At 69.3% G+C, this 114,656-nt stretch carries 106 protein-coding genes, 2 tRNA genes, 1 other RNA gene and 1 riboswitch (1 of these 110 running past the window's edge); of the genes, 49 read left to right on the top strand and 60 right to left on the bottom strand.

Translation table 11 applies throughout. The features are described 5' to 3' along the window. From ABD732_RS12895 to ABD732_RS12870, 6 genes are all read right to left on the bottom strand, one after another. Positions 1-609, bottom strand: the 5' end (the start) of a protein-coding gene (locus ABD732_RS12895) for a peptidoglycan D,D-transpeptidase FtsI family protein (protein ID WP_344784315.1). It extends 1,224 nt beyond the left edge of the window; 609 of the gene's 1,833 nt are visible here — the first part of the coding sequence; its start codon is at positions 607-609; the stop codon falls past the left edge of the window. 22 nt (positions 610-631) lie between these two features. Continuing rightward, positions 632-1,390 carry a cell division protein FtsL gene (ftsL, locus tag ABD732_RS12890; RefSeq protein ID WP_344784313.1) on the bottom strand — a complete coding sequence of 253 codons (759 nt, stop codon included), beginning with the start codon at positions 1,388-1,390 and terminating at the stop codon, positions 632-634. Then, entirely contained in the window at positions 1,387-2,415 is a 1,029-nt protein-coding gene (gene rsmH, locus ABD732_RS12885; RefSeq protein ID WP_344784311.1) for a 16S rRNA (cytosine(1402)-N(4))-methyltransferase RsmH, read from the bottom strand. Before rsmH ends, ftsL begins: the two co-directional genes overlap by 4 nt. 185 nt (positions 2,416-2,600) lie before the next feature. Further along, positions 2,601-3,038: a division/cell wall cluster transcriptional repressor MraZ gene (gene mraZ / locus ABD732_RS12880; protein WP_344784309.1), complete on the bottom strand. Its 438-nt coding sequence runs from the start codon at positions 3,036-3,038 to the stop codon at positions 2,601-2,603. Between the two features lie 438 nt (positions 3,039-3,476). Further along, positions 3,477-3,872, bottom strand: coding sequence for a DUF3040 domain-containing protein (locus ABD732_RS12875; protein WP_344784307.1), 396 nt, complete (start codon positions 3,870-3,872; stop codon positions 3,477-3,479). A 168-nt stretch (positions 3,873-4,040) separates the two neighbouring features. Further along, positions 4,041-4,529 carry an SAV_6107 family HEPN domain-containing protein gene (locus ABD732_RS12870; RefSeq protein WP_344784567.1) on the bottom strand — a complete coding sequence of 163 codons (489 nt, stop codon included), beginning with the start codon at positions 4,527-4,529 and terminating at the stop codon, positions 4,041-4,043. 294 nt (positions 4,530-4,823) lie between these two features. Here ABD732_RS12870 and ABD732_RS12865 point away from each other — a divergent pair, with 294 nt between their 5' ends. Then, positions 4,824-5,474 carry a GNAT family N-acetyltransferase gene (locus ABD732_RS12865; protein WP_344784305.1) on the top strand — a complete coding sequence of 217 codons (651 nt, stop codon included), beginning with the start codon at positions 4,824-4,826 and terminating at the stop codon, positions 5,472-5,474. Positions 5,475-5,531: 57 nt separating this feature from the next. Beyond that, on the top strand, positions 5,532-6,494 hold the full coding sequence (locus ABD732_RS12860) for an LppM family (lipo)protein (RefSeq protein WP_344784303.1): 963 nt from the start codon (positions 5,532-5,534) through the stop codon (positions 6,492-6,494). A 12-nt stretch (positions 6,495-6,506) separates the two neighbouring features. On the opposite strand, the gene ABD732_RS12855 is transcribed toward ABD732_RS12860, so the two are convergent. Beyond that, positions 6,507-7,466 carry a methylenetetrahydrofolate reductase gene (locus ABD732_RS12855; protein ID WP_344784301.1) on the bottom strand — a complete coding sequence of 320 codons (960 nt, stop codon included), beginning with the start codon at positions 7,464-7,466 and terminating at the stop codon, positions 6,507-6,509. 154 nt (positions 7,467-7,620) lie between these two features. On the opposite strand from ABD732_RS12855, the gene ABD732_RS12850 reads away from it, so the two are divergent. Genes ABD732_RS12850 through ABD732_RS12835 form a run of 4 tightly spaced genes read left to right on the top strand, consistent with a single transcriptional unit; the run spans position 7,621 to position 12,769 of the window. Continuing rightward, the gene (locus ABD732_RS12850) at positions 7,621-8,730 is read left to right on the top strand and encodes a polyprenyl synthetase family protein (RefSeq protein ID WP_344784300.1); all 1,110 of its coding nucleotides are present in this window, start codon (positions 7,621-7,623) and stop codon (positions 8,728-8,730) included. Between the two features lie 10 nt (positions 8,731-8,740). Then, positions 8,741-10,273, top strand: coding sequence for a phytoene desaturase family protein (gene crtI / locus ABD732_RS12845; protein WP_344784299.1), 1,533 nt, complete (start codon positions 8,741-8,743; stop codon positions 10,271-10,273). Then, on the top strand, positions 10,270-11,823 hold the full coding sequence (mptB, locus tag ABD732_RS12840; RefSeq protein ID WP_344784298.1) for a polyprenol phosphomannose-dependent alpha 1,6 mannosyltransferase MptB: 1,554 nt from the start codon (positions 10,270-10,272) through the stop codon (positions 11,821-11,823). Before crtI ends, mptB begins: the two co-directional genes overlap by 4 nt. Next, on the top strand, positions 11,816-12,769 hold the full coding sequence (locus tag ABD732_RS12835) for a phytoene/squalene synthase family protein (protein ID WP_344784297.1): 954 nt from the start codon (positions 11,816-11,818) through the stop codon (positions 12,767-12,769). Before mptB ends, ABD732_RS12835 begins: the two co-directional genes overlap by 8 nt. A 9-nt stretch (positions 12,770-12,778) precedes the next feature. Here ABD732_RS12835 and ABD732_RS12830 read toward each other — a convergent pair whose 3' ends face one another. Further along, positions 12,779-13,147 (bottom strand): Rv2175c family DNA-binding protein, encoded by a 369-nt coding sequence (locus ABD732_RS12830; RefSeq protein ID WP_344784295.1) that lies wholly within the window; start codon positions 13,145-13,147, stop codon positions 12,779-12,781. A gap of 124 nt (positions 13,148-13,271) precedes the next feature. Here ABD732_RS12830 and ABD732_RS12825 point away from each other — a divergent pair, with 124 nt between their 5' ends. Continuing rightward, positions 13,272-14,522, top strand: coding sequence for a protein kinase domain-containing protein (locus ABD732_RS12825; protein WP_344784293.1), 1,251 nt, complete (start codon positions 13,272-13,274; stop codon positions 14,520-14,522). Positions 14,523-14,553: 31 nt separating this feature from the next. On the opposite strand, the gene ABD732_RS12820 is transcribed toward ABD732_RS12825, so the two are convergent. Both ABD732_RS12820 and ABD732_RS12815 read right to left on the bottom strand, forming a co-directional pair. Beyond that, positions 14,554-15,948, bottom strand: coding sequence for a class II 3-deoxy-7-phosphoheptulonate synthase (locus ABD732_RS12820; RefSeq protein ID WP_344784291.1), 1,395 nt, complete (start codon positions 15,946-15,948; stop codon positions 14,554-14,556). Positions 15,949-15,990: 42 nt separating this feature from the next. After that, positions 15,991-16,476, bottom strand: a complete 486-nt coding sequence (locus tag ABD732_RS12815) for a polyadenylate-specific 3'-exoribonuclease AS (RefSeq protein ID WP_344784288.1) — start codon at positions 16,474-16,476, stop codon at positions 15,991-15,993. A 79-nt stretch (positions 16,477-16,555) separates the two neighbouring features. Here ABD732_RS12815 and ABD732_RS12810 point away from each other — a divergent pair, with 79 nt between their 5' ends. Next, a complete protein-coding gene (locus ABD732_RS12810; protein WP_344784286.1) occupies positions 16,556-17,884 on the top strand; it encodes a glycosyltransferase 87 family protein in 1,329 nt (442 codons plus the stop codon). Between the two features lie 20 nt (positions 17,885-17,904). Here ABD732_RS12810 and ABD732_RS12805 read toward each other — a convergent pair whose 3' ends face one another. From ABD732_RS12805 to ABD732_RS12780, 6 genes are all read right to left on the bottom strand, one after another. Next, positions 17,905-18,621, bottom strand: coding sequence for a lysophospholipid acyltransferase family protein (locus tag ABD732_RS12805; RefSeq protein ID WP_344784283.1), 717 nt, complete (start codon positions 18,619-18,621; stop codon positions 17,905-17,907). A gap of 68 nt (positions 18,622-18,689) precedes the next feature. Further along, positions 18,690-19,694, bottom strand: coding sequence for an ROK family protein (locus ABD732_RS12800; protein WP_344784281.1), 1,005 nt, complete (start codon positions 19,692-19,694; stop codon positions 18,690-18,692). Between the two features lie 15 nt (positions 19,695-19,709). Then, positions 19,710-20,060 (bottom strand): hypothetical protein, encoded by a 351-nt coding sequence (locus ABD732_RS12795; protein ID WP_344784279.1) that lies wholly within the window; start codon positions 20,058-20,060, stop codon positions 19,710-19,712. Positions 20,061-20,190: 130 nt separating this feature from the next. Next, a complete protein-coding gene (locus tag ABD732_RS12790) occupies positions 20,191-21,393 on the bottom strand; it encodes an ArsA family ATPase (RefSeq protein WP_344784565.1) in 1,203 nt (400 codons plus the stop codon). A gap of 20 nt (positions 21,394-21,413) precedes the next feature. After that, positions 21,414-21,851, bottom strand: coding sequence for an SRPBCC family protein (locus tag ABD732_RS12785; RefSeq protein WP_344784277.1), 438 nt, complete (start codon positions 21,849-21,851; stop codon positions 21,414-21,416). Next, positions 21,844-22,308, bottom strand: coding sequence for a hypothetical protein (locus ABD732_RS12780; RefSeq protein ID WP_344784563.1), 465 nt, complete (start codon positions 22,306-22,308; stop codon positions 21,844-21,846). The genes ABD732_RS12785 and ABD732_RS12780 overlap by 8 nt, the downstream gene beginning before the upstream one ends. 85 nt (positions 22,309-22,393) lie before the next feature. Here ABD732_RS12780 and ABD732_RS12775 point away from each other — a divergent pair, with 85 nt between their 5' ends. After that, positions 22,394-24,202 (top strand): AMP-dependent synthetase/ligase, encoded by a 1,809-nt coding sequence (locus ABD732_RS12775; protein WP_344784275.1) that lies wholly within the window; start codon positions 22,394-22,396, stop codon positions 24,200-24,202. A 30-nt stretch (positions 24,203-24,232) separates the two neighbouring features. On the opposite strand, the gene ABD732_RS12770 is transcribed toward ABD732_RS12775, so the two are convergent. The 4 genes from ABD732_RS12770 to ABD732_RS12755 all read right to left on the bottom strand — a co-directional run bounded on the left by ABD732_RS12770 (position 24,233) and on the right by ABD732_RS12755 (position 28,669). Continuing rightward, the gene (locus ABD732_RS12770; protein ID WP_344784272.1) at positions 24,233-25,351 is read right to left on the bottom strand and encodes a glycosyltransferase family 4 protein; all 1,119 of its coding nucleotides are present in this window, start codon (positions 25,349-25,351) and stop codon (positions 24,233-24,235) included. Then, positions 25,351-26,949: a peptidase MA family metallohydrolase gene (locus tag ABD732_RS12765; RefSeq protein WP_344784270.1), complete on the bottom strand. Its 1,599-nt coding sequence runs from the start codon at positions 26,947-26,949 to the stop codon at positions 25,351-25,353. The genes ABD732_RS12770 and ABD732_RS12765 overlap by 1 nt, the downstream gene beginning before the upstream one ends. A 1-nt stretch (position 26,950) precedes the next feature. Continuing rightward, positions 26,951-28,003, bottom strand: a complete 1,053-nt coding sequence (locus ABD732_RS12760; RefSeq protein WP_344784268.1) for a C40 family peptidase — start codon at positions 28,001-28,003, stop codon at positions 26,951-26,953. Positions 28,004-28,093: 90 nt separating this feature from the next. Next, on the bottom strand, positions 28,094-28,669 hold the full coding sequence (locus ABD732_RS12755) for a C40 family peptidase (RefSeq protein WP_344784266.1): 576 nt from the start codon (positions 28,667-28,669) through the stop codon (positions 28,094-28,096). 17 nt (positions 28,670-28,686) lie between these two features. Then, a riboswitch (cyclic di-AMP (ydaO/yuaA leader) is annotated at positions 28,687-28,864 on the bottom strand. A 551-nt stretch (positions 28,865-29,415) separates the two neighbouring features. Between ABD732_RS12755 and ABD732_RS12750 the strand changes: the two genes are divergently transcribed. Together ABD732_RS12750 and ABD732_RS12745 are read left to right on the top strand one after the other, a co-directional pair. Then, on the top strand, positions 29,416-31,230 hold the full coding sequence (locus ABD732_RS12750; protein ID WP_344784264.1) for a DEDD exonuclease domain-containing protein: 1,815 nt from the start codon (positions 29,416-29,418) through the stop codon (positions 31,228-31,230). Positions 31,231-31,239: 9 nt separating this feature from the next. Next, positions 31,240-31,515, top strand: a complete 276-nt coding sequence (locus ABD732_RS12745) for an Lrp/AsnC family transcriptional regulator (RefSeq protein ID WP_344784262.1) — start codon at positions 31,240-31,242, stop codon at positions 31,513-31,515. Between the two features lie 50 nt (positions 31,516-31,565). Here the strand turns inward: ABD732_RS12745 and ABD732_RS12740 are convergent, their stop codons facing one another. Beyond that, complete coding sequence (locus ABD732_RS12740) at positions 31,566-32,093, bottom strand: VOC family protein (RefSeq protein ID WP_344784260.1); 528 nt, start codon at positions 32,091-32,093, stop codon at positions 31,566-31,568. Positions 32,094-32,169: 76 nt separating this feature from the next. Here ABD732_RS12740 and ABD732_RS12735 point away from each other — a divergent pair, with 76 nt between their 5' ends. Beyond that, on the top strand, positions 32,170-33,009 hold the full coding sequence (locus tag ABD732_RS12735) for a helix-turn-helix domain-containing protein (RefSeq protein WP_344784258.1): 840 nt from the start codon (positions 32,170-32,172) through the stop codon (positions 33,007-33,009). A 5-nt stretch (positions 33,010-33,014) separates the two neighbouring features. Here the strand turns inward: ABD732_RS12735 and trpD are convergent, their stop codons facing one another. Together trpD and ABD732_RS12725 are read right to left on the bottom strand one after the other, a co-directional pair. Continuing rightward, a complete protein-coding gene (gene trpD, locus ABD732_RS12730; protein WP_344784256.1) occupies positions 33,015-34,109 on the bottom strand; it encodes an anthranilate phosphoribosyltransferase in 1,095 nt (364 codons plus the stop codon). A 23-nt stretch (positions 34,110-34,132) separates the two neighbouring features. Then, a complete protein-coding gene (locus ABD732_RS12725; protein WP_344784254.1) occupies positions 34,133-34,519 on the bottom strand; it encodes a hypothetical protein in 387 nt (128 codons plus the stop codon). A gap of 278 nt (positions 34,520-34,797) precedes the next feature. Between ABD732_RS12725 and ctaE the strand changes: the two genes are divergently transcribed. From ctaE to qcrB, 4 genes are read left to right on the top strand one after another with little or no spacing between them, the layout of a single operon-like run. Beyond that, a complete protein-coding gene (ctaE, locus tag ABD732_RS12720; protein WP_344784252.1) occupies positions 34,798-35,406 on the top strand; it encodes an aa3-type cytochrome oxidase subunit III in 609 nt (202 codons plus the stop codon). A gap of 60 nt (positions 35,407-35,466) precedes the next feature. Then, on the top strand, positions 35,467-36,405 hold the full coding sequence (qcrC, locus tag ABD732_RS12715) for a cytochrome bc1 complex diheme cytochrome c subunit (protein ID WP_344784250.1): 939 nt from the start codon (positions 35,467-35,469) through the stop codon (positions 36,403-36,405). Further along, positions 36,402-37,556 carry a cytochrome bc1 complex Rieske iron-sulfur subunit gene (qcrA, locus tag ABD732_RS12710; RefSeq protein WP_344784248.1) on the top strand — a complete coding sequence of 385 codons (1,155 nt, stop codon included), beginning with the start codon at positions 36,402-36,404 and terminating at the stop codon, positions 37,554-37,556. The genes qcrC and qcrA overlap by 4 nt, the downstream gene beginning before the upstream one ends. Beyond that, on the top strand, positions 37,553-39,184 hold the full coding sequence (qcrB, locus tag ABD732_RS12705) for a cytochrome bc1 complex cytochrome b subunit (RefSeq protein WP_344784246.1): 1,632 nt from the start codon (positions 37,553-37,555) through the stop codon (positions 39,182-39,184). Before qcrA ends, qcrB begins: the two co-directional genes overlap by 4 nt. Before the next feature lie 130 nt (positions 39,185-39,314). Here the strand turns inward: qcrB and ABD732_RS12700 are convergent, their stop codons facing one another. Continuing rightward, the gene (locus ABD732_RS12700; protein WP_344784244.1) at positions 39,315-40,310 is read right to left on the bottom strand and encodes a helix-turn-helix transcriptional regulator; all 996 of its coding nucleotides are present in this window, start codon (positions 40,308-40,310) and stop codon (positions 39,315-39,317) included. A gap of 95 nt (positions 40,311-40,405) precedes the next feature. Here ABD732_RS12700 and ABD732_RS12695 point away from each other — a divergent pair, with 95 nt between their 5' ends. Next, positions 40,406-40,771: a VOC family protein gene (locus ABD732_RS12695; protein WP_344784242.1), complete on the top strand. Its 366-nt coding sequence runs from the start codon at positions 40,406-40,408 to the stop codon at positions 40,769-40,771. Positions 40,772-40,835: 64 nt separating this feature from the next. Here the strand turns inward: ABD732_RS12695 and ABD732_RS12690 are convergent, their stop codons facing one another. Continuing rightward, positions 40,836-41,252, bottom strand: coding sequence for a cytochrome c oxidase subunit 4 (locus ABD732_RS12690; RefSeq protein ID WP_344784240.1), 417 nt, complete (start codon positions 41,250-41,252; stop codon positions 40,836-40,838). Further along, a complete protein-coding gene (gene ctaC, locus ABD732_RS12685; RefSeq protein WP_344784238.1) occupies positions 41,249-42,430 on the bottom strand; it encodes an aa3-type cytochrome oxidase subunit II in 1,182 nt (393 codons plus the stop codon). The genes ABD732_RS12690 and ctaC overlap by 4 nt, the downstream gene beginning before the upstream one ends. A 299-nt stretch (positions 42,431-42,729) precedes the next feature. Between ctaC and asnB the strand changes: the two genes are divergently transcribed. Further along, complete coding sequence (gene asnB, locus ABD732_RS12680; RefSeq protein WP_344784236.1) at positions 42,730-44,655, top strand: asparagine synthase (glutamine-hydrolyzing); 1,926 nt, start codon at positions 42,730-42,732, stop codon at positions 44,653-44,655. Between the two features lie 50 nt (positions 44,656-44,705). On the opposite strand, the gene ABD732_RS12675 is transcribed toward asnB, so the two are convergent. Both ABD732_RS12675 and ABD732_RS12670 read right to left on the bottom strand, forming a co-directional pair. After that, entirely contained in the window at positions 44,706-45,677 is a 972-nt protein-coding gene (locus ABD732_RS12675) for a carbohydrate kinase family protein (protein ID WP_344784234.1), read from the bottom strand. A 112-nt stretch (positions 45,678-45,789) separates the two neighbouring features. Then, positions 45,790-46,140 (bottom strand): HesB/IscA family protein, encoded by a 351-nt coding sequence (locus ABD732_RS12670; protein WP_344784232.1) that lies wholly within the window; start codon positions 46,138-46,140, stop codon positions 45,790-45,792. A gap of 280 nt (positions 46,141-46,420) precedes the next feature. Here ABD732_RS12670 and ABD732_RS12665 point away from each other — a divergent pair, with 280 nt between their 5' ends. The 3 genes from ABD732_RS12665 to ABD732_RS12655 are packed head-to-tail and all read left to right on the top strand — an operon-like array spanning position 46,421 to position 49,628. Beyond that, complete coding sequence (locus ABD732_RS12665; protein WP_344784230.1) at positions 46,421-47,092, top strand: DUF3043 domain-containing protein; 672 nt, start codon at positions 46,421-46,423, stop codon at positions 47,090-47,092. A 6-nt stretch (positions 47,093-47,098) separates the two neighbouring features. Continuing rightward, the gene (gene cobT, locus ABD732_RS12660; RefSeq protein ID WP_344784228.1) at positions 47,099-48,844 is read left to right on the top strand and encodes a nicotinate-nucleotide--dimethylbenzimidazole phosphoribosyltransferase; all 1,746 of its coding nucleotides are present in this window, start codon (positions 47,099-47,101) and stop codon (positions 48,842-48,844) included. Continuing rightward, positions 48,834-49,628, top strand: coding sequence for an adenosylcobinamide-GDP ribazoletransferase (locus ABD732_RS12655; RefSeq protein ID WP_344784226.1), 795 nt, complete (start codon positions 48,834-48,836; stop codon positions 49,626-49,628). The genes cobT and ABD732_RS12655 overlap by 11 nt, the downstream gene beginning before the upstream one ends. 19 nt (positions 49,629-49,647) lie before the next feature. Here the strand turns inward: ABD732_RS12655 and ABD732_RS12650 are convergent, their stop codons facing one another. Together ABD732_RS12650 and gcvT are read right to left on the bottom strand one after the other, a co-directional pair. Beyond that, the gene (locus ABD732_RS12650; RefSeq protein ID WP_344784224.1) at positions 49,648-50,748 is read right to left on the bottom strand and encodes a branched-chain amino acid aminotransferase; all 1,101 of its coding nucleotides are present in this window, start codon (positions 50,746-50,748) and stop codon (positions 49,648-49,650) included. A 58-nt stretch (positions 50,749-50,806) separates the two neighbouring features. Next, the gene (gcvT, locus tag ABD732_RS12645) at positions 50,807-51,916 is read right to left on the bottom strand and encodes a glycine cleavage system aminomethyltransferase GcvT (protein ID WP_344784222.1); all 1,110 of its coding nucleotides are present in this window, start codon (positions 51,914-51,916) and stop codon (positions 50,807-50,809) included. A 73-nt stretch (positions 51,917-51,989) separates the two neighbouring features. On the opposite strand from gcvT, the gene ABD732_RS12640 reads away from it, so the two are divergent. The 6 genes from ABD732_RS12640 to ABD732_RS12615 all read left to right on the top strand — a co-directional run bounded on the left by ABD732_RS12640 (position 51,990) and on the right by ABD732_RS12615 (position 58,980). After that, a complete protein-coding gene (locus ABD732_RS12640) occupies positions 51,990-53,516 on the top strand; it encodes a leucyl aminopeptidase (protein WP_344784220.1) in 1,527 nt (508 codons plus the stop codon). Positions 53,517-53,725: 209 nt separating this feature from the next. Beyond that, positions 53,726-55,471: a 2-oxoglutarate dehydrogenase, E2 component, dihydrolipoamide succinyltransferase gene (gene sucB, locus ABD732_RS12635; RefSeq protein ID WP_344784218.1), complete on the top strand. Its 1,746-nt coding sequence runs from the start codon at positions 53,726-53,728 to the stop codon at positions 55,469-55,471. A gap of 7 nt (positions 55,472-55,478) precedes the next feature. Then, positions 55,479-56,366, top strand: a complete 888-nt coding sequence (locus ABD732_RS12630; protein WP_344784216.1) for a TIGR01777 family oxidoreductase — start codon at positions 55,479-55,481, stop codon at positions 56,364-56,366. After that, positions 56,356-57,093, top strand: a complete 738-nt coding sequence (gene lipB, locus ABD732_RS12625; RefSeq protein WP_344784214.1) for a lipoyl(octanoyl) transferase LipB — start codon at positions 56,356-56,358, stop codon at positions 57,091-57,093. The genes ABD732_RS12630 and lipB overlap by 11 nt, the downstream gene beginning before the upstream one ends. 10 nt (positions 57,094-57,103) lie before the next feature. Beyond that, positions 57,104-58,141, top strand: coding sequence for a lipoyl synthase (gene lipA, locus ABD732_RS12620; RefSeq protein ID WP_344784212.1), 1,038 nt, complete (start codon positions 57,104-57,106; stop codon positions 58,139-58,141). A gap of 74 nt (positions 58,142-58,215) precedes the next feature. Continuing rightward, complete coding sequence (locus ABD732_RS12615; RefSeq protein ID WP_344784211.1) at positions 58,216-58,980, top strand: DUF4191 domain-containing protein; 765 nt, start codon at positions 58,216-58,218, stop codon at positions 58,978-58,980. A 10-nt stretch (positions 58,981-58,990) separates the two neighbouring features. Here ABD732_RS12615 and ABD732_RS12610 read toward each other — a convergent pair whose 3' ends face one another. Next, entirely contained in the window at positions 58,991-59,278 is a 288-nt protein-coding gene (locus tag ABD732_RS12610; RefSeq protein WP_344784208.1) for a DUF2277 domain-containing protein, read from the bottom strand. A gap of 154 nt (positions 59,279-59,432) precedes the next feature. Then, positions 59,433-59,975, bottom strand: a complete 543-nt coding sequence (locus tag ABD732_RS12605; RefSeq protein ID WP_344784561.1) for an RDD family protein — start codon at positions 59,973-59,975, stop codon at positions 59,433-59,435. A 320-nt stretch (positions 59,976-60,295) separates the two neighbouring features. Between ABD732_RS12605 and glnA (ABD732_RS12600) the strand changes: the two genes are divergently transcribed. After that, the gene (gene glnA / locus ABD732_RS12600) at positions 60,296-61,729 is read left to right on the top strand and encodes a type I glutamate--ammonia ligase (RefSeq protein WP_344784206.1); all 1,434 of its coding nucleotides are present in this window, start codon (positions 60,296-60,298) and stop codon (positions 61,727-61,729) included. 76 nt (positions 61,730-61,805) lie between these two features. Here the strand turns inward: glnA (ABD732_RS12600) and ABD732_RS12595 are convergent, their stop codons facing one another. Beyond that, positions 61,806-62,663, bottom strand: coding sequence for an SCO6745 family protein (locus ABD732_RS12595; RefSeq protein WP_344784204.1), 858 nt, complete (start codon positions 62,661-62,663; stop codon positions 61,806-61,808). Between the two features lie 70 nt (positions 62,664-62,733). After that, the gene (locus tag ABD732_RS12590; protein ID WP_344784202.1) at positions 62,734-64,083 is read right to left on the bottom strand and encodes an NAD(P)-binding domain-containing protein; all 1,350 of its coding nucleotides are present in this window, start codon (positions 64,081-64,083) and stop codon (positions 62,734-62,736) included. Between the two features lie 324 nt (positions 64,084-64,407). Between ABD732_RS12590 and ABD732_RS12585 the strand changes: the two genes are divergently transcribed. After that, positions 64,408-65,337 carry a serine hydrolase gene (locus ABD732_RS12585; RefSeq protein ID WP_344784200.1) on the top strand — a complete coding sequence of 310 codons (930 nt, stop codon included), beginning with the start codon at positions 64,408-64,410 and terminating at the stop codon, positions 65,335-65,337. A 19-nt stretch (positions 65,338-65,356) separates the two neighbouring features. After that, a complete protein-coding gene (locus tag ABD732_RS12580; protein ID WP_344784198.1) occupies positions 65,357-65,935 on the top strand; it encodes an FKBP-type peptidyl-prolyl cis-trans isomerase in 579 nt (192 codons plus the stop codon). 30 nt (positions 65,936-65,965) lie between these two features. On the opposite strand, the gene ABD732_RS12575 is transcribed toward ABD732_RS12580, so the two are convergent. From ABD732_RS12575 to glnA (ABD732_RS12565), 3 genes are read right to left on the bottom strand one after another with little or no spacing between them, the layout of a single operon-like run. Beyond that, positions 65,966-67,120 carry an esterase/lipase family protein gene (locus ABD732_RS12575; protein ID WP_344784195.1) on the bottom strand — a complete coding sequence of 385 codons (1,155 nt, stop codon included), beginning with the start codon at positions 67,118-67,120 and terminating at the stop codon, positions 65,966-65,968. Beyond that, entirely contained in the window at positions 67,121-70,120 is a 3,000-nt protein-coding gene (locus tag ABD732_RS12570) for a bifunctional [glutamine synthetase] adenylyltransferase/[glutamine synthetase]-adenylyl-L-tyrosine phosphorylase (protein ID WP_344784559.1), read from the bottom strand. A 44-nt stretch (positions 70,121-70,164) separates the two neighbouring features. Beyond that, the gene (gene glnA / locus ABD732_RS12565; protein ID WP_344784193.1) at positions 70,165-71,502 is read right to left on the bottom strand and encodes a type I glutamate--ammonia ligase; all 1,338 of its coding nucleotides are present in this window, start codon (positions 71,500-71,502) and stop codon (positions 70,165-70,167) included. 231 nt (positions 71,503-71,733) lie between these two features. On the opposite strand from glnA (ABD732_RS12565), the gene panB reads away from it, so the two are divergent. From panB to ABD732_RS12550, 3 genes are all read left to right on the top strand, one after another. Next, positions 71,734-72,576, top strand: coding sequence for a 3-methyl-2-oxobutanoate hydroxymethyltransferase (gene panB, locus ABD732_RS12560; protein ID WP_344784191.1), 843 nt, complete (start codon positions 71,734-71,736; stop codon positions 72,574-72,576). A 93-nt stretch (positions 72,577-72,669) separates the two neighbouring features. Beyond that, complete coding sequence (pip, locus tag ABD732_RS12555) at positions 72,670-73,629, top strand: prolyl aminopeptidase (protein ID WP_344784189.1); 960 nt, start codon at positions 72,670-72,672, stop codon at positions 73,627-73,629. Next, positions 73,626-75,110, top strand: coding sequence for a CYTH and CHAD domain-containing protein (locus tag ABD732_RS12550; protein WP_344784187.1), 1,485 nt, complete (start codon positions 73,626-73,628; stop codon positions 75,108-75,110). The genes pip and ABD732_RS12550 overlap by 4 nt, the downstream gene beginning before the upstream one ends. A 19-nt stretch (positions 75,111-75,129) precedes the next feature. On the opposite strand, the gene ABD732_RS12545 is transcribed toward ABD732_RS12550, so the two are convergent. From ABD732_RS12545 to cobC, 6 genes are all read right to left on the bottom strand, one after another. Beyond that, the gene (locus ABD732_RS12545; protein WP_344784185.1) at positions 75,130-76,557 is read right to left on the bottom strand and encodes an RNB domain-containing ribonuclease; all 1,428 of its coding nucleotides are present in this window, start codon (positions 76,555-76,557) and stop codon (positions 75,130-75,132) included. A 23-nt stretch (positions 76,558-76,580) separates the two neighbouring features. Next, an RNA gene (gene rnpB / locus ABD732_RS12540) (RNase P RNA component class A) lies at positions 76,581-76,993 on the bottom strand. A gap of 10 nt (positions 76,994-77,003) precedes the next feature. Next, complete coding sequence (locus ABD732_RS12535) at positions 77,004-77,642, bottom strand: histidine phosphatase family protein (RefSeq protein WP_425553046.1); 639 nt, start codon at positions 77,640-77,642, stop codon at positions 77,004-77,006. 23 nt (positions 77,643-77,665) lie between these two features. Beyond that, the gene (locus tag ABD732_RS12530) at positions 77,666-78,424 is read right to left on the bottom strand and encodes a zinc ribbon domain-containing protein (RefSeq protein ID WP_344784183.1); all 759 of its coding nucleotides are present in this window, start codon (positions 78,422-78,424) and stop codon (positions 77,666-77,668) included. An 85-nt stretch (positions 78,425-78,509) separates the two neighbouring features. Then, positions 78,510-79,625, bottom strand: a complete 1,116-nt coding sequence (locus ABD732_RS12525) for a Nif3-like dinuclear metal center hexameric protein (RefSeq protein WP_344784181.1) — start codon at positions 79,623-79,625, stop codon at positions 78,510-78,512. Positions 79,626-79,642: 17 nt separating this feature from the next. Then, positions 79,643-80,740, bottom strand: a complete 1,098-nt coding sequence (gene cobC / locus ABD732_RS12520) for an Rv2231c family histidinol phosphate aminotransferase CobC (protein WP_344784179.1) — start codon at positions 80,738-80,740, stop codon at positions 79,643-79,645. 22 nt (positions 80,741-80,762) lie between these two features. Between cobC and ABD732_RS12515 the strand changes: the two genes are divergently transcribed. The 3 genes from ABD732_RS12515 to ABD732_RS12505 are packed head-to-tail and all read left to right on the top strand — an operon-like array spanning position 80,763 to position 82,908. Further along, positions 80,763-81,455, top strand: a complete 693-nt coding sequence (locus ABD732_RS12515) for an HAD-IA family hydrolase (protein WP_344784557.1) — start codon at positions 80,763-80,765, stop codon at positions 81,453-81,455. After that, positions 81,448-81,933, top strand: coding sequence for a low molecular weight protein-tyrosine-phosphatase (locus ABD732_RS12510; RefSeq protein ID WP_486326939.1), 486 nt, complete (start codon positions 81,448-81,450; stop codon positions 81,931-81,933). The genes ABD732_RS12515 and ABD732_RS12510 overlap by 8 nt, the downstream gene beginning before the upstream one ends. A 27-nt stretch (positions 81,934-81,960) precedes the next feature. Further along, a complete protein-coding gene (locus ABD732_RS12505; protein WP_344784177.1) occupies positions 81,961-82,908 on the top strand; it encodes an SURF1 family cytochrome oxidase biogenesis protein in 948 nt (315 codons plus the stop codon). A gap of 172 nt (positions 82,909-83,080) precedes the next feature. Here the strand turns inward: ABD732_RS12505 and ABD732_RS12500 are convergent, their stop codons facing one another. Further along, positions 83,081-84,019, bottom strand: a complete 939-nt coding sequence (locus ABD732_RS12500) for a cobalamin biosynthesis protein (protein ID WP_425553041.1) — start codon at positions 84,017-84,019, stop codon at positions 83,081-83,083. 39 nt (positions 84,020-84,058) lie between these two features. Here ABD732_RS12500 and ABD732_RS12495 point away from each other — a divergent pair, with 39 nt between their 5' ends. From ABD732_RS12495 to betT, 4 genes are all read left to right on the top strand, one after another. Then, a complete protein-coding gene (locus ABD732_RS12495) occupies positions 84,059-84,862 on the top strand; it encodes a spermidine synthase (RefSeq protein ID WP_344784175.1) in 804 nt (267 codons plus the stop codon). A gap of 132 nt (positions 84,863-84,994) precedes the next feature. Further along, the gene (locus tag ABD732_RS12490) at positions 84,995-86,485 is read left to right on the top strand and encodes an aldehyde dehydrogenase family protein (protein ID WP_344784173.1); all 1,491 of its coding nucleotides are present in this window, start codon (positions 84,995-84,997) and stop codon (positions 86,483-86,485) included. Positions 86,486-86,561: 76 nt separating this feature from the next. Continuing rightward, the gene (gene betA, locus ABD732_RS12485; RefSeq protein WP_344784171.1) at positions 86,562-88,310 is read left to right on the top strand and encodes a choline dehydrogenase; all 1,749 of its coding nucleotides are present in this window, start codon (positions 86,562-86,564) and stop codon (positions 88,308-88,310) included. Between the two features lie 2 nt (positions 88,311-88,312). After that, positions 88,313-90,379 carry a choline BCCT transporter BetT gene (gene betT, locus ABD732_RS12480; RefSeq protein ID WP_344784169.1) on the top strand — a complete coding sequence of 689 codons (2,067 nt, stop codon included), beginning with the start codon at positions 88,313-88,315 and terminating at the stop codon, positions 90,377-90,379. 13 nt (positions 90,380-90,392) lie between these two features. Here betT and ABD732_RS12475 read toward each other — a convergent pair whose 3' ends face one another. The 8 genes from ABD732_RS12475 to ABD732_RS12440 form a co-directional block, all read right to left on the bottom strand. Then, positions 90,393-91,388, bottom strand: coding sequence for a glycine betaine ABC transporter substrate-binding protein (locus ABD732_RS12475; protein ID WP_344784167.1), 996 nt, complete (start codon positions 91,386-91,388; stop codon positions 90,393-90,395). After that, a complete protein-coding gene (locus ABD732_RS12470; protein ID WP_344784551.1) occupies positions 91,385-92,125 on the bottom strand; it encodes an ABC transporter permease in 741 nt (246 codons plus the stop codon). The genes ABD732_RS12475 and ABD732_RS12470 overlap by 4 nt, the downstream gene beginning before the upstream one ends. A 77-nt stretch (positions 92,126-92,202) precedes the next feature. Continuing rightward, positions 92,203-93,423: an ABC transporter ATP-binding protein gene (locus ABD732_RS12465; protein ID WP_344784165.1), complete on the bottom strand. Its 1,221-nt coding sequence runs from the start codon at positions 93,421-93,423 to the stop codon at positions 92,203-92,205. Continuing rightward, positions 93,420-94,064 (bottom strand): ABC transporter permease, encoded by a 645-nt coding sequence (locus tag ABD732_RS12460; RefSeq protein ID WP_344784163.1) that lies wholly within the window; start codon positions 94,062-94,064, stop codon positions 93,420-93,422. Before ABD732_RS12460 ends, ABD732_RS12465 begins: the two co-directional genes overlap by 4 nt. After that, positions 94,061-94,945, bottom strand: coding sequence for a TauD/TfdA dioxygenase family protein (locus ABD732_RS12455; RefSeq protein ID WP_344784161.1), 885 nt, complete (start codon positions 94,943-94,945; stop codon positions 94,061-94,063). Before ABD732_RS12455 ends, ABD732_RS12460 begins: the two co-directional genes overlap by 4 nt. A 161-nt stretch (positions 94,946-95,106) precedes the next feature. Continuing rightward, positions 95,107-95,961, bottom strand: a complete 855-nt coding sequence (locus ABD732_RS12450) for an esterase/lipase family protein (protein WP_344784159.1) — start codon at positions 95,959-95,961, stop codon at positions 95,107-95,109. Between the two features lie 297 nt (positions 95,962-96,258). After that, a tRNA-Val gene (locus ABD732_RS12445) sits at positions 96,259-96,330 on the bottom strand. Between the two features lie 184 nt (positions 96,331-96,514). After that, complete coding sequence (locus ABD732_RS12440; protein WP_344784157.1) at positions 96,515-98,068, bottom strand: DHA2 family efflux MFS transporter permease subunit; 1,554 nt, start codon at positions 98,066-98,068, stop codon at positions 96,515-96,517. A gap of 113 nt (positions 98,069-98,181) precedes the next feature. Here ABD732_RS12440 and ABD732_RS12435 point away from each other — a divergent pair, with 113 nt between their 5' ends. Next, positions 98,182-98,811 (top strand): TetR/AcrR family transcriptional regulator, encoded by a 630-nt coding sequence (locus tag ABD732_RS12435; RefSeq protein WP_344784154.1) that lies wholly within the window; start codon positions 98,182-98,184, stop codon positions 98,809-98,811. Between the two features lie 142 nt (positions 98,812-98,953). Further along, positions 98,954-99,766 (top strand): maleylpyruvate isomerase family mycothiol-dependent enzyme, encoded by an 813-nt coding sequence (locus ABD732_RS12430; RefSeq protein WP_344784152.1) that lies wholly within the window; start codon positions 98,954-98,956, stop codon positions 99,764-99,766. Between the two features lie 37 nt (positions 99,767-99,803). On the opposite strand, the gene ABD732_RS12425 is transcribed toward ABD732_RS12430, so the two are convergent. The 4 genes from ABD732_RS12425 to ABD732_RS12410 form a co-directional block, all read right to left on the bottom strand. Beyond that, positions 99,804-99,875, bottom strand: a tRNA-Cys gene (locus ABD732_RS12425). Between the two features lie 70 nt (positions 99,876-99,945). After that, the gene (locus ABD732_RS12420; RefSeq protein WP_344784150.1) at positions 99,946-100,419 is read right to left on the bottom strand and encodes a redoxin domain-containing protein; all 474 of its coding nucleotides are present in this window, start codon (positions 100,417-100,419) and stop codon (positions 99,946-99,948) included. Next, a complete protein-coding gene (locus ABD732_RS12415) occupies positions 100,419-100,850 on the bottom strand; it encodes a DUF3052 domain-containing protein (RefSeq protein ID WP_425553040.1) in 432 nt (143 codons plus the stop codon). Before ABD732_RS12415 ends, ABD732_RS12420 begins: the two co-directional genes overlap by 1 nt. 126 nt (positions 100,851-100,976) lie before the next feature. Beyond that, entirely contained in the window at positions 100,977-101,456 is a 480-nt protein-coding gene (locus ABD732_RS12410) for a hypothetical protein (RefSeq protein WP_344784148.1), read from the bottom strand. Positions 101,457-101,785: 329 nt separating this feature from the next. Between ABD732_RS12410 and aceE the strand changes: the two genes are divergently transcribed. The 7 genes from aceE (at position 101,786) to ABD732_RS12375 (ending at position 110,967) form a co-directional block, all read left to right on the top strand. Further along, on the top strand, positions 101,786-104,560 hold the full coding sequence (gene aceE, locus ABD732_RS12405; RefSeq protein ID WP_344784146.1) for a pyruvate dehydrogenase (acetyl-transferring), homodimeric type: 2,775 nt from the start codon (positions 101,786-101,788) through the stop codon (positions 104,558-104,560). A 78-nt stretch (positions 104,561-104,638) separates the two neighbouring features. Then, a complete protein-coding gene (locus ABD732_RS12400; RefSeq protein WP_344784144.1) occupies positions 104,639-105,907 on the top strand; it encodes a PucR family transcriptional regulator in 1,269 nt (422 codons plus the stop codon). A gap of 206 nt (positions 105,908-106,113) precedes the next feature. Continuing rightward, positions 106,114-107,025, top strand: coding sequence for an ACP S-malonyltransferase (locus tag ABD732_RS12395; protein ID WP_344784142.1), 912 nt, complete (start codon positions 106,114-106,116; stop codon positions 107,023-107,025). Between the two features lie 119 nt (positions 107,026-107,144). Next, the gene (gene acpM, locus ABD732_RS12390) at positions 107,145-107,450 is read left to right on the top strand and encodes a meromycolate extension acyl carrier protein AcpM (protein WP_344784140.1); all 306 of its coding nucleotides are present in this window, start codon (positions 107,145-107,147) and stop codon (positions 107,448-107,450) included. Continuing rightward, positions 107,450-108,718, top strand: a complete 1,269-nt coding sequence (locus ABD732_RS12385) for a KasA/KasB family beta-ketoacyl-ACP synthase (RefSeq protein WP_344784137.1) — start codon at positions 107,450-107,452, stop codon at positions 108,716-108,718. The genes acpM and ABD732_RS12385 overlap by 1 nt, the downstream gene beginning before the upstream one ends. A gap of 29 nt (positions 108,719-108,747) precedes the next feature. Beyond that, on the top strand, positions 108,748-110,199 hold the full coding sequence (locus ABD732_RS12380; protein WP_344784135.1) for an acyl-CoA carboxylase subunit beta: 1,452 nt from the start codon (positions 108,748-108,750) through the stop codon (positions 110,197-110,199). Between the two features lie 249 nt (positions 110,200-110,448). Further along, positions 110,449-110,967: a DUF3145 domain-containing protein gene (locus tag ABD732_RS12375; protein ID WP_344784133.1), complete on the top strand. Its 519-nt coding sequence runs from the start codon at positions 110,449-110,451 to the stop codon at positions 110,965-110,967. 32 nt (positions 110,968-110,999) lie between these two features. Here ABD732_RS12375 and ABD732_RS12370 read toward each other — a convergent pair whose 3' ends face one another. The 4 genes from ABD732_RS12370 to ABD732_RS12355 all read right to left on the bottom strand — a co-directional run bounded on the left by ABD732_RS12370 (position 111,000) and on the right by ABD732_RS12355 (position 114,506). Then, positions 111,000-111,422: a hypothetical protein gene (locus tag ABD732_RS12370; RefSeq protein WP_344784131.1), complete on the bottom strand. Its 423-nt coding sequence runs from the start codon at positions 111,420-111,422 to the stop codon at positions 111,000-111,002. Between the two features lie 88 nt (positions 111,423-111,510). Continuing rightward, on the bottom strand, positions 111,511-112,584 hold the full coding sequence (locus tag ABD732_RS12365; protein WP_344784129.1) for a baeRF3 domain-containing protein: 1,074 nt from the start codon (positions 112,582-112,584) through the stop codon (positions 111,511-111,513). Between the two features lie 107 nt (positions 112,585-112,691). Continuing rightward, positions 112,692-113,507: a serine hydrolase domain-containing protein gene (locus tag ABD732_RS12360; RefSeq protein ID WP_344784127.1), complete on the bottom strand. Its 816-nt coding sequence runs from the start codon at positions 113,505-113,507 to the stop codon at positions 112,692-112,694. 84 nt (positions 113,508-113,591) lie between these two features. Then, complete coding sequence (locus ABD732_RS12355; RefSeq protein ID WP_344784125.1) at positions 113,592-114,506, bottom strand: hypothetical protein; 915 nt, start codon at positions 114,504-114,506, stop codon at positions 113,592-113,594. Positions 114,507-114,656: the final 150 nt, after the last annotated feature.

Raw genomic sequence — 114,656 nt, 5'->3', positions numbered from 1 at the left:
CTCCAGGCCGATCAGCCCGTTGCCGTCGAAGTTGACGTTGCCGACCACGTTGGCCGCCAGCGATCCGCCCGGATAGATCCGGATGGCCTGCGGGTCGGCGCCCACTTCGGGGTACTCGGAGGTGATGCGGTTCGCGGTCTCCGGGCTCACCGAGCGCGCCAGGTAGACGAACGGGTCGTCGGAGGTGAGCTTGGCGAGCAGGTCCTCCGGCGAGATCGATTCGCCCAGCTCGGTGGACACGCCGTCGGCGATCTCACGCAGGCGGGTGTCCACGTCGGGCAGCTGGTCGTTCTTCTTGTGCTCCTCGGTGATCGACTTGCGCACCGCGCGCGGAAGGAAGGTCAACGCGCGGGCCTCGCCGGTGTAGGCCAGCGGACGGTCGTGCCGGTCCAGGATCGCCCCGCGCTTGGCGTACAGGGTGACGACGTCCTCGCGCTGCTGCGCCGCCTGCGCGGCGAGGTCGCCCGAGTCGACGACGTTGATCCAGACCAGACGCCCGGCCACCGCCAGGGCGATGGCCAGCGCCAGCACCGTGAGAATCCGGATGCGACCGAGGAACCGCCGAGGGGGCAGATCGCCGCCGACGGCCGGGGGTCGAGGAGAGGTCATGATGTCTTCATCCTCTCCTGTGTCAGCGGCCGGTGGCGGTATTGCGGTTCGGCGTGGCGGCGCCGGATGGCAGGACGTTCGGAGCCGGGGCGCGCGCCGGATCTTCCGGGGTGGTCATCGTCGGCGCGGCGGGTGCCCCCGACTCCGCCGGCGCCTGCCCCTCGGGGGCGTCCGGCGCGGGAGTCTGGGCGCTGGAGCCGTCGGTGCCCGGCGCCGGAGCACTGGAGGCGGGTGCCGGTGTGCCGCCCAGACCGCCCGAATCGTCGACCTTGCTGGCGTCGATCTGCGAGACCGGATCGGGAGCCGGATTCAGCGAGCCGAGACGACGACCCTCCACCGGGCCCAGCGTTCCCTTCAGTCGCGCCTTGCCGTCCGGGCCGACGACCAGGTGCGGCGCATCCGTGGCAGGCACCATGCCCAGCTTGGCCGCCTTGTCGGACAGTTCCGGAGCGGAGTCGCCGGAGTCGGCCGTGCGCTTGAGGTTGTCGCGCTTGTCGGTGAGCGCCTGGTGCTGCTGGCGGACCGATTCCAGGGCGTACGAGTCTTGAGCGGCCTTGGCCGACAGGTACAGCGTCAGGCCCAGAGCCCCGATCACCAGCAGGACGATCGGCACGATGAAGGGCATGTCGGCCAGACCGGACAGGGCTCCCGACGGCTTCTTGGGGACCGGTCCGGCACTGCGCCGGGGCCGGCGGGCGGAGACTTCGCGGGCGGGAACCGGCCGCGACGCCGGCGCGGCGGCGCGGCGCCGGGTGGACGGACGGTCGTCGAGAAGGGTCATCCCCGATTCCTCTCGTCAGTCGCCGCGGCGATCCTCTCGATGGCCCGGACCCGGACCGGGGCACTGCGCGGGTTCTCCTGCCGCTGCTGTTCGTCGGCCTGCTCTGCGCCGCGAGTGACCAGCGCGAAGTGCGCCGCGGTCCCGGGCAGGTCCACCGGGAGCCCGGCGGGAGTGGTGTTCCGTGCAGCTTGTGCGAAGTCGCGCTTGACGATGCGGTCCTCCAGGGATTGGTAGCTCATGACCGCCAGGCGCCCGCCCACCGCGAGCAGCTCCAGAGCGGCCGGGACCACCGCGCGCAACGAGTCCAGCTCGCGGTTCACCTCGATCCGCAGGGCCTGGAAAGTGCGCTTGGCCGGGTGTCCGCCGGTACGCCGGGTGGCGGCCGGGATGGTGGCGTACAGCAGCTCCACCAGCCGCCCGCTGGTGGTGAACGGCTCCTGCTGTCGCGCGCGGATCACCGCTGAGGCGATCTTCCCGGCGAAGCGCTCCTCGCCGTACTCGCTGAGCACTCGCGCCAGGGAACCGTGGTCGTAGGTGTTGAGGACGTCGGCTGCGGTGAGCGGGTCGTCGTCGTTCATGCGCATGTCCAGGGGCGCATCCACCGCGTAGGCGAAGCCGCGGTCGGCCTGGTCGAGCTGCATCGACGACACCCCCAAGTCGAGCAGGATGCCGTCGACGGCGTCCAGGCCCGCTTCTGCGGCCACCCGGCCGATCTGGTCGTAGCGCGCGTGGTGGAACCGCACGCGGTCACCGAAGGGCGCGAGGCGCTCCCGGGCGATCGCGAGGGCGTGTTCGTCGCGGTCGATGCCGTGGACGACGAGCCCGGGCAGCCGGGACAGGAAGAGTTCGGTGTGCCCGCCGGCGCCCAGGGTGCCGTCCACCAGTACCGCACCGGTGCCGTCCGGATCGGTCCGGGTCAGCGCGGGCAGCAGGAGACCGACCATGCGGTCGGCCATCACCGGGACGTGCCCGTGGTCGCCCGAACGATGAGAAGGCTGCCCCGACGAGGACGGCGGTACGGCCATCGCCTCTCCCCTGTCTGTCGCTGCCGGTGGGTGATTCGCTGCGGGTCCGGTGGGACTGCGGTGAAGAAACGGAACTGCGGTGAGGCGGGGTCCCCGCCCGAGTCGCACCTGGCGTTGGGGAAGTACGTCAGGGTCGGCCGGGCCGAGGCCTCGCCTCACCGCAGCAGTCCAGTTCTTCATTTGTCCTAGACGATCGCGTCCAGAGCGGCGGAGCCGCCGGCCGCGAAGGCCTCCTCGTGCGCTGCCTGGTACTCCGCCCAGCGGGTGGCGTCCCAGATCTCCAGGTGGTCGTACTGCCCGGTGACCACGCAGTCCTTCTGCAGGCGCGCCCATCCGCGGAGTCCCGCGGACAGATGCACTCGGCCCTGACCGTCGAGCGTCTGCTCGTCGGCGCCGGCCAGCATGAGCCGGACGAAGGCACGGGCCTCCGGGTCGTTGCGCGACGCCTGGTTCGCCTTCTGGGCGGTGGCGTCGAACTCCTCCGCCGGATACACCGACAGGCTGTGATCCAGGCCTTGAGTGACCACGACCCCTCCTGACAGTGCGTTTCGGAACTTGGCCGGCAACGTGAGTCGGCCCTTGTCGTCCAGCTTCGGTGAGTAGGTGCCGACGAAACCAGCCACGCCGTCACCTCCTGCCCCGGTATCGGCGGGGAGGTTCCGGATTCCTCCTCATCGATGTGCACCATATTACCCCACTTTCCACCACTTTCCACCCCGCACACCCCACTTTCCCACCACCATCGCCTATATAGCCAGGTCAAAGGACTTTCATCGTGAGGATTCTCAGGCGCGCCGCGAGTCGCAAGTCACATATCAGACACGAGCATTGGGCCTGAACAGCATAGAAGTGGCCAGTGGGACTCATATGGGGTCCCGGGTGGGGCAAAGTGGGTGATCGGGGTGGGAGAGGGTGGGGATCAGCGGCGGGCCCCGGTTCCGTCGCCGGAGGAACGCCGGCGGAACCCCGGGTCGGCGATGCGAAACGGGGGCCGTCGTCTCCGTGGAGACGACGACCCCCGTCGCGGGAATCGTGCGACCGTCAGGCCGCGGTGGTATCGGTCAGTGACCGTCCTGGTGGAAGCGCCGGTTGAAGCGATCCTCCATACGTGAACTCAGTGACCCCTTGGACGACTGCTTCTTCTTGCCGCCGCCGCCCGAGCTCGCCGACTCGGCGCCGCCACGCGGCGCGAGCAACAGCAACAGGCCGCCCGCGAACATCACGAAGAATCCGACCAGGCTGAGGATCTTCAACTCGCCGACCTGGATATCGACCATCAGGCCGCCCACCAGAAGCGCCAACCCGAGCAGCAGCAGCAGAGCGGCCTGCCACTGGCGCCGGGCATTGGGGCGCCCCACACGCTGCTTGCTGACGCTTGAGACGAACTTCGGGTCTTCGGCGTACAGCGCGCTCTCAATCTCGTCGAGCATCCGCTGCTCATGTTCCGAAAGCGGCACCGCGCTCCTCCCTTACTGTCCGAGCGACACAAACGACGGGACCTCGACGCCTGCTTCTCTCCATGATAGGAGCAGAACTCGCCGCCGACCACCATAACCTCCCGCCAGGGCGCCGCGCGACCGGAATCGACCGCCCGCCGCGGGCATGCAGCGGCGACGAAGCACTGCTCAGGCGCCCAAGACGTGTTCGGAACGATCGGCGCCGGGCAGGCGTCCCTGCTCGTAGGCGAGCAGACTGGCGTCGGCGGCATCGAGGAATTCGGCCGCGCGCCGCTCGACGCGGGCACACAGGGTGTCGTCGACGTGCCGCACCAGCCCCGCCTCCACCCGGGAGCGCATCACCGACAGACCGCCGAAGTACTCGGCCAGATCGGCGTACTGCGGGGCGACCGCCTTGATCCGGCTCCAGGCATCGCGCGCGTTACGGCGCCTACGCACCGGACCGGGAGGTTCGTACACGGCCAGGACCGCCCCCGCCGCGCGGATGGCGGCCAGATAGAACTGCCGGAATCGCTCGGCCCCGTCGTCGGCGACCCCCGAAGCCTCGTCGAAGAGCACCTCGGCGCGGTCGAGCAGGTCTCGGCTGCGGTGAACCACACGGGGGTCGACGGGCGCCGGTCGCGCCGGCACTGCGCGCCGTCTGCTGGTCTGGGCCATCGCGTCGTCTCCTTTCGTCAAGGAGAACGTCTCATGCACCACCGACAATCCCGCCCGGCAATCGGGTCGGGGGCCGATCCCGGGATGCCGAATCCGCACGAGCGGCGGGCCGGCGTCTTCCCCGCCGGCCCGCCACGTCGATGATCGAACTGATGTTCGACACAATGAGGCTAGCCCCCGCCCACCCCGTGTGGCAAGTGGCGATAATGTCTCCGGAACGGAGCAACGAGCTCCTCGGGCGCGCACCGGCGCTCCCGCTGCCGCGATGAGGCCGACACGGCCAGGGGAGGCACCATGCCGGTACGGCTCACCGCACTTCCCGCCGACGATGCACATGCCTGGCTGGACCAGGCGGTGCACACCTATGTGACGGCGATGCGCTATCCCCGCGGCACCGAGCGCGGACGCATCGGGCTGTGGCGAGATCATCTGTACCGTCCCGGCTGGATCGCCGTCGCAGCGCTGGCGCCGGCTTCGCCCAGCGAACTGATGCAGCCCACCTACGCCCGGCTCCGGGTGCGTTCGTCCTGGACCGCCGACAACGAGATCATGGCCGGCGTGGCCTACGGCTACACCGGCGCCCCCGACCAATGGTGGAACCGTCAGCTGCGCACGGGGCTGGCACGACGGGGCCATTCCCCCGAGCAGATCGAGGCGATCACCGCCGACTACTTCGAGCTCACCGAACTGCACGTGCATCCGTTCGCCCAGGGGCGCGGTATCGGCGAGGCCCTCTTGCAGCGCTTGCTGGACGCACGGCCCGAGTCCCGCGTCCTGCTCTCCACCCCGGAGGTGCGCGGCGAGGAGAATCGGGCGTGGTCGCTGTACCGCCGGATGGGCTTCACCGACGTCCTGCGCGACTTCACCTTCGCCGGCGATCCGCGACCCTTCGCCTTCCTGGGCCGCGACCTGCCGCTGCCGACCGGGCGGCACGCCGCGGTCTGACGGACGCGACCGCGCCGCTCACCGCGATCACCTGGAGACTCTGGCACGATGTCAGGCGTGCCTTCCCTCCACCGCCCCCAGGTTCCGCGCCGGTTGCCGGCCCTGGCCTGCGTCGCCCTGCTCGCGCTGATCCCGCTGCTCAGCGGCTGTATGACGCGGTCGGAGCATGTCGGTGATCAGTTCTCCGGCTTCGTGGTGGTCGCGGCCACCCCGGAGGCCAGTCCCGCCGCCCCCACCTTCGACGTCCCCGCCTCGATGTCCGGATCGGTGTCGGTGACCCCGTTCCCGAACGAGTGGACTTCGCGCGACGCCGAGGACGAGCAGACCTCCACCACGGGCAAAGTCGGGTCCCGGATGACCTACACCGATCTGACCGCCGGTCAGTTCTCCCAGCTCGGGGAGATCATCTCCAGCGCCCTCGACTCCGGCGCCACCGTCGACCTGAACGCCACCCGCAGCGGCGACATCGTCCGGCTGCGCGGGGGCGCAGCGCTCACCGCGCTGCCGCCGAACACCTACTATCTGTCCATCACCGTCGACTTCGACGGTCCCGTGGTCGCCACCAACGGCAATCTGGCGGGCGACTCATCGGTCACCTGGGTCCCCGAACCGGAGCAGAACGCCGAGTTCAACGCCGACGCCGAGTACCCGGATCCGGCCACTGCGGCGCTGCCGGGGTGGACCTGGTTCGTCGTGCTGCTGTGTCTGGCGATCGTGGCGGTGGTGGCGGCGACGGCCTACCGCCTCCGGGACAAGACTCCTCGGTACACCCCGCCCGCCGATCAGAAGCAGACCGCCGTTCCCGCGGCTCTCGCCGGTTTGGGCAAGCGCGTCCGCCGCCGCAAGTCCGACTCGGCGGCCGGCGGCGAGCAGAATCCGGAAGCCGAGAGCGCACAGCCCGGGGCCGCGACGAGCGGCGAGCAGGACGGTGCCACCGCGGCCGACGCCGGACGCGCCGCCGGGGAGAAGACCGTCGGCGAGGAAACGGCCGGCGAGGACGGGGCACGCCCCGGGGCGTGACCCGTATCGGACTCAGGCGGGGGCCAGTGCCCCGCGCGTGTCCACGCCCAGCCGCTCGAGCACTTCGCTGGTCGCCCGCGCGAAGTTGAGGCTGCAGAAGTGCAGGCACGGCACGCCTTCGGCGATCAGCCGCTCCGCCATTTCGGTACACAGGTCGATGCCGACCGCGCGGACCGCGGCGCGGTCCTCTTCCGGGCCGTCCCCGGCTGCGGCGGCCAGCCGGTCGGCCGTGGCCGCCGGCAACACACTGCCCGACAACTCCACCATCCGCCGGACACTCTGCAGCGAGGTGATCGGCATGATCCCGGGGATCAGCGGCTTGGCACCCTGTTCGGGGTCGGCGGCCACCACGCGGTCGCGCAGCCGCAGGAAGTCCTCCACGTCGAAGAACATCTGGGTCACCGAGTACTCGGCACCGGCCCGCAGCTTGCGCACCAGGTTCCCGGTGTCGGCGGCCAGGTTCGGCGCGCGATGGTGCCCTTCGGGGAACGAGGCGACGCCGGTGTGGAAGTCGCCGAGCGATCCGATCAGCTCCACCAGTTCGGTGGCGTATCGCACGCCTTCGGGGTGAGCGATCCACTCGCCCATCGGATCACCGGGCGGATCGCCGCGCAGGGCGAGCAGGTTGGTGATGCCCTTGTCGGCGTACGCGCCGACCAGGCCGCGGAGTTCGTCGACGCTGTGGTTCACCGCGGTGAGGTGCGCCACCGTGGTGAGCGTCGTCGACGTCGCCAGTTCACCGGCGATGCGCACGGTGCGGTCCCGGGTGGAGCCCCCCGCCCCGTAGGTGAGGGAGACGAAGGCCGGGTTCATTCGCTCGAAGACCCGCACGGCATGCCACAGTCGCGCCTCTTCCGCCTCGGATCGGGGCGGGAAGAACTCGACGGAGAAGGGCACCGGCCCGCTGTGCGGGGCGGCGATGCGTTCGACGACGGACGACTGTCCGGCCGGGTCAGCGGAAATGGCACTCACCCACCCGATATTACGGATCGGGGCCGGGCGAGCCGATTCGCCGACGGAGTTTTGTGCAGGGCACCGAAGGGGCTTGACCTCCCGCGCCCCCTCGGGTAGCACCCCCTTCCGGCGGAGTTCGGGCGGTGCCGGGTGTCCCGGTAGGCTTACCCGCGTGTTGAGTCAGCAGCAGGTGCCCGGCGCCGTCGCGGAGGTCCTGCAGGACTTCTTCTGCGCCACCTCCACCGCCCTCGACGAGATCTCTCCGGTGGTGACCCGGGCCGGGACGGCGCTGGAGGAGTTCGTCCTCGGCGGCGGCAAGCGACTCCGGCCGCTGTTCGTCCATGCCGGCTGGCAGTGCGCGGTGTCCGCGGCCGATCGGCCGGCCACCGCACCCGCCCCGCCGGTCTCCGAACCGCTGGTGGTCCGCGTAGGGGCCGCCATCGAACTGATCCAGGCCTGCGCGCTGATCCACGACGACATCCTCGACCGCAGCGACACCCGCCGCGGAAATCCGACGGTGCACCGCCGATTCGAGGCCGAACACGACGAGTCGGCCTGGGCCGGCGACAGCGCCCATCACGGCAGTTCGGTGGCGATCCTGGTCGGCGACCTCGCCCTGGCGTGGGCCGACGATCTGGTGCACGGCCATGTCCCGGTCCCGGACGCCCCGGTCCCCGCCGTGCTGCCGCCGGCCGCCGGAGCGCTGTGGTCCAGGATGCGCACCGAGGTCCTCGGCGGCCAGTTGCTCGACATCACCAACGAGGTCTCCGCCGACGAGTCCGTCGACGCCGCCTACCGCGTCATGGAGTACAAGACCGCCGCTTACACCGTCGCCCGCCCGCTGGAGATCGGTGCGGCCCTGGGGGATTCGTCGCCGGAACTGTCGGCCGCGCTACGCCGGATCGGAACCGGCCTCGGCCTGGCCTTCCAACTGCGCGACGACCTGCTGGGCGCCGTCGGCGATCCGGAACAGACCGGGAAGCCCTCCGGCGACGATCTGACGGCCGGCAAACGCACCGTGCTGGTCGCCCTCGCCCTGGCCGGCTCCGATCCGGCCACCGCCGACACCCTCCGCGGACTCCTGGGGCGGAACCTGTCGGCCGCCGAGTTGGCCACGGCCCGGGGCATCCTCACCGAATCGGGCGCCCTCGCCGAGGTCGAGCGACAGATCGACGACCATCTCACCGCGGCCCTGGCCGAGATCTCCGGGCTGGACGTGTCCGCCACCGCCCGGGACGATCTGGCCGCCCTGGCCCACCGCATCGCCCACCGCCAGGCCTGAGGGTTCACCCATGCCGTCCGTTCCTCACGTCGTCGTCATCGGCGCCGGCCTCTCCGGTCTGGCCGCGGCCGCCCGCCTGCGCGGCCGCGGCTTCGCGGTCACCGTCGTCGAGGCCACCGGAACCCCCGGCGGCCTGGTGCGTACCGAGACTCTCGCCGGTCACCGATTCGACACCGGCGCAACGATTCTCACCATGCCGGAGCTGATCACCGATCCCCTGGCCGAGCTGGGACTGGCGCCGTCGGCGGTGTTAGACGCACTGGCGCTGCGCCCCGTCGATCCCGGGTACGTGATGAACTACGCCGACGGCACCACCCTGGCCCTGCCGCACCGCGCCTCCGACATCCCCGCCGCGGTGACCCGCGCCTTCGGCCCGCAGGCGGCCCGCGGCACCACCGAGCTGCTGGCGTGGCTCCGACGGGTGTACGACGCCGAGTTCGGCACCTTCATCGACCGCAACTACGGCGGCCTGACGGATCTGGCGGGCGCCGAAACCCGCAGCGCTGCAGCACGACTGATCAGGCTCCGCGCCCTGGGTGGGCTCACCGGCGCGGTCGCACGATTCGTCGCCGACGAACGCGTCCAGCGCGCTTTCACCTTCCAAGCGCTGTACGCCGGTGTCCCCCCGCACCGCGCCCGCGCCATCTACGCGATCATCGCCGACATGGACATCGGCCGGGGCCTGTGGGCACCGACGGGCGGCATGGGACGGATCGGGCAGGTGATGGCCGGCGCACTCGCCGACGCCGGCGCCGTCCTCCACTACGGGACGCGTGCGGAGGCACTGGTCTGCGACTCCGGGTCGGTCACCGGTGTGGTGGTGGACGGCGAGACGATCGCCGCCGACGCGGTGATCGCCACCACCGAGCGCGACAACGTCGCAGGTCTGCTCGGCACACGGCCCCGGCGCAGGCTTCGGTACTCGCCCAGCGCCGTCGTCGCCCACGGAGTCCTGCCCACGGGCACCACCGAAGCCTGGGCGGCCGGCCACCACACCCTCGATTTCGGTGCGGCCTGGTCCCAGACCTTCGCCGAGATCACCGGCCGGCCCGGCCGGGTCATGTCCGACGGCTCATTCCTGATCACCCGCGCCGCGGTGAGCGATCCGGGGACCTTCGCCGCCGGCGGCTTCGAATCGGTCTCCGTGCTGGCGCCCGCCCCCAACCTCGAAAGCGCTCCCCTGGACTGGGACGGGGTCGCCGGCCCCTATGTGACCGAGGTGCTCGCCACCCTCGCCGCGCGCGGCTACCCCGGTATCGACGGTCTGCGCGTATTGCGCATCGATCATCCGCGCAGCTGGCTGCGGGCCGGTCTGCCGGCGGGCACCCCCTTCTCCGCGGCCCACACCGTCGCCCAGACCGGACCGTTGCGCACCCGGAACACCTGGCCCGGCCTGGACAATCTGTTCCTGGCCGGCAGCGCGACCGTCCCCGGCGTCGGCATCCCCCCGGTCCTGGTGTCCGGCGGACTGGCCGCCGATCGGGTCAGCGCCCGCCTGGCCGGGGCACGCCCGGCGCCCGCCGCCGAGGGGGGCGTCCGGTGACCACGCGCCGATTCCGGTCCCGGTGGCACCCCGATGCCGTCCTGGGCTTCCTCGGCGCCCTGGCACTCAGCGTCGGCACCTACGGGCTGGGCGACATCCCCCGCAACGACCACACCCTCGCCCGTCTCGGCTTGGCCCCGATGAGCTACGGGCACGGCAAGACGCTGTCGTGGCTGGTGTTCTGGGGCGGTGCGGCGCTGATGGTGATCGCGTGGGTGCGGATCGGACGCGCCCTGGCCGGGCGCACCAGCGGACTCAGCGTGCGCGCCGCCCGCTGGACCGTGTGCGCCTGGGCTGCCCCGATGGTGTTCGCGATCCCGGTGTTCAGCCGCGACGTCTACGCCTATCTCGGACAGGCGATGGTGCTCGCGCAGGGCTTCGATCCGTACTACGACGGCCCGGCGCACCACCCCGGCCCGATCGTCGACTCGATGGCGCAGATCTGGGCGCCCACCACGTCGCCGTACAGTCCCGCGTTCATGCTGCTGGCCCGCGGTGTGGTCGCCGTGACCGGGGAGAACGTCTTCGGCGGGGTCCTGCTGATGCGCGTGGTGCTGCTGGCGGGTCTGGCACTGTGCCTGTGGGCCCTGCCGGCACTCGCCGCCCGGTTCGGCGCGTCCCGCCGCATGGCGCTGTGGCTGGTGCTGCTCAATCCGATGCTGCTGGCCCACCTGGTCGCCGGACCGCACCTGGAACTGCTGATGATGGGCTTTCTGGCCGCCGGAGTCGCCCTCGCGGTCACCGACCGGCCCGTCTGGGGCCTGTTGCTGCTCGGGGTGGCGGCGTCGATCAAGATCACCGCCGCCATCGCGATCCCCTTCGTCGTCTGGATCTGGCTGGATCAGCTCCGCCGGCAGCGCGCGGTCACCGGGAAGGACCGGGTGGGCGTCTTCGCCGCCACCGCGCTGATCCCCGCGGCGGTCTTCGGGGTGTTCACCCTGCTGCTGGGGCTCGGCATCGGCTGGATCAACGGTCTGTCGTGGGCCTCGCGGATCATCAACCCGTTCACCGTGCCCACGCTGGTCGGACACGTCGTCACCTACGTCGCCGCGCCCTGGCAGGTCTGGAACCTGCAGGAGGTGCTGCCGGTGACCCGGGCGATCGGCCAGGCGGTGCTCGCGGTCGTGCTGGTGTGGCTGTGGTGGCGTTTCCGCGCCGATGCCCGCACCGCGGTCGCCGGCGCGGCCTGGGCGATGCTCGCGCTGCTGCTGCTCGAGCCCTCGACCCTGCCGTGGTACTACGTGTGGACGCTGGTCCTGGCGATCGCCTTCCCGCTGCCGCTGTGGGTGCGGCAGTCGGTGGTCGGCATCAGCGTCTACTTCCTGATCGTCTTCCAGCCGGACGACTCGATCCTCTTCTACAAGCCCGTCGAGACGCTGATCGCCGTCGCCCTGGGCGTGCTGGCGGCGGTGTCCCTCGGCCGGACCGATCCGCTGCGGCTGGGCCGGGCCGGCCGATGGCTGTTCGCCGTGCCGCCCGCCGACACCGCGCCGGACATCCCCGGCGGCGCCCCGGCCGTCTCCGCGAGTACGCCGCGCACCGATGTCTGAGGACGGCTACGCCCTCGCCCGCACCCTGACCGCGCGGGCCGGCCGCACCTACTATCTGGCCTCCGCGCTGCTGCCGGCGCGCCGACGGCGCGGTGTGTTCGCGCTGTACGGCTTCGCCCGCATGGTCGACGACATCGTCGACGACCACGGTGTCCCGGCGGCGCAGGCGGCCGCCCTCGACGCGGTGGAGGCGGGCCTGACCGCGGCGCTGTCGGGGATCGCACCCGCACCCGGTTCTCCGGCGCAGGCACTGACCCCCGATCAGTGGTGCCTGCTGGCAGCCCTGGCCGACACGGTCGACGGCTTCGCGATCGACCCGGCGACCTTCACCGCCTTCCTGCACTCGATGCGCATGGACGTCCCCGGCACCGCCGAGTTCCGCAACCGCTATCGGACTTTCGGCGAGCTGCGCGAGTACACGTACGGTTCGGCCTCGGTCATCGGCTTGCAGATGCTTCCGATCCTCGGCGTCGCACCGGGCGCCGACCGCTGCACCCCGGCCGGACCTGTCTCCTACACCGAGGTCGCCGCCGGCGCCGCCCTGCTGGGCGAAGCCTTCCAGCTGACCAACTTCTTGCGCGACGTGGCCGAAGACCTCGACCGCGACCGCATCTATCTGCCGTCCGCCGAGACGGCGGCCTTCGGCGTGGACGAACTAACCCTGCGCGCCGATGCCGAGCGGGGACGGCCCGGCAGGGCGCTGCGGCGCGCCCTCGCCCACCTGACCGCGATCAATCGCGACCAGTACCGCCGAGCCGGACCGGCGGTGGCCGCGCTCCCACCGCGCACGCGCCCGGCCATCGCGGCCGCTGCGCGATCGTACGGGGACATCCTCACCGAGATCGAAGACTCCGGGTACGACGTCTTCGCCCGCCGCGCCGTGGTGCCGGTCCGGCGACGGCTCCGCCATGCCGGATGGGCCGCACTCACCGGCGGCCGGCGCTAGCTGCGCGGGTCAAAAGGCCTGAGCCTGCCCCCGCCGGATCACCTCGCGGGCCGAGTGCGTGTGCAGCGCCTGCGCCGGATGCATGCCCAGATCGTCGTGGACGGTGAAGAACCAGCCCAGTGCGTCGTCGCGCGTGTAGCCGCCGTCCAGCAGGATCGTCACCAGACCCTCGAAGTGCTTGGCCAGCCCGCCGTCGTCGCCGAAGAACAGCAGCGGGATCACCGGTTCGCCGCCCCGGGAGGCCGCCAACAGGTTGTGGTCGCGGATCAGCGTCCGGACGCGGTTGGGCGAGACGCCCAGGCGGTCGGCCGCCTGATCGAGGCTGAGCACCTCGGCGTCGTCGGGAAGAATGCCGATGGACAGCGGGAGAGAACTCACGGGTGCTGACGATACCGGACGCCGCGTGCTCATCCGCCTCCCCTGCGGCGCGCCGGGCCCGCCGACACCCGAGGGGGTGCACGGCTCACCGATTCCGCGCCGTCGTCACGGTAGATTCACGTGCGTGACCACTCCCGACGATCCGCTCCTGGGCCGGGTCCTGGAGCGCCGCTATCGCATCGACGCCCCCATCGCGCGGGGCGGCATGTCGTCGGTGTACGTCGGCACCGATCTGCGGCTGGGGCGGCGCGTGGCGGTCAAGGTGATGGATGCGCGGTACGTCGGCGACCCGCAGTTCTTGCGCCGCTTCGAGTTCGAGGCGCGCGCGGTCGCCGGACTGAGCCATCCGGGACTGGTCTCGGTGCACGACCAGAGCATCGACGACAACATCGCCTTCCTGGTGATGGAGCTGGTTCGCGGCGGCAGCCTGCGCGAGTTGCTGCGCGAGCGCGGCCCGATGCCTCCGCACGCCGTCGCCGCCGTCGGGATCCCCACGCTCGGCGGTCTCGGCACCGCCCACCGCGCGGGACTGGTCCACCGCGACGTCAAACCCGAGAACGTCCTGATCTCCGACACCGGGGACGTGAAGGTCGCCGATTTCGGCCTGGTGCGCGCCGTGTCGGAGGCGGGCGTCACCTCCGCCAGCATCATCCTCGGCACGGCCGCCTATCTGTCGCCCGAGCAGGTCAGCTCCACCGAGATCGATGCGCGCAGCGACGTCTACTCGGCCGGCGTGCTGTTCTTCGAACTGCTCACCGGCCGTCAGCCGTTCCGCGGCGCCACTCCGCTGGCGCTGGCCTATCAGCGCCTCACCTACGACGTCCCCGCCCCCGGCGACGTGATAGCCGGGATCCCGCCGCAGATCGACGAGATCGTCCTGCGCGCCACCGAGCGCGATCCGGCGCACCGCTATCGCGACGGCTTCGCGATGCAGCACGCCCTGCTCGACGCGATCGACGACCTCGGACTGCCGCCGTTCACCGTCCCCGCCCCGAGCCAGGCCTCGGCACGGGTCACCTCGGCGATCGCGCGCCCGGTGGCCCCGGCCGACCGGCCACGGTACGACGACGGTCCGTCACCGCACGGCGAGCCGGACCATCGGGACGATCTGAACCTTCCCGACCACGACGGATACGAGGGCCACGAGTACGGGGGCCACGAATACGGGGGCCACGAATACGGGGGCCACGAATACGAGGGAGACGACGACTACTACGGCGATCATCCCGACGACGAGCCCCTCGGTCCCGGCATCGTCGATACGCCGCACACCGGCAGCACCGTGGTCGCCGCGGCATGGGTGCTGATAGTCGTGCTGATGGCGGTGCTGGTCGCCCTCGGCGGATGGGGGTTGGGCCAATCGTGGGCGCCCTGAAACCGCCCCGGTCCGCGCACCGGCGAACGGATCAACCGCGCAGCATCTCCGCGACCAGGAAGGCCAGCTCCAGCGACTGCTGAGTGTTGAGGCGCGGATCGCACGCGGTCTCGTAACGGCCGCTCAGATCCAGATCCGAGATGTCCTGGGCGCCACCGAGACACTCGGTCACGTCTTCGCCGGTCAGCTCGATGTGGACGCCGCCGGGATGGGTGCCGAGCGCGTGGTGGACCTCGAAGAAGCCCTGCACCTCGTCCACCACGCGATCGAAGTGCCGCGTCTTGAAGCCGTTGGAGGCGGTGTGGGTGTTCCCGTGCATCGGGTCGCACTGCCACACGACCTTGTGTCCGGTGTCCTGGACGGCCGCGATGATCGCCGGGAGCACTTCGCGCACCTTGTCGTTGCCCATGCGCGAGACCAGAGTGAGGCGGCCGGGGCGGTTGTCCGGGTCCAGCGTCTTCACGTACTCCACGGCCTGCTCGGGCGTGGTGGTGGGGCCGATCTTGACGCCGATCGGATTGGCGATCATCTTGGCCAGCGCCACGTGTGCGCCGTCGAGCTGGCGGGTGCGCTCGCCGATCCACAGGAAGTGCGCCGACAGGTCGTACAGGACCGGGTCGTCACCGCCGAGCGGGTCGTCGGCCAGCCGCAGCATGGCACGTTCGTAGTCCATCACCAGGGCCTCGTGCGAGGCGAAGATCGACGCCGACTCCAGGCTGGAGTCGTTGACGCCGCAGGCATCCATGAAACGCAGGCCGCGGTCGATCTCGGCGGCGAGGGCCTCGTAGCGGGCTCCGGCCGGTGAGGTCCGCACGAACTCGCGATTCCAGTCGTGCACGCGCGCCAGGCGTGCCTCCGAGCCGGTCAGGGCGCGCACCAGGTTCATCGCGGCGGCCGCGTTGGCGTAGGCGCGCACCAGCCGGGACGGATCGTGCACGCGGGCGTCATCGTTCGGTTCGAGGCCGTTGACCATATCCCCGCGGTAGCTGAGCAGGCCCAGCGCATCGGTGTCCGACGAACGCGGCTTCGCGTACTGACCGGCGATCCGGGCCACCTTCACCACCGGGAGGCTGGCGCCGTAGGTGAGCACCACCGCCATTTGGAGCAGGGTGCGGATGTTCGCCTTGATGTGCGGTTCGGTGTTGGCCGCGAAGGTCTCGGCGCAGTCGCCGCCCTGCAGCAGGAAGGCGCGGCCCTCAGCCACGTCGGCCAGCTGACGCTGGAGACTCTCCACCTCCGAAGGCATGCAGATCGGCGGCACGCTCTCGAGCACCGTGCGGATCCGACCGGCCTCCTCGACCGGCCAGCTCGGCTGCTGCAGAGCGGGCCTCGACAGCACGTCCTCGAACTGTGCGGCGAGCTTTCCGGGCAGCGGAGGCAGCTCCGGCAGTTCGTCGATCGGCACGTCTACGGTCCAGTTCACCACGGGATCCACAGTATCGTGTGCGGCCGCGCCGCGGTCAGCCGGTCACCGGTCCGCGGCCGCCTCGATCGCCTGCCAGCGCAGCAGGTTCTGCCGGGCATCCACCAGCGCGCTGTGCGCATCCTTGCTCGTGGCCGGGAGGGCGGGGCTGCCCGCCGCCTCCCAGTGCTGCCGGAGCTCTCGGGTGAACCGCGGCAGTTCGCGGGGCAGCGCGGGCATGGCGCCCCACAGCTGGCACAGCACCACGTGGTCGTAGGCACCCACCCAGGCCCACAGCTCCACTTCGCCCGATCCAGCGGTCAGGAAGGCCAGGAGGTCGTCGCGGATCTGCCGGCGGCTGCGCCAGGACTTGTCGGCCGGTGAGGGCAGCTTGTCCAGGACGTTCGCCCGCACCCACGGCCCGGCACGGTCGGGATCGAATTCGGTGGACACCGCGTAGAACTCGCGGCCGTCCTCGGCGACGACGCCGATCGACACGAGCTCGATCGTGGTGCCGTCCTCGATGAACTCGCAGTCGTAGAAATAGCGCACGGCACCCGATTATCCACCACGCGCCCGACGCGGCCACACCGCGCATGGAGGCGCGGGTCGATCACGTACCTTTGACGCCATGTCCCCGCACGCGCGCACGACGGCGACCAGCCTGCGCCGCTGGCGGCCCGGGGTGCTCGCCTGGGCCATGGCCGGCCTGGTCTTCGTCGCCTCGGCGACCCTGCAGATCGTCGGTGTGCCGGGCACCTCCAGCTTCGGCACGCGGACCCGATTCGATCTGGACGTCTACCGTCTCGGCGGACAGCTGTGGCACCAGGGCATCAGCCTGTACGCGGAGGGATCGCTGCCGTTCACCACCGACGGGATCTGGCTGCCGTTCACCTATCCGCCGTTCGCCGCCATGCTCTTCACCCCGCTGGGCGCGATCCCGCTGGGGGTGGCCGGGATCGGTGTCTCCATCGTGAGCGCCGCCTGCCTGCTCTACGTGACAGTGATCCTCCTCCGCATGCTGCACGTGGGCTCGGCCGCGAATCGCGTGCTGATCGCCCTGTGGATCTCCGCCGGCGTCGTCTGGTGCAATCCGTTCGGAATGACGATCAGCTTCGGCCAGATCAACATCATCCTGATGACGCTGATCGTGGTCGACCTCTTCGTCGTGGGCCGCCGGCCGGGTGATCCGGGGAACGTCCTGCGGGGCGCCCTCACCGGTCTCGCTTCGGCGATCAAGCTGACACCGCTGGTCTTCCTCGCCGTCTTCGCGGCGGGCGCCAAATGGCGGGCGGTCCTCACCGGGGTGATCACCTTCGTCCTGGCCGCGGTGATCGCCGTCGCCTGGCTGCCGTCCGATTCGCTCACCTATTGGACGCACACCCTCTTTCACACCGGCCGCATCGGCTTGCCGCAGGGACCGATCAACCAGAACCTGAACGCCTTCTGGCTGCGCCTGTTCGGTGCCGACAATCCCGCCGCCCCGGCGGCTTGGGTGCTGTCGGGGATCGTCGTGACCGTCCTTGCCGCCGCGGCGGTCTGGCGCACGAGCCCGGTCCGCGCCTTCGCCCCGAACCCGACTCAGCGCGACGACGTCAACGCCGTGGCCGCGGCGTGCGCCATCGCCCTGTGGGGTCTGGTGATCGCACCGACCACCTGGGCCCACCATTGGGTCTGGGCACTTCCGGCGATCCTGGTCTGCACCGTCATCGCCGTCGCCTCCCGGGAGCGCTGGACCTCGCGGCTGTACGGCGCGCTGGCCGTCCTGGGCGTTCCGGTGTTCGCGATCGGCCCGTTCCAGTTGATGCCGGCCGACGTGAACGCGTGGGTGTGGTGGCAGCAGGTGATCGGCAACGCTTACCTACTATGGGGTCTTGCGTTCCTGATCCTGTTGTGGCTCAAGCCTTTCCGCAACGCCGCCGCGCCCGTTCCGGACGGTGCCGCTGCGGCGGTGGACTGAACCCCGCGTACGGCGAAGGCTCAGGCGGCGGTGCCGTCGGCCTCAGGTGCCGGCGAGTCGGTCGGGGACGTGTCTTTGAGACTGGCGGCGTAGATGTCGACGTATTGCTGCCCGCTCAGTCGCATCAGCGAGTACATGATCTCGTCGGTCACCGCGCGCTCGATGAATCGGTTACCGGCCATGCCCTCGTAGCGGGAGAAGTCCAGAGGCTTGCCGATGCGGACGGTCAGGCGGGTGGGCCGCGGCAGCACGGTGCCGGGCGGATTGATGCGGTCGGTGTCGATCATCGCGACCGGGATCACCTGGTTGCCGGTCTCCAGCGCCATGCGCGCCAGGCCCGTCTTTCCCTTGTACAGGCGCCCGTCCGGGGAGCGGGTGCCCTCGGGGTACAGGCACAGCAGACCGCCCGCGTCCAGGACGCGTTTGCCCGCCGACAGCGCCCCCGCGGCGGCGCTCGCTCCGGAGCGGTCGATCGGGATCTGCCCGGACGAGCTGAAGAACCACTTCTTGAAGCGGCCCTTGGGGCCCGGCTCGGTGAAGTACTCGCTCTTGGCCAGGAAGAAGATCCGGCGCGGCACCATCAGCGGCAGGTAGAAGCTGTCGACCACGGCGAGATGGTTGCTGGCGAGCAACGCCGACCCGTCCTTCGGAATGTTCTCCAGGCCCTCCACCTTGGGACGGCCCATCAGCCACAGCAACGGCCCCATCAGCACATACTTGAAGAGGTAGTACCACATCTCAGTTCTGCTCCCTCCGCGGCGACCGAGCGTCCGGTGCAGCCGGATCGCCGGTTTGGATGATCACTCTACTGCGCCGTGCGGGCGAGGGCCGCCGCAGGTTCGGAGCCGGCCGCCAGTCCCATCCGAGCCACCTGGGCCGCGCCGATCACACCCGCGCTCTCCCCCAGCTGCGTGGGCCGGATGCGCGCCAGCTGCCGGTGTCCGGCACCGGTCACCATGGACGCGTAATGCTCGCGCGCCTCGTCGAGGTACAGCCCCGAGGCCGTCCCCAGTCCGCCGGCGATGACGATCAGGTCGGGGTCGAAGACATCGGCGATCATCGCCATGCCCTGCCCCAGCCAATGCGCCAGACTGGCGAAGGCCGCGACGGCGATCGGATCGCCCTCGGCGGCTGCGGCTGCCACCCGGCGCCCGGTCAGCGATCCCGGATCGGCCGCGGACTCGGCGGCCAGCACCGAGTGCCCCGATTCGCTCTGAGCCAGCAGCTCGATCACCGTGTCGACCAGACCTGTTCCGCTGCAATATCTTTCGAGACATCCTCGTTTGCCGCAACTGCACGGACGCCCCTCGGGAATCACCACCACGTGCCCGAGTTCCGGTGCCACGCCGAAACTGCCCCGGTAGATCTGCCCGCCCATCAGCATGCCGGCGCCGATTCCGGTGCCCAGCGCCAGCACCAGGGTGTTGTGGCCGCGCGCGGCGGCACCGAAGTGCAGTTCCGCGAGCGCCGCCGAGTTCGCATCGTGCTCGGCGAACACCGGCAGCCCGACGCGCGCCGACATCTCGGCCGGCACGGCGGCCTCCCGCCAGGCCAGGTGCGGGGCGAAGCGGACCGTTCGGCAGTCCGGCGACAGGAAGCCGGCGATCGCGAGGCCGACGGCCTGTACGGCCCAGCGGTCCCGGAGTTCGGCGACCAGGCGGTCCAGGCAGTGTTCCAGCGCGGCCGCAGTCGGCGGGGTGGCCGCCCGCAGGGTGTCGAGCATACTTCCGTGTCCATCGACCACCGCGGCGCGCACACTGGTGCCGCCGATGTCGATGCCGATCGTCAGATCGTTCGCCGAAGTGCTCATCTCAATGTCAGCCTGTCACGGATGCGCCGGAGTCGAGGTGATCCGGACGGGAATGGCCTCGAACGGTGAAGCGGTGGCCGACGGCTCGCCGGACGGTGACCGCAGCATCTCGGCGATCGCCTCCAGGATGGCGATGAACGCGCTCAGCAGGCGGGCCAGCAGATCGCCGAGCTCGACGAGTAGGCCGCCGACCTCCTCGACCAGACCGGTCAGCTGCGATCCGGCGCCCGGTATCTCCCCGGGGGTGCGGCTGCCGCCGATCAGGGCCGCCAGCTGGTCGATCTGCGCCGCGAAACCGAGCAGCAGGGCACCGACCGGATCGCCTGCGGCGTCTCCGGTACTGTTTCCCTGATCATCGTCGGTCATCGGTCGGCGCGTCTCCTCGTCGTCTGGCGGATATCACAGGTTACCCGTCGCCGCGACGCGAAAGCATCCTCGGGTCGGCGGGCGACCCCGGGCAGAAGGCCCCGGCCGCGGACTCGCAGCGGGAACGACGTCAGCGCTGAGGCCACACGGCCGGATCCGGCCGGAACCGTACGATCAGCTCGGTGCCGTTCCAATCGGCGCCGCTCACCCGGCAGCGGCGCAGCACCGACGGCAGCGGTACGGGCTGGCGGAAGCCGGCCACCGTCACCAGCAGATCGTCCCCGGACCGGCCCAGAGCGAGGTCGTTCGGGTCGGGCAGACTCTGCCGCCAGCTGAGCTGGTACTCCGCCTCCAGACCTTCGCCCCCGAGGTGGGCGACGGAGGGCGCCGCCGATCCGCGGGCACGGCCGTTGGGGGCGGGCAGCGTGACACCGAGCTTGCGCAGCTGCGACAGCCGCGCGGGCTCGACGGCCTGGGCTTCGACGGTCCGCACCGAGACCGCCGCTCCCGCTTCGGGTCCCAGCACCGCTCGGGCCGCGGTCACCGCGTCCGCGGTGGGCAGCGCCCCGGGGCCCGAGTTCACGAGCACCGACCGCAACGGCAAGCCCATCACCTCCGCGATCGCCAGGTGGTCGGGCGCACCGGTGACACCACGCGCCCCGCCGGACACCACCAGATGCACCGCGACGCCGCTGGGGTCGCCGATCAGTTCGGCCAGGTCCTGACAGTCGCGCGCCACGGCGTCCACCGCGGCGGCCAGTTGAGCCAGGGCGGGCTTCTCGGAGGCCTCGGCCAAGCGCCGGTGACGCGGCCAGAGGCGTTCGATCGCCGCCCCCAAGACGGTCGGCACCCGCAGCAGCGCATAGGGGTCTCCGGCCCCGGACAGGTCCACCACCACCCGCTGCCAGCGGCCGGAGGTCGCGGCATCGCGGATGGCGCGCAGCAGCAGGAAGTCCTGGCCGCCGGGAAGTCCGGTGAGCTCGCCGGCGTCGATCCCGGCGACGGTACCGATCACCGGCAGCAGGTTGCGCCCGGCCCCGACTGCACCGAGCGCCGCGGTGAAATCCGACCATCCGCGCTCCACTACGGCCAGCGGATCCAAGTGCAGCAGATCCAGTTCGGCGGTGGCCGCCACCGGTTCGCCCGGTACCCGGAAGACCCCGAGTCGCTGCGGCAGCGGCGAACGCGGGTCGACGGTCACCAGCAGGGTGCCGCCGGTGCCCGTGAGCGCGAGGGGGCCGCCGCGCCGTGCCGGTCGGGCCGCATCGGCCATTGCCAGGGCTCCGGATGCGGCGAGCGCGGAAACTCCCGAGCCACCGGGCCCGAGCACCAGATGGAGGGGCGCCAGATCGATCAGCCTTCGACCCTCTTCTTGAGATCGAGGAGTGCGGCGTCGGTGATCGCCTTCTCCGCGCGCCGTTTCAGCTGGCTGATCATGGGGATCTTCAGGTCGACGGTGAGCGTGTACGTCACCTTGGTCGACCCCGGCACCTGCTGATTGAGCCGATAGGAGCCGCGCTGATCGCGCTGCAGGTCGCTGGACTCGAGTTGCCAGGACACTTCGGTGCCGTCGGCGGCCCAGTCGTAGTCGAGCACATAGGTGTCGGTGAGGACACCCGCGTCCAGTTCGAACCGGACTCGCCGGCCGCGGCCGGCCTCGTCCCGATCCAGGACCGTGACCACCCGTGCCGCGGTCACCCACTCCGGGTAGGCGTCGAAATCGGCGATGACATCCATGATGGCGCCGACGTCGGCGCCGACGACGACGGACCGTTCAGTGTGGTCAGCCAAGACCCACCGCCTCCGTGTCCGGCGCGGCCGGACCGCCGACCTCACGTTCACCTTCCAGCAATGCTTTCACCTCGAAGGACATCTCCTTGCCGGCCACCCGGCGCGCCTTGTTGAGCGCGGCCGCCTCGCCCATGGCTGCGGCGGGGTCCGCGGGCAGTCCCCTGGCGGGTTCGGCGTGGAGGTAGTAGTGCAGGACGAAACCGTCGAGCACCTCTTCGCACCAGATCTCCATCGTGCCGGTGATCGGACCGTCCACCCGCCAGCGCACGCCGGCGTTCCCACGCTCCTCGACCACCTCGAGACGCAGATCGCCGAACCACCGGCGCCACCGCGCACGATCGTTCACCACGGCACCGGCCGCAGAGGGTGCTGCGGCCACAAAGGTCTCGTCAGCCACCTGGATGGTCGTCACCTCACTAGCATCACACACCGGGCTCCGGCGGCGAAAGCCGCCCATCTCGATCTGCACCACCGGTGCTGGCGATAGACTGCCGAGGATTGATTGAGTAGCACTACATATTCACCGGAAGGTTGTCTGCCCCATGGCCGAATGCCGCGTCCCCGCACAGTTCACGATCCCGCCGGAGCGGAATGCGACGGACGTCCTGTTCGACGCCGCCGCCGCAGAGCCCGGGCGAACGGTCTTCCTCGAGCAGGCCGGCAGCGACTGGCTGCCCATCACCGCGCAGGAGGCCGCCGACCGGGTCCGCGCACTCGCCAAGGGTCTGATCGCCTCGGGCGTCAATCCGGGTGACCGGGTGGCTCTGTTGTCCGCCACCCGGCTGGAGTGGACCCTGCTCGACTTCGCGATCTGGAGCACCGGCGCCACGCCGGTCCCGATCTACGATTCGTCCGCGGCGCCCCAGATCGACTGGATCATGGAGGACTCGTCCGCCGTCGGCATCATCGTCGAGACCGAGGCCAAGCGGAAGCTGCTCGACGACGTCAGCCACGTCACCGCGGCCACCATGGTCTTCACCATCGATCCCGCCGAGGGCCCCAGCCTGGAAGAGCACCTGACCGCCGTCGGCGCCGACGTGACCGATGCGGAACTGGAGGCACGGCGCCGTTCCCTGAAGGCCGACTCCCCCGCCACCCTCATCTACACCTCGGGGACCACCGGGCGCCCCAAGGGCGTCATGCTCTACCACTCCAACATGCTCGGGGAGATCGGCGGCGTCCTGGACACCTCGCTCAGCGAGCTGCTCGGCGAAGGCAAGCGTCTGCTGCTGTTCCTGCCGATGGCCCACGTGCTGGCGCGTGCGATCAACCTCGTGGCGATCGAGGCGAAGGTGGCGGTCGGCTACACCGCCGACATCAAGAACCTGCTGCCCACCTTCGAGGTCTTCCGCCCGTCACTGATCCTGTCGGTGCCGCGCGTGTTCGAGAAGGTCTACAACTCCGCCCGACAGAAGGCCTACGACGACAGCGTGGTGAAGGGCAAGATCTTCGATCGTGCCGCGAGCACCGCGATCGCCTACTCCCAGGCCACCGAAACCGGATCGGTCGGCACTCTGCTGGGGCTGCGCCACAAGCTGTACGACCGCCTGGTCTACTCCAAACTCAAGGCCGCCCTCGGCAGCCAGTGCGAGCTGGCGATCTCCGGTGGTGCGCCGCTCGGCGCCCGTCTGGGGCACTTCTTCCGCGGCGTCGGCATCCCGGTGTACGAGGGTTACGGCCTCACCGAGACCACCGCGGCGGTCGCCGTCAACACCCCGAGCCACGTCCGCATGGGCACCGTCGGTCGTCCCCTCCCGGGCAACGCCGCGCGCATCGCCGACGACGGTGAAGTGCTACTGAGCGGCACCGTGGTCTTCGGCGGCTATTGGCAGAACGACGAGGCGACGGCCGAGGCCATCACCGACGGGTGGTTCCACACCGGCGACCTGGGGTCGATCGACGAGGACGGCTACATCAAGATCACCGGCCGCAAGAAGGAGATCATCGTCACCGCCGGCGGCAAGAACGTCTCCCCCGCACCGATGGAGGACATCATGCGGGCGCACCCGATGATCTCCCAGGCCATGGTGATCGGCGATCAGCAGCCGTTCATCGGCGCGCTGCTGACCCTGGACGCCGAACTGATCCCGGACTGGCTGGAGCGCAACGGCAAGGATCCGTCGACCAGCATGGCCGATCTGGTCAAGGACGCGGATCTGCACGCCGAACTGCAGGCGGCCGTCGACGAGGCCAACGCGACCGTCTCGCACGCCGAAGGGATCAAGAAGTTCCGCATCCTGCGCAACGACTTCACCGAGGAGACCGGCGAGCTGACTCCCACCCTCAAGGTCAAGCGCAAAGTGGTCGCGGACAAGCACGGCTACCACATCGACAAGATCTACGGGCACTGACCGCGTCCGGCCCGCGCCCACCGGCGCGGGTCAGAGCAGTTGTTGCAGTCGGGCAGCCTGGTGGCGCCACTGCCAGTTGTCGACCGTCCAGCGTCGGCCGGCCGCGCCCATCGCGGCGGCCCGCTGCGGGTCGCGCAACAGATCGATGACGGCATCGGCGACGGCGCCGGCGTCGCGGCCGTCGACCACGACGCCGGTCTCACCGTCGACCACGGTCTCCGGCGCGCCGCCCGAATCACCGGCCACCACCGGCACCCCGGAGGCAGAGGCCTCCAGGAATACGATCCCCAGACCCTCCACGTCCAGGCCGCCGCCGCGCGTGCGCGTCGGCATCGCGAAGACATCGGCCATCGCGTGGTGCGCAGGCAGTTCGGTCGCGGGAACGGTGCCCGTGAACCTCACCCGGTCGGCCACCCCGGTCTTCTCGGCCAGCGACTTCAGGTGGTCCCCGTACGGTCCACCGCCCACGATCACCAGGTGCACGTCGGGCACCGCGTCGATCAGTTGCGGCATCGCTGTGATCAGCACGTCCTGCCCCTTGCGCGGTACCAGCCGTGACAGGCACACCACCACGGGCATCTGACCGAGGCCATAGCGGTTCCGAAGCTCTTCCCGGGCAACGGGATCCGGAGCGAAGCGGTCCACGTCCACGCCGCACGGCAGATACTCGAGGGCACCCCAACGCCCGAAGGCCGAGGCGAAACGTCCGCGGGTGTACCGGCTGACGAAGGTGACAACGTCGGCTGTGTAACCGATGATGCGCAGCACCTGGCGGGCACCGGGCAGCATGGACCAGCCGACCTCGTGACCGTGCGTGCTCGCCACGATCCGCTCGGCGCCGGCCCGGCGCAGCACGGGACCGAGTACCGCCAGCGGAGCCGCGGCACCGAACCAGACGGTCTGGATGTCGTTCTCGCGCACCAGTTTCGCGGCGCGGCGAGCCACGGCGGGACCGGGCAGCATCAGGGTGGTCGGGTGCCGGACGATCCGGTAGGGCGCGGCGGCGTCGTAGGCTTCGCAGCCCTTCCAGCGCGGGGCGTAGACCACCACGTCGTCGGGCGGCAGATGCCCCACCAGATTCTCCAGGTAGGACTGGATGCCGCCGGGACGGGGCGGAAAGTCGTTGGTGAGCAGCAGCGTGCGCCTCATCAGCGCACCTCGCGCCGCAGCCACGACCGCCACTGGTCGATCAGCTCGTCCCGGTCGGCGCCGAGCGACTGCTCCAGAGCCTTCGTGGTGGCGGCGGTGTCGCCGCCCTGTGCCACCGCCAGATACATCCTGCGCAACCGCTCCTCGTCGTACCGGTCGGCGACGAAGGCCGCGAACGACCACGCGGTCTGGTAGGCCAGTCGCGCCGTGTCGTTGTCGACGGCGAAGGCGGAGTCGGCGGGCAGTTCGTCGGGAAGCCGGCCGGACGCCACCTGCACCGCCAGGTCGGGGGCCACGTCGGTCACGCCGGCGTCGCTCCCCCGGCGCCCGACGTACTCGGCGACCCCCTCGACCAGCCACAGCGGGGCATCCTCGGCGGTCTCGATGCGGGTGGCGACGTGGAACAGCTCGTGCCGCAAGATCACCGCCACTCCGGACTCGGAGAGCTGACCGGCCGCCGGCGACAGCACGATGCGCTGCCCCACGACGGCGCGGGCGCCGCGGTCGATCTTGGAGAACACGGTCGCGGCCGCAGCCGCCTTGGTCGTCCCCGGCTCCGTGCGCGTGAAGCCGGCGAACTGCTCCTCGCTGCCGGCGGTCATCACCACGGCGCGACGGGGCCAGTCGTCGCCCCAGAAGTCGCTGACCGCGGCCACTGCCGGGGTCAGCTGACGGCGGACTCTGGTGACCGTTCGATCGGTCCCCGGATACGACAACACCGCCGAGGTGCCGCCCGCGGTCCGCACATCGGCTGCGCGCAGACCGCCGAACGCCCACGGCGCGAGTTCCGGGGGCCGAGTCGGCTCGTCCGGGTCCGCGTCGGGGTCCGGCGCCAGCGAACCGTCGCCGAGCAGCTTCCACTCGTCGCCGTAGCGGGAGAACGCCAGAACCTGAGGCAACTCGATCACCGGCTCGTCCACCCCCGGCCGGGCGGTGCCGCCGAGCGCGTAGGTCAGTTTCACCGCGGAGACCCAGGAGTCCGAACTTCCGGCCTCGGACAGCTTCACCCCGAGAGCACCGCCGATCAGCCGGTCCGCGCCGGTGTTGACGGCGAGGCGATAGTCCAGGGTGCGCAGCACCAGATTGCCCCCGCGCGAGGCGGGCGGCGGCGCACTGTGCGTGGCGGAGGCCCCCGGTCGCCTGCTCGACGGCGTCGCGACGGCGGAATCGTCGGCTCCGCGGTCCGGTGCGTCACGATCGGCGGAGGTCGGCTCGGACGTCGTCGGCTGCGACGGCTCCGCGCGCGACGACGCCGGAGTCGGGCCGAGATCCTCTTGCGCCTGGTACAGCGAGTCCCGGAAGTCGCGGGTGGCCAGCGGATCGATCAGGGCATCGAGCTGGTCGCGTTTCCCGCTGGTCAACGCCTTCGTCAGGGAATCCAGCAGGGCGGACACACCTTCGGCACGTTGCTCTTCGTAGACGCTGGGAGGCGTGGTGAAGATAGAGGACGACGGCGCCGGGGCGGAGGTCGGTTCGTCCGAGCCACAGGCGGTGACGCCACCGAGGAGCACGGTCAGTGCGAGGCCGGTGCCGAGCAGAGATCGGCGCCCTATCGGCTGGCTGCGACGTGCCGGACCCACCCGGTCGGCGCCGCGCAAGTCAGTACCGTCGTGCCGAGTTGAAGGGGCCGCCCTTATCGATCGGGACCACCGCGACCGGAACGCCGAAGGTCGACGCGTGGATCACGTAGCCGTCGCCGACGTACAAGCCGACGTGATGGGCATCCGGGTAGTAGATGATCAGGTCGCCGGGCTTGAGGTCCTTGCGGTCCACGGGGGTGCCGCCGCCCATCTGCGCTTCGCTGGTGCGCGGCAGCGTCTTACCCGCCTGCTTGTAGGCCCACACCATCAAACCCGAGCAGTCGAACTTGTCGGGACCGGTGGCGCCCCACACGTACGGGTCGCCGATCCGGGTGAGCGCGGCGTGCACCGCGACCATGGCCGGCGAGGTGCCCTTCGGCACCGCCTTCGGGTCGAAGTTGTACTTCGGTCCGCGTAGCGCAGCGAGCTGTTTACCGGTCATCGACTCGTAGACGGCGCGGACGCTGACCGCTTCGAGCTGCAGTTCGGCCTGCTTGGCCTGCAGGTCGCCGCGCTTGCGCTCGGCATCCTTCACCGCGGACGCGGCTGCGGTGGCCGCCTGCTCGGCGGTCTTCTTGGCATTGGTCGCCTCGTCGGCGGTCTTCTTGAGGGAGCGCAGGTCCGACGCCGCCTGGCGGGAGATCACCTCGAGGTCGGACATGTTGTCCAGCAGGTTCTGCGGCGAATCACTGACCAGCATCGCGTACAGACGGTTGACGCGGGCACCGCGGTAGCTGGCGCGCGCGAGGGCGTCGACCTTCACCTGCGAATCGTTCATCTGCTTGTTCGCCTTGGTCAGGCGAGTCTGCGCGGCGGCGGCCGCCTTGCGCTGCTGGGTCACGACTTTGCGCTGCTTGTCGTAGTCCGCCTGCGCCTGGTTCATCGCCTCGGCCGACTTCTCGGCCTTGATCGACAGCTGCTTGTACCGGGTCAGCACCTGCTGCGCGTTGCGGACCGGTTCCGCCTGCGTGACGGCCGGTTGAGCGATCGCCAGAGTCGCCGCGGTGGCGATCACCGTGGCGACCGAGAGTGCACGCCGCGAACCGCGGCGGAAGAAACCAGACGTGCGCATCAGTTCAACAATTCCCTACCGGCACCAGGACGAGCCGCGCGCCTCTCGCGCACGGCTCGTCCGGTCACATCAGCGTAGATCTTCTACCGCTCAGTAGCGGCGGATTCCGGTAAGCGACCAGGCCTTGACCTTGTCGCGCTTCACCGGGACGCCGTAGGTCGAGGAGTGAACGAACTGTCCGTTGCCTGCGTAGATGCCGGCGTGACCGCCACCGTTGAAGATCAGGACGTCGCCGGGCTTGGCCGCGGCGAGCGAAGCGACCGGCTGACCGCCGCCGAGCTGACCGTAGCTGTCACGCGGGATGGTCTTGCCGGCCTGCTTGTAGGACCAGAAGACCAGGCCGGAGCAGTCGAAAGCGTTCGGGCCGGCGGCACCGTAGGAGTAGGGCGATCCGATCTTCGACTCAGCAGCGCGCAGCGCCTTCTGGGCACGCGTCGGCTGCAGGATGCCGCCCTGCTTGTTGCCGCCCTGCTTGAGCTCGTTCGGGATCTGGTTGTCGTTCACACCCGGGACCTCGAAGTCACCCACTCCGGGGATCGAGATCGGCGCGGCGTCGGCCGGGCCGGCGGCAAGCGCGAGCGAGCCGACGGCGATGGAGCCGGCGATCACTGCGGTCTTGGCGGCCTTGGCGGCGCCACGGGGCTGTTCCATACGGTGTTTCGCCACGGAAACGGTTCTCCTTAAAGTTCTCCCTGACCGCCGACCGGGTTAGCTGTCGGGTTCGGGCCGGAAGAGATGGCCCTACGCGGTTTCACCCGCGATTCACCCCGATCCAGGGCGCAGCATGACGCCACACTCTGGAGGAAGTGGGTCCCCGGTTCGCTCCCCTTATGCAGGAGTGCGATTAGGCGGTGTCCTTCCTGAAGTCCCCCAGGTGGGGGCCTCCGTCTTGGAAGGTCTCGGAAAGATTACGAAACCTGCGTGCCCAATGTCCACCGAACGGATGTCGGGCCTGTCGCGCCGGTGCGGTCAGACCGCTCGCAGGTATTGCACACCCACTCGGCCGGCCACAGTCTGACCAGCGACGATGTCACTTTTCGCAGCCTTCGCGGCGGCCGGCGATATCAACGCTGTGGCGGCCAACACATCCACCGCATCGACCATCTCGGGGTCGACGTCCCCGAACTGGGTGTCAGGACCGTAGTCCCTGGTCGAAGGGGCGAAAAGGACCTGCATCAGGCAGCCGTCGCAGGCCCGATTCCGGGCCGGACAGGTCGCGCAGTCGATAAGCATTGTGATCTACCTCTCATTCACTCCGATGGTGGCGAAAAGGCGTGGTGGACGACGGCCTTCGCGCCGACGGCCGGGCCGGAAGGCTCAACCTGGAGTGCAGACTATGGAGCACCTCCGACATCTCGGGGCCGCGGAGCGTCGCCGCCCGTTTGTCCGACCTTCGAACTAGTGTGCGGAGCATGTCCGGGAATCCTGCCGACGCCGAGCAGCAGCTGAGCTTCGCCGACCTGCCCGACGACGAGGCCTTCGCCACCGCCGCCCTGTACGACACCACCCTCGTGGTGGTCGATCTGGAGACCACCGGCGGCAGCGCCGACCGTGACGCCATCACCGAGATCGGCGCGGTCAAGATCCGCGGCGGCGAAGTGCTCGGCGAGTTCGCCACCCTGGTCGACCCCGGCCGCGCGATCCCGCCGCAGATCGTCTCCCTCACCGGAATCACCACGGCGATGGTCCACGACGCGCCTCGGATAGAAGAGGTGCTCCCGGCATTCTTCGAGTTCGCCCGCGGCGCGATCCTCGTCGCCCACAACGCCCGGTTCGACGTCGGCTTCCTCAAGCGGGCCGCCGCCCGGCAGCATCGGCCCTGGCCGTTCCCGGCGGCGCTGTGCACGGTCGTGATGGCACGGCGGGTACTGACCCGCCAGGAGGCGCCCACCGTCAAGCTCAGTGCGCTCGCCGAGTTGTTCGCGGTCTCGGTCACTCCGACGCACCGCGCCCTCGACGATGCGCGCGCCACCGTCGAGGTCTTCCACAATCTGCTCGAGCGGGTCGGCAACCAAGGTGTCCGCACCTACCGCGATCTGACCCGCTATCTCCCCCGTGCGACGCCGGCCATGCGGGCCAAGCGCTCACTCGCCGACGGTCTTCCGCACCGCCCGGGCGTCTACATCTTCCGCGGGCCCGGCGAGGAGGTCCTTTATATAGGTACCGCGGTGAACCTCCACCGTCGCGTGTCCGGCTACTTCAGCGGCGCGGACCCGCGCACGCGGATCACCGAGATGGTGAACCTGGCCGTGCGGGTCGACCACATCGAGTGCGCCCACGGGCTGGAGGCCGGGGTGCGGGAGCTCACCCTGCTCGCCGTGCACAAGCCGTCCTACAACCGGCGGTCCCGCAGTGCGCACCGCGGGTGGTGGATCAATCTGTCCGCCGAGCGCTTCCCCCGGCTCAAGGTCGCGCGCCGCCCGAACGGGGTGTCTCTGGGCCCGATCTCCCAGCGCGGTGTCGCCACCGACATCGCCGACGTGATCGCCGGGGCGGCGGGTCTGCGCACCTGCACCGCTTCCCTCGGTCGCGCCGACCATCACTACTGCCCCGGCCGGTCCGCGGCCGCGACACTGCCCGATCCGCTCGTGACAGCGCTGCCGGGTGCCTGTCGTGCGGCCAGTGATCGCCCGCAGACCCTGCCGGACTACCTGCCGCGGGTGCAGGCCGCGCACGACCTGATCCTCGGACGCTCCGACGACCTGCTGATCGCCTTGCAGGCGAGGCTGCGCAGCCTCGCCGAGTCGCGCCGCTTCGAGTCGGCCGCCCGGGCACGGGACCGGCTGGCCGCGACCATCGACGCACTCGCCCGCTGCCAGCGCCTGTCCGCCGTCGCCGGCCTCGAAGAACTGGTGCTGGCCCGCCGAGCCGCCGACGGCGGCTGGGAGTTCGCCGTCGTCCGCTACGGGCGGCTCGCCGGTGCCGGCTGTGCCGCCCGGGGTGTGCCGCCGATGCCCGTGGTGGACGCGCTGGTGGCCGGCGCCCAGACCGTCCTGCCCCCGGACCGGGACGCCGGGCCGCTGTCCGGGGCACCGGCGGAGGAAGTGGGCCTGATCGCCCGGTGGCTCACCGAACCCGGCACGCGCCTGGTGTCGGTCAGCGGCGAACTGTGGTCACCGCTCGGTTCCGCGCAGCGGCACCTGGACTTCTCGTTCGTCGCCCGCGAGGCCCGCGAGTCGGCGGCACCGGTGCCGGAGACCCCGCGCCGCCGTCCGGCGCTCGTTTAGGCTCGGGGCATGATCACTGCCATCGTCCTCATCGGAGCCGACATCCACCAGATCCCGGAGACCGCCCAGGCCGTCGCCGACATCCCCGGTGTCACCGAGGTGTACTCGTGCGCCGGTGACGTCGACCTGATCGCCAAGGTGCGGGTGCGTGACCACGACGAGATCGCCGACGTGGTCACGGGCAAGATCAACCGGCTGCCGGGCGTTCGCCACAGCGCGACGCACATCGCCTTCCGCAGCTACTCCAGTTCGGAGGTGGAGGGCGGCTTCTCCATCGGCGAGTAGCCTCCCGCGTCAGGCGGTCGAGCGAAGTCGAGGCCCGACGATTTCTTCACCTACGACTGCGCAGCCGCCCACTCGGCCACGCGCGCCGCACTCTCGGCGTCGCTGAGGTCTTCCACCCGCGTCATCAACGACCAGCGCACCCCGAACGGATCCCGGACGCTCGCATACCGGTCGCCGGAGACGAAGTCGGCGACAGGCTCGCGGACCGTCGCCCCCGCTGCCACCGCCCGCTCCAGCAGCGCGTCGACGTCGGGGCAGTACAGGGACAGCGAGTAGCAGGCGGTGTCCCCGGCGGGTGGTGCGACGAGGCCGTAGTCCGGGGACGGGATCCCCAGTTGCAGCCGGCCGCAGCCGAAGTCGAGTTCAGCGTGTGCCACCGCGCCGCCGAACTCGGTCACCGACACGCACTGCGCACCGAAGACGTCCCGATAGAAGGCGAGTGCTCCCGCCGGATCTGGCAGCGCCAGAAACGGTGTGAGGGAGGTGAATCCGCGGGGCCGGCCGGCGACGGTGTGCGGGCCGTCCGCGGCGATCGCCGTCGTCGCCGTGGTCTGCATCGTGATGTCGTCTGTGCTCATTCCTCCATCGTCGGACGGCAGCCGCCGTGCGGGCTTGTCGAAACGCGACAGATGTCGTGCGCCGTATCCTGAAGCCGTGGACCGCGAACCGAACGGCCGGGGCGTGTTGCGCCCGGACCGGCTCCCCGACCTGGTCCGGCTGCCCCCGGGCCCGGGTGAGAGTCATCTGGTCCGCTGGTACTGGATCTCCCGCTGGAATCTGCCGCCGGGCGAGCACGCCCGGCAGGACCTGATCGCCTTCCCCGCATTCAACCTGGTCGTCACAGACCACGGCGTCCTGCTCTCCGGCCCCACCACTCGGATCTCCCACCGCGACCTGCACGGCCGCGGATTCGGGGTGGGCGCACTGCTGTGGCCCGCCGCGACCCCGCTGCTCACCGGCGATGCCGCGAGCTGTGTCGACCGCGTCACCGACTTCGCGGCGCCGGAACTCCTCGACGGCGTCCGCCGGGCCGATCCCGCGAGCAGCCCGCACGCGGGCGCCGCGGCGGTGGCCGACTGGCTCTGTCAGGGCACGCCCGAGCCGGACCCCGAGGCACTGCTGGCCAATCGCGTGATCGCGGCGGTCGAGGCCCCTCAACCGCCGCCCGATGTCGCCGCGCTGGCCGAGCGCGTCGGCGTCGCGGTGCGCACGCTGCAGAGACTCACCCGCCGATACATCGGGCTGTCGCCGCTGACGCTGCTCCAGCGCCGCCGGATCCAGGAGGCCGCCGACCGGGTGAGGTCAGCGGAGACCCGCTCGCTCGCCGACATCGCCGTCGACCTGGGCTACACCGATCACGCCCATCTGAGCCGGGAGTTCCGCAAGGTCCTGGGTGTCAGCCCCAGCGAGTACCGAGAAGTCCTCCGCCGCGACGCCGACGATCCGCCGGCGAACACGAAGGGAGTTCCGGGCGCGGAGTGCTCCGGACGGTGAAGGCGTCAGTCCGCGAGCGAGGTGCTCAGTCGCGCCCAATCGGCCAGGCGAGACGCGGCCGCACCCGAATCCAGAACCTCGGCGACCCGCTCTCGAGCCGCACGCAGGGCCGCGGTGAACTCGTCCTGCGTGTACAACCGGTCCTGCTCGAAGGCCACCAGAGCGGCGGCGGCGTTGAGCGACACCGCATCGCGCACCGGGCCGGTCGCGCCGGCGAACAGGTCCCGCGCGATCTGCGCGTTGACCTCCGCGTCCCCGCCCTGCAGCGCCGCAAGCTCCACCGTCGAGATCCCGAGGTCGCTCGGGTCGACGCTGAGCTCGCGCACCTGGCCGTCGACCACCTGCCAGACCGTCGAGGTGGTCGTGGTGGTCAACTCGTCGAGACCGTCGTCGCCGCGCACCACCAGCACGCGGTTGCCGCGGTCGGCGAAGGTCTTCGCCAGCGTCGGAGCCAGCTCGGCGAAAGCACAACCGATCAGCCCGGCCGGCGGCGCTGCCGGGTTGGTCAGCGGACCGAGGACGTTGAAGACGGTCGGGATGCCGATCTGTTTGCGGGGCGGGCCGGTGAAGCGGAAGGCCGGATGGAAGACCGGGGCGAAGCAGAAGCCGATCCCCACCTCGCGCAAGCATCGCTCCACCGCCGGTGGGCCGAGCGTGATGGCCACCCCCAGCGCTTCGAGGACGTCGGCACCGCCGCTCTTCGAGGACGCCGCGCGGTTTCCGTGCTTGATCACCGGCACTCCGGCCGCGGACACCACGATCGACGTCATGGTCGAGATGTTGACCGTGTGCGAGCGGTCGCCCCCCGTGCCGACGATGTCGACGGCGTCGCCGGTGGTGCTCACCCGGTTCGCCAGCGCGAGCATGGTGTCGGCCAGGCCGCGCAGCTCGTCCGGGGCGGCGCCCTTCATCTTGACCCCCACGCCGAAGGCCGCGATCTGTGCACCCGTCGCCGAATCGGACATGATCTCCCGCATCGCCCACGCGGCCTCGCCCACCGTCAGATCGATACCGTCGGTCACCTTGCCCAGAACGGCCGGCCAGGTGAGTTCGACATCCGGCTGCGAAACGGGTTGCTGAGCGGAATTCGGGGAAGTCACCCCGCCAGACTAGCGACCCGCGCTCACGCGGATCCGGAGTCGGGGGCGGCCAGGACGGCCCAGCCGCCGGACTCACCGCCCAGCCTGGCCGTCATGGAGCCGATGATCGCCCGCTCTTGAGACAGGGTCCGCGCATCAACGCGCTGCAGACGCGCGACCGCGACGGCGATCCGGCCGGCCGGCGCGGACGGATCGGACGGCAGCGCGGGGGCTTCCACATATCCGTCCATCCCGCAGCGCGCCAGGACCGGCTCGCGCCGATCGGCGTCGACGAACAGCAGATGACGCAGCAGCACCTCGTCAGGCCTGTCGAATCCGGCGCCGGTGAGCGCCTCCGACGACGAGACGGTCTCGTCGTGACATGCGACCAGCACCTCGGCACGGGTCAGCTCCTCGGCCGCGTCGCGCACCGCCTTCCTGCTCCGGCGCCACCATCGCCCCACCAGTCACTCCTATCGCACGGCTTCGCTTGCACTCACACTGTCCGGTCTGCGGCCTTTCAGGCTCCCCTCAGCCCGGCCCGGCACCATGAGCATGACGGGACGTCCACGGAACACCGAACAGGGGCTGCTGAGACACGCCCGAAGTGGTCCGTCCGAAACGCCTGGACCAGCATCGACACAATCGTTTCGGACCAATTTGGGACCCGAGTGGCCACGGCTTACTACGAACCGTCATACTTCTTGATGTGACTAGCGCCGTGGGTACCTCAGGAACCGCCATCTCCTCGCGTGTGCACTCGCTGAACCGGCCGAACATGGTCAGCGTCGGCACCATCGTGTGGTTGTCGAGCGAGTTGATGTTCTTCGCCGGCCTGTTCGCGATGTACTTCGTCGCGCGGGCCAATTCAGTCGAGTGGCCGCAGCCGCCTGCGCATTTGAATCTGGCGCTCGCGATCCCGGTGACCACCATCCTGATCCTCAGCTCGGTCACCTGCCAGCTGGGTGTCTTCGCCGCTGAGAAGGGCGACGTCTTCGGTCTCCGCCGCTGGTACACCCTGACCCTGGTCATGGGCACCATCTTCGTCGCCGGTCAGAGCTACGAGTACTTCCAGCTGGTCGGTGAGGGCGTGACCCTGTCGTCGTCGTCCTACGGCTCCACCTTCTACATGGCGACCGGCTTCCACGGCCTGCACGTCATCGGCGGTCTGATCGCCTTCGTCCTCCTGCTGATCCGCACGCGCCTGTCGAAGTTCACTCCGGCCCAGGCGACCGCGGCGATCGTGGTGTCGTATTACTGGCACTTCGTCGACGTCGTGTGGATCGCCTTGTTCGTCGTCATTTACTTCGTGCAATAGACCCGGCCGCCCCGAGTAGACATTGAAGTAGCAGCCCAATCGCTTAGTAGAGAGACACCGATGAGATCATCTCCACCGAGTTCGTCGCAGCCGCTCGACGGCGACGACGCCTCCGCAGAGCGCGTGACGAACGCCGGGCCGGCGAAGACCGACGCGCGCCGCGCCAAGTCGCGCCGCAAGCTGCGCCGCCGCGCCGGTGCCACCGCTTTCCTGATGTTCGGACTGTTGGCCACCGGACTGCTGGCCGGGTTGCTCACCCCGAAGCCTCAGGTCGCCACCGCCGAGCCCACCTCCGCTGAGCTCGTCGCCGCCGGCAAGCAGCTGTACGAGACCTCCTGCGTCACGTGCCACGGCACCAACCTCGAGGGCGTGGAGGACCGCGGTCCCAACCTGCTCGGTGTCGGTGACGCCGCGGTGTACTTCCAGGTCTCCACCGGCCGTATGCCGGCCGCTCGCGGTGAGGCCCAGGCCGCCCGCAAGACCGAGAAGTTCACCCAGGCCCAGATCGATCAGCTCGGCGCCTACATCCAGGCGATGGGCGGCGGCCCGCGCGTCATGTACGACCACGACAGCGACGGCAACCTCAAGCGCGACGAGAACGGCATGCCGGTCCTCGCGATGGAGTCCCTGCAGGGCGACGACCTCGGCCGCGGCTCCGAGCTGTTCCGCCTGAACTGCGCCTCGTGCCACAACTTCACCGGTCGTGGCGGCGCGCTCTCGAGCGGTAAGTACGCTCCCCCGCTGACGGATGTCAACGAGCAGCAGCTCTACACGGCGATGCTCACGGGCCCCCAGAACATGCCCAAGTTCTCCAACCGGCAGCTGTCGGTCGATGAGAAGAAAGACATCATCGGCTTCATCCGTTACGCCGACTCCTCGAACCCGATCGGCGGCTTCAGCCTCGGCGGCTTCGGCCCCGCCTCGGAAGGCGTGGTCATGTGGGTCGTCGGTATTTCGGCGATCGTCGCCGGTGCGATGTGGATTGGATCACGAAATTGAGCGCAACGAGTAACGACGTCCCGTCGGACGACCAGCTCGACTCGATGTCCAACGACGAACTGGTCCAGCTCGGTACCAATCTGGACGATGTCGAGATCATCTACCGCGAGCCCCGGAACCCGGTCCCGGACACCAAGGCGGAGAAGCGCTCCGAGCGCATCGTCGCCACCTGGTTCGTGCTCGCGGGCCTGTTCTCCCTGGCCGGTTTCGCGCTGTTCATCTGGAACCGCTGGGAATTCACCATGCCGAACCAGGACGGGTACTGGGCGTACACGTTCTACACCCCGGCTCTGGGCGTCTCCTTCGGTCTGGCCATCCTGAGCTTCGGCTTCGGTGTCATTCAGCTGACCAAGCGGTTCATCCCGGCCGAGATCTCGGTGCAGCAGCGCCATGACGGACCGTCGGCCGCCGTCGATCAGAAGACCCTGGTCGCCGAGCTCAACGATTCGCTGACCACCTCCACCCTGCCTCGTCGCAAGATGATTCTCGGCTCGGCCGGTTTCGGTCTCGGTGCGCTCGCCTTCGCCGGCGGTATCGCCGCCATCGGCGGGTTCATCAAGAATCCGTGGGCCGATCCCAAGGACGATCTGTGGCAGACCGGCTGGTCGCCGATCCACAACCCGGCCTCCGACCCGAATGAGACCGTCTTCCTGCGTCGCGACACCGGCAACCCGTACCAGGTCGCCCTGGTCCGGCCCGAGGACCTCGACGCCGGCGCCATGGAGACTGTTTTCCCGTGGCGCGTCTCCGACGGCTACGGCGAGACCGAGGAGTCACGGCACCACCTCCTCCAGAGCCTGCGCGCCGTCCGCAACCCGGTCATGCTGATCCGTCTGCGTCCCGCCGATGCGGCCAAGGTGATCAAGCGTCAGGGGCAGGAGAGCTTCAACTACGGCGACTACTACGCCTACACCAAGGTCTGCAGCCATCTCGGTTGCCCGACCTCTCTGTACGAGCAGCAGACCAACCGGATTCTCTGCCCGTGCCACCAGTCGCAGTTCGACGCGCTCGAGTACGCCAAGCCGATCTTCGGACCGGCCGCCCGTGCCCTCGCTCAGCTGCCGATCTCGGTGAACAATCAGGGGTACATGGTCGCCAACGGCGACTTCATCGAGCCCGTCGGACCTGCATTCTGGGAGCGTAAGTCATGACGATCGCCGACCGCCTCGCGACGCAGGCAGAAGAGGCGGATGTCCGGTACCGCATGGCCGCCGGCGTCCGTCGCCAGATCAACAAGGTCTTCCCGACCCACTGGTCGTTCCTGCTGGGCGAGCTCGCCCTGTACAGCTTCATCATCCTGCTGCTGTCGGGCGTCTACCTGACGATGTTCTTCGATCCGTCGATGGCGCACGTCACCTACGAAGGTGCGTACCTGCCCCTCAACGGCGTCACCATGAGCCGCGCATACGAAACCACCCTGGACCTCTCCTTCGAGGTCCGCGGCGGCCTGTTCGTGCGACAGATCCACCACTGGGCGGCACTGCTCTTCGCAGCCTCGATCATCATCCACATGATGCGGATCTTCTTCACCGGAGCGTTCCGCAAGCCGCGTGAGGCGAACTGGGTCATCGGTTCGTTCCTGCTGCTGCTGGCCATGTTCGAGGGCTTCTTCGGCTACTCGCTGCCGGACGACCTGCTGTCGGGCACCGGCGTCCGCGCCGCCATGAGCGGTATCGTCCTCGGCATTCCGCTGATCGGCACCTGGGTGCAGTTCGCGCTGTTCAACGGCGACTTCCCGGGCGACATCATCATTCCGCGCCTGTACGTGCTGCACGTGCTGATCTTCCCGGCCATCATCCTGGCGCTGATCGGTGCTCACCTGGCGCTGGTCTGGTACCAGAAGCACACCCAGTTCCCCGGCCCCGGCCGGACCGAGAACAACGTGGTCGGCGTCCGGATCCTCCCTGTCTTCGCGGCCAAGGGCGGAGCGTTCTTCGCCATCACCTTCGGTGCTCTGGCGTTGATGTCCGGCGTCTTCCAGATCAACGCGGTCTGGAACATCGGCCCGTACAACCCGGGTCAGGTCTCAGCCGGATCGCAGCCGGACATCTACATGATGTGGACGGACGGCTTCGCGCGACTCATGCCGGCGTGGGAGCTCTATCTGGGCAACTACACCATCCCCGCCATCTTCTGGGTGGTGCTGGTGATCGGTGTGATCTTCGCGCTGCTGTTCGCCTATCCGTGGATCGAGTCGGCACTCACCGGTGACAAGGCTCCGCACAACCTGCTGCAGCGTCCGCGTGACGCTCCGGTCCGGACTGCGATCGGTGCGATGGCCCTGACGTTCTACATCATCCTCACGGTGAGTTGTATGAACGACATCATCGCCCTGAAGTTCCACATCTCGCTGAACGCGACCACGTGGGCGGGCCGGATCGGACTGATCGTCCTGCCGCCGCTGGTCTACTTCATCACCTACCGGTGGGCCATCTCGCTGCAGCGCAGCGACCGGGATGTCCTGGCGCACGGTATCGAGACCGGCATCATCCGCCGCGAGGCGATCGGTGAGTACATCGAGATCCACCAGCCGCTGGGCCCGGTGGACAGCCATGGACACCCGATCCCGCTCCCCTACGAGGGCGCTCCACTGCCCAAGCGGATGAACAAGCTCGGCGCCGCCGGCGCTCCGGGTACCGGATCGCTGTTGACCGCGGATCCGCCGGAGCAGCAGGAGGAGAACGTGCAGATCGAGCACGATCAGCACTCGGCCGAGAAGAAGGCACTCATGGAGTTGCAGGCGAAGGGTGGAAACCCGCTCGCCGACGACGACGAGTAGCCACCGCAACGACGACGATGGCCGTCCCGCATACCGCGGGGCGGCCATCGTCGTCTCCGGCGTTCCTACACCGGTGGAGTCGACACGCCGATCGAGCGAAGTCGAGACCACTCTCCTCCCCCACCGGTGTTCAGTCCGCTCCGCGTGCGGGACACGACTTCTGTCGGGGCGGCTCCGAGTGCCTTTCCACCAGGTCTCCGGCGAGCTGACGGACGCGTTCGCGGGCCACCGGTGGGGAGAGGACCTCGATGTGGTCGCCGAACTGGAGGAGCTGACGAACCGACTCGATGTCGGGGTAACCGACGACGACGGTGCACCAGCCGGTTTCCGGGTCGGAGACATCGTGGATGCGGCTGCCGAGGATGCGCCGCGCCAGGTCGAGGCGGTTCTCCGGCAGCCGGACGGTCACACTCACGCGACTTCGCTCCTCGGTGCGTTCCTTCAACTCGGCCCATCTGGTGCGGAGGGTCTCACCTGGCCGCAGAACAGCCGCCGCCTCGAGCTGTTCGTAGAACGAGAGTCGTTCCAGAGCGAACAGCCGAGCATCCCCCTGATCATCGGCGATCAGATACCAGCGACCTGATTTCGCCACGATCCCGTACGGATCGACCACCCGCGTCGAAGGCTGACTCTCGGCGCTGCGACGGTATCGGATTCGCCACCGACGCCGGCGTCGCAGGGCCGAGGCCAGGTCCGATACGTCGACCGCTGCCTCCGAGTCGGCGAACCACGCGGTGCTGTCCACCAGCACGAGGTCCGCCAGTGGCCGCAGGCTCGGCGTCCCGGGTGCTGCCGCCTGCCGGGCGGCGATCTTGCGCGCAGCCGACTCCCACACCGCAGACAGGCCCATGCGCTCGAGTTGCGCGCTGTCCAAACCTGCTACGGAAAGGGCCTCCAGCTCTGGCGGTTCCAAATGGGAGGCGTTGAGCCGTGCACCGGGGAGCAAGACGATGCCGCCGTTTCGCCCGCGTTCGGCATAGACAGGCACGCCTGCGGTCGAGAGGGCCTCGACATCCCGCAGCACCGTCCGCCGGGACACTTCCAGACGCTCGGCGAGTTCGGTGGTGGTGATGCGCTGACGGGTCTGCAGAAGCAGGAGGAGGTGCAACAGTCGCGAAGCCTTCATGCTGATCGATGTTTGCAGAAAAGGTGACAGGTTCTGTCGCGATGACGCGATCAATTGGAGCGGTACCGAGAATTCGACGATCTGAGGAGAGCTCCATGCCCGCACCCAACCTGTTCCTGATCGGCGTCCGCGACGCCGAGGCCGCCACCGCCTTCTACGGCGCTCTGTTCGAGATCGAACCGACCTTCATCAGCCCCCACTACGTGGCTTTCGAGGTCGCCCCCGGTGTCCTGTTCGCGCTGTGGACGGGCTACAGCGAGCAGTCCGTCCCGAGCACCCCTCGCACAAGCGAAGTCGGCCTGATGGTGCCGGGAGCAACGACCGCGATCGACGAGCTCTTCACGAGGTGGGGCTCGAAGGGAGTCCGTGTCGTGGAGAAGCCGCACGACGCCGTCTTCGGCCGGACCTTCGTGATCGCGGACCCCGACGGCAACCTGATCCGGGTCTCCCCGGTGGACTGAATGCGAGCGGCCGCCCCCCGGAATCGGAGGGCGGCCGCTCGTCGTCAGTCGAGGGTGCCGGAGGTCAGTGCTTCTCCGGGCCGACGTGGTACTCCATGACCAGACCGGTCACCGCGCCGAGGATCACGACCACCGAGGCGATGGCGAACCAGAAGTTCGACGACGCGAAGCCGATCGCGAACAGGGTGGCGCCGGCGGCGACCATGATCGGCCAGTAGCTGTGCGGGCTGAAGAAGCCCAGTTCGCCTGCACCGTCTTCGATCTCGGCGTCGTCGTAGTCCTCCGGGCGGATCTCCACGCGGCGGGCGACGAACCGGAAGTAGGTGCCGGCCAGGAGCGCCAGGATCGCCGAGAAGAACAGGCAGGCGGCGCCGGCCCATTCCACGCCGGTGTAATAGAAGTGCGTTGCGACCGTGTAGATCACGCCGACGACGATGAAGAAGACGGCGATGGCCTCGAAGATTCGCGCTTCGATCTTCATGACAGGTTCACTCCCTCTGCGGGCGTGCAGCCCTTGCCCAGGGTCGAAGTGTTGGTGGCGTCACCCAGGTACTCCGGGGTGTCGGTGGTGGCCACGCGGCGGGTGTCGAACGGCACGGTGACCACCGACTCCGGCTCCTGGCAGACCGCCGTGAGCGCTTCGGCATTGGTGGCGTCCGGGTTGGCCTTGCGCCAGTTGATGTAGGCGTCGAAGACCTGCGGGCTCACCGCACGGACCTCGAAGTTCATCATCGCGTGGTAGGTGCCGCACATTTCGGCGCAGCGCCCGACGAAGGCACCTTCGCGGTCGATCTCGCTGATCTGGAAGCTCGGGTCCTGGTGGTTCTGCTCCGGGAACGGGAAGAGGTCACGCTTGAACAGGAACTCGGGAACCCAGAACGAGTGGATGACGTCCGCCGCGGCCAGGTCGAACTGGATACGCTTGTTGGTCGGCAGCAGCAGGATCGGGATCTCCGAGGAGGTGCCGAGGACCTCGATCTGATCGAAGGCCAGGTAGTCGCGAACGTCCTGGTTACGGCCGCCGGCCGGACCCATCAGTTCTTCCTGCTCGCCCTCGTGCTCGTAGTAGTCCTTGATCTTCAGATCGAAGGGGCTGCCGCTCTTGGAGTCCTTGGGATCGATCAGCAGAGCACCGTCGTTCGATTCGACCGACTTGTAACCGAACTTCCAGTTCCACTGGAAGGCGGTGACGTCGACGACGACGGCCGGGTTGTCTTCCCGCTTCTCCACCGTGTTCTGGGTGATGACGGTGAAGTAGAAGAGTACGGCGATCAGCACGAACGGAATCGCGGTGTACGCCAGCTCCAGCGGCACGTTGTAGCCGGTCTGCCGCGGGAACTCGGCCTCTGCGTCGGTGTTCTTGAGGACGTCGTGGTTCTTCTTCCGGCGGTGGAAGGTGATGGTCCAGAAGATCAGACCCCACACGAGGATGCCCATCGCGAGGGCTGCGATGACAGCCCACTGCCACAGCAGGAGCATGCTCTTGCCCTCGGGGGTGACACCCGCAGGCCAACCGAAGCGCACCGCCTCTTCCGGGCTGCACCCGGTTACGAACAGCGCGGTGAGCGCGAACCCACTGAGCGCCGCGACTCTCTTCACCGTGCGCGACGCACTAGGGCTGCGCCGGGCCGACGAACGTCCACCGTGAGTCAATTTCACGCCTTCCTGCTGACAGGGAGCTGTTTCGCGCGAGGATTCCATAACGAGGAGCACTCGCTGCAGAACATTCTCGCACCTAGTACTACGCAGCGTAGACCAACGAGGCGAACTGGTCGCGATTGGGGCACCCGGTCGTGTCACCGGAGATATCGGACCTGGGAAAAGGGCCTGACCGCCTCCGGCGCACCGCGGCGAGTTCGCCCGGGCTCGCCGCTCTGCGGCATAGTGGACGGGCGGTCCTCGCGCACGCGAGCACCCACTGTTCCCCCCGAACCTCGCGATCGAAGGACACCGGAAACGTGTGTGGACTACTCGGAATGCTCACCGGTGACGGCTCGGCCCCGTCGCTCATCGAACTGGTCGCCGAGAGCTCGCACTGCATGCGCCACCGCGGCCCCGACGATGCGCTGACATGGAACGACCAGGACCTCGTCCTGGGCTTCAACCGCCTGTCGATCATCGACATCGAGCACTCGCCGCAGCCGCTGGTGTGGGGCCCGCCGGAGCAGCCCGAGCGCTACGCGCTGGCCTTCAACGGCGAAATCTACAACTACCTGGAGCTCCGCAAGGAACTCCAGGAAGAGTTCGGCGCCGAGTTCCACACCGAAGGCGACGGCGAGCCCATCGTCGTCGGTTTTCACCACTGGGGCCCGGAGGTGGTCCGCAAGCTGCGCGGCATGTTCGCCTTCGCCATCTGGGACACGGTGGACAAGAAGCTGTTCCTGGCACGCGATCCCTTCGGAATCAAGCCCCTGTACCTCGCGACCGGGCCCGGCGGCACCGCTTTCGGCAGCGAGAAGAAGAGCCTTCTGCAACTTCTGGACAGCCTGAAGCTGGACCACACGCTCGATCCGCGGGCGATCGAGCATTACACCGTGCTGCAGTACGTACCCGAACCCGAGTCGCTGCACGCGAACATCCGCCGGCTCGAGTCCGGCACATACGCCACCCTCTCCGCCGGCGGCGAGCCGGCGACCACCCGCTACTTCAAGCCGCGGTTCTCCATCCGGCCGTTCCAGCGCGACGGCGACCAGGCCCGGTACGACGAGATCGCCGAGGTGCTGCGCGACTCCGTGGCCAAGCACATGCGCGCGGACGTGACCGTCGGTTCGTTCCTGTCCGGCGGCATCGATTCGACGGCGATCGCCGCCCTGGCCATCCAGCACAATCCGGACCTGATCACCTTCACCACCGGATTCGAGCGCGACGGCTATTCGGAGATCGACGTGGCCGCAGAGTCGGCCGAGGCCATCGGCGCCCGCCACATCGTGAAGGTGGTCAGCCCGGAGGAGTACATCTCCGCGATCCCGAAGATCATCTGGTATCTCGACGACCCGGTGGCGGATCCCGCGCTGGTTCCGCTGTACTTCGTGGCGGCCGAAGCCCGCAAGCACGTCAAGGTGGTCCTGTCCGGAGAGGGCGCCGACGAACTCTTCGGCGGCTACACCATCTACAAGGAGCCCCTGTCGCTCAAGTCCTTCGACAAGCTCGGCCCCCGCCTGCGTCGCGCGGCGGGCAAGCTGTCGGAGAGGATCCCGGAGGGCACCCGCGGCAAGAGCCTCCTGCACCGCGGTTCGCAGACCCTGGAGGAGCGCTACTACGGCAACGCCCGCAGCTTCGACGACGAGCGTCTGCGCCGCGTCCTGCGCGACTACCGGCCCGAGTGGACGCACACCGACGTGACGGCGCCGATCTACGCCGACAGCGAGGGCATGGACCCGGTGGCCCGCATGCAGCATCTGGACCTGTTCAGCTGGCTCCGCGGAGACATCCTGGTCAAGGCCGACAAGATGACGATGGCGAACTCGCTGGAACTGCGCGTGCCGTTCCTGGACAAGGAAGTGTTCGCCGTCGCCGAGGGCCTGCCGTTCGACGAGAAGATCGCACACGGCACCACCAAGTACGCACTGCGGAAGGCACTCGAGCAGATCGTGCCCGGGCACGTCCTGCACCGGAAGAAGCTCGGCTTCCCCGTCCCTCTGCGCCACTGGCTGGCCGGCCCGGAGATGTACGACTGGGCCCGTCAGGTGATCGTCGACTCCGACACCGATCACATCTTCGACAAGCAGTTCGTGCTGCAGATGCTCGACGAGCACCGGGCCGGCACCGTGGACAACAGCCGCCGGATCTGGACGGTCCTGTGCTTCATGATCTGGTACGGCATCTTCGTCGACGGCTCGATCGATCCGCAGATCGAGGAGCACCAGTACCCCGTGCGTCTCTGACCGGGGCGACGCGCCGGTAGCGGGCGTCCTCAACGCCCTCCAGAAGCGTCCTACAGAACGGCTGCGATGTCGGCGGCCGCCGTGTCGCCGTACGCACCGCGAATCCGCTCCACGGCGGACTCGTGCTCCCAGATCCAGCCTTGCGTCGACTCGCACTCCAGGACCAGCGTGGCCACCATGGCACCCAACTGTGCGGCGCGCTCGAAGCGCAGACCCCGCGACAGTCCGGTCAGGAAGCCCGCGCGGAAGCCGTCGCCCACGCCGGTGGGGTCGAGCTGGTCGACCACCGGGACCACCGGCACGTGCAGGGCCTCCCCCGTCGACGGCACGATGTCTATGCCACCGGAACCCTTGGTGGTGATGCGCACCTCGACCAGTCCGGCGACGTCGTCAGCGGTCAGGCCGGTCTTCTGCAGCAGCAGGCCCCACTCGTATTCGTTGGTGAACAGATACTTGGCACCGGAGATCAGGTTGCGGGCGGTGTCGCCGTCCAGCCGCGCCAGCTGCTGCGACGGATCGGCGGCGAACGGGATGCCGTGATCGCGGCACAGCTCGGTGTGGCGGACCATCGCTTCCGGGTCGTCGGGAGCCACCAGGACCAGGTCGGGCCGACCCGTCTCGTCGAAGACCTCGGTGACGTCGATGGAGCGCGACTCGGACATCGCCCCCGGGTAGAAGAAGGCCAGCTGAGCCATGGTCTCGTCGGTGGTGCAGGTGAAGCGCGCGGTGTGCTGGGTGCGGGAGATCCGGACGCCGCGGCAGTCCACGCCGTGCTCGCTGAGCCATTCGCGGTAGTCGGCGAAGTCTTCTCCCGCCGCGCCGATGAGCAGCGGATTGCCGCCGAGTGCCCCGATGGCGAAGGCGATGTTGCCGCCGACACCGCCGCGGCGCACCAGCAGGTCCTCGGTGAGGAAGCTCAGCGAGATGTGCTCGAGCTGGTCGCTCAGCAACTGTTCGGAGAACTTTCCGGGGAACTTCATCAGGTGGTCGGTCGCCAGCGACCCGCAAACGGCTATGAACATTCGTCCACGATAATCAGGTCGCAGACGACTCCGGCCGCCTGCCCCCGGTTCAGGGGACAGACGGCCGGAAGTTCGGTGCCGGGCGGAGCTGCGCCCGGCGGAGCTTATCGACTCAGTTGAACGAGTCGCCGCAGGCGCAACTGCCGGTGGCGTTCGGATTGTCGATGGTGAAGCCCTGCTTCTCGATCGAGTCGACGAAATCGATGGTGGCGCCCTTCATGTACGGCGCGCTCATCCGGTCGACGGCCAGCTTCACGCCGCCGAACTCGTGGACCACGTCGCCGTCGAGGCTGCGGTCGTCGAAGTAGAGCTGGTAACGCAGACCGGCACAGCCACCGGGCTGAACCTCGATCCGCAGGGACATGTCGTCGCGACCCTCTTGGTCGAGCAGCGCCTTGGCCTTGGAGGCCGCGGAATCGGTGAGGACCACATCCGACTGTGCGGTCTCGTTCTGGACGGTCATTAGTGCTCCCTCTCGTGGCACGAAGGCCGTTACCTTCAGGGCCTTCCGTTCATCGACGACACACCTGCGGCCGGTATCCCCGGCCGACGATGCGTAGCCGTCGGAGTCAACCGTACTCCGCACCGGATTATTCCCCCAGTATTCGCCTCTGGGAGATTGTCGATCCCGGATGTCCGATTCCGCCGGGGTCGACCTCAGCGTTCACCCGCCGCCGGCCACGGTTCCGGGCTCTGTCCAGGCGCTCACCGGAGCCCTCGCGACATGCCCTAAGCTCGTGAGCGTGAAGTTGCCCTGGAAATCCGGCACCGAGAACGCCGATGAGACCGCCGCCTCGGATGGCGCCGCCTCCGCGCAATCCGCGGATGCCAAGGTCCAGCCCGCCCGAACCACCCCGGGCAAGGGCCGTCCGACGCCCAAGCGCCGCGATGCGCAGGCCCGCCGCTCCGGTCCGGTCGCCCCGCCGCCGACCACCCGCGCCGAGGCCCGCGCCCGCCGCAAGGCCGAGAAGTCGAAGCTCTCCAAGGACGAGCGCAAAGAACTGCGCGCCGAGCGGAGCAAGGTCCGCACCGAGCAGCGCGAGAAGATGATGGCCGGCGATGAGAAGTACATGATCGCCCGCGACCGCGGTCCGGTCCGCGCGTATGCCCGTGACCTGGTGGATTCCCGGCGGAACTTCGCCGGCCTGTTCATGCCGTTCGCGGTGGTGCTGATCGTCGCGATGATGATGCCCGCCTTCGCCTTCTACATCAACTTTCTGATGCTGGCGTTCGTGCTCTTCATGCTGGTGGACTCCTACATTCTGGGCCGGATGGTGAACAAGCGGGTCCGGGAACGGTTCCCGGAGAGCACCGATGGCGGTCTGCGCCTGGGCTTCTACTCCTTCACCCGCGCCATGCAGTTGCGGATGATGCGGGCGCCGCGCCCGCGGGTGTCCGTCGGCGACGAGGTCTAACCGACGATGCGCACGCTGGTCCTCGGCGGGACCCGCTCGGGGAAGTCCGCCCGCGCCGAGTCGCTGCTCGCCGGGCCATCCCACGTGCGTTATCTGGCCACCGGCGCCGTCCCCACCGGAGACGATCAGGCCTGGTCCGAGCGAGTGCAGGCGCATCGCGACCGCCGCGGTGCGCGCTACACCACCGTCGAGAGCCTCGATCTGGCCGGACTGCTGCGCGCGGACCCCGACGCCGCCACCCTGGTCGACGATCTCGGCAACTGGGTCACCGGTCTCCTCGATGCCGCGGATGCCTGGGACGACGAGGCCGTGGACCTGGCCGCGGAGATCACCGAGCTCCGGGACGCCGTCGCCGAGTTCCGCGGGCAACTGGTGATCGTGAGCCCCGAGGTGGGACTGTCGGTGGTGCCCGCCACCGCCACCGGCCGCCGCTTCCAGGATCTGCTGGGCGCCGTGAATGCGGCTGTCGCCGGGGCCTGCGAGAACGTCGAGCTGGTGGTGGCAGGCCGCATCCTCGCCCCGCTCCCCGCCGATCGAACTGCTCTCCCCGCCGATCGAACTGCTCTCCCCGATGATCGAGCGGAGACGAGATCACCGGCCCGAAACCCCGAGCCCGAAGAGCTTGGGCGCTCGGAGCGACCTCAGGGGTCGGTCAAAGCGCCAAAGATTCCCGAGACCGCAGCGCGACGTGAACTCGATCCCACCGACGCCGAGGTCTTCGAGGTGGTCGACCTGCCGGACGAGGACGTCGCCGAGTCGGCCCGCCGTCGTCTGCTCACCCTCACCAAACCCCCGAACTCCCTCGGCCGTCTGGAGGACATCGGCGTCTGGATCTCTTCGTGCCAGGGCGTCTGCCCGCCGAAGGCCATCAGGTCACCGCAGATCGTGGTCTTCGCGGGCGACCACGGTGTCGCCCGCGAGGGCGTCTCGGCGTTCCCGCCGGAGGTGACCGCACAGATGGTCACCAACATCGCCGAGGGCGGGGCCGCCATCAACGTCCTCGCCCGCCGCGCCGGAGCCGCGGTCCAGGTGCTCGACATGTCGGTCGACTCCGACGACGCAGACCCCGTCGTCGCCCGGTACAAGGTGCGCCGCAGCACCGGTGATCTGCGCCGGGGCGAGGCCATGACCCTGGCCGAGGCGCGCCGGGCGGTCGCCGCCGGCCGCGCCGTCGCCGACGACCTGGTCGATGCGGGCGCCGACCTGCTGATCGCCGGTGACATGGGGATCGGCAACACCACTCCCGCCGCGGTGCTCACCGGCACCATCACCGGCAAGGAACCCGTCGTGGTGGTGGGCCGCGGCACCGGCGTCGACGACGCCGGATGGATCCGCAAGACCGCAGCGATCCGGGACGGCCTGCGCTTCGGGCGCCGCCACCGTCACGATCCGCTGTCGCTGCTCGCCGCCGTCGCCGGCCCGGACCTGGCTGCCATGGCCGGCTTCCTGGCGCAGGCCGCTCTGCGAAAGACGCCGGTGATCCTCGACGGCATGGTGGTCACCTCGGCGGCGCTGGTCGCCAACTCACTGGCTCCCGGCGCCAGCGCCTGGTGGTGCGCCGGACACCGCTCCACCGAGCCCGCCCACGGCTTCGCTCTCGCCGAGCTCGGTCTGGAACCGATCCTCGACCTGTCGATGCGCCTCGGTGAGGGGTCCGGGGCGGCGACCGCGCTGCCGGTGGTCGCCGACGCGGTGGACATCCTGATCGACATGGCGACCTTCGGCGACGCCGGCGTCGACGATGGTTCCTGACCGGCCTCGGGGACTCCACCTGGCGGCGAGCTGGCTGACGGTGCTGCCGGTCCCCCAGCCGCCGTCACCACCCGACCGCACCGACGGCGCCCGCGTGATCGCGGCGGTCCCGGTCCTCGGGCTGCTTCTGGGCTGCGCCGCCGCCGCCATCGCCTTCGGTCTGCACCACACGGCCCTCCCGGCGCTGGTGATCGGCGCGCTGTGCGTGGTCTTCGGCGCGCTGATCTCGCGCGGCATGCACGTGGACGGGCTGGCCGACACCGCGGACGGCTTGGGCTGCTACGGCGACCCCGAACGGGTGCGGGCCGTGATGCGGTCTGGCGACATCGGTCCCTTCGGGACTGCCGCCCTGGTGCTGACACTCCTGCTGCAAGCCCTCGCGATCGGCTACCTCACCGTCGAAAGCCGTTGGTACGCCATCGCATTCGCGATATTCCTGGGCCGGTACACCGTGGTGATCGCGTGCCGGCGTGCGCTGGCCGCGGCGAACGCCGACGGCTTCGGCGCGCTGGTGGCAGGCACGCAGCGCACGTCGATCGCGGTGTGGACCGTCCTGTCGGCGGTGCTCGCCGTCGGCGCCGGATGGCTCGACGCGCCCAGCGGCGCAGGGGCTTTCGACTGGGTCCCCGCTGTCCGGGCACTGATCGCCCTCGCGGTGGTGTCCGTCGGCGCCTATGCGTTCACGCGCCATTGCGCGCGCCGGATGGGAGGTACCTCCGGCGACGTCCTCGGCGCCACCCTGGAACTGTCCACCACCGTCGCGCTGGTGGCACTCCTGTTCTGAGGGCGCCAGATGCTCGCGCTCAGGGGTGCAGGGTCGTCATCCAGCCGTGGGTATCGGCGAAGGTGCCGCGCTGCAGACCGGTCAGGGTGTCGCGGAGGGCCTGGGTCACTTCCCCGGTGGTGCCGTCGCCGATCAGATAGTCGTCGGTGTCGCTCTTCACGCGACCGACCGGGGTGATGACCGCGGCGGTGCCGCAGGCGAAGACCTCGGTGACGGCACCGGAGGCGACACCCTCACGCAGTTCGCCCGTGGAGATCCGGCGCTCGGACACGCGGTAGCCGGCGTCGGCGGCGAGAGTCAGCAGCGAATCGCGGGTGATGCCCGGCAGCAGCGAGCCGGACAGTTCGGGGGTGACGATCTCGGCATCCGAGCCCTCGCCGAGGACGAAGAACAGGTTCATCCCGCCCATCTCCTCGATGTAGTTGCGCTCGACGGCATCCAGCCAGACCACCTGGTCGCAGCCCTCCTCGGCGGCCTGAGCCTGCGCCAGCAGGGAGGCGGCGTAGTTGCCGCCGAACTTGGCCGCACCGGTGCCGCCCGGGGAGGCGCGGACGTACTCGGTGCACAGGAAGACGCTGACCGGCTTCACGCCGCCGGAGAAGTAGGCACCGGCGGGCGAGGCGATGACGACGTAGCGGTACTGGTCGGACGGCCGGACTCCCAGGCTGGGCTCGGTCGCGAACATGAACGGCCGCAGGTACAGCGCCTCCTCACCGCCGGCCGCAGGAACCCACCCCACGTCCGCCGACAGGAGCGCGCGCAGTGAGCCGACGAAGTCCTCGACGGGCAGCGGGGGCATCGCCAGTCGCTCGGCGGAGGTGACGAATCGCTGAGCGTTGGCCTCCGGCCGAAAGGCCGCGATGGAACCGTCGGGCTGCCGGTACGCCTTGAGCCCTTCGAAGATCTCCTGGGCGTAGTGCAGCACCATGGCCGCCGGATCCAGGGCGATCGGCCCGTAGGGGGTCACCCGCGCACCGTGCCAGCCGCGGTCGCGGTCGAAGTCGATCGACACCATGTGGTCGGTGAAGTGGTTGCCGAAGCCCGGCGCCTGCAGAATCTCTGCGCGCCTGCCGTCCGAGACGGGATGGGGATGATCGGTGTGGATGAACTCCAGGGTCATTGCACAAGAATAGCGCCGCCGTGCAATCGCCTTTCTCCCGCCGTTGGGAGCGGGGTGATCAGACGTGGCTCTCGACGAACGGGGGGTTCACCACGGTGCAGGGCACCCCGCGCCCGCGGACGTCGACGGTCACCTCGTCACCGGCACGCAGTCCGGCGTTGCGATCGACCCGGGCCAATGCGATCCCGGCCTTGAGCGTCGGCGAGAAGGTGCCCGACGTGCACTCGCCGATCGTCTCGCCGCCCGGGGCGAAGTGCACCGTGCAACCGGCACGCAGGACGCCGCGGCCGTTGGCGCGCAACCCGACCAGGCGGTTGGACGGGCCCGATTCACGCTCGGCCAGCAGCGCCTCGCGACCGAAGAAGGCCGGCTTGTCCCAGCCGACGGCCCACGCACTGCGCGCCTGCAGGGGGCTGACGTCCTCGCTCAACTCGTGCCCGTGCAGGGCGTAGCCCATCTCGGTCCGGAGGGTGTCGCGGGCGCCCAGTCCCGCGGGCAGGCCGTCGCGGGCCGTCACCTCGGCAAGGAGCGCATCCCAGACCGGTCCGGCCGCGTCCCAGCGGGGCAGCACTTCGTAGCCGCGCTCACCGGTGTATCCGCTCCGGCAGACCCGGACCGGATGGACCACACCGTCGATCTGCAGGTCCGCGTCTTCGAAAGCCATGTAATCCATGTCGGCGGGCAGCCCGAGAGCCTCCAGGACGGCCTGCGCCTGCGGCCCCTGAACGGCGAAGACCGCGTAGTCGCGGTGCTGGTCGGCCACCTCGACACCGGCGGGGGCCGCGTCGGCCAGGGCCGCGACCACGGCGGCGGTGTTGGCGGCGTTGGGCACCAGGAAGACCTCGTCGTCGCTCACCAGGTAGGCGATCAGGTCGTCGATCACGCCGCCGCGTTCGTTGCAGCACAGCGTGTACTGCGCCTTACCGGGGGTGATCTTGGTCAGATCGTTGGTGAGGGTGTCGTTGATCAGGGCCGCGGCGCCCGGCCCGGAGACCAGCGCCTTCCCGAGATGACTGACGTCGAACAGCCCGACGCGTTCGCGCACCGCCTGGTGCTCGGCTCCGGTTCCGGAGTACGAGACGGGCATGTCCCAGCCGCCGAACTCGGCGAAGGTCGCACCCAGGGCGGCGTGGCGGTCGGCGATCGGTCCGGCGAGCAGTTCGGTCATGCGCTCACCGTATCGCGAGGCCGGGTACGTCGAGGCCCCCGGCGTCTGCCGCCCTGTGGCAGAGTGGTTCGGCGTGAGCAGCAACGACATCATCGACCGCGACCGAGGCCCTCGCCTGGAGCTGGCGACCGGCCTGACCAAGAACGACGACGTCCTGGTGATCGGCCTGATGGCCCCCGACGGCGACGACGACACCGACCCCACTCTGCTCGTCACCGACGACCTGCTCGACGACGAGACCGCCGAGGCACTGACCGCCGCGCTGCGCGCGGTCAAGGCGACCGGCTCTCAGGGACAGGTGTTCTCGGTGCCCGCTCCCGCCGGGCTGCCGGTGCGACTGGTGGTGGGCGTCGGGCTCGGCAAGGCCGACGACGCCGAGGACGCCGAGAACCTCCGTCAAGCCGCAGGCAACGCGATCCGCGCCCTCGACGGGGCCGGCCCCGTGGTCTCCACCCTCTCGGCCGCCGATCTGGGTGCCGCCGCCGAGGGCTTCTACCTCGGCGCCTACCGCTTCGACGACTTCCGCTCGGAGAAGTCGCGCCCGGAATCGGTGCCGCCGAGCCAGATCTCGCTGCTGGTGCCGCAGAAGAGCAAACAGGCCAAGACCGATCTGGCTCACGCCGTCGTGGTCGCCGACGCAGTCGCGCTGGCCCGCGACTTCGTCAACACCCCGCCGAGCCACCTGTTCCCGGGCGAATTCGCCGAGCGCGCCAAGCACGTGGCGAGCGCGGCCGGCCTGACGGTCGAGATCCTCGACGAGCAGGCCCTCGCCGACGGCGGTTACGGCGGCATCGTGGGTGTGGGCCAGGGCAGCTCGCGCCCGCCGCGCCTGGTGCGACTCACCTACGCCCCGTCCGGCGCCGAGAAGAAGGTGGCGCTGGTCGGCAAGGGCATCACCTTCGACACCGGCGGCATCTCCATCAAGCCGGCCGCCGGCATGGAGCAGATGACCTCCGACATGGGCGGTGCGGCCGCGGTGATCGCCACCGTCGTCGCCGCCGCGAAGCTGGGGCTGGACGTGGCCGTCACCGCGACGGTGCCGATGGCCGAGAACATGCCCTCGGGCACCGCTCAGCGCCCCGGTGATGTATTGACCCAGTACGGCGGCACCACGGTGGAGGTGCTCAACACCGACGCCGAGGGACGCCTGATTCTGGCCGACGCGATCGTGCGCGCCTGCGAGGACCAGCCCGACTACCTGATCGACACCGCCACGCTGACCGGCGCGCAGATGGTCGCCCTGGGCACCCGCACTCCGGGCGTGCTCGGCACCGACGAATTCCGTGACCGGGTCGCCTCGATCTCGCAGGCGGCCGGAGAGAACGGGTGGGCGATGCCGATGCCCTCCGAGCTGCGCGCGGACCTCAATTCGCGAGTGGCCGATCTGGCGAATGTGACCAACCACCGCTGGGGCGGGATGCTTTCTGCCGCAATGTTTCTGCGTGAGTTCGTGGCCGACGACATCGGCTGGGCGCACGTCGACGTCGCCGGGCCGGCATTCAATTCGTCCAGCCCGTACGGCTACACCGGAAAAGGCGGCACCGGCGTGCCGGTCCGGACGCTCATCGCCGTCCTGGAAGACGTCGCCGACAAGGGCTGAAACCGTACTCACCGGTAAGCACGTAGTCCCCGAAAGGGCTCCGGCGGAGAGGGTAGGGTTTGTCCCAGGCGCCGACACACCCGTCGGCTCACGGATGGCACGTGCCGCGTGTCGCCCGTGCCTGACAGCAGCACGAGGCGGCAAGCCGTACCCGGCCGGGCCGTCGACCGGCACACAAGTTCACGACTTGAAATAGGGAGCAACACGCAATGGCCTTCTCCGTTGAGATGCCCGCACTGGGTGAAAGTGTCACCGAAGGTACCGTCACCCAATGGCTCAAGAGCGAGGGCGACACGGTCGAAGCTGACGAACCATTGCTGGAGGTCTCGACCGACAAGGTCGACACCGAGATCCCCGCTCCGGTCAGCGGTGTGCTGGTCAAGATCGTCGCCCAGGAAGACGACGTCGTCGAGGTCGGCGGCGAGCTGGCGGTGATCGGCGACGCCGACGAGGCCTCCTCCGGGTCCGCTGCCCCGGAACCGGCTGCCGAAGCCGAGCCGGAGCCCGAACCCGAACCCGCCGCCGCACCGGCGGACGAAGCGGCCCCCGCCGCTTCGTCGGACAGCGGCACCTCGTCCGGCTCTGCCGGCGGCAACGACGTGACCATGCCCGAGCTGGGCGAGTCTGTCACCGAGGGCACCGTCACCAACTGGCTCAAGGCGGTCGGCGACAGCGTCGCCGTCGACGAGCCGCTCGTCGAGGTCTCCACCGACAAAGTGGACACCGAGATCCCGTCCCCGTTCGAGGGCGTGCTGCTGGAGATCGTCGCCGACACCGATGACGTGGTCGAGGTCGGCGGTCGGCTGGCCGTGATCGGCGAGGCCGGGGCCGCCCCGGCTCCCAAGCAGGAAGCCCCCGCGCAAGAAGCCCCCGCGAAGGAAGAAGAGGCTCCCGCCCCCGCGGCTCCGGCTCCGGCCGCACCGACGCCGCCCGCGGAGGCACCGAAGGCCGAGGCACCGGCCGCCGCGTCGGCGCCTGCCAAGGAGCCCACCGACCTCGAGTCGACCCCGTACGTGACTCCCCTGGTGCGCAAGCTGGCCGCCGAGAACGACATCGATCTGTCCACCGTCACCGGTACCGGTGTCGGTGGCCGTATCCGCAAGCAGGACGTCCTGGCCGCCGCCGAGGCCGCCAAGGCACCCGCCGCACCGGAGCCGACCGCCGCCGCTCCGGCCGCCCGGTCCGCCGCCCCGGCTCAGTCCGCTCCGGCCGCACGCTCGGAGCTGGCCGCGCTGATCGGCACCACTCAGAAGATCAACCGGATCCGGCAGATCACCGCGGCCAAGACCCGCGAGTCGCTCGCCTCCAGCGCCCAGCTCACACAGGTGCACGAGGCCGACCTGACCAAGGTCGCGGCCCTGCGCAAGCAGGCCAAGGCCGGCTTCAAGGCCGCCGAGGGTGTCAACCTGACCTACCTGCCGTTCTTCGCGAAGGCGGTCGTCGAGGCGCTCAAGATCCACCCGAACGTCAACGCGTCGATCGACGAGGCCAAGAAGGAGATCACCTACCACGCCCACGTCAACCTGGGCATCGCGGTGGACACCCCGCAGGGGCTGCTCTCGCCGGTGATCCACAACGCCGACGATCTGTCGCTGGCCGGTCTGGCCCGCGCGATCGCCGACATCGCCGCGCGTGCCCGCTCGGGCGATCTGCGCCCGGACGAGCTCGCCGGCGGCACCTTCACCATCACCAACATCGGCAGCGAGGGCGCCCTGTTCGACACCCCGATCCTGGTGCCGCCGCAGGCCGCCATGTTCGGCACCGGTGCCGTGGTGAAGCGCCCAGTGGTGCTGACCGCGGAGGACGGCACCGAATCGATCGCGGCGCGGTCGATGGCGTACCTGCCGCTGACCTACGATCACCGGCTGATCGACGGCGCGGACGCCGGACGCTTCCTCACCACGGTGCGTCAGCGCCTCGAGGGCGGCGAGTTCGCCGCCGACCTGGGCGTGTAGTCCTTCCATGCGGATCGCCGTCGCCGGTAGCCACGGCCTGATCGGCTCGGCACTGACCAGCGCCCTGGAGCGCCACGGCCACCAGGTCGTGCGCCTGGTGCGCGAGCCGGTGACCGGCGACGGTCAGGTCCGCTGGGACCCGGAATCCTTCGGCGTCCCGCCGGGTTCGCTGACCGGGGTCGACGCGGTCGTCGGCCTCGGCGGGGTGAACATCGGCGGCCGGCGCTGGAGCGGTGCGTACAAGCAGCAGTTGCGCGACTCACGCGTGACGCCGACGCAGGTCTTGGCCGAAGCCGTGCACACCGCCGGGGTTCCGGTCTTCGTCAGTGCCAGCGGCACCTCGTACTATGGAGACACCGGTGAGGTCGCCGTCACCGAGGACTCGCCTGCCGGGGAGGGTTTCCTCGCCGGCCTGGCCGTGGACTGGGAGGCCGCCACCGCCGCGGCGGAGGACGGCGCCCGCGTCGTCCGGTTGCGCACCGCCCCCGTCCTGTCGCGGCAGGGCGGTGTCCTCGGCCGGCTGCGACCGATCTACCGCCTCGGTATCGGCGGGCCGATCGGTGACGGCCAGCAGTTCTTCTCATGGATCACCCTGCCCGATGTGGTCCGTGCGATCCGTCACGTGATCGACGACACCGACATCACCGGTCCGGTGAATCTCTCTGCGCCACAACAAGTCCGGTACGGCGACTTCAGCGATCAGCTGGCCCGTCGGCTCCACCGCCGGTCGCTGCTGAAGGTCCCGGCCGCGGTCGCACGGGCCGCCGGCGGCGAGCTGGTCGAGGAGTTGATCCTCGCGTCCTCCCGCGTGGAGCCGAAGGCACTGACCGACAACGGCTTCGTCTTCGCCCATCCCACCCTTCCCGCCGCACTGGAGTACGCCCATGGCAAGTAGTCCGGGATCGCGGGCCGACCACGCGCCCCTCGAAGTACGCAAGCTCGGCGTCGTCGACTACGAAGAGGCCTACCGGCTCCAGCACGAGCTGGCCGAGCGGCGCGCGTTCGGCGAGCTCGACCACGATCTTCTACTGCTGCTGGAACACCCGTCGGTGTACACCGCCGGCAAACGCACCGAGGATTCCGATCGGCCGGTCAACGGCGCCCGGGTGATCGACGTCGATCGCGGCGGACGTATCACCTGGCACGGTCCTGGGCAGCTGGTCGGCTACCCGATCGTGAAACTGGCCGAGCCCCTCGATGTGCTCGGGTACGTCCGTCGGCTCGAAGAGGCTCTGATCCGCTACTGCGCGGATCAGGGGCTGGCCGCCACCCGGGTGGACGGCCGCTCCGGCGTGTGGGTGGTCGACGACGAGGACCCGACCCCAGCCTCCGTCCCCGGCACCCGCGAACGCAAGCTCGGCCAGATCGGCATCCGTGTCTCCCGCGGCGTGGCACTGCACGGCTTCGCTCTCAACGTCGACCCCGACATGTCGGTGTTCTCGGCGATCGTGCCGTGCGGCATCGCCGACGCCGGCGTCACCTCCCTGGCGGCCGAGACCGGCCGCCCGATCACCGTGAGCGAGACGCTCGACGCCGTCGCCGCGCACGTCCAATCCTGCCTCGATGCCGACCTTGCAGGCGCCCTCGGCGGCGCCCCGGCCGGGGCCGAAAAACCAGCGTAGGATCTATTCAGTGACTGCTCAGCCCGATTCTCCCGTGACTCCGAAGGCCCCGGAGGGCCGCAAGCTTCTCCGTCTGGAGGTGCGCAACGCGCAGACTCCGATCGAACGCAAGCCCAAGTGGATCAAGACGCGCGCGACGATGGGTCCCGAGTATTCGGAACTGAAGAGCCTGGTCCGCAGCGAGGGCCTGCACACCGTCTGCGAAGAGGCCGGCTGCCCCAACATCTACGAGTGCTGGGAGGACCGCGAGGCCACCTTCCTGATCGGCGGCGAGCAGTGCACGCGGCGCTGCGACTTCTGCCAGATCGACACCGGCAAGCCCGCCCCGCTCGACCGCGACGAGCCGCGCCGCGTCGCCGAGTCGGTGCAGACGATGGGACTGCGCTACTCCACGATCACCGGCGTGGCCCGTGACGATCTGCCCGACGAGGGCGCATGGCTGTACGCCGAGACGGTCCGCAAGATCCACGAGTACAACCCGGGCACCGGTGTGGAGAACCTGATTCCGGACTTCCACGCCAATCCGGATCTGCTGGCCGAGGTCTTCGAGGCCCGGCCCGAGGTGCTCGCGCACAATCTGGAGACGGTCCCCCGCATCTTCAAGCGGATCCGGCCTGCGTTCCGGTACGACCGATCGCTCGACGTGCTGACCCAGGCCCGGGACTTCGGCCTGGTGACCAAGTCGAACCTGATCCTCGGCATGGGCGAGACCCCCGAGGAGATCCGTGAGGCTCTGCGGGACCTGCACGAGGCCGGCTGCGACATCGTCACCATCACCCAGTACCTGCGTCCGTCGCCCCGCCACCATCCGGTGGAGCGCTGGGTGAAGCCCGAGGAGTTCGTCGAACACTCGGACTACGCCACCGAACTCGGTTTCGCCGGCGTCCTGGCCGGTCCCCTGGTCCGCTCGTCGTACCGCGCCGGCCGACTGTACGCGCAGGCGATGGCCCGGCACGGCCGCGAGCTGCCGCCGGCGATGGCCCATCTGGCGAACGAGGGCAGCACCGCCCAGGAGGCTTCTTCCCTCCTGGCCCGCATGGCCCGCTGACTCTTCCCGAGACCGGTGTGAGCCGGGGTCAACCGGGGTCAACCGTCCGCGGCGGGCACCGTAGACTGGGCAGCATGGCAAAGGCGAAGGACACCGCGAGCAAAGAGGCGAAGAAGGCCGCGAAGGCCGCCCGCAAGGCGGCCTCCAGGGAGCAGCGCAAGCAGATCTGGCAAGCCTTCAACATGCAGCGCAAGGAAGACAAGGCGCTGATCCCACTGATGCTGGGCGTGGTGATCGTGGTCGCCGTCGTCTTCGCGCTGATCGGAAAGTTCGCCTTCGGCGGCCTGTGGCTGATGCTGCCGCTGGGTATCGCCCTCGGCCTCCTCGGCGCGTTCATCCTGTTCGGCCGCCGGGTCTCCAAGAACGTCTACAAGAAGGCCGAAGGACAGCCCGGTGCCGCCGGCTGGGCGTTGAGCAACATGCGCGGCCAGTGGCGCATCCAGCAGGCCGTGTCCGGCACGTCCCACCTGGATGCGGTGCACCGGGTGATCGGCAAGCCCGGAATCATCCTGGTCGGCGAGGGCTCGGCGTCACGAGTGCGCCCGCTGATGGCGCAGGAGAAGAAGAAGGCCGCGCGCGTGGTCGGCACCACCCCGATCTACGAGATCGTGGTCGGCAACGGCGACGGCGAGGTCCCGCTGTCCAAGCTGGAGCGGCACATCAAGAAGCTGCCCGGCAACATCGACCGCAAGCGCATGGAGTCCCTCGACGGTCGGCTGGCCGCACTCAAGAGCAAGGGCGCATCCGGTCCCGCCATGCCCAAGGGGCCGATGCCGCAGGGGGCCAAAATGCGCAACGTCGCCCGCACCGCTCGCCGCCGCGGCGGCAGCAACGTCTGACGCAGTCCGGTCAGCCGGCGACGGCGCCAGTCGTCCCGAACCGGGCGGCCGATCGCGCCTTCGCCTTCGCCGCCTCCACGTCGCGGTCCTTGGGCGGCGCGGTGGTCACCAGGTGGTCGAGCAGATGACGCGTCGCCTCGGCGACCGCCTCCACCGCCTCATCGAAGGCTTCGGTATTGGCCTGCGACGGTTTGGTGGTCCCGGCGACTTTGCGGACGTACTGCAGCGCCGCGGCGTGCACCTCGTCCGTGGTGGCCGGCGGCTCGAAGTTGTGAAGAACTTTGATGTTTCGGCACATGCCTCAACGCTACGCCGAACTCGCCGATCCTCCACCGACTCAGCCGTCAGCGTCCGATCGCTCCCGCCAGCAGCGACTTCTCGACCGCGATGGTCGAAATCTCCGAACGCGTCCGCCGCCGCCTCGACGGATCGGCGGTGAGCGATGCCGTGGGTCAGCGGGACCGGACGATCGCGGTGCCGGTGGCGCGGTCGTGCATGGCACGACCGTTGTAGTCGTTGATCAATGCCGGAACGACGAACGGAATCAGCACCTGCCGACCCAGCGCGCGCACCACGCCGACCGCGGCGCGTGGCTCGGTGCCGGCCGCCTCGGCGGCCCCGCGCTTGGGACCGAAGTCGACGCGGGCCACGCGGGTGCCCACGATGAACTGTCCGGGTGTGAACCCGAAGAACAGCACCGTCGCCACTCCGACGACGAACCAGATGATGAACTGCGGCCAGGCCATCTCCCGGGCCGTCATCTCGAAGGCGCTGAAGACGTGACCATTCGCTTCGTAGGCCGGCTGCGGTCCGACGATCAGAAAGGCGATGCCCGCGGCGATCACCCAGTCGAGGAGCAGCGCCAGGACTCGCCGCCAGCCACCGGCCAGGGATCCGGGTCCGTTCTCGGGCAGCCCCAGGTCTTCCCCGCGGTACTCCACGTCGCCGGGCGATTGATAGGGACCGGTGAGCCAGGAGCCGGCGGCCTCACGCATGGTCGGACCCGACGGTGCGGGTTTCGGTGAGTCACCGCGCGAAGCGGGCCGGGAACGGTCCTTCGAAGCCATGGGTCCATCCTAGTGGGCCCACCGAAACCAGCGAATCTGCTGGCAGGAGGGCGCCATATGGCGGTTTGGTGACCGGCGCCACACAATTCGGCGATCGTGTAACACAGGGGAAACATATGGTTGACCACCGGGCAACCTCACCTCCCTAACGTCGAAACCACCGATTCACAGCGCCTCGCACGAGAGAATCAGGTGTGAATTGCCGGCCAGAGAGGTTCTGGCTCACCTCAGTAAGGAGTACGGCGACCGTGTACACCACGAACGAAGAACTACTCGAGGGCATCAAGGCCGAAGGCGTCGAGTACGTCGACATCCGGTTCTGCGATCTCCCCGGGACCATGCAGCACTTCTCGATCCCCGCTTCGGCCTTCACCGAGGACGTCTTCGAGGAAGGTCTCGCCTTCGACGGATCGTCGGTGCGCGGCTTCCAGTCGATCGACGAGTCCGACATGATGCTGCTGCCCGACCCGGCCACCGCGCGGATCGATCCGTTCCGCAAGGCCAAGACGATGAACGTCAGCTTCTTTGTGCACGACCCGTTCACCCGCGAGGCCTACAGCCGCGACCCGCGCAACGTCGCCCGCAAGGCGCAGGACTACCTGACCTCCACCGGGGTCGCAGACACCTGCTTCTTCGGCGCCGAGGCCGAGTTCTACATCTTCGACGGCGTCTCGTACGGCTCGGAGATGAACGAGACCTTCTACAAGGTGGAGTCCGAGTCCGGCTGGTGGAACGCCCGCGAGGCCAACGATCCCGACGGCACCCCGAACCTCGGCTACAAGGTCCGCCCCAAGGGCGGCTACTTCCCCGTCGCTCCCTACGACCACTACGTCGACCTGCGCGACGAGATGTCGACCAACCTGACCAACTCGGGCTTCACGCTGGAGCGCGGTCACCACGAGGTCGGCACCGGCGGCCAGGCCGAGATCAACTACAAGTTCAACACGCTGCTGCACGCGGCCGACGACGTCCAGCTGTTCAAGTACATCATCAAGAACACGGGCTGGCAGAACGGCAAGTCGGTCACCTTCATGCCGAAGCCCCTGTTCGGCGACAACGGCTCGGGCATGCACGCCCACCAGTCGCTCTGGAAGGACGGCAAGCCGCTGTTCTACGACGAGTCCGGCTACGGCGGTCTGTCGGATCTGGCCCGCTACTACATCGGCGGCATCCTGCACCACGCGCCGAGCCTGCTGGCCTTCACCAACCCGACGATCAACTCGTACAAGCGTCTGGTGCCCGGCTACGAGGCCCCGATCAACCTGGTCTACAGCCAGCGCAACCGCAGCGCCTGCGTCCGAATTCCGATCACCGGCAACAACGCCAAGGCCAAGCGCATCGAGTTCCGTTGCCCGGACAGCTCGGGCAACCCGTACCTGGCGTTCGCGGCGATGATGATGGCCGGACTGGACGGCATCAAGAACAAGATCGAGCCGCACGAGCCGGTCGACAAGGACCTCTACGAGCTTCCGCCGGAGGAGGCCAAGAGCATCCCGCAGGCACCGACCTCGCTGTCGGCGGTGATCGACCGACTGGAGGAAGACCACGACTACCTGACCGCCGGCGGCGTCTTCACCGAAGACCTGATCGACACCTGGGTGGCGTACAAGCGTGAGAACGAGATCCTGCCCGTGCAGATCCGGCCGCACCCGTACGAGTTCGGTCTGTACTACGACTGCTGATCGGTTCTGCAGCGAACCCGGCCCGCTCCTCGATTCGATCGAGGAGCGGGCCGGCTCGTTTCCTCCAGGCGCCTTCTCAGTCCTTCTTCCGGGTGCCGGGCAGGACGCCGGCGTCGAGGATCGCCTTGGTGTAGGGACGCATCCGGGTCACCAGATCCTGCGCCTCGGGCGTGTCCCAGACCGGCTCGGTCAGTGCGTCGGTGGTCGCTTCGAGGTCGTCGTAGAGGGCCGCACCGTCGGCGGTGAGACGATGACCGTCCTCGGTGTGCTCGGCCAGCCCGCGCGCGACGAGCCGGTCGACGGCGGCGTTCCAGTCGTCCTCGCTCCACCCGCGGGTCAGCAACACCATGTCGCGGCCGAGGACCCGGCGCTTCACGGCCGGGTCGGGATGCGCGGCCTCATGGAAGACCGCCGCATCCAGCCCGTCGAGCCGGTTGACCACCAGTGCGGCGATGTGGTTGTCGCCGCGCCACTCCCGCAGGACCGCGACCGTCGTCCACAGCCGGACCAGCGGCTCCTCCGGGAGCGGGACGCCGGCCCACGCCGCCGACAACGGTCGGCCGCTCAGCGGCAGACTCTTCGCCAGTTCGCCGAAACCGTCGGCCAGCTCGGCGATCTCGGGCGCGTGGGCCCGGTCGCCGAGAATGGACCGCAGCTGCTCGTCGAGCATCGCCGCACGGCGGTCGGCCACCTTCGCCAGCCCGACGGCACGGGCACTGGTCCACGACCGATCGATCAGGTCGGGATTGAAGTTGTAGAAGGCCGCGGTCACCACCGGACTCGCACAGTCGCCCAGCGGCGCACCGCGGGCCCCGACGTAGAAGGCGTGCGGATCCAGGCCGGTATCGGCCATGGCGTCGTTCAGTCCGGGATTGAAGTAGGCGAGGACGTGGAAGGGTTCGAGGGTCTCGTAGGCGGTACGCGCTGCGTTCATCGTTCTACGATCTCCTCCACCGGTGCCGCCGTCAACGCCCACGCCCGGCGCGCCGCGGCGGCACCGCCGGTCACGACTGCGCCGGCGTCCCGAGATAGCGCTCCAGGGAATCGTCGAGTTCGGCCAGCCACCGGGTGTGGTGCGGGACGCTGCTCGTGCCGGTCATCACCGAGGTGTACGTGTAGTCGCGGTACCCCATGATGTCCTTGGCCTTGTCCTTCTTCCACGCCTGGAAGATCTCGACCACCCCGTCGACGTCGAACCGCGGATAGTCGGTCTGATCGATCAGGTCCTGAACGTAGTCGCCCTGGAAACGGATCTCCGCCGACGCGTCGGCGATCGCGAGGAACCGCTGCTTCCACTCGGCCATCGACTCTTCGCGCGTCGCCCGGTCGGGCATCGGGATGCGGCCCAGGATCAGGTCACGCACGTACCAGGCCTGCGCGTCGAACATGTTGAAGGTGAACCACTGGTCCTGCGCGCCGATGTAGAACACCTTCGGGTTGTCGTTCCACACCACCCCGCGGTACAGCCCCTCGGGGTAGACGTTGTTCGGCGAGACCAGCCCGAGCTCCTCCGGCAGGAACGGGTACTTGTGCAGGTAACCGGTGCACAGGATCACCGCATCGATCTCCTTGCTGGAGCCGTCGACGAAGTGGACCGTGTTGCCGTCGAAGTGATCGATGCCGGGACGCTCCTCGAAGCCGTCGGGCCAGTCGTAGCCCATCGGTGAGGTGCGGTAGCTCGCGGTGACCGAAGCGGCACCCATCTTGTACGCCTGGCTGCCGATGTCCTCAGCTGAATAGCTGGAGCCGATCACCAGAACGTTCTTGTCCCGCAGGCCTTCCGCGCCGCGGAAGTCGTGCGCGTGGGTCACCGGCCCCAGGAAGGTCTCGATGCCGGCGAAGGCCGGGAAGTTGGGGAACGAGAAGTGCCCGCTGGCGACGATCACGTAATCGAACGTCTCCGAGACGTCGCCGCCGGACGGCAGATGCTGGCTGGTGACGGTGAACTCCCCGGTCGCCTCGTCGTACGACACCCAGCGCACCGCCGTCTCGAAGCGGATGTACTTGCGCACATCCCCCTTCTCCACGCGGCCGGCGATGTAATCCCAGAGCACCGGACGCGGCGGGTACGACGACGTCGGCCGGCCGAAGTGCTCGTCAAAGGTGTAGTCGGCGAACTCGAGCCCCTCCTTGGGGCCGTTCGACCACAGGTTGCGGTACATGCTCGAATGCACCGGCTCCCCGTACTCGTCCAGGCCGGTGCGCCAGCTGAAGTTCCACTGCCCGCCCCAGTCCGCCTGCTTCTCGTAGCAGACCAGTTCCGGGATCTCGGCACCGCCGCCGTGCGCGGCCTCGAACGCCCGCAGGGCCGCCAGCCCACTGGGACCAGCACCGATGATTGCCACTCGTGTCATTCCAACCTCGCGTTCCGTATCAACAAAAAGAGACGGCACCGGAGTTGAGCGCGCGCCGATACCGCGACGATCGCAGTGGTCGGCAGCGGGCCCGATGGAGGGCGAAACCTCTCGTATGCGCCCGGCTCAGCAGACGCCTCCGGCACCCAAAGGCCCTCTGACCATACCAAATGGTATGAACCACCCGATCCGCAAGGCAGCGCGGACAGTCGTTTCCGCCGTCGATCGGCCGTTGTTACCCTGGCCGTGGCCAGGGACCGCCGCGCACCCGCGGCCGGTCACTGCTGCATCCCGGCAGCGAGCCCATGACGAAGCAGGACTGCGATGAGCGGCAGACACCGCGTAGCGAGACCGGCGCAGCGCGCCCGCCGGCTGCGCATCGTCGTCGCGGTGCTCGGCGTCGCCGTGCTGGCCGGCGGCTCAGCGTATGTCGCCACCCACCACGATCCGGCTCCCGTGGTCGCCGAGGCGCCGACGACCTCACTCAAGGACCAACTGCGCGCCTCTTTCGACGGCCTCGACACCGGCGTCCCGGTGGGCGTGGCGATCGTTCCGGTCGGCGGTGGACCGGCGATCCTGCTCGGCGACCAGAGCCCGCCGGATGCGTGGTCGACCATCAAGATCCCGCTGGCGTTGGCCGCCGAGCGCCGCACCGGCGAGAACCGCAGCGAGACCAAGGCCATCGTCGACTCCGACAATCTCTCGGCCCGCCGCCTGACCCGCTCGCTGGGCACCCCCGACGAGGCGATCACCGCCGTCACCGCGATCCTGCGCGAAGGCGGCGACATCTCCACCGTGGTGGTGCCCGCAGAGGGCGGCGAATGGCCCCACCTGGGCGAGACCGTCTGGCCCCTCGACACCTCGGCGGCCTGGACCGCGCATCTGCCCTGCCTGCCCGGAAGCACGCACGTCATCGACCTGATGTCGCATGTGGGACGGGAGCAGGACTGGGGACTGATGCGCGCCGGCGGGCAGACGACCGCGGTCAAGGGCGGCTGGGGCAGCGAAGACGACGACGACAGCTACCTGGTCCGGCAGATCGGTCTACTCACCCTGGACGACGACACCCGGGTCGCGATCTCGATGAGCACCACCGCACCCGGGATGACCTACGAGACCGGGGTGAAGGCGCTGGACACCGTCGGCGACTGGCTCGGCCGCAACCGCGGGCTGCTCCCTGGCGGGTCGTGCCCGGCTCCACCGTCACCGGAGGCCCCGTCGACCCCGCCGTCGACACCGCAGGCTCCCAGGTGACTCTGTTAGGTTGCCTGTCATGACACGCAAAGCCCTGATGCTCCTGCCCGCCGCCGCCTGCGCCCTGCTGCTGGCCGGCTGCTCGTCCAGCGACTCCGACGACACCGCCGCCTCCGCCGAGACGTCGCCTGCGGCCGCGGCCACCTGCCCCACCGCGGAACCGGCCGCCGACGCGCAGCCGGAGTGGACCGTGCAGGGCACCACCGGCTCGGTCGAGGTGGTCGGCCAGACCGACACCACCGCCCCGCGGATCACGGTCCAGGCGCCGTTCGCGGTGGACGAGACCGAGGTGAAGACGCTGCAGGAGGGTGACGGCGAGACCGTGACCGCCGACAGCATGATCAGCGTCTGCTACATGGGCGTCGACGGCCGCAACGGCGAGATCTTCGACAGCGCCTACCAGCGCGGTGAAGCCGCCGAGTTCAGCCCCGGCGGCGTGATCCCGGGCTTCTCCAAGGCTCTCGTCGACCAGAAGGTCGGCTCCACCGTCGCCGTGGTGATCCCCTCCGAGGACGGGTACCCGCAGGGCACCCCGGACGGCTCGATCCAGGCCGGTGACACCATCGTCTTCGCGCTGAAGATCCTGTCGGCGAACTGACGCCGCAAGCTCCGCCCGACGGCGCGGCGGCTACTGCCGGCGCGTCGTCGTCGCGAAGGGCTTGATGAATTCGGGGGCGCCGCCGGTGCGACTGCGCAGGGAACTGCCGAAGAACGGGGCCACCAGGTCGCACGGCACCACGCGGTCCGGCTCGTCGTCGAGGGCGTTGAGCACGAAGGCCGCCGCCCGGCGCGAGCCGCAGATGCCCAGGTGGTCGGACAGGTCCTTGGCGCAGCCGTCCTGCACGACGATGTTGTGCACCGTCGTGCCCTCCGGCCCGGGCACCTGACCGGAGGTGTACGGGCGCACCAGTTCGTCGTGCATGGTGGAGATGTTGGTGTACTCGATCCCCGGCAGATACGGACTGCCGCCGGAGTTCATCTTCTTGATGAACGGTGAGCCGTCCATCATCTGCGGCAGCGCCTCGCACGGCACCACCAGCGAGGGGTCGATGCCCAACCGGGTGCGCAACGTGGCCATCGCGTGCTTGGTGCCGTCGAGGGCCGCCGATCCCTCCCACAGCGGGGCCAGCGAGATGTACTTGCGGATCTTGCCCTCGCCCCCGAGGAACTTGGCCCAGTAGTTGGGCACCAGCGTGCCCTGCGAGTGCCCCACCACGTCGACCTGCTCGGCGCCCGTCGCCTCCAGCACCTGCTCCACGAAGGCGCCGAACTCGGCCGCGCTCACCTCGATGCGCCGCATGCCTCCCAGCGCCGAGATCGGCCAGTTGGAATGCTCGACGGCCCCGTAGGTGAGGGTGAACACCGAGTAGCCGGCCTCGGTGAGCAGCGGCACATAGGTGCCCCAGTTGGTCTGTCCGCCGCCGGCGGTGCCGTGCACCAGGATCACCGGGATCGGATGCTCCGGGTTGAGCGGGGAATCCCATTGGTTGGCCTCCGGCAGCGCGCCGCCCGGGTGCGCGATCTCCGGGGCGATCCCGGAGAAGAAGTCGTAGACGACGCGGTTCTGCGCCCGCTGGTCTTCGGAGCGGGCATCGAGGATCGCCTCCCACGGCACGCGGCGCAGCACCTCGTGACCGGCCACCAGTACCGGCTGGGTCAGCTTCTGCCCCACCAGCAGCGGGACCGTGACGGCGTCGCTCAGGGCGCGCCCGAGCGCCTTGCGGTCGACCTTGCGCAGCGCCTTGTCGAGCAGGCTGAGCATCCTGCGATCGATGTCGACCATCTACCCTCCGAACACCTCGAGCACCACACCCTTGGCGCGCCGGGTGACACGCAGGTAGTGCTCCAAGAACTCCACGGCCTCGTCCTGCGGCCAGCCTGCCGCGTAGGCGATCGCCCGTAGTTCGCGACCCGCTCCAGGCAACTGATCGACGGGCTTGCCACGCACCAGTACCAGCGCATTTCGGGCCCGCGTGGCCGTCAGCCACGCGTCTTTCAGCATAGCCACCTGGTCTTCGGGAAGGAGGCCCGCTTCTTCGATCGCGTCCAGGGTCTCGATCGTCGACGTCCGGTGCAGTTCGGGGTATTCGTGCGCGTACCGCAACTGCAGCAGCTGCACGGTCCATTCCACGTCCGCGAGGCCACCGCGACCCAGCTTGGTGTGCGTGGTCGGGTCGGCGCCGCGCGGCAGACGCTCGGCATCCACGCGTGCCTTGATCCGCCGGATCTCGCGCACCGCATCCGAGGACACTCCCCCGGCCGGATAGCGGACCTCGTCGATCATGTGCAGGAACTGCAGGCCCAGCTCCGGGTCGCCGGCGACGGCGTGCGCGCGCAACAGCGCCTGCACCTCCCACGCCTCGGCCCACTGGCGGTAGTAGGCCCGGTAGGAGGCCAGCGATCGCACGATGGGCCCGTTCTTGCCTTCCGGCCGCAGGCCGACGTCCACCTCCAGCGGCGGGTCGGCGCTCGGCGTCCCCAGCAGCGCCCGCACGCTGTCGGCGACGCTCTGCGCCCAGCGCAGCGCGGTGGACTCGTCGGCGCCCTCCACCGGGTCACACACGAACAGCACGTCGGCGTCGGAGCCGTAGCCCAGTTCGCCACCGCCGAGCCGGCCCATGCCGATCACCGCCATCCGGGCCGGTGCGGGGGCGCCGGTCTCCTTGGACGTCGCCTCCATCACCTTCTCCAGCGCCGCGTCGAGCACTGCCGCCCACATGGTCGACAGCGCCCGGCAGACCTGGGTCACATCCATCAGGCCCAGCAGATCCGCCGACGCGATCCGGGCCAGTTCGGCACGGCGATGCGATCGCGCGACGGCGATCGCCTTGCGCGGATCGGCCGACCGCCGCACCGAGGCGGCCAGCCCTTTCACGACGTCCTCGCTGGTCACCTCGCACAGCTTGGGTCCGGAGGCCCCCGACGAGTACAGCGCGATGACGTCCGGTGATCGCATCAGCAGGTCGGCGATGTACTCGGAGGTGCCCAGCACGTGCATCAGCCGCTCGGCGACCACACCGTCGTCGCGCAGGAGCCGCAGGAACCAGTCGGCGTCGACCAGCTCGTCGCACAGCCGCCGGTAGTTGAGCAGACCGGCGTCGGGGTCCGGGGTGTCACTGATGTGCTCGAGCAGCCCCGGCAGGATCAGCATCTGGATCTGCCCGCGGCGTCCCCGCGCCGAACCGAGCGCCTTGATGTGGGCGACGGCGCGCTGCGGCTTGGCGTAGCCGAGGGCGGCGAGCTGACGTTCGGCGGCCTCGTTCTGCAGGTACAGCGAGTCCTTGTCGAAACGGGTCACCGCCTCCAGCAGCGGACGGTAGAAGAGCTTCTCGTGGAGTTGTCGTACGCGCGTGCGCTGGCGTCGCAGTTCACGGCGCAGCACCGCGGTGGCGTCGCTGCCCCCCTCGGGGCGGACGTGCGCCGCCCGTGCCAGCCAGCGCATGGCGGGGTCGTCCTTGACGTCCGGCAGCAGGTGGGTCCGCGCGAGCCGCTGCAACTGCAGCCGATGCTCCAGGCCGCGCAGGAACTCGTACGACGCATGGAAGTTGGCGCCGTCGGTGCGGCCCACGTAACCCCCGGCGATCAGGGCGTCGATGGCCTCCAGCGTCGACCGCACACGCAGCGCCTCGTCGGCCCGGCCGTGCACCATCTGCATCAGCTGCACGGCGAACTCGACGTCGCGGAGTCCGCCGCCGCCCAGTTTCAGATTGCGGTCCTTCTCCCCGTCGGGCACCAGCGCTTCCACCCGCCGCCGCATCGCCTGCACATCGGTGACGAAGTCGTCGCGCTCGGCGGCCGTCCACACCAGTGGGCCGGTGGCGGCGACGTAGTCCGCCCCGAGTGCCAGGTCGCCGGTCATCGGGCGGGCCTTCAGCAGCGCCTGGAACTCCCAGGTTTTGGCCCACCGCTCGTAGTAGGCCAGATGCGATTCCAGGGTGCGCGTCATCGCGCCGCGCTTGCCCTCCGGGCGCAGCGCGGCATCCACCTCGAAGAAGGCCAGCGAGCCCACCCGCATCATTTCGCCGGCGAGCCGGGCCGACGTGTTGTCGGCCGGTTCGGCGACGAACACCACGTCCACGTCGCTCACGTAGTTCAGTTCCCGCGCCCCGCACTTGCCCATCGCGATCACCGCGAGACGGCCGGTGTACCGATCGTCGCCGAGGACCTCACGCAGTGCCACCGCCAGCGCCGCGGTCAGCGCGGCATCGGCCAGGTCCGACAGGTGACCGCCCACCTCGGGCAGGAACAGCACCGGCTCGTCTTCGACGACCGGCGCGAGGTCTTGCGCGGCCAGACGCAGCAGCAGGTTCCGGTAGGCCACCCGCAACGCCCCGATGGCCTCCCCGCCGCTCACCCCGGCGCGGTAGAGCAGATTCTCCCCGGCGTCGGGTTCGGGTTGCGCCGCCACCGCCGCCAGCATCTCGTCGCGGGCCTGCGCGGCGGTCGGCAGCGCGGGTTCCAGGAGCAGCCGCCAGGCATCGGTCTCGGCCACCAGGTGGTCGCCCAGCGCGTCGGAGGAGCCCAGGGTCGCGAGCAGCCGTCCGCGGAATCTGCGGTCCCGAGCGAGCAGCCGATCGATCTCGGCCCAGCCGGCATCGCCCTGCGCCTGCTGGATCCGCACCAGCGCCTTGAGTGCCAGGTCGGGGTCGGGGGCCCGGGACAGCGCCCACAGCCGGTCGACGGCAGCGGTATCGCTCCAGCCGAGTGTGTCGAGGTCGCCCCGGGCGGAGGGCTCCATCAGGCCCAGCCGGCCGGGGCTCGGCATCGCCGAACGTCCACCCATCGCAGTCACGAGTCGAGCCTATCGGCTCGGCGTCCGCGGGTGCGTCACAGTGGGAGGTAGTTCTCCAGCTCGTACGGGGTCACGCGGGCACGGTAGGACGACCACTCCGACCACTTGTTGCGCAGGAAGTAGTCGAAGACGTGCTCGCCGAGCGTCTCGGCGACCAGTTCCGAATGCTCCATCTCCCGCAACGCCTCGGTGAGTGAGTTGGGCAGCTCGCGGTATCCCATCGCCCGCCGCTCGCCCGGGGTCAGCGCCCAGACGTTGTCCTCAGCCTCCTCGGGCAACTCATAGCCCTCGGCGATGCCCTTGAGTCCGGCGGCCAGCAGCACCGAGAAGGACAGGTACGGATTGCAGGCGGAGTCGGGGCTGCGCACCTCCACGCGGCGCGAGGACGCCTTGTTCGGGGTGTACAGCGGCAGACGCACCATCGCCGAGCGATTGGCCCGCCCCCAGGTGGCCGCGGTGGGTGCTTCGTCGCCGTGCACCAGGCGCCGGTAGCTGTTGACCCACTGGTTGGTCACCGCGCTGATCTCGCTGGCGTGCGTCAGGATGCCGGCGATGAACTGCTTCCCGGTGTCCGACAGCTGCACCGGATCGTCCGGGTTGTGGAAGGCATTGGATTCACCCTCGAACAGACTCATGTGGGTGTGCATCGCCGAGCCGGGGTGGGCGGTGAACGGCTTGGGCATGAACGTCGCCCGCACGCCGTCGTTGATCGCCACCTCCTTGACCAGGTAGCGGAAGGTCATCACGTTGTCGGCCATGCTCAGCGCGTCGGCATAGCGGAGGTCGATCTCCTGCTGGCCGGGACCGCCCTCGTGGTGGGAGAACTCGACGGAGATGCCCATCGCCTCGAGCGCCTCGATGGCGTGGCGCCGGAAGTTGGGGGCGGCGTCGTGGACGGCCTGGTCGAAGTATCCGCCGTTGTCGGCCGGGATCGGCTCACTGCCGTCGAGCGGCATGTTCTTGAGCAGATAGAACTCGATCTCCGGGTGCACGTAGCAGGTGAAGCCCTGGTCGGCGGCCTTGTTCAGCTGGCGACGCAGGACATGCCGGGGATCGGCCCAGGTGGGCGAGCCGTCGGGCATGGCGATGTCGCAGAACATCCGCGCGGAGTGGTGGATGCCGTCGGTCTCCCACGGCAGCACCTGGAATGTCGACGGATCCGGCTTGGCCACCATGTCGGCTTCGAAGACGCGGGAGAAGCCCTCGATGGCCGAGCCGTCGAAGCCGATCCCTTCGGCGAACGCGCCCTCCAGTTCGGCCGGCGCGATGGCCACTGACTTGAGATAACCCAGGATGTCGGTGAACCACAGACGGACGAAACGGATGTCCCGTTCCTCCAAGGTGCGCAGCACGAATTCCTGTTGGCGATCCATGGCCCGACCCTATGCCCGCCCTGTTACGCGCGTGTTACACATCGCGAGACTCGCCCCGCCCCCGAATTCGGGCTCCGCCGCCGGTCCACGCCCCATCCGGACCGAAGGACGTGTGACCAAGACCACCGCCTGTGTCCGGTGCACCCCACCGCCGGTGGTGGGAGAATCTGGGGTGTCCACACCAACCCGGGTACCCGCTGAGCGGGACTCGAGGCAGAAATGAGACCGACGATGTCCAACGCTCCCGTCTACGGATCCGCCGACGCCGCACCGACCGCGCGCCGCGTCACCCGGCTGCAGCACCTCGCCGCTTGGAAGAGCGAGGGCCACAAGTGGCCGATGCTGACCGCCTACGACTATTCGACCGCCCGGATCTTCGACGAGGCCGAGATCCCCGTCCTGCTGGTGGGCGACTCTGCCGCCAACGTGGTCTACGGCTACGACACCACCGTCCCGATCAGCATCGACGAACTGCTGCCGCTGGTGCGCGCAGTGGTCCGCGGCGCCCCCCATGCACTGGTGGTGGCCGACCTCCCGTTCGGCAGCTACGAGGTGAGTCCGCAGCAGGCCCTCGAATCGTCCATCCGCTTCTTCAAGGAGGGCGGCGCGCACGCGGTCAAGCTCGAAGGCGGTGAGCGGATCGCCCCGCAGATCGCCGCACTCACCGCCGCCGGCATTCCGGTGATGGGCCACGTCGGCTTCACCCCGCAGAGCGTCAACTCGCTCGGCGGCTTCCGAGTTCAGGGACGCGGTGACGGCGCCGATCAGCTGATCGCCGACGCCATCGCCGTGCAGGAGGCCGGCGCCTTCGGCGTCGTCATGGAGATGGTGCCGGCCGAACTGGCCGCCCAGATCACCCGCAAGCTGACCATCCCGACCATCGGTATCGGCGCCGGCCACGAGACCGACGCGCAGGTGCTGGTCTGGCAGGACATGGCCGGCTACACCCACGGCAAGACCGCCAAGTTCGTCAAGCGGTACGCGAACGTGGGCGAGGAACTGTCGAAGGCGGCCCGCACGTACGCCTCCGAAGTCGCCTCCTCGGCTTTCCCCGGCCCCGAGCACTCTTACTGATCCGGGCACTCGTATCGACCTCGGAACGGTCGTACCGCCCAGGAGCATTCGTACCCGCGCGGTGCCCGCGCGCGGCCGACTAGGCTGAACGGCATGCGCGTGCTGTATCCGCCCGTGGCCCCCTACTCCTCCGGGCATCTCCCTGTCGGCGACGGCCAGGAGATCTATTGGGAGTGCTCGGGAGATCCCGGCGGCAAACCGGTGGTCTTCGTACACGGCGGCCCCGGTGGGGGCACCAGCGGCGAACAGCGCCGCTTCTTCGATCCGGCCCGCTACCGGATAGTCCTGTTCGATCAGCGCGGTTGCGGGCAGTCGCGGCCGCACATCGCCGACGGTGCCGACCTGTCGGTCAATCACACCGCCGCCCTGATCGCGGACATGGAGAAGCTGCGCGAGCACCTGGGTATCGCCGCCTGGCAGGTCTTCGGCGGCTCCTGGGGTTCCACACTCGGGCTGGCCTACGCGCAGGCCCATCCCGAGCGGGTCACCGAGATGGTGCTCCGCGGGATCTTCCTGCTGCGTCGCGGCGAGCTCGACTGGTACTACAACGGCGGCGCCGCGAACATCTTCCCCGACGTCTGGGAGCAGTATCTGGCCCCGATCCCCGCCGATCAGCGCCGCGGCGATCTGATGGTGGCGTATCAGCGGCTGCTCACCGGGCCGGATCGCGAGGTCGCTCAGCGCGCCGCCAGCGCCTGGACCCGCTGGGAGAATCGGACGAGTCACCTTCTGCCGCAGAACGATTCCGGCGTGAGCGACCGGTTCGACCTGGCCTTCGCCACCATCGAGAACCACTACTTCGTCAATCACGGCTTCCTCGCAGAGGGCCAGCTGCTCACCGACATCGGTGCGGTGCAACACATCCCGGCGGTGATCGTGCAGGGCCGCTACGACGTGGTCTGTCCGATGCGCAGCGCCTGGGATCTGCATCGCGCGTGGCCACAGGCCCGGCTGGCCATCGTCGACGATGCCGGCCACGCTTCTTTCGAACCCGGAATCGTCGACCAACTGGTGGCGGCGACCGATCACTTCGCCACGGGAGGCGGCCGATGAGCGCACGCGAATCCATCGAGGTGGAGGTCAAATTCGACGTCGACGCCGGTCAGCCCGCGCCCGACTTCACCGTCCTGGTCCCCGGAGGGCGGGTGGCCGCCCCGCAGCGGCATGAGCTGGTCGCGACGTACCTCGACACCCCGGCGCACGACCTGGCCGCGCGCCGGATCACCCTCCGGCGGCGCACCGGCGGCACCGACAGCGGCTGGCACCTGAAACGCCCGGGCACGCACGCCGATGCGCGGCGCGAGCTCGCTATCGGTTTCGACCACGCCCCGGCCGACGGCGGTGTGCCCCCGGAGATCCGGGACGCGATCCTGGTGATCGTCCGCGATCGGCAGCTGATCCCGGTCGCCGAAATCACCACCGAGCGCACCGTCACCGTGCTGCACGACGCCGACGGGAACTCGCTGGCCGAGTTCTGCGACGACCGCGTGATCTCACACGCCCACCAGAGTCAGATCACCAAGGAGTGGGCCGAGTGGGAGTTCGAGCTCACCGGCGGCGGCACCAAGCTGCTCAAGGCCGCCAAACCGCTGCTGCGGGAGGCCGGCGGCCGGCGAGCGTCGAGCGCCTCCAAGCTCGCCCGCGCGATCGGCGCCGAACCGCACGTGCACGCCCCCACCCGGCTTCCCAAGAAGCCCGTGGCTCTGGACCTGATGCTGCACTCGCTGGCGTTGCATCGGGATGCCCTGATCACCTGGGATCCGCTGGTGCGGGAGAACGCCCCCGATTCGGTGCACCAGTTGCGCGTCACCGCCCGCAAGCTGCGCTCGGTCCTCACGTCGTTCCCGCAGATCCTGACGCCGGAGAGCGTCGACGGACTCGAGGGCGAACTCCGCGAACTCGGCAACCTGCTCGGCGAGGCGCGTGACCGCGAGGTCCAGTTGGAGATCAACGCCGGCCTGCTGGCCAAGGAGGAACACGTCCCCGACGATCTGCGGCGTGCTCTGATCGATGACGAGGTCGGGCGCCAGGAACGGTCCCTGCGATCGCTGCGATTCGCGCTGTCGACCAAGCGCTACCTGCAGGTGCTCGACGACCTCGACCTGGTGATCGCCGACCCGGTTCCGGGCGCCGACGCCGACCGCCGGGCCGCCGACGTGGCGACCGAAGGCATCGAGCTCGCGTCCCGGCGGCTGCGCAAAGCGGAGAAGAAGCTCAAGTCGTTCGAACCGTGGACCGACGAGTGGGTGGCGCAGGTCCACCGGATCCGCAAGCGCGCCAAGGCTGTTCGCTACACCGCCGATGCCGCCAAGCCGCTCGGCCTCAAGTGGGCGGCCAGGACGGCCAAGCGGGCGGCACGGATCCAGAGCCGCCTGGGCGACTTCCAGGACACCGTGGTCAACCGCGAGCAGATCGCTCGAGTCGCGGCGCTGCCGCAGCTGTCGCGCGACGCGGTCTTCGTGCTCGGCCGCCTGGATGCGCGCGAGGAACGGCGCGGCCGGAAGGCCGTCGAGGCCTACCTCGCGGAGCGCTGAGCCGCCCGGCGATACCGCATCAGAGGGCCGCGAAGCCGACGGTGCCGGCCTCCGGATCTGCTTGTGTCACTTCCACCAGGCAGCGCCGGCCCGCCCCCGGTGAGGGCTCGCAGGGTGCGATGATGGCCGGCTCGGCGATGAAGATCTCCGCCGCCTTCTTGCCGTTGCCGTCACGGAGAACCGTTGCCTCGAAGCGGGCGCCGAGCTGATCGGACAGCACCACCGCCTCGGCCAGATCGATGCTGCGCCGGGCCGCGGTGCCCGCGGTGGAGTCGGCACCGCTCATGATCTTGCCGAGGCCGGGCAGCGACTCGGTCACCCAGTCCGGCACCGGGCGGCCCGCCGTCACCGACAGGCAGACCTCGGTGGCGAAGCGATCGGCGAGCCGGCGCAGCGGCGCGGTGACGTGGCCGTACAACCCGCCGACGCCCGCGTGGACCAGGTCGGCGTCGTCCACTGGGGTGCCCGGCTCGATCGCCCGGTAGCCGGCCCCACGCATCAGGCGGGCGCCGGCGCTCATCAGCGCCAGGGTCGTCGGCTCGTCGGCGGGCAGACCGGCCAGGAACTGGCCGGGGGTGGCGCCGTCGGGCCAGACCGCACCGAGCGAGTCGGCCACCCGCGCCAGCTCGTCGACCGCCTCGGGACCGGCGGCCGGCAGGGTCCGGAACAAGCCGATCCCCGCCTTGCGCATGATGGTGCCGGCGCACATGCCGACCAGGAGCGACACCTGTGCATTCCAGCGATCGGCGGGAGTTCGCGGAGCCAGGCGCAGCGTCCAGGCACGCGCATGCTTCGGGTCCCGGTTGGGCACCACATCCTGGTCGGGCAGATCCAGCAGCACCGCCCCGCGGCCCAGCGACCAGGCCTCACGTGTCGCTCCGAAGTCGGGAAGGGCGGCGATCGACGGATGCGCGGTCCCCGTGGCCGCAGCCTCGCTGACGCCGGCATAGTCGAGCCGGGCCCGCGAGCGCACCGTCGCTCGCTCCACCTCCGCGGAAGCGACTGTGCCGTCGGCGTCCACGTGCACCGTCCACAAGACCGCCGGGCGGTCCTCATCGGGCAGCAGAGACCCTGCGCCCTCGGAGAGCACCCGCGGGTGCAGTGGCACATTGCCGTCCGGGAAGTAGATCGTCTCGCCGCGGCGGCGGCTCTCCTCGTCGAGGTCACCGCCGGGCCGAACCAGGGCCGCGACGTCGGCGATCGCATAGTGGACCAGATACCCGCCGCCCTCGCGGACCACGCGCAGCGCCTGATCGAGGTCCATGGATCCGGGCGGATCGACGGTCACCAGCTCCAGATCGCGACGGTCGGTTCGTTCGTCGGCGCACCGGTCGGTCACGGCCGCGGCTTCGGTGGCCACCCTCGGCGGAAAGTGCGCGGTCAGCCCCAACTCGGCGCGCAGCCGATCGAAGTCGATCCCGGGCGCCGTCAGTCTGCGTTCGACCACGTCTTGCCTCCCATCGGTCGGGGCGAACGAGCCGGCCTGTAAGCCGGATCCTGTCCCGGCCGTGAGGCCGGGGGCGACCATCCATCTGGGCACACCGTCGCCGGGTACCTCGAGCAGCCAACCCGCGAGTTCGGACGAGCAGTCCTGAAAACACTCGCGCACCCGCACCGCCGCAGGCGGTGCGCGCTTCGGCCTTGCTCCGGGTGGGGTTTACCGAGCCGCCGCGGTCACCCGCGGCGCTGGTGCGCTCTTACCGCACCGTTTCACCCTTACCCGCTGCACGCAGCGGGCGGTCTGTTCTCTGTGGCACTGTCCCGCGGGTCACCCCGGGTTGTCGTTAGCAACCACCCTGCTCTGTGGAGTCCGGACTTTCCTCGACTGCCGGCCTGTGCGGTACTCCGCACGGTTCCGTCGCCGCGGCCGCCCGGCCGACTCGTTCGCGGGTTCTACGATAGCCGCTGCGGCACCGCCGGGAGGTGTCCGGTGTCATTGACCAGCTTCACCACCGAGCCGCCGTCCGGAAAGTACTCGGCGATCGACAGCGACGCCAGATCCAGGTGCAGCCGGAACAGCAGCTCCGGTCCCACCCCGAGCGCCTCGCGCAGCAGACTCTTGATCGGCGTCACGTGGCTGACCGCCAGTACCCGCCGACCGCGGTACCGGTCGACCAAGTCGCTGCGGGTCTGCGCCAGCCGCTGCCCGACCTGCGCGAAGCTCTCCCCGCCCGGCGGTGCGACGTCGTCGTGGCCCAACCACCGACTGTGCAGTTCCGGGTCGCGCTCGGCGGCCTCGCGGAAGGTGAGACCCTCCCACGCGCCGAAATCGGTCTCGATCAGCCCGTCGTGCACTTCGACCCCGAGACCGATGGCGTCGGCGACGGCCTGCGCGGTCGCCCGCGCCCGCGCCAGCGGGGAAGACACGATCACGTCCACACCCCCCTGCTCGGCCAGGCGCTCGGCCGCCGCGGCGGCCTGTGCGCGGCCGAGTTCGGTGAGCACCGGATCTCCGTGACCGGAGTAGCGGCGTTCCACCGACAGGGCGGTCTGGCCGTGGCGCAACAGAAGCAGGCGCGTCGGCTCGGCCATCTGGCCCTGCCAGTTCGGGGTGGTCACTGCTCCTGTCCGGGCTGGGAGAGCCCGGACTGCTCGGTGCGGATGAGGATGGCGTTGCATTCCTCGCAGCGCACCACCTCGTCCTCGGCCGTGCCGGCGATCGACGCGAGGGTGCGCGGATCCAGTTCCATCCGGCAGGCACCGCACCGCCGCTGCCGCAGCAGCCCGGCTCCGACCTGCCCCTGCGCGCGCAGCCTGTCGTACGCGGCGAGCAGGTCGTCGGGCACCTCGCCGGCGATCGCCTCGCGCCGGCCCAGAAAGTCGGTCACCTGGTTCTCCCCGGTCGCGGTCGCGTGGTCGCGCGCAGTGATCGCCTCAGCCAGCGCGGCCTCCAGGTCTACGACGGCGCTCTGCGACCGGTCCAACTCGATACCCAGCGCCTCCTGGCGCTCCATCACCTCGAGCAGATCGTTCTCCAGCAGCTCCTGGCGGCGCTGCAGCCCGCCCAGCTCGTGCTGCAGTTCCGAGAGCGCCTTGTGGCTGAGCAGACCCGATTCCAGCTGTGCCCGGTCCCGTTCGGCGTGCTGGGTCATACCGGTCAGTTCCGCGTCGATGTGGTCGTACCGGGTCTGCATCTCCGTCACCGCCGCCTGCGCGTTGACCACGTCCGCACGGGCGGTCGCCAGCTCGCTCTCGATCCGGACCACCTCGTCGGCTTCCGGCAGATTCGCCAGCCGGTGGCGGAACCGCGCGAGTTCCGCGTCGAGGTCGGCCAGGTCGAGCATTCGACGCTGCTGGGCGGGCGGGGCTTTCATAGATTTCGGCCTCTCGTATCGGGCAGGGCATTCATCGGCGGATCAGGTGCGGTAGTGGATCAGAGTGCATCGGCAGGGTGGTCGTTCACGACGGGACCACGTTGAACGGGTCGGTCGGCGGCTGAAAGACCGTGGCTGCGCAGCCGTTCTCGGCCAGAAGCTCAGCGGCGCTGACGCACCACGGGAACTCGGTGGCCCAGTGCCCGGCGTCGATCAGGGCCGGACCCCCGGCGCGGAGCGCCTCGTCCACCACATGATGCCGCAGATCTCCGGTCACGTACACATCGGCACCTGCCACGGCCGCGGCGCCGATCAGCGAGTCCCCCGCACCTCCGCACACCGCCACCGTGGTGACCAGCGCATCCGGGTCACCCGCCGCGCGGATCCCCCACGGAGCGCTCGGCAGCGCGCGGGCGGCGTGAGCGGTGAACTCGCGCAGGGGCATCGGCTCGGCGAGGCGTCCGACCCGGCCCAGACCCACGTCGCTGTCGAGCGCCGCCTGGGCGAACACGTCGAAGGCCGGTTCCTCGTAGGGGTGGGCGGCGCGCAGCGCGGCGAGCACTCGTGCGCGGAGACCTCGCGGCGCGACCAGTTCCACGCGTTCCTCGTCGACCCGGGTGAGGTCGCCCACGGCCCCGATCGTCGGGTCCGCACCGTCGACGGGCAGGAACTGCCCGGTCCCGACCACGCCCCACATGCAATCCCGGTAGTCGCCTATCGCACCGGCGCCGGCCCGGAACATCGCCTCGGTGACCTGTTCGGCACTGCCCTCAGGAACCATGACCACCCATTTGTCCAGTGGTGCGACGGGTTCGGGCTGCAGCGGCACGGTGTCGTGCACGCCCAGCGTCTCGGCGAGCGCATCGGACACGCCGCCGCGCACCTTGTCGGCGTTGGTGTGCGCCGAATAGAGAGCACAGCCGCCGGTGATCAGCCGGTGGATCAGCCGGCCCTTCGGGGTGCTGGCGGCCACCGACTCCACGCCGCGCAACAACAGCGGATGATGCGCCACGATCAGATCGGCGCCGGTCGCCAGCGCCTGCTCGACCACCGCGTCGGTCACATCGACGCAGACCAGCGCCGTGCGCACCTCGTCGTCGGGGTCGCCGCAGACCAAGCCGACGGCATCCCAGGATTCGGCGAGCGCCGGCGGATAGGCCGCATCCAGAGCGGTCACCACGCGACCCAGTGTCACCGTCATGCTTTCCTCTCCCGTCGTCATGCGCCCCGTCCGCGGTGCGATGCCTCGCCGGCCAGGACCTCGGTCATGGCGGCGACGAGTGCGGCGGCCGGTTCAGCCGAGCGTACGGCCAGGCGCAGGTGATCGGCACCGAGGCCGGTGAAGTTGGCACAACTGCGCACCGCGAAACCGCGCTCGCGCAGGGCGGCCTTCAGGCCGAGGCCATCGGGCACCCGAATCAGCACGTAGGGGGCCGCCGGTTCGGTGCACACCTCGATCCCGGCCTCGCCGAGGAGGCCGACCAAGTGCGCGCGGTCGCCGGCGACGGTGCCGGCGAGCGCGTCGGTGTAGGCCTGCCCTCGCGGTCCCAGGCACTCGGCGAGCGCGGCCAGCGCCAGCGTGCCGAGGGGCCAGTGCCGGCGGCCCGCGGTCAGCTCGGCGATCACGTGCGGGGCAGCCAGCAGATAGCCGGCCCGCAGACCGGCCAGGCCGAAGGTCTTGGTGATCGAGCGGATCACGACGACTCCGTCGGGCAGTGCGCCGGCCAGCGATTGCGGTTCCCGCACGCCGGTCACCGGATCGACGGTCAGGTCCGCGAAGGCTTCGTCGACCACCACCGTCCGCCCCGGCCGGACCAGCCGCAGGATCTGCTCGCGGGTGTGCAGCATCGAGGTGGGATTGGTCGGGTTGCCGAGCACCACCAGGTCGGCGTCGCCGGGCACCTCGGCCGCGTCCAGCCGCCACGGAGCCGGCAGCACCACCCGGGTGATCTCGGCCCCCGACGCCGCGAGCACCCGTCCCGGCTCGGTGAAGGTGGGCTCGATCAGCGCCACGTGGCGTGGTCGCAGCCGTGCCAGCAGCTCGAAGCCCTCGGCGGCGCCGTCGAGCAGGAGGACCTCGGCGGGCGAGCGACGGTGCAGTCGCGCGGCTGCGCCGACGGCCCGCTGCACGTCGTCGGCACGGGGGTAGGCGGCGAGGTCGCCGAGACGGGCGGCGAGCACGTCCCGTACGAAGGGCGGCGGACCGGGCTGGACGTTGACGGCGAAGCCGATCAGCCCCGCCTCGGCGTCGGCGTCGCCGTGACGGCCCGGCTCGAACAAGTCGGTATCGGTGCGCAGTGGACGACCCGGTGACATGCCTGTCGACCCTACGGGCACCATGGAGGCCGTGACCGCTCAGCCCGCCCGCCCGCACCCCGATCCCGCCGACCCCACCACCGTGCTGTTGATCGACCTCGACGGCACGGTCACCGACAGTTTTCCCGGGATCACCACGTCGTTCCGGCATGCGGTGGCCGCACTCGGCGCGCCGGAGCCGTCGGAAGCCTTTCTGGCCGACGTGGTGGGACCACCGCTGCTCGACTCCATGCACGCCTTCGGCTTCTCCGACGAGGACGCAGTACGGGGCGTCGCCGCCTACCGCGAGCGCTACGACGTCGTCGGCTGGCTGGAGAACTCGGTCTTCGACGGCATGGACGTGCTGCTGGCCGATCTGGCCGCCCAGGGCCGAACCCTGGCCATCGCGACCAGTAAGAACGAGGAAGTGGCCCAGCGCATTCTGGAGCACTTCGGGTTGACCGATCACTTCGCGGTGATCGCCGGGTCCAGTGCCGACGGCACACGCCGCAGCAAGGCGCAAGTCATCGCCCGGGCCATTGAGGGACTAGGGTTGGATCCGGAAGTGACCCCCACGGTCATGATCGGAGACCGCTCCCACGACGTCGACGGAGCAGCATCCTTCGGTCTCCCCACCATCGCGGTGGGGTGGGGATACGCCAGACCGGGGGAGGTCGACGAAGCCACGTGGACCGTGCGAACGGTCCCGCAACTGCGCGAGGTACTCGGTGTCTGAAAGCCCCGACCGGCTGCACATCTGTTTTGTCTGTACCGGCAACATCTGCCGATCCCCGATGGCCGAATCGATTCTGGCGTCGGCGATCGCCGACGCCCGGCTGGACGATCGGGTGCAGGTCAGCAGTGCCGGCACCGGCGGCTGGCACATCGGCGAGCCCGCCGACAACCGCGCCCGCACCGAGCTGCTGGCGCACGGCTACTCCGACCAGCACGTCGCCGCCCAGCTCGACCCCGATCATCTCTCTGCCGACTTGCTGGTGGCCCTGGACTCCGGTCACGTGCGCGAGTTGTCGCGCAAGCGGCTGGGTGACCGCGTGCGGCTGCTGCGCAGCTTCGACCCGAACTCCGAGGGTGAGGACGTCCCCGACCCCTTCTACGGCGGCCCGGAGGACTTCGCCGCCGTCCGCGCCCAGGTGGAGGCCGCCGTGCCCGGCCTGCTGGCCTGGATCGAGGCCACCCTGGCCGAGCGGGAGTGAGTCGGCAACGCTCGGTATCCTGGGGACGTGCACCTGCTGCGAACCTTCCTTCGACCCGGGTGGTTGCTCTCCACCGTGCTGGTCGTGGCGTTCGCCGCCGCCTGTTTCCTGGTCCTCGCGCCGTGGCAGCTCGGTAAGAGCAGCGACACCGAGCATCGCAACGACCTGATCCGCACGGCGACCGAGACCTCCGCCGTCCCCCTTTCCGACCTGGTGGCAGCGGGCGCGCCCCTCGACACCGATACCGAGTGGCGCGAGGTGACGCTCACCGGCAACTACCTGCCGGAGGAGCAGGTCCTGATGCGACTGCGATCGGTGGCCGAACGCCCTGCCGCCGAAATCGTGACTCCCTTCCGGCTCGCCGGCACCGACCGCACCGTCCTGGTGGACCGGGGCTGGATCCGTCCGGAAGCAGACAGCTCGATCCAGGTGCCGGCGCCCCCGACCGAGCAGGTCACCATTCACGCGCGGCTGCGCAAGTCCGAAGGCACCACCGAAGGCAAGGAGCCGCGGATCGAAGACGGCCGGCTCACCGCCTACACCGTGGACTCGGCGGCCATCTCCACCGCCTCCGGGCTGGCGCTGGATCCGTTCTACGCCCAGCTGGTTCCGGACCAGCCCGGCGGTCTGGGCACCATCGATCTCCCGCAGCTGGAGTCGGGCCCGTACCTGTCGTACGGGCTGCAGTGGCTGGCCTTCGGCATCATGGCGCCGCTGGGCATCGCCTACTTCGTGTGGGCCGAGGTGAAGCATCGCCGAGCCCTGCGCCGGTCCGCCGACGGCGACGAGACCGAGGTGGTGGCCGAGGACACCTTCGACGACACCCGGGCCGGCGAACGCCGCCGTATCCGCGACGATCTCCGCGCGGCGAGCGCCGACGATGCGGCGGCCGCCCCCGAACCCGGCCCCGCCGTCGCCGTGGACATCCCCGACGACGACGTCAAGGCCAAACTGGCCCGCCGCTACGGCCGCTGACGCCCCTCGTCTCCCCGCTCATCGAGCCGGGCGAGGCGCAGCCCGCTACCGCTCCGTTGCCGTTCATTGAGCCGGGCGAGGCGCAGCCGAGACCGAGTCGAAATGAACCCGCCCGCACACGACGGTCCCGGCTTCGACACGACCCCTCCGCAAGCTCCGGGGTCGGCTCAGCCTACGAACGAACTGGGACCGACTCAGCCCGCGGTGACGGTACCCGCACGACAGCGAGGACCGCGAGGAGCCCGCTCGCGATCTGTACCCGCCGGGAGAGGCGCACGGCCGCCCGTAGCTCGGCGGCGCGGGGCGCGGGCCCGTCGCCCAGCACCGGACGATCCTCCACCCCGTGCGGGTACACCGTCCGTCCGCCCAGCGAGATCCCCAGCGCCCCGGCGAACGCGGCCTCCACCACGCCCGCATTCGGGCTGGGATGCTTCCCGCCGTCGCGCCGCACCGCGCGCACCGCGCGTATCGGATGCCCGCTGAGCAGGCCGGCCAGCAGCGCCGTCACCCGTGCCGGCACCAGGTTGGCGGCGTCGTCGGTCCGCGCTGCGGCCCAGCCGAAGCGGGCGTACCGCGACGACCGGTAACCGATCATCGCGTCGAGCGTGTTCACCGCGCGGTAGCCGAGGAGTCCGGGCGCACCGGCCAGCGCGCCCCAGAACAGCGGTGCGACGGTGGCGTCGGAGGTGTTCTCGGCGATCGACTCGACCGCCGCACGACAGATTCCCGCCTCGTCGAGGCTGCTCGGGTCGCGCCCGACCAGGCTGGGCAGCGTGGCGCGCGCGCCGTCCAGGTCACCGTCGTCGAGGGCGTCGGCGATCCGATCGCCGACGCGGCACAGCGTCGTGCCGCCGACCGCCGAGAAGGTGGCCACCGCCGTCCCGACCGGGCCGGCCCGTCCGGCGAGGCCTCCGGCGAGCACCGCTGCACTCACCCAGAGCGCCGTGAACCCCGTCCCCGCTGCGCGTGAGTCGCGGTAGAGCCGATTCTCCGAGGCCGCTACGGCCGAGCCGAAGACGGCGACGGGGTGGCCGCGCCGGGGGTCGCCGAAGGCCAGGTCGGCGGCCATTCCCGCCGTCATCGCCAGAGCCTGCCCGCCTCGACTGTGCACGCGCCCGATGGTATCGGGCGGCGGGCTACCATCGATCCGATGGCCACCGCACCGACCCCTTCCGCCGGGAGTTTCGAGATCTCCACCGGCACAGCCGAACTGACCCATGACGGCGTCGGGGGCTGGCTGCTGACCGTCAACGGGGCCCAGAGCAGCCACGTCGACCCGTTCGATCCGACCAATCTCGAGTTCGAGTACATGCGGCAGATGGCGTCGGCGATCGCCGACGCCCACCCCGAGCCCGTCACTGCCCTGCGCGTGCTGCACCTGGGCGCGGCCGCCTGCGCGCTGCCCCGCCACCTAGCGCACCGCTACCCGAAGTCGCGGCACGTCGCAGTGGAGATCGACGCCGAACTGGCGCGGCTGGCGCGCGAATGGTTCGACCTGCCCCGGGCTCCGCGCCTGCGGATCCGGGTCGGCGACGCCCGCGAAGTGGTGGAGACGCTGACCGAACAGACCCGCGACATCGTGATCCGGGACGCCTTCGCCGAGGATATCACGCCCCCGCATCTGATGACCGCCGAGTTCACCCGCGCCGTCAAACGGGTGCTGGCCCCCGGTGGGCTCTACCTGGCCAACTGCGGCGACCGCCGCGATCTGAGATCAGTGCGCAGCGAGGTCGCCACCATCGCCGACGTCTTCGCGAACGTGGAGTTGATCTCCGATCCGTCGATGTTCAAGGGCCGGCGCAGCGGCAACATCGTCGTGGTCGCAAGCGACGGCCCCCTCCCCCGATCACCCGAGCTGCAACGCACCCTGCGCAGCGATCCCGAGCCCTCACGACTGCTCACCGACGATGAGGCGACGGCGTTCGCGCGCCACAGCCCCATCCTGCGCGACTGACCGGACTCCCCGCCGCGCACCGAGCTGCGGCCGGACGTGGATATCGCCGCAACGCCCGAACGCCGGTCGAAATAGGACTAGCTTGAAACTCGGGCGGAGCCGGTCGACGGAACCGCTCGCCCCGGAGGAAGCATGTCGCAGACATTGTTCATCGACGGTTCCTGGTGTGCCGCCGCGAGTGGCGACACCCGCGAGATTCGCTGCCCCGCAGACGGTTCCCCGGTGATCACCGTCGCCGAGGCCGGCTCGGCCGAGGCGGACGCGGCGGTGTCCGCCGCGCGGCGCGCCTTCGACAGCGGGCCCTGGCCCGCCACCCCCACACCCGACCGCGCGGCCTTGCTGCGCGCGGTCGCCGGACGGCTCCGCACCGAACGCGACGCCGTGGCCCGCATGGAGTCCCTCGACACAGGCAAACGCTTCGTCGAATCCCAGTACGACGTCGACGACGTGATCTCGGTGTTCGAGTACTACGCCGACCTGGTGACCTCCGAGGCCGGCCGCGTGGTGGACACCGGCCGGGCGGACGTGGTCAGCCGGGTGGTCTACGAGCCGGTCGGGGTGTGTGCGCTGATCACGCCGTGGAACTTCCCGCTGCTGCAGACCTCCTGGAAGGTGGCCCCCGCCCTGGCGGCCGGCTGCACCTTCGTCCTCAAACCCAGCGAGCTGACCCCGTCGACGGCCATCTGGTTGATGACCGCGCTGACCGAGGAGGGCATGCCCGCCGGGGTCGGCAATCTGGTGCTGGGCAGCGGCGCGGGAGTCGGCGCCGCCCTGGTCGACCACCCCGACGTCGACATGGTCTCGTTCACCGGCGGACTGGCCACCGGTACGGCGATCTCGGCGGCCGCCGCCGCGACCGTCAAGCGGGTCGCCCTGGAACTCGGCGGCAAGAACCCGAACGTCGTCTTCGCCGACGCCGACTTCGAGGCCGCGGTCGACGGCGCGCTGACGGCGATCTTCGTCGATTCCGGGCAGGTCTGTTCGGCCGGTGCACGTCTGGTGGTCGAAGAGTCCATTCACGACCGATTCGTCGACGAGCTGACCGCGCGCGCCGCCCGCATCCGACTCGGCGGCCCGTTCGACGACGACGCCGAGACCGGTCCCCTGGTGAGTGCGGCGCACAGGGAGAAGGTGGAGGCCTACGTCGCCCGGGCGATCGAGCAGGGCGCCGTGCTGCGCGTCGGCGGGCAGCGACCCACCGGCGCGGGCCTCGACGACGGCTTCTTCTACCCGCCGACGATCCTCGACGGCTGCGACCGGTCGATGGACTGCGTGCACGACGAGTCCTTCGGCCCGGTGCTGACGGTGGAGACCTTCGCCGGCGACACCGGGCCGGCCGCCGAGGACGCCGCCGTGTCCATCGCCAACGACACCCGCTACGGCCTGGCCGGGGCGGTGTGGACGCAGAACGGCGGACGTGCCGAACGCGTGGCCGGGCGGCTGCGCCACGGAACGGTGTGGATCAACGACTATCACCCGTACGTCCCCGGAGCCGAGTGGGGCGGTTTCGGCCAATCCGGCAACGGCCGCGAACTCGGACCCACCGGTCTCGCCGAATACCGCGAGCCCAAACACATCTGGCACAACATCGCCCCGGCCCCGCAGTACTGGTTCGGAGGCTGACCCCGGAGGGCCGCACCGCACCAGCGCCGCCGGAACGGGGCGCACACGACCAACCGAGTACGACGAAGGAGTTCCCATGGCCGGCAGCGACCGATTCGACTACATCATCGTGGGCGGAGGCTCGGCGGGATCGGTGCTGGCCAACCGGCTCAGCGCCGATGCCGGCACCTCTGTGCTGGTGCTCGAGGCCGGGCACTCGGACTTCAAGATCGACCCGTTCATCCACATGCCGGCCGCGCTGCCGTTCCCGATCGGCAGCCGCTTCTACGACTGGGGCTACGAATCCGAACCGGAGCCGCACATGGGCGGCCGGCGGGTGTACCACGCCCGCGGCAAAGTCCTCGGCGGCTCCTCGAGCATCAACGGGATGATCTTCCAGCGCGGCAACCCGCTGGACTTCGAGCGCTGGGCGGCCGACCCGGGCATGGCGAACTGGGACTACGCCCACTGCCTGCCCTACTTCAAGCGCATGGAGACGTGCCTGGCCGGTGCCGACATGTGGCGCGGCGGCTCGGGTCCCCTCGTACTGGAACGCGGCCCGGCCACCTCCCCGCTCTTCGGCGCCTTCTTCGAAGCCGTGCAGCAGGCCGGCTTCCCGCTGACCGACGACGTCAACGGCTATCGCCAGGAGGGATTCGCCCCCTTCGACCGTAACGTCCACGACGGACGCCGGCTCAGCGCGGCGCGCGCCTACCTGCACCCGGTTCGCAAACGCAAGAACCTCACCGTCAAGACCCTGACCCACGTGACCGGGCTGCGCCTCGACGGCAACCGGGTCACCGGCGTCGAGTACAAACGCGCCGGAAGCAGTTCGGTGCGGCGCGCAGACGCGCCGGAGGTGATCTTGTGCGGCGGCGCGATCAACTCGCCCCAGGTGTTGCAGCTGGCCGGGATCGGGCCCAAGGAAGTACTCGAGGGCCTGGGCATCCCGGTGGTCGCCGATCTGCCGGGTGTCGGCGCCAACATGCAGGATCACCTCGAGGTGTATCTGCAGCACGAGTGCACCCAGCCGGTGTCGGTGGGACCGTGGCTCAAGCACCGGCACAAGCCGCGTATCGGCGCCGAATGGCTGTTCCTGCGGCGCGGGGTCGGTGCCACCAACCACTTCGAGGGCGGTGGTTTCGCCCGCTCCAACGACCAGGTGGACTACCCCAACATCATGTTCCACTTCCTGCCGATCGCGATCCGCTACGACGGCTCGCAGCCGGCCGCCGAGCACGGATACCAGGTGCACATCGGCCCGATGTACTCCGATGTGCGCGGCGAGTTGAAGATCACCTCGAAAGACCCGTTCACCCACCCGGCGCTGCAGTTCAATTACCTGTCCACCGAGAACGACCGCCGCGAATGGGTGGAGATCATCCACACGGCGCGAAAGATCCTGTCGCAGCCCGCGTTCGACGCCTTCAACGGCGGCGAGCTCTCCCCCGGCCCGTCGGTCCGGACCGACGAGGAGATCCTGGACTGGGTCGCCAAGGACGCCGAGACGGCGCTGCATCCGTCGTGCACCGCGAAGATGGGCACCGGCGACGATGCCGTCCTCGATCCGGAGACGCTGCGGGTGCGCGGGGTAGAGGGCCTGCGCGTGGTGGACGCCTCGTCCATGCCGTATGTGACCAACGGCAACATCTATGCGCCGGTGATGATGCTGGCGGAGAAGGCCGCCGATCTGATCGCCGGCAATACTCCACTGGGGGCGCTGGACGTGCCGTTCTACCGCCACCGCGCCGACATGCCGCTGTGGTGGCCACCGACCGACCCACGCAACTACACCCCAGATCAGGCCGGGGCTAACGCCCAGGCACCGGCTCGGGAACAGCACTAGCGATGCCTCCGGGACAGGTGGAGTCCGATTTCGCCGAGGCAGAACTGGCCAAGCCCCGCCTGAACAAGGTGGTCTTCGGCGGTTCGGCGATCGGCAGCGTCGCGATCGCCCTGTGGGCGATCATCGTCCCCGACAACGCGGCCTCGGTGCTCGGCACCGTCGTCGGCTGGATCTCCGAATGGTTCGGCTGGTTCTATGTCGCGCTGGCCACCCTCATCCTGGTGTTCGTCGTCTGCATCGCGCTGTCGCGGTACGGGCGGACCAAGATCGGGCCCGACCATTCCAAGCCGGAGTTCAGCACGCTGTCGTGGGCGTCCATGCTGTTCGCCGCCGGTATCGGCACCGACTTGATGTTCTTCGCGGTGGCCGAGCCGGTGACCCAGTACATGGCCCCGCCGACCGGAACCCCGCAGACCGTGGACGCCGCCCGCGAGGCGACGGCGTGGACGCTGTTCCATTACGGCATCACCGGCTGGGGCATGTACGCCCTGATGGGCATGGCCCTGGGCTACTTCGCCTATCGCAAACAGCTGCCCCTGGCGATCCGCTCGGCCCTGTATCCGGTGCTGGGCAAGAGGATTCACGGACCGGCCGGCGACGCCGTCGACCTGGCGGCGGTGCTGGGCACCATCTTCGGCGTCGCGACCTCACTGGGCATCGGCGTGGTGATGATCAACGTCGGCCTCAACGTGGTCTTCGGCGTCCCCGAGGGGCTGACCGCGCAAATCGTCCTGATCGTCGTGGGCGTGGCGGTGGCCACCGTCTCCGCGGTCTCCGGCGTGGACAAGGGCATCAAGCTGCTCTCCGAACTCAACGTGCTGCTGGCCATCGCCCTGGCGGTGTGGGTGCTGATCGCCGGCAAGAGCGAGTTCCTGCTGAACTCGCTGGTGCTCAGCATCGGCGACTTCGTGCGACTGTTCCCCGGAATGGCGATGCAGACCTTCCCGTGGGAGGACACCGGCAGCTGGATGGCCGACTGGACGCTCTTCTTCTGGGCGTGGTGGATCGCCTGGGCGTCGTTCGTCGGCATGTTCCTGGCCCGGATCTCCCGCGGCCGGACCATCCGCGAGTTCGTCGCCGGGGTCCTGATCATCCCGTTCACCTACATCCTGATGTGGGTGGCCATCTACGGCAACGCCGCCATCAAGGTGATCCGCGACGGCGATCAGGAGTTCGGGAACGACACCATGGAAGTCCCCGAACGCGGCTTCTACGACCTGCTCCAGCAGTATCCGGCGTTCAGCGTGGTCGCCGTGATCGCCACCCTCACGGCGCTGCTGTTCTATGTGACGTCCGCCGACTCCGCAGCCCTGGTGATGGCAAACCTGACTTCCGAGCTCGACGATCCGCGCCAGGATGCGGCCAGCAGTCCCCGCATCTTCTGGGCGGTGGCCACCGGTCTGCTCACCGTCGCGGTGCTGTCGGTGGGCGGTATCCCGGCACTGCAGTCGGCGACGGTGATCATGGGGCTGCCGTTCGCCTTCGTGATGATCGCCGTGATGATCGGTCTGCTCCGGTCCCTGCGGGAGGAGGGACAGCGCACCGACGGTGTCCGGGCCGCCCAGCCGCGGGTGCTGTCCAGCCGCAGCGGCGCCGGCGACGACCGCTCCTGGCGCGAACGCCTGGAACACGCGATGTCGTTCCCGTCCCTGGCCGAAGCCGAACGGTTCCTCCACGGGCGTGTCACCGACGCCCTCGAGTCGGTGGCCGACGAGTACCGCTCGATCGGCTACAACGCCTCCGTCGAGACCTCGACCGATCCCGAGGACGGGGATCCGTGCGTCACCCTCACCCTCGGCGGCGAGGCCGAGGGCGACGACGGCTTCATGTATTCGGTGCACCGGGCGGCGGTGGCCATCCCGACGTACGCCGGGCGCGCCCGGCGCGGCAACGACTACTACGCCCGGCTCGAGGTGCACCTGTCCAGCGGCGGCCAGGGCTACGACGTCATGGACTACACGTCGGCACAGCTGATCAACGACGTGATCGACCAGTACGAACGGCACCTGGAGTACCTGCGACTGAGCAAGGAGACCAACGGCAAGCGCACCGACACCGCATCGGAGTGACCCGGCGCGTGCGTCAGGCCGGCACCACCAGGCCGGCGGAGATCAGCCAGTCGTAGGCGACGTCGGCGGGGTCTTCGCCGTCGATGTCGACCCGGCGGTTCAGATCCCGGACGACGTCGTCGTTGAGCTTGGACGACACGGTGCCCATCAGCTCCCGGATCTCCGGGTAGCGGTCGAGCACCTCCTCCCGCACCACGACACTCCCGTTGTAGGGCAAGAAGAATCCCCGATCGTCCTCCATGATCTGCAGGTTCAGATTCGGAATCCGGCCGTCGGTGGCGAACACCATGCCGAAGTTGCAGGGACTGCCGTTCGCCGTGGAGGTGTAGATGACACCCGAGTCCATGCGCGTCACGTTGCCCTGCGGAACACCGTCGGGGGTGTTGAACGGGATGTCGTAGGCCTCCAGCATGGGCAGGAAACCGTCCGACCGGCTGAAGAACTCGTCGTCGACGCAGAAGGTCCGCTCGTTCAGCGGCAACGCGGCCACATCCGACAGCGTCTTGGTCCCCAGCCGTTCAGCCGTCGCCGGCGAGGCCGCGAACGCGTACGTGTTGTTGATGTCGGACGGCGGCAGCCACACCAGCTGGTTCTCCGCCAGCTCGATGTCGTGCACGCGCTGCCACAGCTCCTCCGGGTCGCTGATCGACTCGGACTCCTCGTGATAGACCACCCATCCGGTGCCGGTGTACTCCCACTGCAGATCGGTCTCGCCGTTGAGCTGGGCCTGCCGGGACGAGGCCGCACCGGGCGCTCCGGTCATGTCGGTGACCTTCGCTCCCGCCGCCGCCAGATAGGTCGCCGCGATCTTGCCGAGGATCACCTGTTCGGTGAACGCCTTCGACGTGACCGTGATGGCGGCCCCGTCCAGCGGCTTCTCACCGTCGGGCAGCGCCGCGCTGCGGAACGTGCCGGACGAGGAGACCAGGCCGCAGCCGGCGATGCCCAGGACGACCGCGGCCGCCATCGTCAGCACCGCCAGGGCCCGCACGGGCCCCCGCCGCGTCATGCCAGCCCCCGCGGGGTGGCGACGAGTTCGACCAGTCGCCCGAGCCAGTCGATCACCATCGCCAGCAGTGCCACCAGCACCGCGCCGGCGATCAGCAGATTCGGCAGGAACAGCGTGATGCCGGTAGTGATCAGGGTGCCCAGGCTCGTGGCCCCGATGAACGTGCTCAGCGTCGCCGTGCCGACCAGGATCACCAGCGCGGTACGCACCCCGTTGAGGATCACCGGCACCGCGAGCGGCAGTTCCACCTGGAACAGCGTTCGCGCGCCCGAGAAGCCGATCCCACGGGCGGCCTCCACGGTGCGCGCATCCACCTGCCGCAGGCCGACGATCGTGTTCTGCAGGATCGGCAGCACGGCGTACACCACCAGACCGATCACCGCGGTGCGGAATCCCGTGCCGAAGGCGAAGGTGAACAGCACCAGCAGACCGACCGCGGGTGCGGCCTGACCGATGTTGGCGATGCCGACGGCGATCGGTGTCAGCCGGGTCAGTTTCGGTCTGGTCAGCACGATGCCGAGCGGGATCGCGATCGCGACCACGATCACCGCCGCGGTCACCGTCAGTTCGATGTGGTCGACGATCGTGGTGCCCAGCACGGACCATTCGAGTTGCGCGAGCTCGTTGGACGTGAACTCGGTCAGCCCGTACCAGGTGAAGAAGATGGCGGCGACCACGACGATCACCAGCGGCTCGAACCAGACGTCCACCGGCAGCGCGCGGAACCGCCGCCACAGCGACGTGCCCGGCGAGGACTCCGGAAGCGATTCGGGCGGGTTGGCGGGGTCGGGGACCCCGTCGATCACCGGTGCACTCACGAGGCACCGCCGTTCTCGGCTTCAGCCTCGGCGAACTCGACGTAGCTCGCCTCGTCGGCGTGCGCGTCACCGAGCTGGCCCCGGATCACCTCGATGATGGTGCCGATCCGGACCCAGCCGAGCAGAGGTCCGCCGGAGACGGCGACCAGGGCCCCGCCCTGACTGGCCGCGAGCATCTGGTCCAGCGCGTCGTGCAGGGTCGACGACGGCGCCACCACCGGCAGCCGGTTGTCGACGAAGCCGGCCACCTCGTCGGTCGCGCCGATCTCGTCCAGCGACGGCCAGGCGATCGGCACCCCCGTGCTGTCGACCACGACCACCCACCGGTGTCCCTGTGCCCGCGCCCGTGCGACGACCGCCGCCGAGGACTCGCCCACCCGGGCGGTGGTCACGGGGTCGTACTCGGTGTCCTTGACGCGGGTCAGGGACAACTGCGCCAGGGTGGCGCCGGATCCGATGAACTCGGAGACGAACTCGTTCGCCGGGGTGGCGAGGATCTCCGCCGGGGTCGCGAACTGCTCGATGTGTCCTCCCTTGGACAGGATCAGCACGCGGTCGCCGAGCTTGGTCGCTTCCTCGAAGTCGTGGGTCACCACGACGATGGTCTTGCCGAGCTCCTTGTGGATCTCGATGAGACTGTCCTGCAGGCGAACCCGGGTGATCGGGTCGACGGCGCCGAACGGCTCGTCCATCAGCAGGACGGGCGGGTCGGCGGCCAGCGCCCGGGCCACGCCCACGCGCTGCTGCTGACCGCCGGACATGTCCTTGGGCAGCCGGTGGGCGTATTCGGCGGGGTCGAGCCCCACCAGTTCCAGCAGGTATTCGGTGCGCTCGGCGATCCGGGCCTTGTCCCAGCCCAGAATCCGCGGGATGGCACCGACGTTGCGCTCGACGGTCCAGTGCGGGAACAGCCCACCGGACTGGATCACGTACCCGATCGACTGACGCAGCTTGTCCGGATTCACTCCGGTCACGTCGCGGCCGTCGATCAGAATCCGCCCGGAGGTGGGCTCGATCAGCCGGTTGATCATCTTCAGTGTCGTGGTCTTGCCGCAGCCGGACGGGCCCACGAAGGCGACCACTTCACCCGCGGCGATCTCCAGGTCCAGTTCGGCCACGGCGGGCTCGCTCTGCCCGCGGAAGTGCTTCTCGACACCGTCGAGCACGATGGAGGCTCCGGTGATCTCGCGTCCGGATTCGGTGGTACCGCTGGTCATTTGAGTCCTCTCGGAATGGTCAGTCGCCCGAGCAGGACGAGTAGTGCGTCGAAGACGAGGGCGATGGCGACGATCAGGACCGTGCCGGTGATCGCCATCTCCAGCGAGTTGGCGCCGCCCAGGCGGGCGAGCCCGTTGAAGATCAGCGAGCCGAGCCCGGGGCCCAGCACGTAGGCGACGATCGCCGCGACGCCGACGATCATCTGCGTCGACACCCGGATGCCGGTGAGGATCACCGGCCAGGCGACGGGCAGCTCCACGGTGAGCAGCACCCGCCAGCGCGGCAGCCCGATTCCCCGGGCGGCCTCGATCAGACTCGGCGGCACCGATCGGAGCCCGACGATCGCGTTGCCTATCACCGGCATGGCGGCGAAGAAGGCAAGCATGATGAACGACGGCACCACGCCCAGACCGAACGGGACGATCAACAGCGCCAGCAGGGCCAGCGTCGGGATGGTCAGCGCGACACGGCTGGAGGTGAGGGTCAGTGCCGCACCGATCGGCAGCCGGTAGACGAGCACGGCGATCACGACCGCCACCACGGTGCCGACCAGCACCGTTTGGAAGGCCAGCGAGGCGTGCTGATACGTCAGGAACGCGAGCGTCTGCCCGCGTCCCGATACGTACTCCCAGAGACTCACGTGTCGCTCGGCCCGACGGGTTCGCTCCCCCGGAGGGTGACGCGGTGCATCACCCGCCGATTCGGCAGGTAGTCACGGTTGGCGTAGTGGAGGGTGTTCCGGTTGTCCCAGAGGACGATGTCGCCGAGGCTCCAGCGGTGGCGGACGATGTGCTCGGGCTTGGTCAGGTGGGCGTAGAAGAGGTCGAGCAGGGCCCGGCTCTCGGCGTCGGAGACACCCTCGATGTGCGAGGTGAAGCCCGGGTTGACGAACAGTGCGCGTCGACCGGTCTCCGGGTGGATCCGCACCACCGGATGGCGGGACGGGGTCAGCTCGGTGACCCGGCTCCCCTCCCACACGTTGCCCACTCCGCCGCGGTTCTGCCGCAAGTAGTAGCCGAACTCCCGGGTGCCGTCGTGGAAGGCGTAGAGCTGGTCGGCGAGCTCCCGCACCGGCTCCGACAGCGACGCGTAGGCGAGTTCACCGTCGGCCCAGGAGGTGTCGCCGCCGGTCGGCGGCAGCACCAGGGGCCGTAGGACGGACCCGGCCGGCGGCCGCGGCATGAACGTGACGTCGGTGTGCCAGACGTCGGCGAAACCGTTGTCGGTGCTGTCGAGGGAGTAGACCTCGTCCGGCACGTCCGATCCGCTGTCCCACACCGGGTGTCCGACCGTGGTCTCGCCGAGACGCTGCGCCAGCCGGACATGGGTCGCGTCGTCGATGTCCTGCCCCCGCAGAACCACCACCTTGTGCTCGATCAGCGCCGCCCGCAGCAACGTCAGCTGTGCCTCGTCCGCGGTGGCCACGTCCAGTCCGGAGAGTTCGGCACCGAAGTTCGGCCCCAGAAGCTTCACGTCCAGTTCGCGGCCGGCGGAGATCGGCGCGTTGAGGGTGGTGGTCATGTCCTCGCCCTTTCGTTCCTCGAAACCCGAGGGAACCCGAGTCGCCTTCCGTTGTACGGATGTTTCGGGACGCTACCCATGCTTGAAACCACACTGAGTCAAAACCATCCGAAACGATGCGATCGCAACTCGCACGAGATAGTAGCGGCGCATACCAGTGACTACAGCGGGAAGCCGACCGTGCAGCGCGGTTTCGCCGTGTTTCCGGTGAGGGTGTTCATCACGGTGGCGCCGACCCAGCTGTCGTACGGGAGGCCGACGTGCCCCACGGTGTCGTTCGGGCAGTGGTCCTGGACCACCACGTTGCGCACGTTGGGAGCCTTCGGCAGGAAGCCGTGCCGATAGGGCGTGGCGATCTCATCGTGTCTCGTCATCACCATCAGGTACTGAATGCTCGAATGCAGCGGGCCCCAATCATTCTCGCCCGGAGCCCGGGCCGGCAGTCGGTCGGCGATCGATCCGACCGTGGAGGTGCCGCGGTTCGACGGCCCCATTCCGATCAGATGACGCACCTGCGCGGCGCGCCCCGGCAATTGGGTGAACAGCTGGGCCACCGCGCTGCCCTGGGAGAAGCCGACCAGGTCGACCTGCTGGGCACCCGAGGACGCGAGCACCCGGTCCACGAGGGCCGCCACCTGCTTGGCCGACTTCTCCCGCGGAGCGAGACCGCCGATCTGTGCGCTCCAGCTGGCCTGCCCGTAGGTGAGGCTGTAGACGCAGAAGCCGCGATTGGCCATGGTCGGGGCCAGGTATTGCCAAGCCGACATCTGGTTCTGCGCGGTGCCGTGCAGCAGCACCACCGGCGTCTTCTCGCTCCGGCAGCCCTTCACGTTCGCTCCCGGCGGCGACATCTCGGCCGGCTGCATGTCGCCGGTCACCGAGGCGACGCCGGCGTCGGTGACGACCGGGTACTCGGGCCCCGCCGCGGCGGGCGGGGCACTGACCACGGCTGCTCCCAGAGCCGCCGCAAGTGCGGCCGTGCAGACGGACAGTCGGACTCCGAAGGGGCTGATCATGTCGTGATTATCGCGCACCGACGGGCCTCGCCGCAGGCTGAGCCGGGGCGAGGCGCCGGCCGAGCCCGTGTCGAAGCCCCCAGCCGATGCCTTCGACTCGGCCCCTCACTGCGTTCGGAACCGGCTCAGGCAGCGACCGTAGCTGCGCTCGATCAGCGACGGCGGCTTCGGTCGACGGAGAGAGGCTCCCGTGCGCGCAGAAGGGGAGATGATTCACCCTCTGTGACCGTCAGGAGGCCGGTGTCCATGCGCCCGACGTCACCGGTGCCGACCAAGCGATGTGCGCCTCAGATGAAGTGCGCGCAGTAGGGATCGAACCTACGACCGCTGGTGTGTAAAACCAGTGCTCTACCGCTGAGCTATACGCGCGTCGCGGCGGCACCCGGGGGGCCGCCGACTCAGTGAAAGATACCGGTACGGGCGCGCCGCGAACAATCCCGCCACTACTCGAGCGCCGGCCCACGTTGAAACAACGGCCGCTCAGGGTCTGGTGATCGCACTCAATCCATTCGGCTGGCTGGTCGCAGAACGCACCGACCGGCGTGCGTCAGACTCACGCACCCACAGATTCGGCGACGGGCCGTCGATCGGACGTATCGAGTCCGGCCGGTGCGCGGCGCGGACCGCGCAGCAGCATGCTTGCGGCCACCGCGGCGGCGGCCGTGACCGCGACGGCCACCCACACGGCCGAGTGCAGTCCGTCGACGAAGACCTGCTGCACCTCGGACAGGAGCGGGCCTGCGGCGGACTCCGGCGCGCGGGCCGCCGCTTCCGCACCGGCCATCACCGATTCACTCGCCGCCTCGGCGACTTCTCGCGGGGCGCCGAGCGCGACCAACCGATCGAGCACACCGGTGGTGTACACCGACGTCAGAACCGAGCCGAGGACCGCGACTCCCAGCGCCCCGCCGACCTCGCGCGTGGTGTCGTTCACCGCGGCGCCGGCACCGGCTTGCTCCGGGGTCAGCGCGTCCATGATCAGCTGCGTGCAGGGCCCCGAGATGAAGGCCAGCCCGACCGCCATCAACGTCATCGACCAGACGATCAGCGACCAGTAGCCCGACGTCTCGTCGGCGATCTCCACCAGGCCGAAACCCGCGGACATGAACAGCGCACCGAGCACGGCGACGACCCGCACGCCGATGCGCTGCGACAGCGCCATCGCGATCGGCGAGAACGCCGCCATCACGACAGCGAACGGAAGGGTACGAAGTCCGGCCTCGAGTGGGCTGTAGCCCATGACCGCTTGGAAGAACTGGGTGATGAGGAAGATGAATCCGAACAGCGCGAAGAACGCGATGCTGATCATCCCGGCAGCCGTCGCAAAGTAGCGGTTGGCGAACAGCCGGACATCGAGAATCGGACTCTCGATGCCGAGCTGCCGGCGCACGAACAGCCCCAGAACGACGACCGCACCGAGGAGGCCGCCGAGCGTCGGCAGGCTGATCCAGCCGTAGTGGGGTCCCTCGATCACCGAGTACGTCAGCAATCCGAGGCCCAGCGCGGACATCACCAGGCCGGGCAGATCGAATCGGCTCACCGATTCGGGCCGGGTTCCGGGCACCAGCAGCCCGATCGCGATCAATGCGACGCCGCCGAGTGGGAGATTGACCCAGAACACCGACGCCCAGGAGAAGTGCTCGAGCAGCCATCCGCCCAGTACCGGGCCCACTGCGACTGCAACACCGGCGGTCGCCGCCCAGATGCCCACCGCCGTCGCACGCTCCCTGCCCTGTGGAAACACCGCGGTCACGATCGCCAGCGTCGCCGGGAACACCAGCGCGGCGAACACACCGAGTCCGCCCCGCGCCGCGATGAGCTGTCCCAGCGTCTGAGACATCGCGGCCAGCGCTGAAACGGCGACGAATCCGCCGACGCCGATCGTCAGGACACGACGGTGCCCGAACCTGTCGCCGAGGTAGCCGCCGGTCAGCAGCAGGCCGGCGAAGACGAGCGTGTACGCGTCGACGATCCACTGCATGCCCGAGATACCCGCATTCAGATCGCGCGCCATCGAGGGCAGCGCGACGTTGACGATCGTGTTGTCGACCATCACCAGCAATTCCGCGAAGCAGAGGGCGGCGAGGGTGAACCATCGGTTTCTCATGGGGACTCCCAAGGTTGTTCGGGTCATCGACCCGATCGATATATAGAACACCGACCCACTGTTGTAGATCATTGTTCTTATCTAGAAGAACATCGTTCTAGTAAGCTGTCAACGTGTCTCCCTCGAAACCACGGACCCGCACACCCGCCGCCGATGTGCGCGACCAGTTGATCGCCGCCGGGCGCCGGATCCTCGAACACGACGGCGTACCGGGACTGACCGTCCGGGCCGTCGCGGCCGAAGCCGGTGTCGCGCCGATGGGCGTGTACAACCACTTCGACGGCAAGGAGGGGCTGCTCGACGCCGTCGTCACCGATGGATTCGTCGAGTTCGGCCGGGCGATCGCCGCGACCGATGAGGCCCCGGTCGCCCGCCTGCAGAACAGCGGTCGCGCCTACCGACGATTCGCCCTCGCCAACCCGACGCTCTACTCGCTGATGTTCTCCACGACGTGCAACCCCGAGCCCTCGGCGGCCGCGAACTCGTTCGCAGTGCTTGCCGACATCATTCGCTACGCACAGGTCGCCGGTCTGATCCGCGCCGGCGACCCTCAGCAGTTGGCGATGTACACCTGGTCGTGCGTTCACGGCGCTGTCAGCCTGGAACTGGCCGGCGCCAAGACCGCGATGGATTCGTGGCCCGGCTCCGGCGACCACCTTGCGCAGCAGCCCTTCGACGGGGACGCCAACTACGAGGGCGTTCTGGCCCTGATCGCCGCCGGCCTCGCGGCGTCGACCGGTTAGCCGGGGCACGACCGGCACCGCCGGTCGTGCCGAGCAGCGGTTCGACGGCCGGCGTTGCGGCACGCCCGCGAGGGCGCTCCCCCTACCGATCCGTCGGGGTTAACGTTTAGGAACCAGCCCACCTCCACCCGAGGAGTCCGCCATGGTCACTTTCATTCCCCGCCAACCCGTCATCGATGCCCTTCGCGAGGAATGGTCGACTCTGGACACCCTGGCCTCGGGGCTCGACGACGACCAGTGGTCCGCGCCCTCCACCCTGGCGGGCTGGAGCGTCTCGGACATCTTCGCCCACATCACCGGCACCGAGTGGTCACTCACCGGCCGCGACGTGGAGGCCATCCGCGACGTCTCCTCCCTCGAGCACGTGAAGAACCCGATCGGCGAGCTCAACGAGCGCTGGCTCGACTACTACCGCGCCCGGTCCCGTCAGCAGTTGATGAACGACTTCCACGAGGTCACCGAGAAACGGCTCACGGCGCTCGAGGGCACGACCGAAAGGGAATGGGACGCCGAAGGATTCACGCCCGCGGGCACCGACACCTATGGACGGTTCATGCGCATCCGGATCTTCGACTGCTGGATCCACGAGGTCGACATCCGGGACTCACTGGAGCTCGGCGTGCCCGACGACATCCTCCCGGCCACCTCGGCCCGCAAAGAGATGGTGACCTCACTCCCCTTCATCATCGGCAAGCGCGCGCAGGCCCCCGCCGGCAGCACCGTCACCGTCGATTTCACCGGGGTGGCGCCTCGCGCGGTCCACGTCGCGGTTCAGGACCGCGCGGCGGTGGTGCCCGTCCTCGACAGTCCCGCCGACACGACTCTGACCGTCGACCTCGTCGAGTACGCCCGCCTCATCGGCGACCGGCCCACCGCCGACCCGTCGAAGGTCGCGATCACCGGCGACCGGGTCCTCGGCGAGAGGATCGTCGCGAACTTGCACTACCTGATCTGAGCGAGCCGGCCAGGCGGCCGGTCGGTAGAAGAAGTCGAGCGGATGACAGGATTCGAACCTGCGTCGTACGGTTTTGCAGACCGCTGCCTCACCACTCAGCCACACCCGCGTTGACCAAGAGTCTGCCGGGCGCGGACGGCGCCGAGAACCGTTGTGCCCACCCTGAATCGAACGGGCGGCTACAGCTCCGGAATCGCACCCAATGCGGCATCCCAGGTGTCCACGGTGCGGGCTTCACCCGGTCCCACCATGGCCGAGAACAGCACCGCTCCGTCGCTGCCGATCAGGAAGGTGCCCCGGTTCGGGATGCCGCGCACGTCGTCGAACACGCCGTAGTCGGCTGCGACCCGGCCGTGCGGCCAGAAGTCCGACAGGATCGGGAACAGGAACCCCTGCGAAGACGACCACACCTTGTGCGTGGGCGGTGCCCCCACCGAGATCGCGACCGTGCTGAGCCGGTCGCCGTCGAACTGCGGCAGATGATCGCGGATGTAGCCCAGCTCACCCTCGCAGGTGCCGGTGAAGGCCAGCGGGAAGAAGACCGCCAGTACCGGCCCCTTCTCCCGCAGCGCGGTCAGAGCGACCTCCTGGTTGTTCTGGTCGCGCAGAACGAAGTCGGGCGCGACCGAGCCGACCGGGATCGGTTCGGGCATCAACGTCTACCGCGGGCGCGCGATTCGAGCCGGGAACCGGACCAGTCGCCAAGGTTGACCACCTTGGTCTGGCTCAGTCCGGCGGTCGGTGCGGCCTCGGCGATCTCGCTCGGGTCGACGTACCCGTCCTTGCCGGTCTTCGGGGAGACCACCCAGATGAAACCGCCCTCGGCCAGCGGGCCGATCGCGTCCACCAGGGCATCGACCAGGTCCCCGTCGCCGTCGCGCCACCAGAGCACCACGGCGTCCATGACGTCGATCGCGTCGTCGTCGAGCATCTCGGCGTCGATCAGATCTTCGATGTCGGCACGCAGGTCGTCGTCGGTGTCCTCATCCCACCCCAGCTCCTGGATGACCATTCCTTTGGCGAATCCGAGCTTGCCGACGTTGCCGTCCTCCGTGGTGGATACCACCGGGTGTGACCTCCTCATTGCTGATCGACGCCGCTCGCATGTTCGAGCGCCCCCGACATTCTGGATTGATTCTCGACGTTAAGCCTAGAGGGTCTGTCGCTCGAGTGAACAGGCCTTACCTACAACGGGCCGCTGGAGGACCGTTCAGTTGGTGCCGGTGGGCATGAATTCACCGCACGAATCGATCAATTCGGTGCGCGCGTCGCTCCAATTGTCCATCGCTTTGTTGAGCGCCAGCTTGCGGCGCGCGCCGATCTGCTCGGACAGTTGCTCGGTGGTGGTGAGGAACTCCTGGACCTTCTGCTCCAGGTCCTGCGGCACCTCGGGGCTCAGCGCCTCGCGGACCAGATCGGCCCCGGTGTTGAGCGTCTCCCGCGCGTACCGGTCCTCCTTGTCGATGCGCGCGTAATTCTGCGTCTGATTCAACCGGGTGATGAAGGCGTTGTAGTCGCGCACCATCACGCCGGCGGAGGTGATCACCTGGCGGCAGACGGCGATGGCGGCGTCGCTTCCTTCATGGGATTGCTCTGTCACCGTCGTCACCTCGGCCGTCGCGCTCCCCGGTGCGGCCTGTTCACCGCCGCACGCGGCAAGCGCGAAGGAGACGACGGCGAGCGCGAGCATGCGCGCGACAAGACCTCGCACGACCCCTCCTCGCTCCATCGGCACGGCTCCGTCGCCGCGCGCCCACCGGCCCCCCTTCGGACCGCCGTGAACGATCCTGACCAATATCCTGCCGTACGGTAGCCGCCCGGGGTTCGCGTCATCATCACAATCACCGGCGAGTGACAGGCCACATCCCCTGCCAAGCGCTGTGACATGGTGCACGATGGGAGGCGCGGGTGCGGCATCGACCGATCTGCCCGCGGCGGTCGCACCACCCCTTCGCGACCGCCAGTTGAGTGAGTGGGCTCATCGACCCTTCGAGCCCCGACGAATAGACAGGTGGAAACGTGACCGACCAAGCCGACGTCAACGCAGGGCCTGCCCCCAGCACCAACCGTGTGCAGGTGATCCGGGACGGCGTGGCCTCATACCTCGCCGACTCCGATCCGGGCGAGACCGACGAGTGGCTCGAATCCTTCGACGCCATGCTCGACGCGGCAGGTCCCGAACGGGCCCGCTACCTGATGCTGCGCATGCTTGAGCGCGCCGACGACAAGCGCGTGCACCTGCCGTCCCTGACGTCCACGGACTACGTCAACACCATCCCGACCGATCTGGAACCGGAGTTCCCCGGCGACGAGGACATGGAGCGGCGCTTCCGGTCGTACATCCGCTGGAACGCCGCGATCATGGTGCACCGCGCCCAGCGACCCGGGATCGGCGTGGGCGGCCACATCTCCACGTACGCCTCGTCGGCCTCCCTGTACGAGGTCGGCTTCAACCACTTCTTCCGCGGCCTGGACCATCCCGGCGGCGGCGACCAGATCTTCATCCAGGGCCACGCCTCCCCCGGCATCTATGCGCGCGCCTTCCTCGAGGGCCGGATCGATGCGAACCGGATGGACGGCTTCCGTCAGGAACACAGCCACGCCGGTCTGGGCGGCGGCCTGCCGTCGTACCCGCACCCGCGGCTGATGCCCGAGTTCTGGCAGTTCCCCACCGTGTCCATGGGGCTGGGCCCGATGAACGCGATCTACCAGGCCCGCTTCAACAAGTACCTGACCGACAACGGCATCAAGGACACCTCGCAGCAGCACGTCTGGGCGTTCCTGGGCGACGGCGAGATGGACGAGCCCGAATCGCGCGGCCTGGCTCAGATCGCCACCATCAACCACCTGGACAATCTGACCTTCGTGGTGAACTGCAACCTGCAGCGGCTGGACGGCCCGGTCCGCGGCAACGGCAAGATCATCCAGGAACTGGAGTCGTTCTTCCGCGGCGCCGGCTGGAACGTCATCAAAGTGGTGTGGGGCCGCGAGTGGGACGACCTGCTGCACGCCGATCAGGCCGGCGCGCTGGTCAACCTGATGAACCGGACGCCCGACGGCGACTACCAGACCTACCGCGCCAACGACGGCGGCTTCATCCGGGAGCACTTCTTCGGCCGCGACCCCCGCACCAAGGACCTGGTCAAGGACATGACCGACCAGGACATCTGGAACCTCAAGCGCGGCGGCCACGACTACCGCAAGATCTACGCCGCCTACCAGGCCGCGCTCGAGCACAAGGGCCAGCCGACGGTGATCCTGGCGCACACCATCAAGGGCTACACGCTCGGTGAGCACTTCGAGGGCCGCAACGCGACCCACCAGATGAAGAAGATGACGCTGGACGACCTGAAGGCCTTCCGCGACACCACGCACGTCCCGATCACCGACGAGCAGCTCGAGACCGACCCGTACATGCCGCCGTACTACCACCCGGGGATGGACTCGCCGGAGATCGAGTACCTGCTCACCCGCCGCCGGGAACTCGGCGGTTTCCTGCCGAGCCGGGAGTTCACCCCGAAGCCGCTGCGCCCGGACACCGCCAAGGCGATCAAGGCGGTCAGCGGAGGCTCCGGCAAGCAGATGGTCGCCACCACCATGGCGCTGGTCCGCATCTTCAAGGAACTGATGCGCGACAAGGAGATCGGCAAGCGGATCGTGCCGATCATTCCCGATGAGGCCCGCACCTTCGGCATGGACTCGTGGTTCCCGACGCTCAAGATCTACAACCCGTCCGGACAGCTCTACACCTCGGTCGACGCCGAGCTGATGCTGGCCTACAAGGAGGACGTGGGCGGCCGGATCCTGCACGAGGGCATCAACGAGGCCGGCTCGGCCGCGTCGTTCACCGCGGTCGGCACCTCGTACGCCACGCACGGCGAGCCGATGATCCCGCTGTACATCTTCTATTCGATGTTCGGCTTCCAGCGCACCGGCGACAGCCTGTGGGCCGCCTCGGACCAGATGACGCACGGCTTCGTCATCGGCGCCACCGCGGGCCGGACCACGCTGACCGGCGAGGGCCTGCAGCACGCGGACGGGCACTCCCATCTGCTGGCCGCCACCAACCCGGGAGTCGTGTCGTACGACCCGGCCTTCGCCTACGAGCTGGCCCACATCATCGACAGCGGTCTCAAGCGGATGTACGGGCCGGACCCGGAGCTGATGTACTACTACATCACCGTCTACAACGAGCCGATCCACCAGCCGGCCCAGCCCGAGAACGTGGACGTCGCCGGGCTGCTCAAGGGCATCTATCTGTACCGGCCGGCGCCCGAGCCCAAGAAGCACCGGGCCGCCATCCTGATCTCCGGCATCACCATGGGCGACGGACTCGAAGCCCAGGACCTGCTGGCCCGCGACTGGGACGTGGCCGCCGACGTCTACTCGGTGACCTCCTGGACCGAACCGGCCCGCGAGGGGATCGACTGTGATCTCGCCGAACTGCGCGAGGGCGTCATCCGCAAGCCGTACATCACCGAGGTGCTCGAACAGCACCCCGGCCCGTTCGTGGCGGCCTCGGACTACATGCGGGCGGTGCAGGAGCAGATCCGCGCCTACGTGCCCGGGACCTACCTGACCCTTGGCACCGACGGCTTCGGCTTCTCCGACACCCGCGCCGCGGCGCGCCGCGTGTTCAACATCGACGCCGCCTCCATCGCCGTGGGCGTGCTCATGGCGCTGGCCCGCGAAGGCACCATCGACCGCTCGGTCGCGATGGATGCGGCGACGAAGTATCAGATCACCGAGGTCAGTGCGGCCCCCAAGGAGGCCGCCGATCCCGGGCTGGCCTGACCCCGCCGCGCTCGAGCGTTAGTCCGCCGCCGTCCGCGACTCGCGGGCGGCGGTGGACTGCGGCGGTAGATTGAACGGGTGTCCGATCTACCGCTGAACCCCGCGTCCCTCTCCGACGTCTTCGGAGACCGCGGTGCGCACGTGCCCACGTCGTCGACGGTGCGCGATGCCCTGCCCGACACCTTGTTGCGCCGGGTGAAGCAGTACAGCGGTCGGCTGGCGACCGAGGCCGTGGCCTCGATGTCCGACCAGCTCCCCTATTTCGCCGATCTGGACGCCGCCCAGCGCGCCAGCGTGCAGTTGGTGGTTCAGACCGCGGTGGTGAACTTCGTCGAGTGGATCCAGGACCCCGAAGGCAACGTCAAGTTCACCGTGCAGGCCTTCCAGGTGGTCCCGCAGGACCTCGCCCGGCGCATCACTCTCCTGCAGACCGTCGAGATGGTCCGCGTGGCGATGGAGTTCTTCGAGAAGTGGCTGCCGCTGCTGGCCCGCGACGAAGCGCAGCTGCGCGCCCTCACCGAGTCGGTGCTGCGGTACGGCCGCGAGATCGGCTTCGCCGCGGCCGCGATCTACGCCTCGGCCGCCGAATCCCGCGGCGCGTGGGACTCGCGGCTGGAGGCACTGGTGGTCGACGGCGTCGTCCGCGGCGACACCGGTCCGGAGCTGATGTCCCGCGCGGCCGCCCTGAACTGGAACTCCGATGCCCCGGCGACGGTGATCGTCGGCTCCCCGCCGCCGGAGCAGAACGTCTCGGTTCCCCTCGCGATCCACAACACCGCCAAGCAGTACGACCGCGCCGCCCTCTCGGTGGTCCAGGGCGGGCGCCTGGTCGCGATCGTCAGCGGCTCCATCACCCCCACCGAACGCTTCCTGTCCGACCTGCTGGAGCACTTCGCGCCCGGCCCGGTGATCATCGGTCCCACGACACCCAACCTGGGGTCGGCACCGGCCAGCGCCACCGAGGCGATCGCCGGGATGCAGGCCGTCGTCGGATGGCCCGGGGCCCCGCGCCCCACCTATAGTTCCGACCTGTTGCCCGAGCGCGCCCTCAACGGCGATCGCAGCGCGGTCCGCACCATGACCGAGACTCTGGTGCTCCCGCTGAACGACGCTTCGGGATCACTGTCGGTCACTCTGGATGCCTTCCTGGACGCCGGATGCTCGATCGAATCGAGTGCACGCGCGTTGTACGTTCATCCCAATACAGTGCGTTATCGGTTGCGGAAGATCGCCGACGCGACGGGACGTGATCCAAGTAACCCTCGCGACGCCTACGTCTTGCGTGTCGCGGCAACCGTCGGCCGATTGACACGATTCAGCCAAGAATCGCCCCCTCAGACCCCCTGAGCCACAGCAGCCACGACCCCGTGCCCCCATTTCTGCTGGCAGAGGCGATTCGGCAACGATTCGGTAACGGATCTCGGCCCGACAACGATGCGGGCAACTCCCGGGGGTCAGCCAAACCGCTTTTGTAGGAACCATACAAAATCTCGGCAAAAGGTTCGGACGGCTCAACACCACGCCGGAGAGGCCAAACGGTGTTCTCTGGTCACGTGCTCTCATTGCTTGCGCCCGGACAGGGCTCCCAGACCCCCGGCATGCTGACCGAATGGCTGACCGAGCCCGGGGCCACCGCACGCGTCGCCGCATGGTCGGACGCGACCGGACTGGACCTGGTACGCCTCGGCACCACGGCCGGCGCCGACGAGATCACCGATACCGCGGTGACTCAGCCACTCGTCGTCGCCGCCGCACTGCTGTCCTACAGCCGCCTGCGCGAACAGCACGGCGAACTGCCCGCCGGCACCGTGGTCGCCGGACACTCGGTCGGCGAACTCGCCGCCGCCGCGATCGCCGGCGTCATCACCGACGACGAGGCAGTCCGGCTGGCCGCCGTCCGCGGCGCCGAGATGGCCAAGGCCTGCGCCCTGGTGCCCACCACGATGGCCGCCGTCCTCGGCGGTGACGAGGACGCGGTGCTCGCCAAGCTCGACGAGTACGACCTGGTGCCCGCGAACCGGAACGCCACCGGACAGATCGTCGCCGCCGGCACCGTCGAGAGCATCGACAAGCTCGTCGACAATCCCCCGGAGAAGGCCCGCGTCCGCAAGATCGCGGTGGCCGGCGCCTTCCACACCCACTTCATGGCTCCCGCGCAGGAGGCCGTCGCGGCCGCCGCCGCCCAGATCACCCCGCGCGACCCGCAGATCACGCTGCTGTCGAACTCGGACGGCGCGGCGGTCACCACGGGTGCGGACGCCCTCGCCAGGCTCGTCGCACAGGTCACCAGCCCGGTGCGCTGGGATCTGTGCATCGCCACGCTGCGCGCGGGCGATACCGACGCGATCGTGGAGCTCGCCCCGGCCGGCACTCTGGTCGGCATCGCCAAGCGCGAGCTCAAAGGCGTGCCCTCACGCGCCGTCAAGGTCCCCGGTGATCTGGAGGACCTCCCAGGACTTGGATAGCGGTCGGGAAACACCCCGACCCCCGGAGAGTCGCGCAACCGCGGCTCGTCCAATGCGGCCCCGCCGCACTCCGGACAGCAAGACAACATCCCCTGATCCCCAACACGAAGGAGTCCCCAGTGGCCGCCACTCAGGAACAGCTCATCTCCGGCATCGCCGAGATCATCGAAGAGGTCACCGGCATCGAGCCGTCCGAGGTGACCATGGAGAAGTCGTTCGTCGACGACCTGGACATCGACTCGCTGTCGATGGTCGAGATCGCCGTGCAGACCGAGGACAAGTACGGCGTGAAGATCCCGGACGAGGACCTCGCCGGGCTGCGCACCGTCGGTGACGCCGTCGGCTACATCCAGAAGCTCGAGGCCGAGAACCCCGAGGCTGCTGCCGCCATCGCGGCCCAGATCGAGGCTGACAAGGCCAACTGATGACCGAGCTGCGAGACTTCTCCACTCGCGGTGGAGAATTCCCCAGTGTGGTCGTGACCTCCATGGTCGCCACCACCTCCCTGGGCGTCGATCTCGACTCCACCTGGGAGAAGCTCCTCGCCGGCGAGTCGGGCATCCGCGAGCTGACCGACGACTTCGTCACCCGGTACGGGGAACTCCCCTGCCGGATCGGCGGGCGCCTGATTCAGGACCCGGCCGACGAGGTGACCCGCATCGAGGCACGCCGCATGGCGTACGTCGAGCGCATCTCGCACGTGATGAGCAAGCGCCTCTGGGCGCAGGCCGGCGAGCCCGAGGTGGACCCCGAGCGCCTCGCCGTGGTGATCGGCACCGGCCAGGGCGGCGGCGACGCGATGGTCGACGCCGTCAAGGCGATCGAGCAGTCGGGCAACTACCGCAAGGTGTCCCCGCTGGCGGTCTCCATGGCCATGCCCAACGGTCCCGCGGCCGTGGCCGGCCTGAACGTCGGCGCCCGCGCCGGCGTCATCACGCCGGTGTCGGCGTGCTCGTCCGGCGCCGAGGCCATCGCCCACGCGTGGCGGCACATCGTCATGGGTGACGCCGACATGGTGGTCACCGGTGGCGTCGAGGGGCACATCGACGCGATTCCGATCGCTGCCTTCTCGATGATGCGCGCCATGAGCACCCGCAACGACGATCCGGCGGCCGCCTCGCGGCCGTTCGACGCCGACCGCGACGGCTTCGTCTTCGGCGAGGCCGCGGCGATGATGGTGATCGAGCGTGAGGACCACGCGCGTGCGCGCGGCGCTCACATCCACGCTCGCGTCATGGGCGCCGGTATCACCTCGGACGGCTTCCACCTGGTCGCTCCGGACCCCAGCGGTCAGGGCAACACCCGGGCGATGGCCCGGGCCATGCAGACCGCCGGTCTGAGCAAGGCCGACATCACCCACGTCAACGCACACGCGACGTCGACGCCGATCGGCGACACCGCGGAGGCGCTGGGTATCCAGGCGGCAGTGGGCAATCACGCCGCGATCTACGCGCCGAAGTCGGCGCTGGGCCACTCGATCGGCGCCGTCGGCGCCCTGGAAGCGGTCCTGACCATCAAGGCGGTCGAAGAGGGAATCATCCCTCCGACCCTGAATCTGGAGAACCTCGATCCCGAATGCGGCGACATCGACGTCGTGCACGGCGAGGCACGCAAGGGGCAGATCGACTACGCCCTGAGCAACTCCTTCGGATTCGGTGGTCACAACGTGGCGCTCGCTTTCGGGCGCTACTGACCCAACCGGCCCTCACCAAGGAGAACGCGATGACCGCACTGGCTCCCACCCCAGGCCACGAGGAAGCAACCGATCCCCGTGATCCGCTGCTGCGTCTGACCAACTTCTTCGACGAGGGCACCGTCACGCTCCTGCACCCCCGAGACAAATCGGGGGTGCAGGCGGCGGCGGGACAGGTCAACGGTGTCCGCACCGTCGCCTACTGCACCGACGGCACCGTCATGGGCGGCGCCATGGGCGTGGTGGGCTGCGCGCACATCGTCAACGCGATCGACACCGCCATCGCCGACCAGGCACCCGTCGTGGGCATCTGGCACTCCGGCGGTGCGCGGCTGGCCGAGGGCGTTGAGGCCCTGCACGCCGTCGGCTGCGTCTTCGAGGCCATGGTGCGCGCCTCCGGCTACGTCCCGCAGATCTCCGTCGTCGTCGGCTTCGCCGCCGGCGGCGCCGCCTACGGTCCGGCGCTGACCGACGTGGTGATCATGGCCCCCGAGGGACGCGTCTTCGTGACCGGACCGGACGTGGTCCGCAGCGTCACCGGCGAGGACGTCGACATGGAGTCGCTCGGCGGCCCGCACACCCACGGCAAGAAGTCCGGCGTCAGCCACATCACCGCCGATTCCGAGGCCGACTCCTACTGGCGCGCCCGACGGCTGGTGTCCACGTTCTCCCAGCAGGGGCATTTCAGCCGCTCGCTCGCCGAAGCCGGCGACACCGACCTGAAGGCCCTGCTCCCCGAATCCAACCGCCGCGCCTACGACGTGCACCCGATCATCGAGAACCTGCTGGACACCCAGACCGCCGCCGACGGCAACACGCAGGTGAGCACTTACGAAGAGTTGCAGGCCAAGTGGGCCCCGAACATCTCGGTCGGCTTCGGCCGGCTGTCCGGGCGCAGCGTGGGCGTCCTCGCCAACAATCCGCTCCGCATGGGCGGCTGCCTCAACTCCGAAGCCGCCGAGAAGGCCTCCCGCTTCGTACGTCTCTGCGATGCCTTCGGTATCCCCCTGATCGTCATCACCGACGTCCCCGGCTACCTGCCCGGCGTCGGCCAGGAGTGGGGCGGGGTGGTCCGCCGTGGAGCCAAGCTGCTGCACGCCTTCGCCGAATGCTCGGTCCCCCGCGTCACCCTGGTGACGCGGAAGATCTACGGCGGCGCCTACATCGCCATGAACGCGCGCGCGCTGGGCGCCACGGCGGTCTTCGCCTGGCCCGGCTCGGAGGTGGCCGTGATGGGCGCCAAGGCCGCCGTCGGGATCCTGCACAAGAAGGCACTCGCCGCCGCCCCCGAACACGAACGCGACGAACTCCACGAGCGGCTGGCCGTCGAGCACGAGCAGATCGCCGGCGGTCTGGGCCGCGCGCAGGCGATCGGCGTGGTCGACGAGGTGATCGACCCGGCCACCACGCGCAGCCGCATCGCCGAAGCGCTCGCCTCGGCCCCGGCCCGGCGCGGCCGCCACAAGAACATCCCGCTGTAGACGGCCGCGGCTGCCTGCTCCCACCTCAACCGCCGGGCGCAACGCTAGTCACATCAGTCACACTGGCAACGATGGCCACTCTGATATCACCCACGGGCGACACTCCGGCGGCGCGACACGCCGACGATCTCAAGAATCACTGGCGCAACACACGTCACTCAAGGCATAATTCGTTGCAGTAAGTGTGCTATCCGGATCGACGCGGTGTGTTGGGGAAGACGTTCCTTGTCGACCCGGAGGTGAAACATAGTGCGCAACCTGAACCAGTTTGCGGACCTGACGAGCGGTGTGGTGTACATCCATGCCGCTCCCGTCGCGCTGTGCCCGCATGTGGAGTGGGCCCTGTCGTCGACGCTGAACGCCCGCGCGGACCTCAAGTGGTCCGGGCAGGAAGCCGAGCCCGGCCGCATGCGTGCGACCGTGGACTGGGTCGGCCCCGTCGGCACCGGCGCACGCCTGACCAACGCCCTGCGCGAGTGGGCCGGTCTGCTGTTCGAGGTCACCGAGAATCCCAGCGAAGGCGTCGACGGCGAACGCTTCGCCTACGTCCCCGGTCTGGGTCTCTGGCGCGGTTCCACCAGCGCCAACGGCGACGTGATCCTCGGCGAGATGCAGCTGCGCACCATGCTCGACGCACAGCCCGACAGTTTCGGTCTCGCCGGTGAGCTCGAATCCGCCCTGGGCACCGCCTGGGACGACGCGCTCGAGAACTACCGCATGGGCGGCGTCGGCGCCGAGGTCACCTGGCTGCGCCAGCGCGTCGGCTGACCGCGCTCGGTGGCCTCCTGCTCACGGCCGCCCTACTCCGATCGCGGCCGCGGTCGTGCCGGCTCGGAGGTCGGCAGCCCCCGCGAATCGGCGGCGGCCGCTCTGCCCAGCCGATCCAGGCGTTCGACACGGACGATGTGCACCGCCCGCGCGTAGACCGACTCGATGGTCAACGCCACCGCGCAGACGATCGCGATGCTTCCGGGGATGAAGACCAGCAAATCGTCGATCTGCTCCCAGGCTGTCGGGCTCCACAGCGCCACCCAGGTCAGAAGCATCGCGATCACCGTCGCCAACTCGCCGACGAAGTTGAGGATCACGAATGCGATCGCGGCCTTCCGATGCCGGCGAACGGACTTGCGGGAGAAGTGAAAATTCGCGGCGAACGCCAGCAGTAGCACCGCGAACACTTGCAGCAGCAGGCCGAGATCGTCGTTGTTCAGTTCCCGCACCACACTCCCCTTCTCCTCGCCCGCCTCGACGTCACCGGGCTCGCCCTGGGCGCGCCCCTATTCCACACCGCGGTGCACGAGCGCGCACCGTCTACTGCGCGAGCGGGTAGCGCAGTCGCGCGACGGCGACGTCGTTCCAGATCTCCGAATCGATCTCGGCGGACCGCACCGGAACCGGGGTGCCACCGTTCTGCAGCACGATCAGGGCGATACGCGACATCAGGTCGTAGCCGTCGTCGGAATACGTCACCTCACCGGTGGTGCCGTCCAGGCGCCCCAGGGTGTCGACGGTGAAGTCGTACACCAGGGTGTCGACCGAGCCGCCGACCGCCGCGCGTGCGATGTCGGCGAGATCAGTGGCGACCAGGCCCTTGCTGATGCCGTCGGCGAGGGTGTCGACCGTGGCGGTGGCGCGCTGGGCGTTGATCTCGTCCAGGCCCGCGCGGATCGTGGCGTCGATCTGGTCGGGACGGAGATCATCAGGGCTGCCCGGCACCCGCACCACCTCGCGCTGACCGTCGAACTCCTCGCGGAACATGCCCTCGAGGGGATCGGTGGCGAACAGGAAGAGCGGCCGCTCGCTGGTCGGGTCGGCCTTGTTCAGTACCGACTCCACCTTCTCGGCCACCCTCTTGGCGTAGGCCTCCAAGGTCTGGGTGCGATCATCGCCGTGCGCGCGGGCGTCGGCGAAATCGCCCTCGTCGACCTTCACTTCATGTGCTTCCGTGGTTCCCGAGGCCTCCCACAGGTGCCATTCGTTGGCCGACAGGGTCACCGCGTAGGCGCGCTGCGGGGTGGCCACTGCGCGCACCATCTGCCCCAGGTCGAAGTATCCGCCCACCTGGATCTGGTGCTCCAGGTTGTTCGGGAGCACATAGATCTCGGCGCCGTCGGGCGTGGCGAAGATCGCCAGCGACCGGGACAACACCTCCCAGCAGTCGTCGTTGAGGATCCACTCGGTGATCGCGTGAAACGACTCTTCGATCGCGTGGTCGGCGCCGCGCTCACGCAGCGTGCGGATCGCCTGATCCATCGAACTCTTCACCGCGGTGCGGGCGACGTCGTACTCGGCCGCAGTCGCCGGCACGTAGATCGTCACCGCGTTCGGTCGCGGCGTGCCCATCTCGAGCAGTTCGGCGGTGGACGGAAACTCGTAGCGGGCCAACGGAATGCCTCCCAGTTGCAGGTGATCGGCGCAGATCGACTGCGCCGGAACGACGGATTCGCCGGGCGTTCTCCCCCGGCCGTCGACACCCTCGACCGTACCGTGGGTCAGTCGTCCAATTCAGCCAAGATGCTCTGATTGAAGTCGCTCCAGAGTGGTTTGGCCCAGGCCCCGAACGGACGGTCGGTGAGGACCACCGCGCCGGCCCGGCGCACCGGGTCCACCCACAGGTAGGTGCCGGACTGGCCGAAGTGCCCGAAGGTGGCCGGCGAGTGCGACTGAGCCGTCCAGTGCCGGTTCTTGGCGCCCTTCAGCTCGGGACCCAGGCCCCAGTCGTTCGGCCTGAACTTGCCGTAACCCGGCACGAATCCGTCGATTCCGGGGAACTGAACCGATCGCGCGCCGGCCGCGGTCTGCGGCGACAGCAGTCGCGGGGTCAGGAGATCAGCGGTGAACAGCGCCAGATCGTCCACCGTCGACGACGCGCCGTGCCCGGCCGGGCCGTCGAGCGTCGTCGCCGTCATCCCGAGCGGAGCTGCGACCGACTCACGCAGGTACTCCCCGAAACCGAACCCGGTCGTGTCCTCCACCGCCTCGGCGAGTACCTCGTATCCGGCCGACGAGTAGATCCGCTCGGTACCCGGCTCGGCGACGGCGTCGCGAGTCTCGAACGCCAGCCCCGAGGCGTGCGACAGCAGGTGCGCGATGGTCGCGCCGGGCGGGCCCGCGGGATCGTCGAGTTCCAGGGCCCCCTCCTCGACGGCCACCAGAACCGCTTGCGCCACCAGCAGTTTGGTCACCGACGCCAACGGAAACACCCGCCCGGTGTCCCCGAACGTGGCGTTCAGGGGCCGCTCGGGTGCAATCACCGCGGCCGCCACGTGGTCGACCGGCCAGTTCTCGAGTTGCTGCAGTGCCTCCACGCACCGCACCCTACTCGGGCGGGGTCGCCCGGGTAGGAGTTGCCGAGTCGCGGCCGCCGAGTCGGGCTTGCTGAGTCTGGGGTGTTACGGGGTGGCCACTGCAGGCTCTTCGACTCCGGACGGCACCGTGTCGTCGGTGTCGGCCGGGTCCTCGTCGGCGACCTCCGGTGCCACCTCCAGCGTGCCGGACTCCTCCACCGCCTGTCCCTCGTCGAGGGTGCGGCTGACGTCGTCGACACTGCCCAGCACCCGGTCGACGTCCTCGGTGGTGTAGCCGCAGTTCCGGGTGGCCTCGGAGACCCACTTCTTGGTGAGCCGGGGAATGCCCGCCTCGTGCGCCTGAGACACCGAGCCGCTCTGGATGTCGGTGGACCGGCTCAGGTCGGGCACCTGGGCGCAGACGTGGAAGGCCGTGCCGTTCTTGGTCCAGTAGACCTCGTCCTTGCCGGTGAGTTCCTTCACCACATTGGCTTCGACGCTGTACTGCTCCACCGACGGGGCGTCCTTGTCGTAGGAGAAGACTCCGACCACCAGGGCCACGGCGATCGCGACGGCGCCGAGGATGCCTTTCTGCTTCCCGTCCATGTTCTTGTCCAGGAAGATCAGGACGATCAGCGGCAGGAACGCCAGGATCGTCATGATCACGCCGAGCTGGTTCTGGACGAAGAAGCGGACCTTGTCCTTCTCCGAGGCCGGGTCGTAGCGGTTGGCCTTCTTCCACAGCAGCGAACCGCTCAGCGTCAGCACGGCGATCAGGACGATCAGCCCGATGATCAGCCAGGTGTTGACCGGCTTGTCCGGGAGCAGCGCCCACACGATGGTGAAGATCTCGACACCGATCGCGATGACCCACAGCACCATCGCGACGATGCGAAGCTTGAGAGCCGTCGACTTGGCCTCCGGCGATGCCTGGAACGTGCCGCCCCGGGTGGTCTTGGTCTCGGCGACCTCGGCGCCGCGCTTGGCGCGCGACGTCGCAGGCTTCTTCTTCTCTGCCATCATTCCTCCAGATCGGCTCGTCGCGATAAGCGTAGTTCGCCGATGGCCCCGCCTCGGCGATCGGCCGCCGAAAAGTGTCGCGCCCCGCGTGAATCGGCGGATTCTAGGGGTCCTTGCAACACCTGATGGTTAATTGGCTGTCAGTAGATC

Origin of the sequence: Gordonia caeni (assembly GCF_039537105.1) — a bacterium.
Taxonomy (GTDB): Bacteria; Actinomycetota; Actinomycetes; order Mycobacteriales; family Mycobacteriaceae; genus Gordonia; species Gordonia caeni.
The sequence above is the reverse complement of the archived record's forward strand: the minus strand, read 5'-3'. Positions and strand labels throughout refer to the sequence as shown.

What these genes read in the sequence shown, in the direction of transcription:
- ABD732_RS12655 (WP_344784226.1), top strand. Translation starts at nt 48,834, where the DNA reads ATGGTTCCTGACCGGCCTCGGGGACTCCACCTGGCGGCGAGCTGGCTG.
- ABD732_RS12775 (WP_344784275.1), top strand. Translation starts at nt 22,394, where the DNA reads ATGGCCGAATGCCGCGTCCCCGCACAGTTCACGATCCCGCCGGAGCGG.
- qcrC (WP_344784250.1), top strand. Translation starts at nt 35,467, where the DNA reads ATGAGATCATCTCCACCGAGTTCGTCGCAGCCGCTCGACGGCGACGAC.
- ABD732_RS12420 (WP_344784150.1), bottom strand. Translation starts at nt 100,419, where the DNA reads ATGCCCGAACCGATCCCGGTCGGCTCGGTCGCGCCCGACTTCGTTCTG.
- ABD732_RS12590 (WP_344784202.1), bottom strand. Translation starts at nt 64,083, where the DNA reads ATGACACGAGTGGCAATCATCGGTGCTGGTCCCAGTGGGCTGGCGGCC.
- ABD732_RS12475 (WP_344784167.1), bottom strand. Translation starts at nt 91,388, where the DNA reads ATGACGCGGCGGGGGCCCGTGCGGGCCCTGGCGGTGCTGACGATGGCG.
- ABD732_RS12455 (WP_344784161.1), bottom strand. Translation starts at nt 94,945, where the DNA reads ATGACCACCACCCTCAACGCGCCGATCTCCGCCGGCCGCGAACTGGAC.
- ABD732_RS12780 (WP_344784563.1), bottom strand. Translation starts at nt 22,308, where the DNA reads ATGGGCGGCTTTCGCCGCCGGAGCCCGGTGTGTGATGCTAGTGAGGTG.
- ABD732_RS12865 (WP_344784305.1), top strand. Translation starts at nt 4,824, where the DNA reads ATGCCGGTACGGCTCACCGCACTTCCCGCCGACGATGCACATGCCTGG.
- ABD732_RS12595 (WP_344784204.1), bottom strand. Translation starts at nt 62,663, where the DNA reads ATGAACGCAGCGCGTACCGCCTACGAGACCCTCGAACCCTTCCACGTC.
- pip (WP_344784189.1), top strand. Translation starts at nt 72,670, where the DNA reads ATGCGCGTGCTGTATCCGCCCGTGGCCCCCTACTCCTCCGGGCATCTC.
- ABD732_RS12380 (WP_344784135.1), top strand. Translation starts at nt 108,748, where the DNA reads ATGACCGCACTGGCTCCCACCCCAGGCCACGAGGAAGCAACCGATCCC.
- ABD732_RS12525 (WP_344784181.1), bottom strand. Translation starts at nt 79,625, where the DNA reads ATGACGGTGACACTGGGTCGCGTGGTGACCGCTCTGGATGCGGCCTAT.
- ABD732_RS12700 (WP_344784244.1), bottom strand. Translation starts at nt 40,310, where the DNA reads ATGAAGGCTTCGCGACTGTTGCACCTCCTCCTGCTTCTGCAGACCCGT.
- ABD732_RS12770 (WP_344784272.1), bottom strand. Translation starts at nt 25,351, where the DNA reads ATGAGGCGCACGCTGCTGCTCACCAACGACTTTCCGCCCCGTCCCGGC.
- glnA (WP_344784193.1), bottom strand. Translation starts at nt 71,502, where the DNA reads ATGGATCGCCAACAGGAATTCGTGCTGCGCACCTTGGAGGAACGGGAC.
- ABD732_RS12800 (WP_344784281.1), bottom strand. Translation starts at nt 19,694, where the DNA reads ATGAGCACTTCGGCGAACGATCTGACGATCGGCATCGACATCGGCGGC.
- ABD732_RS12575 (WP_344784195.1), bottom strand. Translation starts at nt 67,120, where the DNA reads ATGGTCGACATCGATCGCAGGATGCTCAGCCTGCTCGACAAGGCGCTG.
- cobT (WP_344784228.1), top strand. Translation starts at nt 47,099, where the DNA reads ATGCGCACGCTGGTCCTCGGCGGGACCCGCTCGGGGAAGTCCGCCCGC.
- ABD732_RS12515 (WP_344784557.1), top strand. Translation starts at nt 80,763, where the DNA reads ATGGAGGCCGTGACCGCTCAGCCCGCCCGCCCGCACCCCGATCCCGCC.
- rsmH (WP_344784311.1), bottom strand. Translation starts at nt 2,415, where the DNA reads ATGGCCGTACCGCCGTCCTCGTCGGGGCAGCCTTCTCATCGTTCGGGC.
- ABD732_RS12440 (WP_344784157.1), bottom strand. Translation starts at nt 98,068, where the DNA reads ATGAGAAACCGATGGTTCACCCTCGCCGCCCTCTGCTTCGCGGAATTG.
- ABD732_RS12530 (WP_344784183.1), bottom strand. Translation starts at nt 78,424, where the DNA reads ATGAAAGCCCCGCCCGCCCAGCAGCGTCGAATGCTCGACCTGGCCGAC.
- ABD732_RS12495 (WP_344784175.1), top strand. Translation starts at nt 84,059, where the DNA reads ATGGCCACCGCACCGACCCCTTCCGCCGGGAGTTTCGAGATCTCCACC.
- ABD732_RS12415 (WP_425553040.1), bottom strand. Translation starts at nt 100,850, where the DNA reads ATGAGGAGGTCACACCCGGTGGTATCCACCACGGAGGACGGCAACGTC.
- ABD732_RS12750 (WP_344784264.1), top strand. Translation starts at nt 29,416, where the DNA reads ATGTCCGGGAATCCTGCCGACGCCGAGCAGCAGCTGAGCTTCGCCGAC.
- gcvT (WP_344784222.1), bottom strand. Translation starts at nt 51,916, where the DNA reads ATGACCGAACTGCTCGCCGGACCGATCGCCGACCGCCACGCCGCCCTG.
- ABD732_RS12585 (WP_344784200.1), top strand. Translation starts at nt 64,408, where the DNA reads ATGAGCGGCAGACACCGCGTAGCGAGACCGGCGCAGCGCGCCCGCCGG.
- ABD732_RS12870 (WP_344784567.1), bottom strand. Translation starts at nt 4,529, where the DNA reads ATGGCCCAGACCAGCAGACGGCGCGCAGTGCCGGCGCGACCGGCGCCC.
- ABD732_RS12695 (WP_344784242.1), top strand. Translation starts at nt 40,406, where the DNA reads ATGCCCGCACCCAACCTGTTCCTGATCGGCGTCCGCGACGCCGAGGCC.
- ABD732_RS12670 (WP_344784232.1), bottom strand. Translation starts at nt 46,140, where the DNA reads ATGACCGTCCAGAACGAGACCGCACAGTCGGATGTGGTCCTCACCGAT.
- ABD732_RS12610 (WP_344784208.1), bottom strand. Translation starts at nt 59,278, where the DNA reads ATGTGCCGAAACATCAAAGTTCTTCACAACTTCGAGCCGCCGGCCACC.
- ABD732_RS12410 (WP_344784148.1), bottom strand. Translation starts at nt 101,456, where the DNA reads ATGCTCGCGCTCGCCGTCGTCTCCTTCGCGCTTGCCGCGTGCGGCGGT.
- ABD732_RS12570 (WP_344784559.1), bottom strand. Translation starts at nt 70,120, where the DNA reads ATGGGTGGACGTTCGGCGATGCCGAGCCCCGGCCGGCTGGGCCTGATG.
- lipB (WP_344784214.1), top strand. Translation starts at nt 56,356, where the DNA reads ATGGCAAGTAGTCCGGGATCGCGGGCCGACCACGCGCCCCTCGAAGTA.
- ABD732_RS12650 (WP_344784224.1), bottom strand. Translation starts at nt 50,748, where the DNA reads ATGACCCTGGAGTTCATCCACACCGATCATCCCCATCCCGTCTCGGAC.
- cobC (WP_344784179.1), bottom strand. Translation starts at nt 80,740, where the DNA reads ATGTCACCGGGTCGTCCACTGCGCACCGATACCGACTTGTTCGAGCCG.
- panB (WP_344784191.1), top strand. Translation starts at nt 71,734, where the DNA reads ATGTCCAACGCTCCCGTCTACGGATCCGCCGACGCCGCACCGACCGCG.
- betA (WP_344784171.1), top strand. Translation starts at nt 86,562, where the DNA reads ATGGCCGGCAGCGACCGATTCGACTACATCATCGTGGGCGGAGGCTCG.
- qcrB (WP_344784246.1), top strand. Translation starts at nt 37,553, where the DNA reads ATGACGATCGCCGACCGCCTCGCGACGCAGGCAGAAGAGGCGGATGTC.
- ABD732_RS12490 (WP_344784173.1), top strand. Translation starts at nt 84,995, where the DNA reads ATGTCGCAGACATTGTTCATCGACGGTTCCTGGTGTGCCGCCGCGAGT.
- ABD732_RS12760 (WP_344784268.1), bottom strand. Translation starts at nt 28,003, where the DNA reads ATGCGCACGTCTGGTTTCTTCCGCCGCGGTTCGCGGCGTGCACTCTCG.
- ABD732_RS12355 (WP_344784125.1), bottom strand. Translation starts at nt 114,506, where the DNA reads ATGGCAGAGAAGAAGAAGCCTGCGACGTCGCGCGCCAAGCGCGGCGCC.
- ABD732_RS12835 (WP_344784297.1), top strand. Translation starts at nt 11,816, where the DNA reads ATGTCTGAGGACGGCTACGCCCTCGCCCGCACCCTGACCGCGCGGGCC.
- ftsL (WP_344784313.1), bottom strand. Translation starts at nt 1,390, where the DNA reads ATGACCCTTCTCGACGACCGTCCGTCCACCCGGCGCCGCGCCGCCGCG.
- ABD732_RS12690 (WP_344784240.1), bottom strand. Translation starts at nt 41,252, where the DNA reads ATGAAGATCGAAGCGCGAATCTTCGAGGCCATCGCCGTCTTCTTCATC.
- betT (WP_344784169.1), top strand. Translation starts at nt 88,313, where the DNA reads ATGCCTCCGGGACAGGTGGAGTCCGATTTCGCCGAGGCAGAACTGGCC.
- ABD732_RS12795 (WP_344784279.1), bottom strand. Translation starts at nt 20,060, where the DNA reads ATGACCGACGATGATCAGGGAAACAGTACCGGAGACGCCGCAGGCGAT.
- ABD732_RS12630 (WP_344784216.1), top strand. Translation starts at nt 55,479, where the DNA reads ATGCGGATCGCCGTCGCCGGTAGCCACGGCCTGATCGGCTCGGCACTG.
- ABD732_RS12740 (WP_344784260.1), bottom strand. Translation starts at nt 32,093, where the DNA reads ATGAGCACAGACGACATCACGATGCAGACCACGGCGACGACGGCGATC.
- ABD732_RS12465 (WP_344784165.1), bottom strand. Translation starts at nt 93,423, where the DNA reads ATGACCAGCGGTACCACCGAATCCGGACGCGAGATCACCGGAGCCTCC.
- ABD732_RS12605 (WP_344784561.1), bottom strand. Translation starts at nt 59,975, where the DNA reads ATGCGTGAGGCCGCCGGCTCCTGGCTCACCGGTCCCTATCAATCGCCC.
- ABD732_RS12385 (WP_344784137.1), top strand. Translation starts at nt 107,450, where the DNA reads ATGACCGAGCTGCGAGACTTCTCCACTCGCGGTGGAGAATTCCCCAGT.
- ABD732_RS12810 (WP_344784286.1), top strand. Translation starts at nt 16,556, where the DNA reads ATGTCCCCGCACGCGCGCACGACGGCGACCAGCCTGCGCCGCTGGCGG.
- ABD732_RS12550 (WP_344784187.1), top strand. Translation starts at nt 73,626, where the DNA reads ATGAGCGCACGCGAATCCATCGAGGTGGAGGTCAAATTCGACGTCGAC.
- ABD732_RS12805 (WP_344784283.1), bottom strand. Translation starts at nt 18,621, where the DNA reads ATGTGGTACTACCTCTTCAAGTATGTGCTGATGGGGCCGTTGCTGTGG.
- ABD732_RS12615 (WP_344784211.1), top strand. Translation starts at nt 58,216, where the DNA reads ATGGCAAAGGCGAAGGACACCGCGAGCAAAGAGGCGAAGAAGGCCGCG.
- ABD732_RS12450 (WP_344784159.1), bottom strand. Translation starts at nt 95,961, where the DNA reads ATGATCAGCCCCTTCGGAGTCCGACTGTCCGTCTGCACGGCCGCACTT.
- sucB (WP_344784218.1), top strand. Translation starts at nt 53,726, where the DNA reads ATGGCCTTCTCCGTTGAGATGCCCGCACTGGGTGAAAGTGTCACCGAA.
- ABD732_RS12430 (WP_344784152.1), top strand. Translation starts at nt 98,954, where the DNA reads ATGGTCACTTTCATTCCCCGCCAACCCGTCATCGATGCCCTTCGCGAG.
- crtI (WP_344784299.1), top strand. Translation starts at nt 8,741, where the DNA reads ATGCCGTCCGTTCCTCACGTCGTCGTCATCGGCGCCGGCCTCTCCGGT.
- ABD732_RS12535 (WP_425553046.1), bottom strand. Translation starts at nt 77,642, where the DNA reads ATGGCCGAGCCGACGCGCCTGCTTCTGTTGCGCCACGGCCAGACCGCC.
- ABD732_RS12675 (WP_344784234.1), bottom strand. Translation starts at nt 45,677, where the DNA reads ATGTTCATAGCCGTTTGCGGGTCGCTGGCGACCGACCACCTGATGAAG.
- ABD732_RS12745 (WP_344784262.1), top strand. Translation starts at nt 31,240, where the DNA reads ATGATCACTGCCATCGTCCTCATCGGAGCCGACATCCACCAGATCCCG.
- ABD732_RS12580 (WP_344784198.1), top strand. Translation starts at nt 65,357, where the DNA reads ATGACACGCAAAGCCCTGATGCTCCTGCCCGCCGCCGCCTGCGCCCTG.